The sequence below is a fragment of the Dyella sp. 01N448 genome, assembly GCF_056399225.1.
Genome location: NZ_JBFTQX010000011.1, coordinates 1 through 112,508 on the forward strand (window position 1 = coordinate 1; position 112,508 = coordinate 112,508).

The window sequence follows — 112,508 nt, forward strand, 5'->3', positions numbered from 1 at the left end:
AGCGTGGCTGTCGCGCACAGGGTGCGCTCCCACAGACAAGCGGGCGTTGGAGAGAAAATGAGCGATGCCCAAAGCCGATGCGAAGCGAGGCCCCGCTTTAAGTCCTCAGCGATTCGGGCGCGTTGCGCAGCGCATTGAGGTACCCGCTGTGTACCCTCGGAGGTTGTCCCACAACAGCGCGCCTCAAGCGTTCGGGCTTATCCAAGCACGATGCTGCGGGCGTTTTAGGCCATTCTCTTTGGGTTACTTTTCTCTTGGGCCAGCAAGAGAAAAGTGACTCGAGCGGCGGCAGCCGTTCGAAACGCCCGCCGCGTAGGCGGCACCCTTGCCTCGAGGCGACAACCGAAGACTGACGAATCTGGATGACCAGTTTCGCTGTTGAGAAGCGCCTCTGGCCTGCACCGGGATGACGCGCAAAGAGGCGGCCTCCGCCTTGATGACCAGCTAGAAGGCAGGCTGCATCCGGAAGCCAAACCAATGGCGCGCAACCAGCGGCACTCCTCCCGATAAATGCCTGCGCCACATTCGCAGGAACAACGAGCAACGATAAAGCTCACCACCATCTCAAAAGACGCAAACACCCCAACCCCAGCTAAAAACACTCCGCCAACCTCCGCACCCCCTCATCAATCTGCGCCAGATTCGCCCCGCCATACCCCAGCAACAGCCCGCCCCGAGATGGCGGCTCCAGATAGCACGGCGTCAGCGGCCGCACCGAGACGCCCTTGCTCGCTGCCTTGCGCGACACCGCCACGTCATCCACCCCATGCGGCAAGAGCCCCGCAAGCTGCATGCCCGCTTCCGTGCCGATCACTTCCAGTCGCTCGCCAAGATACTTGCCGATCGCGTCGTGCACGGCTTCGCGACGCTGCATGTAGAGCGTGCGCATGCTGCGGATATGCCGTGCGAAGTGGCCTTCGCGGATGAATTCGGTCATGGCGGACTGATAGAGCATGGAGGAGAAGGTATCGATCGCATCGCGCCCGGCATGGAAATCGGCGACGAGATCATCCGGCACCACGATGTAGCCCAGCCGCAATGCGGGAAACATCACCTTGCTGAAGGTGCCCAGATAAATCACCCGTGCATGCGTGTCAGCGCCCTGCAGCGAAGACAGCGGTCGGCTGCCGAAGCGGTATTCGCTGTCGTAATCGTCTTCGATGATCCAGGCGTCGTTGCTCGCCGCCCAATGCAACAGCTGCATGCGTCGCGATGCGCTCATCGCCATGCCCAGCGGGAACTGGTGCGACGGCGAGATGTAGATCGCGCGGGCGCCCGCACCGGCACGCGCGCCGTGCGCCACATCGATGCCCTCTGCATCCACCGGCACGGGCACCAGTTCCGCGCCAGCGGTGCGCAGCGCCTGGTGCGCACCGGGATAACCGGGATCCTCCATCCACACGCGCTCACCGGGGTCCAGCAGCACGTGGGCGCAGATCTGCAGCGCTTGCTGCGAGCCGGTGGTGATCAGGATCTGCGAGGCATCGCAGCGCACGGCGCGCGCCACGCCCAGATATTCGGCGATGGCCTCGCGCAATGGCAGATGGCCCATCGGGTCGCCGTAACCCATCGCCTCCGCCGACAGATGACGCGCGTGGCGGCTCACCAGCTTCGACCATAGCGCCGAAGGAAACGCATCCAGCGCCGGCAGGCCAACGCGGAATGCGCCCATATTGGCCAGCCAGGTGGCATCCGGCGTACGCATCTGGGCGGCGCGCAGAGAGGTGCGCCGCGAGCCTCCGCCCGTCGCCGCCGGCTCCGGGCGCGCCGCCTTCACCCGCTGCACCGTCAGGTCCGAAGGAATGGCGCGCGCCACGCAGGTACCGGCGCCGGTAAAGGTTTCGAGGAAGCCTTCCGCTTGCAGCTGTTCGTAGGCGCCCAGCACGGGAATGCGCGAAATGCCCAGTTCATTGGCGAGGCTGCGGGTCGATGGCACGCGCTGCCCCGGCCGCAACTGTCCACTGCTGATGGCCCGGCGGAACCAGTCCGACAACTGCTGGTACATGGGCGTATCGCTGCCGACGTCCATGGCAACGGGGGGCAAAAATCCGGCGGGGATGCGCTGCATGGGGCCGACTCCATAGTGGTCATGTCGATCCGGCACAAAGTGGCTATTTAAGCCAACCACTTGCGGGCATAGCTTGCACCCGTCCGCCCTGGCCATCAACCATGAAGAGCCCATTGCCCTCATCGCTGATCGACACACGCTTTTTGGTGTTGTGCCTGGCACTGCTGCTGTGCCTGCCGGGCACGTGCCAGCGTGCGTATGCGCAGGATGAGTCCTCGGCAACCGAAGTGCCGCAAACCCGCGAGAACGCCTGGTGGACCGGTCCGATGATGGCCAACTCGGCCGAGACCCTGCCGCCTGGGCACATGCTTCTGGAGCCCTACCTCTACGACGTCACCAGTCGTGGTGTGGACAGTTTTGGCTCACGCACGTACATCAACTATGGCGTGGCCAACAAATTCACCATGGGCATCATTCCGGTGTTCGGCTACAACCGCGTCAGCGGCGCGCCGAACAGCAGCGGCATCCAGGTGGGCGACATCACCTTGCAGGCGCAATATCGGTTGCGGCAGTTCCACGAAGGCAGTTGGCTGCCTACCGTGGCGATCCAGTTGCAGGAGACGTTTCCGTCCGGGAAATACGATCGTCTTGGCGATCGCCCCGCCGACGGCCTCGGCACCGGCGCGTACACCACGACCATCGGCCTGAATACGCAAACGTATTTATGGATGCCCAATGGCCGCATCCTGCGCGTGCGCTTCAACATCTCTTTCTCGTTTTCCTCCAGCGCGGATGTGGAAGGCGTAAGCGTCTACGGCACCGACGCAAGTTTTCGTGGCCATGCGCGCCCCGGCAACAATGCCTTCGCCAATGCCTCGTTCGAGTACAGCCTCACGCGACGCTGGGTGCTGGCGCTCGATGTGATCTACAACCACAACAGCAACACGCATGTAGGCGGTCAGGAGTTCGCCAGCAACGATCCCTTTCCACCCGACACGCCACTGGGTGCGCGTTCAAACCGTTACATCGGTTTCGCTCCGGCCGTCGAATACAATTGGTCGCCGAACATCGGCCTCTTGCTGGGCGTGCGCGTCATCCCTTCGGGCAACCGCACATCGTCGTCCGTCACGCCTGCGATCGCTCTCAACTACGTGCACTGAGGATTGACGACATGAAACGTGTTTGCCTGATCGTAGTGTCTGCGTTGCTCACTGTTTCTGCGGCCATGGCGGCTGCGCCTACGCATCCACTGCCCAGCTTCGTCGGGCTCGCCATCGCCGACAAGAACCGCCCTGAGCAAGACCGCGCGCTGGATGCACAGCGCAAGCCTGCCGTCGTACTTGGCTATACCGGCATCAAGCCCGGCGACATCGTCGTGGATCTGATGCCGGGCAAGGGCTATTACACGCGCCTGTTCAGTCGCATGGTCGGCAGCAAGGGCAAGGTCTACGCGCTGCAGCCCGCCGAGATGGACAAGATCGCGCCCAAGGGCCTGGAAAGCGTGCGCAGCTTTGCCGGCAAGGAGGGTTACGCCAACGTCACCGTGCTGGTGGAACCGGTCAATGAACTGAAGTTGCCCGAACCGGTGGATGTGATCTGGACCTCGCAGAACTACCACGACCTGCACGATCCCTTCATGGGTACGCCGGACATGGCCAAACTCGACAAGAGCCTGTTCGACGCCCTGAAACCCGGCGGCATCCTGATCGTGCTCGATCATGCGGCGGCCGACGGCACGGGCATCACCAAGACCAACGATCTGCACCGCATCGATCCCGCCGCGGTGAAGAGCGAACTGACGGCGGTGGGTTTCCAGTTCGATAGCGAAAGCGACGCGCTGCGCAATCCTGCCGACGATCACACCAAGGGCATCCGTGACCCGTCGGTCAAAGGCAACACGGATCGCTTCATCTACAAATTCCGCAAACCCTGATCACTTTGTCCGGCGCACTTCACCGTCCCCCTGCTGCGTGCCTTCGCCCTTGATGAAATCGACGAAGGCACGCAGTGGCGCCGGCATATGTGCACGGCTGGGGTAATACAGCAACGGCCCGGTGAAGGGCTGGCACCACTCTTCCAGCACGGGCAGCAAGGCGCCGTCGGCGAGCGCAGGCTGCAGGAACTCCTCGAAGGTGTGGATGATGCCGAGGCCTGCGACGGCAGCCTCCACTTCCATCTCGATGGTGGAGGCGAGCAGGCGGCCATCCGGTCGTATGCGCACGACCTTGCCGCGCCGCTCGAACTCCCAGGCCGCGATCACGCCGCTGGGAAAGCGATGGCGGATGCAGGCGTGATTCACCAGGTCCTGCGGCTTGGCGGGACGTCCATGCTCGGCGAGATAGGCCGGCGACGCTGCAGCGACGAAGCGCTGCGTGCGCGGACCGATGGGCATCGCGATCATGTCGCGCTCGACGCGCTCTTCGTAGCGGATGCCTGCGTCGCAACCCGCCGCCAGCATGTCGACGAAGGCATCGTCGGTGATCACATCGAGCGTGATGCCGGGCTGCGCCTTGAGGAACCGCGTCGCAATCGGCGGCAGCACATGGCGCGCCACGATGGACGGCACGTTGAGGCGCAACGTGCCGGCAGGGCTGTCGCGATAGGCATTGATGCTGTCGAGCGCGCCGCCAATCTCTCCCACCAGTGGCGCCAGGCGATCAAGCAGGCGCTGCCCGGCTTCTGTGGGCGTGACGCTGCGTGTGGTGCGGTTGAGCAGGCGCACGCCAAGACGTGCTTCCAACCGCCGCAAGGCCGCGCTCAACGCCGAGGCGGAAACATTGCCCTGCAGGGCCGCGCCGCGAAAACCACGGGCACGCGCCACCGCGATGAAGGCTTCGATATCGGCTAGGCCAAGCTCTTCCATTGTGCGGATTCCGGCACAGGTCGTACGGATAGGACCGGATTATCGTACACCGAGCGCGCCGCCATACTTCCCTCCGAGCCATCCTCACCGCCTACGCGGCCACCTTCAGGAGAACCCACGATGCAACATCGTCAACTTGGCGCCACCGGTCCCCGCGTTTCCGCCCTTGGCCTGGGCTGCATGGGCATGTCGGGCATGTACGGACCGTCCGACCGCGCCGAAAGCATCGCCACCATCCACGCGGCGCTGGACGCCGGCATCGACCTGCTCGACACCGGCGACTTCTACGGCATGGGCCACAACGAAATGCTGATCGGTGAGGCGCTGAAGAACGTGCCGCGAGAAAAAGCCCTGATCAGCGTGAAGTTCGGCGCGTTGCGCGATCCGGCCAATGGCTGGGGCGGCAATGACACGCGCCCCGCCGCAATGAAAAATTTCCTCGCCTACACCCTGCAGCGCCTGGGCGTGGATTACATCGACGTCTATCGCCCCGCGCGTCTGGACCCTAACGTACCGATCGAAGAGACCATTGGCGCCATCGCCGATATGGTCAAGGCAGGCTACGTGCGCCACATCGGCCTGTCCGAAGTGGGCCCGGAAACCATTCGTCGTGCAGCTGCCGTGCATCCGATCGCCGATCTGCAGATCGAGTACTCGCTGATCTCGCGCGGCATCGAGGACGGCATTCTGCAGACCTGTCGCGAGCTGGGTATCGGCATCACTGCGTACGGCGTGCTGTCGCGCGGCCTGATCAGCGGGCATTGGGATAAGAACAACGCCGGCAAGGGCGATTTTCGTGCGATCAGCCCGCGCTTCCAGGCGGGCAATGTCGACCACAATCTTGCGCTCGTGGACGCGCTACGCAGCATCGCAGAAGAGAAAAACATCTCCGTCGCCCAACTGGCCATTGCGTGGGTGGCAGCTCAAGGCAAGGACATCGTGCCGCTGGTCGGCGCGCGTCGCCGCGATCGACTGCAGGAGGCGCTGGGATCGCTGGAGGTTTCACTGAGCGCGCAGGATTTGGCCACCATTGAGGCTGCAGTGCCGAAGAATTCGGCGGCCGGAGAGCGTTACGCCGCGGCGCAGATGGCGCATTTGGATAGTGAGCGGGCGCATTGAGTTAGCTTCCTCTCCTTGTGGGTAGTGGAACTGCTTGTCTGTGGGAGCGCACCCTGTGCGCGACAGCCACGCTGGGTGTACCGCTCCGTAGGTTCGTCGCGCACAGGGTGCGCTCCCACAAATAGCCAGCCGCAGACTTGATCCGCCAACAAGGCCTCGGCTCCCTTGTAGGAGCGCACTTGTGCGCGACCACCTGACGGAGCGATACACCCACGCGCTGCGGTCGCGCACAAGTGCGCTCCTACAACAAACAAACAGCTTCCCGGCAACGCCTGGCATGGTCGGGCTCTTGACCCTCGGGCCCCCGGTATAACGCGGCGGGCGGATGCCCTGCATCACCGCCACGCCCCAGACCTATACTCGACCACACCGCTCCGCCGAGACCCCGCCCATGGGATTCCTGCAAGCCCCACCGCAGCTCGCTCACCCCTATCGCGCCGATCCCCTGCTGCACGCCACGCTGCGGCGCGCGCTGCCACCGGCACGACTCGCCGCCATCGAGCCCGACCTGCAGGCGCTGGGCGATTACGCCGTGATGGAATGGGAGCGCGCCTGCCGCAGCACGCGCCACAAGCCCGTGCTTACGCAATGGGACGCCTGGGGCAACCGCGTCGATCGCATCGAGCTCACCCAAGCCTGGCAAGAAGGCCCGCACATCACCACCAAATATGCGGTGCTCGCATCGGGCCATGAGGCGCATGAGCACGCACGGCTGGAAGAATTCGCGCGCGTCTACCTGTATCACGTGGCCAGCGAGTTCTATAGCTGCCCGTTGGCGATGACCGACGGCGCCGCCACCGCGCTCAAGGCCTCAGGCAATAAGGCGCTCATCGAACGCGCACTGCCGCGCTTGCTCAGTCGCGATCCGTCCACGTTCTGGTTGAGCGGACAGTGGATGACCGAGAACGCGGGCGGCTCGGACGTCGGCAATACGGAGACCATGGCCCGCCAGGACGCCTCTGGACAGTGGCGTCTCTACGGACGCAAGTGGTTCAGTTCAGCGGTGGTCGGCGAAATGGCGCTGGGACTCGCACGCCCCGAGGACGCAGGCAATGGCCCCGGCGCACTTGCCCTGTTCTACGTCGAAACGATGGATGGCGAGCGCCGCAAGCCGGAACTCATCATCGATCGCCTGAAAGACAAGCTCGGCACGCATGAGTTGCCGACGGCGGAGATCCATCTCGACGGTCTGCCGGCGTGGCCGCTGGGCGAGCTGGCGAACGGCGTGCGCCAGGTGGCGCCGATGCTTAACATCACGCGCACGTGGAATGCAGTGGGCGCCACCGCCAGCATGGCACGGGCGCTTTCGCTGGCTCGCGATTACGCCACGCGCCGCCAGGCGTTCGGCAAGCGACTGATCGATCAGCCGCTGCATGCGCAGACTCTCGCGGACATGCAGGCCGAATTCGAAGGCGCGTTTGCGCTCACCTTCGAAGTGGCGCATCTGCTCGGACGAGTGGAACACGGCGTGGCGCAGCCGCATGAAATCGCCCTGCTGCGACTGCTCACGCCCTTGGCCAAGCTGTGGACCGGCAAGCTGGCAGTGAAACTGTGCTCCGAAGCACTCGAGTGTTTCGGCGGCGCCGGCTATATCGAAGACACCGGCCTGCCCCAGCTGCTGCGCGATGCGCAGGTCTATGCGATCTGGGAAGGCACCACCAACGTATTGTCGCTGGACAGTCTGCGCGCGCTGGCTGGGGAGAATCTCGGCGCCTTGCGCACGGCGATCGAAGGCTGGCTGGCCGACAGCATCGATGCGCACGCGCGGCAGGAAATCCATCGGGCACTGGATGGTGCCGGTGCCTACCTGCACTCGCGGGCCGACGAGCGGGCGTCGCTGGAAGCCGGCGCCCGTGGACTGGCGATCTCCCTCGCCCGCTGCACCGCGGCGGCCCTGCTGGCGCGTCATGACACGTGGTCGGCCCCGCATGGGCATGCGCGTATGGGGGCTACGCTGCGGCGTTTCGTGGCGCATGGATTGGCACGTTTCTCCACCGCCGACGCTACCGATACCGCTTTGTTACTCGGCCCGCACTGAATCGCTGCCCTTGTGGGAGCGCACCCTGTGCGCGACTGGCCGTGCCTGGACTGAGGCGGGCCGTTCGCGCACAGGGTGCGCTCCCACAAGGGCGTGAGGGGCCTCAGGCTGAGCCTGGGCATGCGGAGATCGGTCGTTGGCCCTAAAATACCGGCCTCCCCCACCCTGGCGACTCCCGACCATGCAGCATCTGACCATCGTCACCACAGGCGGCACCATCGACAAGATCTATTTCGACGACAAGTCGGACTACAAGATCGGCTCGCCCCAGATCGGCGACATCCTCAGCCAGCTGGGCGTGGCGTTCCAGTTCGACGTGATCCCGATCCTGCGCAAGGACAGCCTGCACATGGGCGACGAGGATCGCGCCCTGGTGCGTTCCACCATCGAAGCGCAGCCGCATCGCCACGTGCTGGTCACGCACGGCACCGACACCATGGTCGAAACCGCACGCGAACTGGCCAGCATCAAGGGCAAGGTGATCGTGCTCACCGGTGCGCTCAATCCGGCGCGCTTCCAGGGTTCCGATGCGGTGTTCAATATCGGCTGCGCCGTGGCCGCCGTGCAGACCCTGCCCGATGGCGTGTACATCACCATGAACGGCCGCGTGTGGGACCCGTCCAAGGTGCGCAAGAACCGCGACGCCAATCGCTTTGAAGAGAACAACGGCTGATTGCCACGCTATCGCTGCAAAGAGAAAGGCCCGGCCATCACTGACCGGGCCTTTTGCTTTTACAACACCGTGATTACTGCACGTTGAGATTTACATCATCGAGGACGAACGAGGTCTGCTCGGACGAATCCTCCGTGCCGGTGAACTTGATCGTCACCGTCTGTCCGATGTACGCGCTGAGATCGAAAGTCGCGAGCGAGTAACCCGCCGCTGCGTTGAGATTCGAGTACGTGACCAGCGTCTTCAGCAAGGTGCCGCTGCTGTTGAGCACTTGCACGGTGAGTTTGTCGTACGCCGTGGTCCTGGTGGTCTCGGCGGTATCGATGTGCAGGTAGTAGGTCAACGTAGCCGAGCTCTTGCCGCTGGGAATGGTCACCTTCTGCGACGCCGTGTCGGTGTGCGCGCTGCCGTAACCGTCCAGCCACACGAACCAGGTGCCGGCATGCGCCGTCTCGCCGCTGCAGGTGCTGTTGCTGCAGAGCGCGCCGGAGCTGATCGTCCACGGGGTGGCCGCGCCGGTTTCAAAGCCCGGGTTCACGATCAGCTGCGACGGCGTACCGCCGCCCGTCACCGTCACCGACGAGGTCTTGCTCGAGGTCTTGGCGCTGACGCCATCGGTCACCGTCTCGGTGACGCTATACGTGCCGGCCGCGGCATAGGTGTGGCTCGGGCTCGCGGTTGTAGCGCTGCCGCCATCGCCGAAGGTCCACGAGTACGAGGAGATGCTGCCGCCCGTATCGGTCGAGCTGTCGGTGAAGTTGGCGGTGAGGCCATTGGTGACAAAGCTGAAGTTCGCCGTCGGCGTGCCGCCCGTGCCGCCGCCGCCACCGCCCCAGTACTGAGTGACGTAGCTGTTGAACTTGGCGATGTCGAGCGAGCCCCAGCCGGTGGCGTTGTCGTAGCCGGCCTTGGCCGTGTAGCCGTTGCCGCTGTAGCCATTGTTGCCCGAGGTGACGTCATGCAGCGGCGTGGCGTCGGTGGGGAAATGCGCGTACATGTTCTGGGTCGGCAAGCCCAGTGTGTTGTTGTTGGCCGAGAGAATGCGCGCCCAGATGCCGACGAAAATCGGCGAGGCAAGGCTGGTGCCGCCGATCTGGTAGGTCTGGCCCTGGATCACGATGTTGGCGCCAGTGGATTGCGCTGCATCGAACGCCACGTCGGGCACCTGACGCTTGGTCACTGACGAACCCAGCGCAGAGGTCTGCCAGCTGGGTGCGGCTTCGAACAGACTCACGCCGCCACCGGTGGCCCACAGGCGCTTGTTGTTGTCGCCATTGTTCGGATCGACGGCAGCCAGGCCTTCGTTCCACACCGTCTCGCCCGACCACGTGGTGCCCGTGGTGCTGAGCGTGGTGCCGCCGACCGCCACCACGTTCGGCGAACTGGCGGGCTCGCTCACGGAGTAATGGGTGAGCGAGATTTTCACCGTGCCCGCGGAGTTCGCGACGTAGCCCGGGGCACCTTCGGTCGGATCGCTGGACCACTGGTACACACCGGCATCGCCCGAAGCGATGGAGAAGGTCTGACCCTGCGCCACCGCCTGCGCGAAGATCGCATCGTCGGCCGACTGCGTGCCTGAGCTATTGGCCGCCGATTCGTCCTCGCCCAGCGACACGTTGATCACCTTCGCCGTGTTGTCGGTCACCGCGCGGTTGTACGCCGCGGTGATGGCCGCATCGGTGAGGCAGCTGTCGTTGGCGCAGTTGGGCGCGGAGTAGAAGATCAGCGTGTTCACGCCGCCAGAGGTACCGGTGATGGTCTGGCTATCCAGGTTCCATTCGCCGTCGCCATCGGGATCGTCCGCATAGGCCTGGCTGCCGGTCTTCACCACTTGCGTGTTCACCGTGCTCATGCCGGCGCCGGTAGTGAAAGTTTTCAGATCGGCAATGGTCTGGGTCATGTCACCCCAGGTGATGATGCCGACCTTGGTGGACGATGCCGTCGGCGTGCTGCCTGCGTCGTAGATCGCGGGGAAATCCTTGGGGCTGTGCGAGGTCTGCACCGCCGCGGCCTGGATGCCGACGTTGTTCGCGTTCGCATGCACCGGCCCCACGATGTGATGCATGGTGTGCGGCACGTTGAGGTTCTGCAGGCCGAGCACGGCGTTGACGATGCCACCGAGCGCAGCCGGCACCTGCACGGCCGAGTCGTTGGCGATGCGCTGCTTGCCGCCAAAGGCGAAGGTGCGCATGGTGGTGCGGAAGGCCGCGTTGACCGAGGTGGCGTTGCCATCGGCCTCGATCAACATGTTGTTGGGCGACACCTGCACATGGTTGAAGCCTGATTGGCGCAGATGCGCCAGCACTTGCGCCACCTGATCGTCGGTGGGCGCATAGCGTGCCTTGAACTGCGCAGGCGTGAGGAACTGATGGAACTGCGCGCTGGCGGGATCGTTCACTGCGTGCAGGAACCTCTCCAGTTCATCCACGTTGCGCAGGTTGAGGCTGAGCGCCACATGCACCGGCTTGCTCGCTTCCAGCGGCGACACCGTGGCCGCGTCGACGGTGGGCGAGCCGTGCATGCTCAGTGTCCAGGTGCTATTGCCTGCCGCCGCCGTGGTGGCTGCGGTGCTTAGCCCAGACGAGCGGCTGATGGCCGCCTGGGTGCGGACGCCTACCCAGGCATCGTTGGTCGCCGCATGCAGCGACCCTGCCATGGCCATCGACATCGCCATCGGCAGCAGTGCCTTGCGAATCGCCTTTCCCCGCAAATCGATACGAACAGTCATTCTTGTCTCCTTGACGTTTTTGAGGACGAACCGACCCGATGCGGTGCGATGCACCACATGCATGAAGGCGCCGCTGTGCGCGGCCTCGGGTCTCGTGACTGTGCTGCGATCCGATAGACGTCCGGGCCTGCTTTCCCCCTGCCATTCCATGGAACGGCACGCCCGAACGAAGACTCGCTAAACGACGCCCACCGCGCGAATGCCGGTGCCCTCGTCGCCAAAGGACCATCCGTCAACCCTCCCGCTGACGGATTAATTGACGCTAATCAAGAAAATTCGATGCGTCAATGACAGCAACGCATGCCTGAAAATCCGCGATAAACAGCAATTAGCTGCGATCGATTGCGTTGATTCGTTTTTTCATGCGTTTTCTTGCACCAAGCGGACAGCCACAGGAACGCAATTAATTTCCCGACTGATTAAACACTTATAAAAAGTGGTGATGCCGTTCTCAATATCAGGATGAACATCACATTGGCGCTCTGGCGCGAGTTATATCGATTCGAAAATTTTGGCCTTCAACCCGGCGTCTTTCAGCTCGAAAGCGAAGGCGCGAAAGTTATTGCGCAAGCGCCGCAGCAAGCTCTACACGCCATGCTGACGAAGCTAACTCCCGGCTAAATCCGGACCCTGCCGACGAGCTTGCCGAACACGACAAAACAGACTGCGGAGTGCAGCCTGTCGTCGCCGCGAGTGGGCGCAGCGATCTGTATCAAACGTATCGAACGCAAACGATCGGCGCACGGCGCGATGCCGTGCACATCATCGATTCAACAGGAAACACGCCGGCGTTGCGGCGTCAGAGCATGCCCGTTTCGAGCTTGGCCGCATCCGACATCATGGAATGATTCCACGGCGGATCGAACACCAGGTCCACGTCGGCTTCGGCGACGGTGGGGATGAGTTCGAGCTTGGTGCGCACGTCGTCGACAAGGATGTCGCCCATGCCGCAGCCCGGTGCGGTCAAGGTCATTTTCACGTAGACCTTGCGCTGGTCGGGAGCCGGATGCTCCACGCTCACGTCATAGACCAGGCCGAGCTCGACCACGTTGATCGGGATTTCCGGATCGAACACGGTGCGCAGCTGCTGCCACACGAGCGCTTCGACGTCCGAGTCGCTGGCATCGCTGGCCAGTTCGATCGGCGGCGGCGGTTCCTTGCCCAGCGCGTCGGCATCGTTGCCGGCGATGCGGAACAGGTTGCCTTCCACATAGACGGTGAAGCTGCCGCCCAGCGCCTGGGTGATGTAACCGATCTGGCCGGCCGGCAGGCTGACCGTTTCGCCCTGGGGCACCATGACTGCCTGGCAGTCGCGCTCCAGGGTGAAAGGTTCGCTGCTTAGACTGAAACCGCTCATGCCGATCCTGCCAACTCTCATCGTTGGGCGCGGCCTTCGCCACGCCAAGCTGTCTATTATGCCGGTTGACGACCGGTCATGCCGACGAAATCAGGTCGCGCCGCCTCAATCTCAAGGGGGACGCGGCGTCACGGGACTTCAGGCCGGGGACAGCGACGTGCCGCCGCGCGCTATCATGAGAGTTTTACGCCCGGGAAATACCGTGTCCGCCGTCCAGTTTGTCGCTTGCCGCTCATGAAGGTGCGGGCCACCTTTTCCCTGTTGTTCGCGCTGGTGAGCGCCCTGATGCTGGGGCTGGCTGCCGGGGCGGTCTGGATGGTTCCGACGCTCTACTCGCGCCACCCCCTGCCCTGGCTGGCGCTGCCGGCGGGCTGGCTGCTGGGCAAGGCCGTGCGCCATTGGGTTCGCCCGGCCGGCGGTCATGCCGCCCTTCTGGCCGCCACGGCGACCTTCGTCGCGGTGCTCTACGTCAACGTGCTGACGGCCGCGGCCCGCATTTCCGGACTCATGGGCCTGGGCCTGATCGATTCGATGCGCACGGCCGGTCTGGGCCTGCTGCTCCAGCTCGCCGAACTGGGTTGCACGCCCGTCGACGACGTCTGGTTCCTTGCCGGCATGGGCATCGCTGCCTTCGTCGCATTCCGCCACGACCAGCCCCCGAAGACCGGCGGCTGATCGGGCCTCAACTCTCCAGCGTCTTCAGCGCGGCGACCAGTTCACTGGCAGCCGCCTGGCCATCGCCGTAGAGCATGCGTGCGTTGTCCGCGTAGAACAGCGCATTCTCGATGCCGGCAAAGCCGGTGCCCTTGCCGCGCTTGACCACGATCACCTGCCTGGCGTCGGCCACATCGAGGATGGGCATGCCGTAGATCGGCGAGGACGGATCGGTCTTGGCCAGCGGATTGACCACGTCGTTGGCGCCGATCACCAGGGCCACGTCGGTCTGCGGGAATTCGGGATTGATGTCGTCCATGTCGGCGATCAGGTCATAGGGCACACCCGCTTCCGCCAGCAGCACATTCATGTGACCAGGCATGCGGCCGGCCACCGGATGGATGGCGAATTTCACCTTCACGCCGCGCTCGATCAGCAGCTTGGCGAATTCCCACACCTTGTGCTGCGCCTGGGCCACGGCCATGCCGTAACCGGGCACGATCACCACGCGCTCGGCGTAGGCCATCATCACCGCCGCATCGCTGGCCTCGATGGGTTTCTGGCTGCCGGCAATCTCCTGAGCCGCACCGCCGGCTGCGCCAAAGCTGCCGAACAGCACGTTGCCGATCGAGCGATTCATCGCCTTGGCCATCAGCTGGGTGAGCAAGGTACCGGCGGCGCCCACCACGGTGCCGGCGATGATCATCGCCTCGTTCTGCAGCACAAAACCCTCGAACGCCACGGCCAGGCCGGTAAAGGCGTTGTAGAGCGAAATCACCACCGGCATGTCCGCGCCGCCGATCGGCAGGGTCATCATCAGGCCGAACAGCAGGGCCAGCCCGAAGAAGGTGACGATCAGCGGCATGCTCAAGTGGCCGCTGGCGATCATCCCGCCCAACACCACGGCGGCACCCAGCACCAGCAGGTTCACCACCCGCTGTCCCGGGAAGACGAAGCGGCGGTCCAGCCAGCCCTGCAGCTTGGCAAACGCGATCAGGGAGCCGGAAAAGCTGACCGAACCGATCAGCGCACCGAGTACGGCCAGCACCAGTTGCGCCGTGCCGGGGGTATCGGCCCCGCTGGCCGTGAACTGCCCGCCATCCAGCAGGGTCACGGCGTTGCCGGCATAACTGAACAGCTCGGCGGCGCCGATCGCTGCCGCCGCGCCGCCGCCCATGCCGTTGTAGAGGGCGACCATCTGCGGCATGTCCGTCATGGCCACGCGCCGTCCCGACCACCAGGCCGCGGAGACGCCGATCAGCACGGCAGCCAGGATCAGCCCCCGGTTGTGCAGGTCCGGCAGGGCGAAGGTGGCCAGCACCGCCACCAGCATGCCCACCCCGGCCCACACGATGCCGCCCCGCGCCGAACGCGGGGAGCTCATGCGCTTGAGACCGAGGATGAACAGCAGGGCAGCGAGGAAGTAACAGGCCTTGATCAGAACCGGCAGCCAGGCCATTACTTCGCCTCCTTGCCGGCGCTGGGCTTGCTGGACTTGAACATCTCCAGCATGCGTTCGGTCACCACATAACCGCCGGCGGCATTGCCGGCACCCAGTAGTACCCCGATAAATCCGATCGTCATCTCGAACGGGGTCTGGGCGTGGCCTAGCGCTATCATGGCGCCCACCAGCACAATGCCGTGGATGAAGTTGGAGCCGGACATCAACGGCGTGTGCAGAATGACCGGTACCCGGGCGATGATCTCGTATCCCGTGAAAGCGGCCAGCATAAAGACATAAAGCGCCAGGAAACCGTCGAGCATGACCCCTCCCCGCCAGGACATCGGTGTAGCCGCACTATACGGTTGCGGGTCAACGCGTGCGAGCGTCGGACGTTGATAGCAGAGGACGTACCGATGGAGTCTCACGATGGCCGAGCCGACGAACCGGATGAGGACGGCATGAACAGCGCCGTCTCCACGCTCGATACCGAGTTGTTGGCGGAGGACGTTCGGGCGGCCCCCGCGTCGATGAACGCCTTCCTGGCCCAGGTGGAACGCCGCGCCTTTCGCATGGCCGAGCTGAACCTGGGGCACCGCGAAGATGCCATGGACGCCGTCCAGGACGCCATGTTGAGGCTGGTCAAGCATTACAGCGAAAAACCCGCGCAGGAATGGACCCCCCTGTTCTGGGGCATCCTGCGCCGGCGCATCGTGGATCTACAGCGTCGCCGCAAAGTGCGCTCGATCATGGTGGGCTGGCTGGGCGGGAAGGATGATGACGGCGAAGATCTGCCCGCCTGGGAACCGGCTGACACCGGCCCCGGCCCGCTGGAGCGCCTGAACGATGCACAGTCGTACGCGGATATGGCGGCAGCCGTGAAACTGCTGCCCCAGCGTCAACGCGAAGCTTTCATGCTGCGCGTGCTGGAAGGCCTGGATGTGGCGGAAACCGCCCAGGCCATGGGATGTTCGGAAGGGAGCGTTAAAACACACCTGTCGCGCGCGCTGCAACGTCTGCGCGACCAACTGGAGGCATGGCGATGAATGCGCCTGACAACCACTTCGAACGTCGCGCCCGTGAGCTGTATCGCGAGGCTTCGCGCCAGCTCGACCCGGCCGTGGCCGCCCGCCTGCGTGCAGCCCGACGCGACGCGCTAGCCAAAGCCGACAAGTCCTCGCTGGCGCACCGACTGCTGCAGCTGCTGCTGCCGGCAGGGGCGTTTGCCGCCATCGCGTTCGTCGCTTTGTTCATGTCTTCGCCGGTGCAGCGCCCCACCACCGTCAAGCCCGCCGGCGCCAGCCAGGTCGTGGATGTCGACGGCGAACTGCCGCCCGATGCCGCTGCTGCCGATCCGACGCTGTACCAGAACCTGGATTTCTACGGCTGGTTGGCCAAGAACAGCGATAGCGAGGCGAGCAGGTAACCATGCGTCGATGCCGTGTTTTCATGTCGCTGTTGTTAGTCCTTGGACTCAGCGGCATCGCCACTACCACGATGGCCCAGCAGAATCCGCCGCCGCCGGGCGCGCAGGATAGTTTTCCGCATGGGCCGCCAGGTGGCGGGGCTTTTCCGCCCGACTTGCCGCGGGGCGATATGCCTCCCGGCCCACCGCCTGGCACACCGCCGGGGCCGCCGCCGCAACCGCGCCCGTGGCAGAGCCTGTCGCCGGACGAGCGCACGATCCTGGCTCCGTTGGCTGACAAGTGGAATACGTTCCCGCCGGAGCGCCAGGCGCACATGCTGCAGCGTGCCCAGCAGTGGCGGTCGTTGCCGCCCGACCAGCGCGAGGCGATCCGCCAGCGCATCGACCAGTGGCAGAAGATGACGCCGGAGCAGCGCGAACAGGCCCGCGAGAACAGCAAGCGCTTCCAGCAATTGCCGCCGCAGGAGCGTGAGCAACTGCACGCCGCCTTCCAGCGCTTCCAGCAGCTGTCGCCCGATCAGCGCGAGCAATTGCTGCGCCAGTGGCATAGCGAAATGCGCGATCGCCCGATGGGTCCGCCGCCCAAGGGACCCCCTGGCGGCGGTCCCAGGCACTGAATCGAAAAGCCCCGCGATGCGGGGCTTTTTTACCTGCGTTGCGTCAACCCTGAAAGTGGGGCTCGCCGTTGCGCGTGACGCAACTCTTGGCGATCAGCTCATCGTTGAAGTCGGGCGTCAGCGCGCCGCCTTGCAACATCAGTTCGACGAAGTTGTACACGTTGCGCGCGATCATCTCCGAGGCATGCAGCGGTGCGCCGGCCGGCAGGTTGAGCGGGCCCAGGATCACCACGCCGTTGTGCTCCACCCGCTCGCCCGGCTGGGTCAGCTCGCAATTGCCGCCGCCCTCCGCCGCCAGATCCACGATCAACGCGCCGGGCTTCATGCCATCGACCATCGCACGGGTGACGATCTTGGGCGACGGACGACCGGGCACGGCCGCGGTCGTCACGATCACATCGACGCTCTTCAGATGTTCGGCCAGGGCTTGCTGCTGCGCCGCGCGTTCTTCGGCGGTGAGTTCGCGCGCATAGCCGCCGCTGCCGGCGGCGCTCACGCCCAGCTCGATGAATTTCGCGCCGAGCGATTCCACTTGCTCGCGCGTTTCGGGCCGCACGTCATAGCCTTCCGTCTGCGCGCCGAGCCGGCGTGCGGTGGCGATGGCTTGCAGGCCGGCCACGCCGGCGCCGATCACCAGCACGCGCGAGGGGCGGATGGTGCCGGCGGCAGTGGTGAGCATGGGAAAGAATTTGGGCGAGGCTTCCGCCGCGATCAGCATGGCGCGATAACCAGCCACCGCCGCCTGTGAGCTGAGCACGTCCATCGCTTGCGCACGCGTCGTGCGCGGCAGCAATTCCAGCGCGAAAGCCGTCAGGCGCTGCTTGCCCATGGCCACGATACGTGCCGCCGCGCCGTAGGGACGCAACTGGCCCACCACCACCGCGCCTTCGCGCAAACGCGCCCACACGCTGTCGTCGGGAGGGAGCACGCAGGTGAACACGTCGGCCTGCGCCAGCACGCTGTCGGCATCGGCGAATTCGACATCGGCATAGGTGCTGTCCGGGAAACCGGCGGCTGCGCCGGCACCGCGTTCCAGCAGCACGCGCACGTCCTTGCCACGCAGCTTCCTGGCCACTTCCGGTGTGATCGCGACGCGGCGTTCGCCAGCGGCGGTTTCGCGCAATGCAGCCACGGTGATCGGCATCGTGCATCCTCTGCGAGAGTGGTGAACCTGCAGGCATCCTATCTGAAGGCCCGTCAGACCGACCACCGCCCTCTTGCAGTCATTCGGCCAAGGGAGTTAACTGGCCCGCCACCGGTACGCAAACCGCGTAGGCAAGCAGTTCCGGTGGGGATCGTGCTATGGAGATCCCGATGACTGCTGTCGTTGTTCCCGATATCCTGCTGAACCTGGCGCGCCAGGCGCGTGAAAACGCATACGCGCCCTACTCCCGCTTCCTTGTTGGTGCTGCGCTGGTGACCCACGACGGCCGTTATTTCAGCGGCTGCAATGTGGAAAACGCCTCGTACGGCCTGTGCAATTGCGCCGAGCGCACGGCATTGTTCTCCGCCGTGGCCGCCGGCTGCCGACCGGGCGATTTCGCCGCCATGGCCGTGATTGGCGATACGCCGACGCCGATCAGCCCCTGCGGTGCCTGCCGCCAGGTGATGTCCGAGCTGTGCGACGAGGCCACGCCGGTGTGGCTGGGCAATCTGGCCGGCGCCGTGCAGGAAACCACGGTGCAGGCGCTGCTGCCGGGGTCGTTCCGATTGGCCAGCTGAGGCGTTGCAAAGGACGGTGAGCGAGACGTGAGCGGTCCACGCCGCTTCTCTCGCTCCCCTCGGGGCTTTAGCATCAGGGTTTGGCCTCCCCGGACCTCCCCATGTCCCACGATCTTTCCCTGCTGCAGCAGCGCCATTCGGTTCCGTCCCGTCAGCTGGGCGAACCGGGCCCCGATGCGGCCACGCTGCAGACGCTGCTCGAAGCGGCCATCCGCGTGCCCGACCATGGCAAGCTCGAGCCGTTTCGCATCATCCTGCTGCAAGGCGACGCCAAGCTCGCCTTCGGTGAGCGGATGGCCACGCTGTCGCTGCAGGTCAATCCCGACATGGCCGATTCCAAGCGCGAGAAAGACCGCACGCGCTACGACTTTGCGCCGCTGGTGGCGGTGGTGGTCGCGCGGCTGGATGCGCAGAGCAAGGTGCCGGTGATCGAGCAACAACTGTCCGCCGGCTGCGTGGCTTACAACCTGTTGTTGGCTGCACAAGCGCTGGGCTTTGGTGCGCAGTGGCTCACCGGCTGGGCCGCTTATCATCGCGATGCGGCGGCCGTGCTTGGCCTGAAGGACAACGAAAGCGTCATCGGCTTCGTGCATATCGGCACGCCGCAGATCGACGTGCCCGATCGCGAGCGGCCGGTACTCGCCGAGGTGGTCAGCACATGGACGCCATGAGCCGTCCAGCCGTCCATCTGGTGGATGGCAGTCTCTATGTGTTCCGCGCCTGGCATTCCATGCCGGATGAGTTCCACGACGCCGATGGACATCCGGTCAACGCGGTGCACGGCTTCACCCGCTTTCTTTGCGAACTGCTGGAAAAGGTCAAACCCGAGCACCTGGCGGTGGCTTTCGATGCCTCGCTGACCACCTCGTTTCGCAACGCGATTTATCCGGCCTACAAGGCCAATCGCGAGCTGCCGCCGCCGGATCTGGAGCGCCAGTTCGTGCTGTGCCGCGAAGTGACCCAGGCCTTGGGCATACCGGTGCTGATCGACCATACCTTCGAAGCGGACGATCTGATCGGCAGCGCCTTGTGGACGTTGCGGGCGCACGGCATGCGCAGCGTGATCGTGTCGGCCGACAAGGATTTCGGCCAGCTGCTGGGCGAGTTCGACGAGCAATGGGATTACGCGCGCAACCTGCGCTGGGGCCCTGCCGGCGTGCACGAGCGCATGGGCGTGCATCCGCACCAGGTGGCCGACTATCTGGCGCTGTGCGGCGATGCGGTCGACAACATCCCCGGCGTGCCCGGCGTGGGCGCCAAGACGGCGGCGGCCTTGCTCGCCCATTTCGGCAGTCTCGATGCGCTGCTCGATCGCGTGGACGAGGTGCAGTTTTTGCGCATACGTGGCGCCGCCAGTTGCGCGGCGAAGCTGCGTGAGCATGCGGAGGCGGCTCGGCTGTATCGGCGTCTCACGCGGATTGCGCTGGATGCGCCGGTGCCGACGGAAGCGGATGCCCTGCGGCGCTTGCGTGGGGAAATGGAGGCGATGGATGCGTTATGTGAGCGGCTGCGTTTTGGGCCGCTGACGCGGACGCGGTTGAGGGCGTTGTTGAGCTAGAGGCGGCCTGGCCTATCGCTGTAGGAGCGCACTTGTGCGCGACCGACCTGCGAAGGGCGGCCCTTCGGTCCGCGGTCGCGCACAAGTGCGCTCCTACAAGGGGATCGAATCGCAGTAGCATGAGGGCATGCAAGGCGTGCCTTCCACTTTTTCATCGCAGCGCGACGAAGCCGAGTTTCGGCTGGTGGCGCATCGACCGGGCGTGGAGCTTTATCGCGCGCACATCGTGCGTCACGCATTCGATCCGCATACCCACGATGGCTTCGGCCTGGGTGCGATCGAATCGGGGGTGGAACGGTTTCGCTATCGCGGCGCCGATCATCTCGCTCCCGCCGATTCGGTGGTGATGATGAACCCGGATGAGTTGCACACCGGCCGCGCGGAAACGCACGGCGGTTGGCATTACCGCATGGCGTATATCGAGCCATCCGTGGTGGCCGAGGTGATGGGAGAGTCCGCATGGTGGTTCAGCGATGTGGTGCGCGAGGATTTGCCGAGCGCACGACGTGTGACCGAGTTGCTTGATGCGTTGTGGCGGGCTCGTGAACCCTTGGCATTCGACAGTCTGTTGTACCAACTGCTGAGTCAGTTTCGCCGGCATGCGCGGGTGCCACTCAAGGCGACGGATGGACGTGCGGCGCGTTTTGCACCGGTGGTGGATTATCTGCATGAGCATCTTGCGCACCGGCTCACGCTTGATGAACTCGCTGGCGTGGCAGGCCTGAGTCCGTTCCATTTTTTGAGGCAATTCCAGGCTCAGCATCACGCCACGCCGCAGCAGATGCTGATGGCCTTTCGGCTTGCCGAAGCGAAGCGGTTGTTGTCGCGTGGTGAATCGCCTGCGCAGATAGCTGCGGCCGTCGGGTTGACCGACCAGGCGCATCTGACGCGGGCGTTTGCGCGTCGTTATGGGGTGACGCCGGCGCGGTACCAGCGGGCTGTGCGCGCGTAACCAGCAATCCGCCGCTTTTTTGTGGGAGCGCACTCTGTGCGCGACGAATCTCGCCACGAGTGTCGGCTTTCGCGAGGCCCAGTCGCGCACAGGGTGCGCTCCCACAGAAAAGCGGGAACGCTCGGCGGGCGCAATCTCGTACAAGACGGCGGCCGCTCTTAGTGCCACGCTGCCCGCATGTTGAAAGGCACTCTCTACGCGCTCGCCGCCGGCCTGATGTGGGGGCTGGTCTTCGTTAGCCCCCTGCTGCTGCCGGAGTATCCGGCGGCATTGCAATCGGTTGGCCGCTACCTCGCCTTCGGGCTGATCGCCTTGCCGCTGGGCTGGATGGATCGGCGCGCGCTGCGCGTGCTCAGCCGTGCCGACTGGATCGAAGCGCTCAAGCTCGCGGCCATCGGCAACCTGCTCTATTACCTGTGCCTGGCCAGCGCGATCCAGCTGGCCGGCGCGCCGCTGCCGAGCATGATCATTGGCTGCCTGCCGGTGGTCATCGCGATCACCGCCAATCTGCGCTATGGCCATCGCGATGGGCACCTGCCATGGCTTTCGCTGGCGCCATCGCTGGGGCTGATCGCCATCGGCATCGCCTGCGTGAACCGGGCGGAGATCGCCATGCTTGGCCAACCGTCCGGTGCGGACCTGTGGCGCTATGCGCGCGGCGGTTTGCTCGCGGTGGGCGCGGTGGTGTGCTGGACCTGGTATCCGCTGCGCAATGCCGCCTGGTTGCGCCGGCATCCGGATCGCAGCCCGCGCGCGTGGGCCACGGCGCTGGGCCTGGCTACCTTGCCGCTGGCGGTGTGCGGCTATGCCTTGCTGTGGGCTGGGATGAAGATCGCCGACCAACCCTTCGCCATGCCGTTCGGTCCGCATCCCTGGCGCTTCATCGGCCTGATGGTGGCGATAGGCTTGTTCGCCTCGTGGCTGGGCGCGCTGTGCTGGAACGCCGCGAGCCAACGTCTGCCCAGGGCGATCGCCGGGCAGTTGATCGTGTTCGAGACGCTCGCCGCGCTTGCCTACGCTTTCATCCTGCGTGGCCATCCGCCCGGCGCGCTCACTCTGGCAGGCGTGGCCCTTCTCATTGCCGGCGTGATGTGGGCCGTGCGCATCAAACCGTTGCCGGTCGAACTGGCGGTGGAGTGATCGCGTGGTTGTGGCCAACCGGAGCGCGCGGCAACATGCATGACTCCCCTCCTGCCACGCGGCCAAGCCGATGAATCAGCCAGACTCCCGCATTCCCGCCGATGCCGACGCACCGGTGGAAACCCTGTACGTCGGCAAGTGGCTCAGCCTGCGCAAGCGCGGGCGCTGGGAGTTTGCCGAGCGCAACAACCCCGGCGGCGCGGTGATCATTCTGGCGGTGACGCCGGAAGACAAGCTGCTGTTCGTGGAGCAGTACCGCGTGGCCATCCGCAAGCACACCATCGAGATGCCCGCCGGCCTGGTCGGCGACCTGCATGAGCATGGCGATGAAGATGTGCTGCTGGCGGCGGGCCGCGAACTGGAAGAAGAAACCGGCTATCGCTGCGCACGCCTGGAGTTCATCCACGAGGGGCCGTCGTCCTCGGGCATGAGCACCGAGATGATCGCCTTCGTGCGGGCCTGGGATCTTGAGAAGGTCGGCCACGGCGGCGGCGACGAGAGCGAGAACATCATCGTCCACGAGGTGCCGCGGGCGCAGGCCGGCCAGTGGCTGTTTGCGCGTGCCGCCGAGGGCTACTCGATCGACCCGAAGCTGTTCGCCGGCCTGTGGTTTATCGAGCACACCCAGCCGAGGGCGTGAAGCTGAACGCAAGCACCAGCGGGGGCTAAAGATTTCGGCGGGGACGCCGATGTGAGTCATGTCGACCCATCCCAACCTGACCACATCATGGATCCCCTTATGAAGAAGACCCTGATCGCCGCCGCTCTGTTCCTGGCCGCTCCGCTGGCCGCCCACGCCGCTTGCGCCCCGACCGATTTCGCCGTGCAGGACTTCAAGATGAAGCTCGTCGGCGCCGGCGCCGCCGCCCGCCTGAGCCTGAGCGGCTCGCTGGTGAACCACTGCGCCGAAGCTGCCGCCGCGCAGATCAGCATCGACGCCAAGGACACCTCGGGCAAGGTCATCCAGAGCAAGAAGGGCTGGCCGGCCGGCACCACCAACATCGGCCCGGGCCAGTCGGTGGAGTTCGATCTGGGCCGTCTGTTCCGCTTCGACCCCGAGATGCAGCAGTACACCGTCGGCGTGGCCGACGTGCGCACCTGGTAAACCTCGCGTTGGTGTAAGCCCCTACGCTTTATTTGCTTTTCTTCGAGGCTCCTCCCGGGGCCTCTTTTTTTGCGCCGGGCTTGAACAAGTGTGACGCAGTTCAAGTTTTCGAGCGTTTGTCCGATATGCTGGGAAGACCCAGACACCGCCTCATCGGAGGCCCAGGGCGCCCTCTCGGCCGGGAGGGACCTGGCACCAGGGAGAGCCATGCATCTCGACATCCCAACCCTGACTCTCGCCTGCCTGCTGATGGGTATCGGTGCGGCGGTTGGCTTTACGTCGTTGATGGCGGTCTTGAACACACAGAAGGTGCTGCGCATCTGGGTGGCCAGCATCTGGATCAATACCCTCGGCGTCACGCTGATCGGATTGCGCAACCACATCCCCGACGTCATTTCGATCGTCGTCGGCAACGGCCTGCTGGTCACCGGCAACATCCTCACGCTCAAGGGCATTGCCCAGCACCTGGGCTTGCCGATGCGCTGGCGCTGGCCGGGCAGTTTCGCCGTGGTCTATACCGGCGCCATCGCTTGGTTCGCCTTTGTCACGCCCAACCTGGGCGCACGTTTGCTGGCCGGCAGCCTGCAGGCGATGGCGTTCAATTTCGCCTATGCGTACCTGTTGCTCCGTTACAGCGAGCCGGACATCCGCAAGAGCTGCCGCATTGCCGGCGCCGTGCTGGTGACCAATGGCCTGTTCTACCTGGCCCGCGTATTCGCTCCGCTGGACCCTGGCGCCAGCCAGAACCTGATGACCGCCGGCATGCCCGTGGCAGCGACCTACGTGGTCGGCATCCTCACCACGCTGGCTTCGTACTTCGCCTTGCTGCAGCTCATCACCGAACGGCTGGTGGTGGACCTGCGCCGCGCGGCGCGCACCGACGGCCTCACCGGCCTGCTCAATCGCAGCGCCATCGTGGCGGAGGGCCGTGCGTCGCTCGAGCGCTGCCTGGAACGCGGGCAGCCGTTTGCACTGCTCATTTTCGATCTGGATCACTTCAAGCAGATCAACGACCGCTGGGGCCATGACGCCGGCGATGCGGTGCTGCGCCACGTGGCACAGATGCTGCGCAAGGCGGTGCAGCGGCCCGATTACCTGGCCAGTCGCTACGGCGGCGAGGAGTTCGTGGTGGCGCTGCCCGGGGCCACCCTGGTGCAGGGACTGGAGACGGCCGAGCGCCTGCGGCTCGCACTGACGCATTCGCATGCGCACATGGGCGAGCAGACCATCCCGGTCACCGCCAGCATCGGCGTCGCGGTGGCGCGGCAGGGCACGCGTTTCGAGCATCTGGTGCGCCAGGCCGACCAGGCGATGTATCGCACCAAGTTCGATGGCCGCAACGGCGTCAGTTTCGCGGGCGACCACGATGCGCGGCTGGCCGAAGCGGGCGATTCGCGCTGCTGACCGGCCGTCGCGCGATCGGTGAAAACGGATCGGCCGGCTTCCTGCTGCAAGCGAAGCCGACCGCCCTCACCGTATCGCCAGTCGAACTTACTTCGCGGTCTTGAGCTCGACCACCAAGGCCTTGGTCGGCGTAGTGCCGGTGTTCTGATTGCTGTGCGTGATCGGCTCGCTATAGATCGCCTCGCCGGCCTTGCGTTCCATCTCGGTCACCTTGCCGTCGGCGCTGGTGCTCTTCGCCTTGCCGCCCGTCTCGAAATAGACGACGTTGGCCGGGTGCGAATGCATCGGCAACGATTCCCCTGGTTTCAACCAGACTTCAATGACCCGTACCTGATCGTTGTCGATCAGCACTTTGGTGTTTTTGGGTGCCACCTTGACCATGTCCTGGGCGCATACCGATCCTGCAAAAACGCAGGCCAGCGCCAGCAACGCACACTTCATGCTGCACGAAACGGAAGTCTTCATCACACGTCCTCCAGCAGTTCGACGACGTCGGTAAGGCTTCCGCGAATGCGCGGAAACCTGCGTTTGGACGTCCTTTTCCGTGGTGGGCGGAACGCCCACCTCATGCCCCTGCATGGATCCGAATACTGGCAAGGCGACGCGCGCTGTCGCAACGCGTCACGATCGTGTGCATGCGCAAGTCGAGGGGGCGGAAGCGACGACGTGTGCCTTGAAAATGCCGGAAACGACAAGCTCGGGAAGGATGCTCCCGATGTCCGCAGAAACCTACGCCCCGTCCGTGGCAGCGTCAATTGAGCGGACGGCCGAGCGAGCAATGCGCCAACCAGCCTCCGCCCGGCACCGGACTGCCGCGTAGCCGACGTAAGGTTCAGGCAACCCTTACACGCATTCCTGGCATCGATGGGCAAGTTTCTCGGCTATGCTCCTCTCGCTTCCCGGGGGGGAGGCAAAGCAGGGGAATCCAAGCTATGCATGACGAGACCATGGCCTCGGGCGTGTACTTGCCCGAGATTGACGTCGCACCACCGGCCTTACCCGTAGGCAAGACCCGCCGCCTGGAGTTCCGCGGCAACGCCAGGGACTATTTCCGCATCTGGATCGTCAACGTGGCCCTGAGCCTGGTCACGTTAGGCATTTATTCGGCCTGGGCCACCGTGCGCACCCGCCGGTACATGTATGCCAACACCGTGCTTGCCGGCACGCCGTTCGAATACCTGGCGCGGCCCATCCCGATCCTCAAGGGACGCCTGCTCACCGCGTTGATCTTCGCGGCCTATGTGCTGGGCGGCCAGTTCTACAAACCCGCGCAGGTCGCCGCCGCGCTGGTCATCGCCGTCTTCATGCCGTGGATGATCGTCAAGAGCCTGATGTTCCGCGCGCGCTACTCCTCGTGGCGCGGCCTGCGTTTCTACTTCACCGACGATTACGGTGGCGCCTACAAGTGGTACCTGGGCGTGTACTTTCTGATGGGCATCCCGTTCCTGGGCTTTTTCCTCGCGTCGCTGGCCGGTCACTCCGGCTTTGGCATCGCGCTGGCGTTTGGCGGCGTGGCGGTGATCGCGCCCTGGATCAAGGGCCACCAGCAGGAATGGATGGTCGAGAACCATCACTTCGGCGGCAAGTCGTTCAAGTTCTCGGCCGAGGTCAGCGACTACTACCGCGTTTACGTCAAGACCGCCGGCGTGGCGCTCGCATGGCTGCTGCCCACGATGGCGCTGATGACGGGCATGTTCTTCGCCTTCAAGAGCCAGCTTGCGCTCCACCCCAAGGCACCGCCGCTGCTTGTTGGCGCCATGGTCTACGCCTGCATGGCGCCGTTCTATCTCGGTGCCTGGACCTTCATCCACACGCAGATGACCAATCTGCTCTACAACAACGCGCATCTGGGTTCGTACCGCTTCCGCTCAACGCTGGGCTACTGGGAGATGTTGGGTATCTACCTCACCAATGGCCTGGCCGTGCTTTGCACGATCGGCCTGGCGATGCCGTGGGCGCGCATACGCCTGGCGCGCTACCGTGCAGACCACCTGGACATCGTCGGCGCGGGCGAGCTCGATGATTTCGTGCGCGATGCGTTTGCCCACGGCGAGATCGGCGCTGCGGCGACCGAAATGGATAGCCTGCTGGGCATCGACATCGGCCTGTAAGCGCGATGATCCCGGCAGTCTATTTCGATGGACGATCCACACGCGCCATACCGGTGACGGTATGGCGCGAAGACTCGCTGTTGCATTGGCACACCCGGGGTCGCACGCAGAGCTGGCAGGCGTCGCTGGATGCCTTCGAACCCAGCGCACGGGTGATCGGCCTGCCCTACGCGTTGCGCCTGGCCGATGGTGCGTACTTGCAGGTCGATCACGACGTGCTGCCCGACGACTGGTTTCCCCGTCACCACCGGCTTGAGCGCGTGGTCGACTGGCTGGAGCGCAAGTGGCCCGCGGCGATGGCCGGTATCGTGATCATCGTGGCGGCTTTGGCCGGCTTGTTCGAGTTCGGCGTGCCGTGGGCGGCTGATCGCATTGCCTCACATCTCCCGGCCACGCTTGAACACAGCATGGGCAAGCAGTCGTTGGCCGCGCTGGAGGGCCGTCTGTTGATGCCCACCACGCTCAAGCCCGAGCAGCAAGCGCACTATCAGGCCGTGTTCCAGCACTTTGTGCAGGGTATTCACGGCCTGCCCGAGGTGCGCCTGCGTTTTTACACGGCGCCGGCCATCGGCGCGAACGCATTTGCCATGCCCGATGGCAGCGTGGTGTTCACCGATGCGCTGATCAAGGAGCTGCCGGATGATCAGGCCTTCACGGCCGTCCTTGCGCATGAGCTGGGCCATCAGGCGCACCACCACCTGTTGCGCGAGGTGTTGCGCAGCTCAGGCGTGTTCATCGTCGCCGGCATGCTGATGGGTGATGTCACCTCGCTCGGCGGCGTGACGGCGGGCGTGCCCATGTTCCTCATCAATGCGCACTATTCGCGCGGATTCGAGGCGGATGCCGATAGCTACGCCTTCGACGCACTCGCACAGCAGGACATCGATCCGGTCGCTTTCGTACACGCCATGCAAGCGCTGGAACGCGCGCATCCGGAGATCAAGGGCGAGGACAAGAGCATGCGCTATGCCGCCAGCCATCCGATGACGGCCGAACGCATCGCCCATGCCGATGCGGCGTCACGCGCGTTTCAGGCGCGTCGACCGGCATCGCAGGCGAAAGGCGTGCACTGAGCGAACGTCAGTGCAGTACGAACAGCTTGTCGAAGCCGGCGACGCGCAAGGTGCCGCGCAGGCCGGTATCCGCGTTGACGATGCGGATCTCCGCGCGATCGGCGCCGGCGTGCTCGCGCAGCAGGAGCAGCATGCCGAGCGCGGAGCTGTCCATGCTGGACACCTCGCCCAGGTCGATAACGTAGCTGCGGGCGGCGCGGCCGCCGAGGCAGGCGTCGTGGAAGGCGCGATGCACGGTGAAGTCGAAGCGCTCGCCCAGCTGCAGGGTCACGCAGTCCAGGTCGGGGTCGTGGTGAACGGTCAGGCTCATGGCTCAGGTCCTCAAAACAATTCGATCTCGCCGGCATCCATCGAGTTCTGCAGCGCCGGGCCGCGCGAACGCAGGCGTGCCTTCTCGCGCTGGATGGCCAGGCGGTTGCGCACGCGCTCGGCGCGCTGCGCCAGCGATTCGGCATCGATCGGGCTGCAGGCGAGCTCCTGGATATCGCGGGTGCATTCGGTGGTGATGTCCTGCAGCTCGACCAGGCGCTGGCGGGTCTGGTTGATCAGCTGGCTCAGGATGTCTTCGAACTGCAGCGAGCGCACCGTGGTGGCCACGTCGGTGCCCAGGCCGCGGTTGATCTCGACCACCTGGTCGGCGACCTTGCTGGTGCGCGCGTCGCTTTCGGTGACGTGCGCCATCATGGCGTCGATGCCGCCCTTGGCCGACAGCGCCACGTTCAGATCCTGCGAGGCCATGGTGCCGACCAGGCCGCGCAACTGCTCCATCGCGGTACGGGCGCGCTCCACGTGGCTGCCGATCTGCTCGTTGAACTGGTTGGAATGGCTGGCCAGGTTGCGGATCTCGCCGGCCACCACCGCGAAGCCGCGGCCGGACTCGCCGGCACGCGCCGCTTCAATGGCCGCGTTGAGCGCGAGCAGGTTGGTTTCTTCGGCGATGGTGTTGACGTTCTTCAGCAGGCCGAACACCGCGTCCATTTCCTTGGCCATGCCGTCGATGCGGTAGACGATGCGCAGACTTTCGCGCGACATCTGCACGATCATGTCGACGAAGTGCGCGAGCAGGTCGCTGGTGCGCGCGGCGAAATCCTGCACGGAGACGCCTTCGCTCTGGCCGTCGATGATCTGGCGCAGCAGCGACTGCTGCATGCCGGTCTTGCGCGACAGGCCGTCGAAGCCGCCACCCAGTTCCGACACCGCGTCGCGCAGCAGGTCCAGCGCCTGGTGCAGTTCGCGCGTGGCGTGGCCCAGTTCGTCGACCAGCGAGCTGCGCACTTCTTCCAGCGCTTCGCGCACGGGTTCGTGGTGGGCCAGCGAAACGTCGATGACGGGCTCCAGCGCCGGTGCGGCGCGACGCGTCTCGATGATCCAGGCGGCAGTCAGCAGCACGATCACCAACGGGCCCAGCCAGGCCGACGGCCACAGCATGGTCAGCGCCAGCGCGACCGCGCTTGCGGCGAGGCCGGCCACCGGGCGCTTGTGCACAAAGGAGTAGAAAGTATCCATAAGGTATCTGCCGATCAGGTGGCCGACACAGCGGCGCGGGAAACGGGTTGATGCGCCATCGCGAGCAAGCGCGCGGCAATGTGTTCGAGCGGAAGCTTTTCGCTGCTGGCGCCCAGCTTCCAGGCGGCGCCGGGCATGCCCCACACCACCGATGTTTCTTCGTCCTGCACCAGGGTGCGTGCACCGCCCTGTTGAAGTTCGAGCAGGCCGCGCGCGCCGTCGTCGCCCATACCGGTGAGCAGTGCGGCGATCGCCGACTGGCCCACGCTGGCGGCCATGGAGCGGAACAACACGTCCACGCTCGGCTTATGACGATTCACCGGCGGGCCGTTGTGCAGGCGGCACACATACTTGGCGCCATCCCACATCACCAGCAGATGCTGGCTGCCCGGTGCGATATACGCATGGCCGGCCTGGATCGGCTGGCCGTCGCGCGCTTCGCATACGCGCATCGCGGAACACGTGTCCATGCGTGCGGCAAACGGGCCACTGAAGGCGGCGGGAATGTGCTGCGTTATGACGATCGGCGGCGCATCCGGCGGCATTGCTTCAAGCACTACGCGAATCGCTTCGGTGCCGCCGGTGGAGGCACCGATGGCGATGATCGGCATGCCACCGCGCGTACCGGCGCTCTGGGCGCGCGGCAACACGGCATCGGCACTGAGGCGCGGCGGCACATCGAGTTTGCGCACGGCGGTGCGCTGACGCGGACGAGCCAGCGCGGCGAGTTTCACCTTGGCGCAGATTTCCTGTGCGCCTTCGGCAAACGTGCTGGCCAGGTCGTTGCCCGGCTTGGTGAAGAAGTCGACCGCGCCCAGCTCCAGCGCGCGCAGCGTCACTTCCGCGCCTTCCTGGGTGAGCGAAGACACCATCACCACCGGCATCGGACGCAGGCGCATCAGATTCTCGAGGAAGGTGATGCCGTCCATCCGCGGCATTTCCACATCCAGCGTGAGTACGTCGGGATTGAGCTGCTTGATCTTCTCGCGCGCAATCAACGGATCGGCGGCGGTACCCACCACCTCGATGCCCGGATCGCACGAAAGCATGGTCGACAGCAGCTTCCGCACGAGTGCGGAATCATCGACCACCAGGACACGTACTCTTTCCATCGCGTATTCGTCTCGCCTTCGTGGTGCGGCGCGGGTGCATCACCCGCGTCCGCCGGCCCGTGTCGGCGCCAGATGCTTGCAGAGGCCCACCGTGCTGACGCGCATGGCGTCAGAACAGTTCCACCTCTCCCTTTATCGGATCGTTTGCCAAACGCTTGAGATACTGGCGCTCGCCATCCACCAGCACGGCGTCGGTGCGGCCACGCAGCTGGCGCACGCGCGCCTTGCCGCTGGTCGGGAAAAACTGCACATGGCGCGGATGCACGTCGCCCAGGTCTTCCGCGGCCACTTCAAGCCGCTCCGCTTCGAGGTAGCGCCGCACGAAGGCGATGTTGCGCTGGCCGATGTCAGTCATGGTGGCCAGCACGCGGCCGCCACCGAACACCTTCACCACCAGGTTCGCGCGCTGACCGCCCGCCTTGAGGATGGCGTTGATCAGCTGTTCCATCGCGTCGTTGCCGTAGCGCGCCGCGCGGCCGATCGTGTCGGCCCAGCCGCCGCGCTCGCCGCCGATCGGCTCGGGCAACATGAAGTGATTCATGCCGCCCAGGCCGCGCACGCGGTCGTAAATGCAGGCGGACACGCAGGAACCGAGCACGGTGGAGATCATTTCCTGCTGGGCGCTCACATAGAACTCGCCCGGCAACACCTTGACCGTCATGCACGACTGCGTCGGGTCCCAGAAGCGGCGCAAGTGTTCAAAGCCCGGCAGCACGCGGGCCGGGTCATACCCTGTGCCCGCGGGGAGCTGGGCAGCTACGACATTCATGTACTGCGTTTCCGGTAGACCGTCCGTCCAATCAGGTCGAAGCTGTCATTGAGTCCGTACATGGACTCAGAGTGTCCGAGGAACAGGTAGCCGCCGTCCGGCAAGAGGCCGGCATAGCGCTGGAACAAACGCTGCTTGGTGGGCTTGTCGAAATAGATCACCACGTTGCGGCAGAAAATCGCGTCGAACGGCCCTTGCATCGGCCAGTCGTGCAGCAGGTTCAGCGGCAGGATGCTGACCAGTTCGCGCAGGCGCGGATTCACGCAGACGTAATCGGCGTACTCGCCTTCGCCGCGCAGGAACCAGCGGCGACGACGCTCCACGCTCACGCCTTCGAGGCGTTCAAGCGCATACACGCCCTTGCGCGCCGTTTCCAGCGCCTGCGGCGACAGATCGGTAGCGAGAATCTTCGCGTCCATCTGCTGCGCGCCGTGTTTCTCCAGCGCCTCGGCCAGCACCATGGCGAGCGTGTACGGCTCCTCGCCGGTGGCGCAGCCGGCCGACCAGATACGCAGGCGGCCACCGTTTTTCTTCTCGCTGATCCAGCGCGGCAGCAGTTCGTCGGTAAGCAGATCGAAGTGATGCGACTCGCGGAAGAACGCCGTCACATTGGTGCTGATCGCGCTCGCCAGCTCGCCGAGCTCCTGCTGCGGATCGCGCCGCAGCAGCTCGCAGTAGGCCTGGAAATCACGCAGCTTCAGGGCACGCAGGCGACGCAGCAAACGACCCTGCACCAGCTGGCGCTTGTGTTCACCCAGCGAGATGCCGCATTGCTCGTAGACGAACGTGCGCAGGAATTCGAACTCGGCATTGCCCAGCGACGGGCCGCCCACGGCCGCCACGCCGGCTTGATTGTCCATCGCGGCAGCCGTGTTCATGCTCAGAACTCCTTCCAGGAACCAGCGTCGGAAGCCTCAGCGCGGACGGCTGCGCGCGGCGCGGGGACGTTCGAGCTGCGCACCGCGGCGAACACGGCCTCGGCTTCGGCCATCACCGACTGCGAGCGCGCTTTCTCGGTCGCCACTTCGGTGCCGCCCTCGCCCAGCTGGAAGAAGCCGACCTGGCGAGCCAGCTCACCGGCCTGCTCCTGCATCGCACGAGCAGCGGCAGCGGCTTCTTCCACCAGCGCGGCGTTCTGCTGGGTCATCTCGTCCATCTGCAGCACGGCGTGGTTGACCTGGTCGATGCCGGCCGACTGTTCCTGCGATGCGGCGGCGATTTCGGCCACGATGTCGGTGACCTTTTTCACGCTGTCGACGATATCGGCCAGCGCCTTGCCGGACTGGTCCACCAGCGACGAACCCACGCGCACCTTCTCCGCGCTGTCGTTGATGAGACCCTTGATTTCCTTTGCCGCACCCGCGCTGCGCTGCGCCAGGTTGCGCACTTCAGTGGCCACCACGGCGAAGCCGCGGCCCTGTTCGCCGGCACGTGCGGCTTCCACCGCGGCGTTGAGTGCGAGCAGGTTGGTCTGGAAGGCGATTTCGTCGATCAGGCTGACGATGTCGGAGATCTTGCGGCTGGAATCGTTGATCTCGCGCATCGCGGAGCTGGCCTGCGCCGCCACTTCACCGCCGTGCTCGGCCTGACGGCGCGTGGCGCTGGCAAGCTGGTTGGCGTGGCTGGCGTTCTCGGCGTTCTGCTTCACGGTGGAGGTCATTTCCTCCATCGACGAGGCGGTTTCCTCGAGGCTGGAAGCCTGTTCCTGCGTGCGCTGGCTGAGGTCGTCGTTGCCGCGGGCGATCTGCTGCGCGGCCGAGCTCACCGAGCCTGCGCCGTGACGCACTTCGCCGACGATGGTGGAGAGGCGCTCGTCCATCGTGCGCAGGGCGTCGAGCAGTTCGCCCAGTTCGTCCTTGCGGGTGACGGCGATCTTGTGACCGAGCTTGCCGCCGGCGATGGCATGGGCGACCTTCACGGCCTGACCCAGGGTGTTGAGGATGGAGCGCATCAGCAGCACGGCCATCAGACCGGCCACCAGCAAGCCGACGATCAGGGCGACGATGCTGACCGTGCGCACGAGGTGGTAACGGGTCACCTGCGCGTCGTAGATCTGCTTGGCATCGGCGCGTTGTGCGTCGACCAGCTTGGTCAAGGCATCCTGGCGCTGCATCATCAGCGGGCGCACCTGCATTTCCAGCAGTTCGGACGCGCCGGTGTCACCCTGCTTGAGGGCATCGACCAGCGAATCCTTGGCGTCCTTGTAGTCGGCGTCGGTGGAGCGCCAGTCGTTGAACTGCTTCTTCACCGCGTCGCTCATGGGGATCGCGTCGAACTGCTTCTTCAGCGCCTCCATTTCCGCCTGCATCTTCTCGTACTCGGCGAGCTTGGCCTTGACCTGCTCGGGCTTGCTGACCAGCGAGCTTGCTTCGCCCATCAGAATGAACGACATCAGCGAGCGGGTGGAGATCTGCGAGATCAACTGGGCAGGCACGATCTCTTCTTCATAGATCTTGCCCATGCCGTCGTTCTGCTGCTGCATCGAACCGATGCCGATCACGGCGCCGGCGATCAGCATCAGGCCAAGCAGGCCAAGCACCGCGCGCATGCGGTTCCTGACGTTGAGTTCCGGGGCTTTCAGTGCGAACTTCTTCATGTTGGTTCCAATCCTGCGTAAGTCGGTCAGGCCACGGCTTTGACATCGGAGACAGCTGGCAGCGCCGCCTCAAGCATCTGTGCGTCCTGGGGCTGCAACAGCTTGTCCACATCCAGCAGCAGCACCATGCGCTCGCCGGCGGCGGTCAACCCCTTGAGGTATTGCGTATCCACCGTGGTGCCCATGTCGGGCACCGGGCGGATGGCGTCCGGCGTGACATCCAGCACGTCGGACACGGCGTCGACCACCACGCCGAAATTGCGGCCGGCCACGGTGATGATCACGGTGACGGTGGTGGTCCCATAAGCTTCGCGTTCGAGTCCAAAACGCAGGCGCATGTCGATCACCGGCACGATCGCGCCGCGCAGGTTGAGCACGCCCAGCACGTAGTGCGGCGCCTGCGGAATGCGCGTGACCGGCGTCCAGCCGCGGATTTCCCGCACGGCCAGGATGTCGATGCCGTATTCCTCGTGGGCGAGGTTGACGGTGAGGTACTGTGACTGGAGCGCCTCGCTCCGGGTGTTGTCGGACATGTTCGCCTCGTGGTCGGGGCCGCGTGCGAGGCCCCCTATCGGGTTCTGGATCGGCGGTGATGGGGGAAACTTGAGCGGGAAGCGGGTTTTGGGGCCGGGCTGGCCGTGTCCTGTGGGAGCGCACCCTGTGCGCGACGGCATCCGTTTGCCGCGAGGCATAGCCAGGACGTCGCGCACAGGGTGCGCTCCCACAGGGTTCCTACAGGTCAGGTCGCGACGGCCACCGGTCGGCACATGGCAGGCCGCGCGTCACGCATCGGCACCGACGCCTCCGACTGCAACCGGAAGTACCGCACCCGCACCTCCAGCTCATCGGCCTGCTCCTGCATCGCGCGCGCCGCGGCGGCGGCCTCCTCGACCAGGGCCGCGTTCTGCTGGGTGACTTCGTCCATCTGCATCACGGCGCGGTTCACCTGGTCGATGCCCGAGGATTGCTCCTGCGCGGCAGCGGCGATCTCGGCCACGAGGTCGGTCACCTGCTTCACGCTGTCCACGATGCCGGCGAGCACCTCGCCCGATTCGCTGACCAGGGCCGAACCGGCCTGCACCTTCTCGACCGTGCCGCCAATCAGCGCCTTGATCTCGCGGGCGGCCAAGGCGCTGCGTTGGGCGAGGTTGCGCACCTCGCCCGCGACGACGGCGAAGCCACGGCCCTGTTCGCCCGCACGCGCCGCTTCCACGGCGGCATTGAGCGCAAGCAGGTTGGTCTGGAAGGCGATCTCGTCGATCAACTGCACGATGTCGGTGATCTGGCGGCTGGCGCCTTCGATCTCGCCCATGGCGTGACGGGTGCGCGTGGCGACCTGGCCGCCGCGTTCGGCCTGGGCGCGTGCGCTGCGGGCAAGCTGATCGGCATGGCCGGCGTTGTCGGCGCTCTGGCGCACAATGGAAGTCATTTCTTCCATCGATGCGGCGGTTTCCTCAAGGCTCGAGGCCTGTTCCTGCGTGCGATGCGACAAGTCATCGTTGCCGCGCGAGATCTGCTGCGCCGCGGTCGACACCACCTGCGAGCCCTGCTGCACGTCGCGCACGATCTCCACCAGCTTGCAGCGCATGCGCTGCAAGGCAGCGAGCAGGCTGCCCGGGGGAAATGCCTGGGCGCCGTCGCCTGCGGCCAGGTCGCCGTCGGCGATGCGTGCCGCCATGGCCAGCGCAAAGGCCGGTTCGCCGCCGATGCTCTGGCGGATGCTGCGCATCGACTGCCAGACCACGCCGATGACCAGCAGGCCGACCAGACCCGCTTCGAGCAGACTCACCAGCAGCGCATGGCGGAACTGCTCGTTGATGTCGACGAAGTAAGCGCCCGTACCAAAATGCATGTCCCACGGCTGGAACCACGCGCTATAGGTGATCTTGGGCTCGACCTTCTTGTCCGGCGGCATGGGCCACGTATATTCCGTGATGCCCGAGCCCTGAGCGCGATCCACGGCCGCGATCATCTGCCACAACGGCTTGCCATCCGGGTCCTTGTCCTCGCGCACATTCTTGCCCTCCTTCTCCGGGAAGATGGGATGCAGGTGCATGACAAAGTTGGAATCGAACGCGAAGACGTAGCCGGAGCCCTGGCCCCAGCGCATCGTGCGGATGACCTCGAACGCCCGGCGCTGAGCCTCTTCCTCGCTGAACTGGCCCGCCTTGGCGCGATCGTGGAAGCTCTGCGCGACAGCGGTGGCGCTGGCGACGTGGTCCTTCAACGCATGCACGCGCGCCGCCATCTGCAGGCGGCGGCTGTCGATGGCGGATACCACGGTGAGCGTCATCAGGCCGGCCACCACAAAGGCGATGACCAACCACACCTTGGCCGCCAGGCTCAGGCGATCGATGAACTTCAAAGGAGACTTCATGACTTCAAAAACCTTCAGAATGAAAAGGACGGTTCTGCGATTGCCTAGATTCATTCCCTGCACTGCTCTTACGCAGGCCAGCGGCCCGCGCGCCGCGGCTTCCTGTCGCAGCTGTCTTTGATGTTGCGAACGGCGCCCCTGGATTCCCTCGCCGCAAGAACTCCGTGCCGGCGACGGACTTCATCGCCGGGTATGTATGGTTTCGTCAGAACTCGGTCCAGCCCGCGCTGGCCGCCGCAAGCTGCGGCTTGGGCATGGCCGGTGCAGCCTGTCGCGCAGGTACTGCGGGGCGCGTCACGACACGTGTTTCGCCCTGCAGACGGAAGTAGCGAATCTGGCGCTCCAGCTCATCGGCCTGCTCTTGCATGGCGCGCGCGGCGGCCGCTGCTTCTTCCACCAAGGCCGCGTTTTGCTGGGTGACTTCGTCCATCTGCATCACGGCCCGGTTTACCTGATCGATGCCCGAGGACTGCTCCTGCGATGCGGCGGCGATCTCGGCCACGATGTCGGTGACGCGCTTGACGCTGTCCACGATGCCCGAGAGCACCTGGCCGGATTCGGCCACCAGGCTGGAGCCGGCCTGCACCTTCTCCACCGTGTCGCCGATCAACAGCTTGATCTGCTTAGCTGCCGACGCACTGCGCTGTGCGAGGTTGCGTACCTCGCCGGCCACGACCGCGAAACCACGGCCTTGCTCGCCCGCACGCGCGGCTTCAACGGCAGCATTGAGTGCAAGCAGATTGGTCTGGAAGGCGATCTCGTCGATCAACTGCACGATGTCGGTGATCTGGCGGCTGGCACCTTCGATTTCGCGCATGGCATGGCTGGTGCGCGTCGCCACTTCGCCACCACGCTCTGCCTGCATGCGGGCGCTGCGCGCCAGCTGGTCGGCATGGCCGGCGTTGTCCGCGCTCTGGCGCACGATGGAGGTCATCTCCTCCATCGAGGCGGCGGTTTCTTCCAGGCTCGACGCCTGTTCCTGCGTGCGATGCGACAGGTCGTCGTTGCCACGCGAGATCTGCTGCGCAGCGGTCGACACGACCTGCGAGCCTTGCTGCACCTCGCGCACGATGCCCACCAGCTTGGTACGCATGCGCTCCAGTGCTTCGAGCATGCTATCGGGGGAGAAGCGAAGTTCACCGTGACCGGCCAGATCGCCGTCGGCGATGCGCGCCGCCATGGCCAGCGCAAACGCGGGCTCGCCGCCGATGCTCCGGCGGATGCTGCGCATCGACTGCCAGACCACGCCGATCACCAGCAGGCCGACCAGAGCGGCTTCCAGCAGGCTCACCATCAAGGCGTGGCGGAACTGTTCGTTGATATCCACGAAATAGGCACCCGACGCCACGTGCAGGTCCCACGGCTTGTACCAGCTGGTGTAGGTGATCTTGTGTTCGTCCTGCTTGCCGCCGGGCATCGGCCACATGTATTCGGTGGCGCCGAAACCATCGCGCTGATCGGATTCCATCATGTGGCGATACATGAAGGTGCCCTGGCTGTCCGCTTCGTCCTTGATGCTCATGCCCACGCGCTTGGGCATGATCGGATGCATCCGCATCACGAAGTGGGAGTCGAACGCGAACACATAACCCGCGCCCTTGTTCCAGCGCAGCGCGGACACCGCGGCGAGCGCCTGTTTCTTCGCCTCTTCGTCGCTGAGCTGGCCGGCCACCGCACGCGCGTGATAGCTGTCGATCAGCGAGATGGCGGTATTGACTTCATCGCCGAGCGCACTCACGCGCGAGGCCATCTGCAGGCGGCGACTGTCCAGCGCGGACACCAGGGTCAAGGTGGCCAGACCCGCCACCACGAAGGCGATCACCAGCCACACCTTGGCGGCCAGGCTCAGTCGATCGATAGCTTTCAGTGGTGACTTCATGGAGGCGACCTTCAGAACGGATGGGCCGATGGCGATGGCCCGAAGTGATGCCCTGCATTGCTCTGACGCGGGCCGCAGGCCAGCGCGCCGCGGCTTCCTGTCGCGGCTTGAATGAGGTTGGGTGTTGCCGCCGTCGTTCTTGCGAAGGACGGCGTGATCAGCGCTGAACGCTGCGCTATGTGGTCAGGCCGCTTTCCGGCGACCCTGCATGCGAACCAGTCCGGCGATGTCGACAATCAGCGCCACCGAGCCGTCGGCCAGAATGGTCGCGCCGGATACGCCCTGGACACGCCGATAGTTGGCTTCCAGCGACTTCACCACCGCCTGTTGCTGGCCGATCAGGCCGTCGACGAACAAGCCCACGCGCGAGCCATCGCCTTCCACCACCACCATCAGGCCGTCGTCGATGGTGTGAATCGCGCCCTCGCAAGCGAAGGCGTCGTGCAGGCGGATCACCGGCAGGTATTCGCCGCGGAAGCGGAACAATTCGCCGCCGCCCACCACGCTGCGCACCGCTTCGGCCTTCAGCTGCACCGACTCCACGATGGAGACCAGCGGCACGATGTAGCGCTCCTCGCCCACCGCGGCGGTGAGGCCGTCGATGATCGCCAGGGTCAGCGGCAAGGTGATGGTGAACACGCTGCCGTTGCCCGGCGTGCTGCGGATGGCCACGGTGCCGCCAAGGTCGGACACGTTGCGGCGGACCACGTCCATGCCCACGCCACGTCCGGAAAGATCGGTGGTGACGGCGGCGGTGGAGAAACCCGGCTGGAAGATCAGCTCGGCCACGGCGTCGTCGCTCATGCCCTCGCTGCTGCTGATGATGCCGCGCTGGATCGCCTTGGCCACGATGGCGTCGCGATTGAGGCCGGCGCCGTCGTCGGACACTTCCACCACGATATTGCCGCCGCGATGCGAGGCTTTCAGCGTGAGCGTGCCGGTGTCGCCCTTGCCTGCCGCGCGACGCTTGTCCGGCGTTTCCAGGCCGTGGTCGATGGCGTTGCGCACCAGGTGCACCATCGGGTCGCCGATCTTCTCCAGCACCGTCTTGTCCAGCTCGGTCTGTTCGCCGATCAGCTCCAGCTTCACCTGTTTGCCAAGCTTCTGGCTGATGTCGCGCACCATGCGCGGGAAGCGGTTGAACACGGAGGCGATGGGCAGCATGCGGATGCCCATCACGCTTTCCTGCAGCTCGCGCGTGTGGCGCGCCAGCTGGGCCAGGCCTTGTTCGAGCACGGCCAGTCGCGCGGCGTCGATGTCGCCTTCGCGGAAGGTGTCGAGCATGGACTGGGTAATCACCAGCTCGCCCACCAGGTTGATCAGTCCATCGATCTTGTCGATCGAGACGCGCACCGAGCTGGATTCGGCGCTGGTTTCACGTTGCGCACGCGCGGCCCCGGCATCGGCCACCGGTGCCGCCGGTGCAGCAGCGGGCGCCGACGGTGCGGCGACGACCTCGGCCACTACGTGTTTGGCCTCGATGGCGAGGTCGCATTCGTCCTCGACCCAATCGAACACGCCGGTGATATCGGCGCGCTTCACCGGGCCGGTGAGCTCGATGGTCCAGCCGATATGACACTCGGTCGGTTCCAGTGCAGCGAATGCCGGCAACTTGTCGAACTCGGGCGTGACCTGCAGCTTGCCGAGTCCGGCCAGTTCGCGGATCAGGCGCAGCGGCTCGTTGCCGCTGGCGAGCATGCCGGCGTGCGGGCGGAAGCGGATGGTCCAGGCATCGGCCTGGTCCACATCACGCCGCGCCTGCAGCGCAGCAGCCGGCACGCCGCGCCCCATCGCAGCGGCCAATTCATTGCGCAGCCCTTCGGCCACCGCGTCATTGAGCGGCTCGCCGGCCTGGGCGCGGGCAAACATGCCGCGCAGGCAATCCACCGTGCGCAACAGCAGTTCGATGATGGAACCGTCGATGGCGCGCTTGCCGCTGCGCACTTCGTCCAGCAACGACTCGGCCTCGTGGGTGAACGAGGACATCTCCGGAAAACCGAAGGTGGCCGCGCCGCCCTTGATCGAATGTGCGGCGCGGAAGATGGTGTGCACCAGCTCGCCGTCACCGCCCTCGTCCAGCGCAAGCAGCGACGACTCCATCGTGTCGAGTCCTTCCAGACTCTCTTCGATGAACACCTGTTGGAACTGCGCCAGACCGGCCTTGCTCATGGGGACACTTCTCTAAGGGATTGCGGACGCACGTTCACTGCCGTCATGCCGGCGTTCGCCGGCACAACGCAGCTGTTTTCAACCAAGCACGCGCTTGACGGTGGCCAGCAGCTGCTCGGGATCGAACGGCTTGACCAGCCAACCGGTCGCGCCGGCGGCCTTGCCTTCCATCTTCTTGTCCGTGTGCGACTCGGTGGTCAGCATCAGGATCGGCACGCCCTTGTAGGCCGGCATCGTGCGCAGCTCGCGCACCATGCTCAGGCCATCCATCACCGGCATGTTCACGTCCGCCAGCACCAGGTCGAAGCTGCTGCCCTTGGCCGCATCGAGCGCGAGCTGGCCGTTTTCCGCCTCGCTCACATCATGGCCGGCATTGCGCAGGGTGAAGGCCACCATGCCGCGCATCGAAGCCGAATCGTCAACCGCAAGAATCTTCGCCATCTTCCACCTCAGTTTCAGGCCGGCATCGGTGCCGGCAGTTCCAAAGCCTGTGCGAGGCCGAGCACGCCGGCCGCGTCACGCATCACTTCGCTCACACCCAGCCACGTGGGCGACTGGCCCCGCGCCGTCGCCTCGCGGCGAAACGCCACCAGCAGCTGCAGCGCCGCGGTATCCACGCGCTCCACGCCCGCGCCGTCCAGCTGCGCGGCGGCATCGAACGCTTCGATCAGTTCGGCCTTTACCTGCGCCACGCTGCCGAGGCGGAAATCGGCGGGCAGCGCGATCACGCGCGCCTTCGCCTTTGCCTCACCCGTCGTCTTGCCCATGGTGTGATCCTGTGCCTGCCCTGTTGGGCGTCTACGGGTGGTTTATCGGCCATGCCGTTGTTCGCTTTAGCGATCTTTGTCCCGGTCGGGCACCGCCGATGCGCTCAAAATGGGCCCTCAAGTTTTCTCGAAGGCCGCCGATGCCTAGGGCACGGACGGGCGCGCATGCCGCTTCGTTCGCAAGGAGCTACGCTTGATCATCCAACCCACCAGTCTCGCAGCCCTCGCCTGGGCCGGCGCTGCCTCCGGCAGTGCCGCCGAGAGCTGGCGCATCGGCACGGTGCTGTCCGCGCGTCCGCTGGGGATCAATCCGGACGGCATGATGGTGCTGCAGATCGGCGCCGTGGCCGTGGAAACCGAAGCGCCAAGCGGCCAACAGCTGCCGGCCCAGTTCCAGGTCCGCGTGCTCACCCTGGGCGCGCAGCCGCAGCTTGAGCTGATGCTGCCGCAGAGCGCTCCACCGGCAGCGCAGCTGGCGATGCGCGAACGCCTGCCCCAGCAGAATGGCTACGCGCCTTTGCTCGCCACGCTCGACGCGCTGGCCCAGCGCCCGGCGCTGCGCCAGCTGCCCGCCTACCTGCGGCCGGCACTCGCGGCGCTGGAACACGTGGTGCGCACGCCCACCGAAATCACCCGCGGCGAAGGGCTGGAAGAAGCGATCAAGCGTAGCGGCCTGTTCCTGGAATCGCAGCTGGCCGAGCCCAACCTGGATATGGCCGGGCTTAGCCAGGAAGACTGGAAGGGTGCGCTGCTGCGCCTGGCCAGCCTGCTCGACGACTACCTGCCGGCACGACGCGCGAGCAGCACGTCCAGCGAAACTCCACCTCCGCTGCAACAGCGCGGCCTGCAGGCGCAACCGCGCGCGATGCTGCCGTTGTCGCTGCTGGACGACGATGTCGACGCCTTGCTCAGCCGCCTGCATGGCGAAGTGCACGCGGCGCTGGCGCGCGTGGAAGTGGCCCAGCTCGAAGCCACCACCGCCTCCGCGTGGATGATTGAAATCCCGCTGCAGGGCGAAGACGGTCGCGACATCCTGCAGGTTCAATTGCAGCAGAACGCCGAGGGCGGCACGGGTTCGTCGTGGACGTTCGGTTTCGCCATCGATCTGCCCGGGCTGGGTCCGCTGCAGGGCGAACTGCAATTGCGCGACGTGCGCCTATCGGTGCGCCTGTGGGCTGAGCGCGCGGACGCGGTGCATCGACTCGAGCAACAGTTCGGCCCGTTGCGCCAGGCCTTGTCGGCGACCGGCCTGATCCTCGACCAGCTCTCCTGCCAGCAGGGGCTGCCGCAATCCACGCATCAACACAGTGCGATTCTGCTGAGGACGATGGCATGAGCAACGCACTGCCGCCCGCACGTCGCCGCGTCACCCTGCGTCTTTCCGGCGGTCCCAACGACGCGCATGCCAGCCCGGTGAGCCTTCCGCCGGAATCGCTGGAGACCTTGCTGGCGCGTGCGCGCGCACTGGGCATTCCGCTGCATCAGGATCCGCAGATGGCGGCGCTGCTCGCCTCGCTGCGCTTGCGCAAGGAAGTGCCTGCCACGCTGTATGCCGCAGCGGCAGCGGTGTTGTCGTGCATCTACGACGCGGCCGACGCGCCGCACTGAACGCACGTTTTTGCGAACGATGCGCGACGCGTAAAAACACGACACGTCCTTCATGTTTGGTCCGCAACAGTGATTCTGTACTCACAGGATCGCCCATGTCCCGTACCCGCAACTCCAACGTGCCGCCGGCGCAGCGCCAGGACGCACTGACCAAACGACGCAACACCAAGATGGCCCGCTCGGCGCATGCCTATGTGCGCGGCAACACGGCACAGTTCTACGCATGGCTGGACTCGCGCGCGGCACCGCGCCTGCCGGTGGGGCCGGCGATCTGGATCTGTGGCGATTGCCATATCGGCAACATCGGCCCGGTGGCGGACGACCAGGGCAAACTGCACATCCAGATACGCGATTTCGACCAGAGCGTGATCGGCAATCCCGCGCATGACCTAGTGCGGCTCGCGCTCTCGCTCGCCATGGCGGCACGAGGCTCGGACCTGCCCGGCATCACCACCGCCAACATGATGGAGGCGATGCTCGACGGCTACGAAGCGGCGTTTCCGGAAACCGACGATTCCGAACCGGGCATGCCCGGCACCATCAAGCTGGTGATGAAGCAAGCGGCAAAGCGCAGCTGGAAGTCGCTCGCCAACGAACGCACCAACGGGGCCGGACTTGAGTTGCCGCTTGGCAGCGAGTTCTGGCCGATCGTCGCCAAAGAGCGCAAAGCCATCCAGGCCATCTTCCAGCAGCCTGAGCTGGATGCGCTCGCCAAGCAGTGGCGGCAGCGCGATCCCACTGGCGAGGTGAACGTGCTCGATGCCGCGTACTGGCGCAAGGGCTGCAGCTCACTGGGCAAGTTGCGCTATGCCGCCTTGCTCGATGTGGATGGCAATGCCGTGGAGGGCGATGATCTGTGCCTGATCGACATCAAGGAAGCGGCCGCATCCATCGCGCCGCGCGCCAAACACGTGCGCATGCCGCGCGATCACGCCGAGCGCGTCGTGCTCGCCGCACAACATCTGTCGCCGGCGCTGGGCAATCGCATGCGTCCCGCGCATCTGCTGGACAAGCCGGTGTTTGTGCGCGAACTGCTGCCGCAGGATCTGAAGATCGACATCGCCCGCCTGCATCGCAAACAGGCGCGCCGCGTGGCGGCGTTTCTGGCCCACGTGGTGGGACATGCCCATTCGCGCCAGATGGATGCGGCGACGCGCAAGTCGTGGTGCCAGGAACTGCAACGCAATCATTCGCGCACCCTCGATGCACCGTCGTGGCTATGGCAGGCCGTGACCGGCCTGCTGTCGATGCATGAGCGCGATTATCTGGACCACTGCCGCCGTTACGTGGGCGGCCAGGCCTGAATCGTTCGCACAGAACAGTCAGAGCGTGACCGTGGCCGACAACATCGCCGGGTTGCCCTGCAGTCGATTGGTGACATCGAATTCGTGCAGCCAGCGCAGCGAGAATTCGACCTGGCCGCCCTGCCACTTCTTGAGGTAGTTGACCATCGGACCGACCGCCAGTGCGTGTCCCTTGAAGCCGCCAAGGAGATCGGCCGTCGGTCCCGTGTCGTTTTCCAGCTGATAAATCCAGCCGCCGACGGCGCCGATGCCCCAACCCGTCGGAAAGCGCTTTACCAGCAGCGTATCGAGGCGATACACCGACCCGTTCTGGTAATTGGTCGCCTTGTCCTTGGTGTAGAAATCCACCGCCGTGGTGGCGCTCCATTCCAGCGAGCCCTGGTCGAACAACCCGGTATAGCCAATGGTGGGCGAGAAAGTCCAGGTGTTGAGGCTGGCATTGGCCAGGCGGCCATCCTTGTAGTCGCCGGTGGGCGCATAGAAGTACAGCGAGAACGACATGTGCTGCGTCTGGCTGAAATGATGGCTGGCGATGACCGGCGCGAAGAACAAGTCGTACGGCCCCAGCACGTGGGACGACTTGCTCGCGCTGAAGCCGCCGAGCCGTGCGTTGACGTTGGCGTCGACGTAGGCAAACGGCATGGTCATCATCGAGGCGAAATTCCACGACGAAGGCGCCGTCTTCCAGATGTACAGGCCGGTGATCGTGGCCAGCTGGAATTCCGCCTTGAGGCCAAGCGCTGAGCCGCCGCCGGCGATAGGCACCTGCTTGGATGCGCTGATCGATCCGTCGTAATACGCGTAGCCGTATTGCCAGGTCAGCCCGGGGGCCGGGGGAATCAGGCCCGAATACGACGTTGCCTGCATACCCGTGATGGAGCGCCCGACGCCGGTTTCCGTGGCATGCAGTGGCAGGGCCAATAGCGCAGCCAACAGGGCGCAATACAGCGCGATTCGTTTCATGACAGCTCCGGGCGTGGCGCGACGGCATGCGCGTTTCGTGCGGCAGCAGCACTGCCCGCACGGCCTCAGCCTCTACGGATCAAAGGAGCCGGACAAGCGAAAATCCACCTACTGGATCTACGTAGAAATACGCAGAACGGCACCCGGGCCGCGTGTCAAAAAAGCTGCGTCGCGGCGGGTCCATTGTGCGGCGTCAGCGCCGTTTCAGATCGCAGCACTGCGCTGCTCGCGCTCCACGCCACCTTCCGGAAAGCGCGCAATCGCCTGCTGCGCCGCCTGTTCCAGCGACGTGACGACTTCGTTGAGCTCGGCATTGACCGGCGGCTCCACTTCCGTCGCCGCCAGGGGCTCGGGAAAGAACACACCGACCAGGCAGGCATCCGGAATCCCGCGGTGAGTCAACGCAACCGCCTCATCGAAGCTCTCGCGCTCCTTGGTCGGGTGGGTGCTGACGATGTAGACCATCGACACGGCATTGGGGGTGGCTTCCGGATGCGGCTCGGCGTCGAAGGCCGCGAAATCCTCGACGGAAAGATGGCGCGCATCGATATTCAGGTCGCGCAGGATGCGGGTGAGCAGTTCAGTGGCAAAGTCGCTGGCCACCGAACCCAGGCCCAGGCAAAGCACCACCGAGCGCGGCGCTACGGCGAGCGGCCCCTGCCAGCGGCCGAACGCATCTTCGCGATGCTGGCGCAGGCTGCGGCCGATGCTCACGCTCTCGAGCACCGAGCTGCGGCGGCGCCAGCGCGCCCATTTGCTTTCATGGCTGTCGAGCGTCTCCACCACGGTCACGATGGCGCGCTTGACCGCGGTCTGCTGTTCGGTGCTGATCGCGCCAGCCGCAAGGTCGATGCGCGCCAGCTGCAACGCGGGCAGCAGCACCGCGTCGCAATATGCGGCGAAGCTTTTGCGTTTCAGGAATTCGCGCGCCTCGCTCAAGATCTCGCTCGCATCGCCCGACAAGGCGCGCTGATACACGCGTTGCGGCATGGTCAGCGCCGGCGTGTCCCCGAGCAGGATATTGAGCAGGTTCAACGCCTGCACGTGACGGCCCGCCACCACCAGGCAAAGCGTCAGCGGCGTGGACATCAGCAGGCCCACCGGACCCCACAACCAGCTCCAGAAAATCGCGGCCACTACGACGGCGAGTGGCGACAGGCCCGTGGTGTGCCCGTACAGAAACGGCTCGATCAGCTGCGACACGATGATCTCGACCACCAGGTACAACATCACTGTCATCAGCAGCAGCGACCAGCCCGGCGCCACGGCGGCCGCGAACAAGCTCACCACGGCAGCCACCAGCCACACACCGATGTAAGGCACGAAGCGCATCACCGCCGTGAGCAGGCCCCACAGCAGGGCGCTGGGCACGCCGATGACGGCCAGGCCCAGCCAGATCGCCACGCCTACGCCAAAGTTGACCGAGAAAGTGGAGATGAAAAAGCGCGAGAGCCGCTCGCCTGCATCGTTGATCGCGGCCGTGGTGGCGCGCAGGTCCGCACCGCCGGCGAGACGGATGAAGCGGTCGCGCAGGGCTTCGTGTTCCAGCAGCACAAAAATCAGGACCACCAGCACGATGCCCGCCGTTTCCACCGGGACCCACGCGGTGGACAGCACCCGGGTGATCACCGACACCGGCGCACTAGGCAGCTTGGTCGCGGTTGATGCCGGCTTGGGCACGGCAGGCGCGTTGGTCAGATAAGGGGGCGCGGCCGCACCCGTGACAGGTGCCGACCCTTGGCCGGATTCGTCGATCACCTTGCCCAGTTCGCCACTGAGGAGATCCAGGCGTCCCACCGTTTGTTCGCGCAGCGACTGCACCTTGGTGTGAATGGTCGCCTCGTATTGCGGCAGGCTGCGCGCCACATGCACCACCTGCGTGCCCATCATCGCCGTCGTGCCGGTGACGATGACCACCAGCGCCAGCACCGCAATCATCACCGACATGCCGTGGCCCAGGCCGATGCGGCGATACAAGCGCACCCATGGCGCCATCAGCAGGCTGAGAAAGAGCGCCAGGATGATCGGCACCAGCACCTCACGCCCGAAGTACAGCAACGCCAGCACCGATGCCGCGGCGATGATGACCACGGCGCGCTGGCTCGCCGTCACGGCGGGCAAAGTGGGGTCTTGCGACGACATGGGCATCTCCTCTACACCGCGGCGTGTCCGGGACGACGACGTCGTCCCGGATAGCGCAAGGATAGCCTTGCCCGATGTCGGTTGGGTCAGGCCGCTTCTTGTTCCAGCGGCAAGCGGCACAGGCGGCGCACATCCAGCAAGGCTACGAAGCCGCCCTGTGATGGCAATACGCCGTGCACGGGATCGTCTTCACGCGCCATGGCGCCCGGCAGCGGCGGTGCGATATCGGCGGCTGCGGCGTCCAGCAGGTCGCCAACCGCGTCCACGCGAATGCCGACCAGATGCGGACCGTGCGAGAGCATCACCTGACGCACCTGGAATGGGTCGACACGCATTTCGTCGGGCAGCCCCAGGCGCCGGCGTCCATCGAGCACGGGCACAATGCGGCCGCGCAGGTGACGGATGCCCAGCACGTCGTGCGCCGAACCCGGCACCGGGGTCAGCTCGCCATCGCGCAACACTTCGCTCACCTGCGTCAGCGGCGCGGCATACAACTGCCCGCCGATGCGGAAGGACAGCCAGTGCTGGGCGTTCTGTACATGTTTCATGGCGATGGCTCCCCGACGGTGGAATGGGTGTTGGGTACTACCGGCTTGCAAATCACGGGCCATGCTCCGGCGCGGCCACGTGGGCCGATCCCACGGTGATCGCGCCCGCCGCGACGTTGGGCAGACTGGCGCGTGGCGTCACTTCCGGACCGGAGTCGACGTCCTCCGGCACGCTGCGCTGGGGCTTGGCGAGGATTACCTGGTTCACCGGAACTTCGTCGATCAACCGTGGCGCCACCACTTCCACCGTGGGCACGGCTGTGGCGGGCTTGGTGTTGGCGACCACGGCGGCGCTGGCCGGGGACGCGACAGAGGCTGCGGGAGCCGGGGCGCCCTGCCTGTCGGCGGTGAGCTGGCCTGCGCCTGGTGCATTGTTTTCCAATCGCTTGGGCTCGCCTTCTTCGCTGAGCACCACGATCAGCACGCGGCGATTGCGATTGCGACCGTCTTCCGTCGCGTTGTCGGCATTGGGGTGGTATTCGCCCCAGCCCATGATGCCCAGGCGGGTCGGATCCACGCCCTGCTCCGTGAACAGGCGCGCCACGCTCGCCGCGCGGGCGGCGGACAGCTCCCAGTTGGACGGATACATCGCGGTGTTGATCGGCCTGTCGTCGGTATAGCCCTCGATGCGCACCGTATTGGGGAATGGCTTGAGGATCGAGGCCATGCTGTTGAGCACTTCGTTGGCTTCCGGCGACAGTTTCGCCACGCCGCTGGGGAACAGGATGTCGGTACGCAGCTCCACTTCCAGCCACGAGGTGGTCTTGCGCACGATCACCATCTGCTTGTCGATCAAGGGCTGCAGCGCGCGCACCACCTGGTCGCGGATCACTTCGAGATTGCGCTTCTCCTCCACCGGCGAGGCGGCACGGGTATCCACGGCGCGCACCATCTGCGGACGTCCCGGAATGGGCACGCTTACCGGGATGGTCGCCGCGCCCGGCTGGCTCCCCGGCGAGGCAATCGCCGGATCGACATTGTGCGGCTGCGCACGCGTCTGCGGCATCGGCGCGATCACGTGGCTGGAGCCATTGAACGCCTCGATGATGGAGTTGGACATCACGCGGTACTTGCCTTCGTTCACCACCGAGACCGCGTACATCACCACGAAGAAGGCGAGCAGCAGCGTCATCAGGTCGGCGTAGGGAATGGCCCAGGCCTCGTGATTGACGTGGTCTTCGTGGTGTTTCTTCTTCCTGGCCACAACGCTGCGCCTCCGTTACGCCAGGTAACCCTGGAGCTTCGCTTCGATCTGGCGAGGGTTGGCGCCCTCGGCGATGGAGACGAGGCCTTCGATGAGGATTTCGCGCATCTGCGTCTGCTTGTGGATCAGCGCCTTCAGGCGCGCCGACATCGGCAGCATCCACAAGTTGGCCAGCGCCACGCCGTAGATCGTCGCCACGAACGCGGCGGCAATGCCGTGGCCCAGCTTGCTCGGATCGGCCAGATTCTGCATCACCGCCATCAGGCCCATCACCGCGCCGATGATGCCCATGGTCGGCGAGAAGATGCCTGCCTGCTCGAACACTTTCGCGCCGGCCAGATCATGGTGTTCGCGCGCGCCCACTTCGACTTCGAGCACGCCGCGGATGGCCTCGGGCTCGCTGCCGTCGACCAGCAGCTGCAGGCCTTTGCGCACGAAGGTGTCGTTTTCCGCGTCGATCTGCGGCTCCAGGCCCAGCAGGCCCTGGCGACGCGAAATTTCGCTCCAGCCCACGATGCGGCTGATCAGATCCGATGGCTGGTGCTGCGGCGGCTTGTACACCAGCGGGAACATCGACATCGCGTGCTTGAGCACCTTGCCGGAGTTCTGCACGAGCAGTGCCGCGATGGTGCCCATGAACACGATCACGAACGCCGCCGGATTCCACAGCGCTTCCACGCTGGAACCCTTGAGGATGGTGCCGACGATCACGACCACGAAGGCCAGGATCGTCCCGATGAGACTTACCAGATCCATGTCAGGTATTCACTCGGAGGGATGGGAGGAGTTGACCGTCGCTGCCGGACAAGCCGGCAAGATCCATCACCAGCGCAAGACGGCCGTCGCCGGTAACGGTGGCGCCCGCCACGGCGGGCACGCCTTCGAACAGGGGGCCGAGCGGTTTCACCATCACGTCTTCGCGGCCAAGCACTTCATGCACCAGGCAGCCCAGGCGCATATGGCCGATGTGCAGCACCACTACGTGGCGACCCGGCGCAGCGTCCACACCGATCCAGCCGCCAAGGTTGGCCAGCGCGAGCGCGCGGCCGCGATGCGAAGCCACCGCACGCCCGTCCAGTTGCTGTTGCTGCCCCGAGGCCAGTTCGAACACTTCATCGACATTGCTCAGCGGCAGCGCAAGCAGACGCGAGCCCACGCGCACCATCAGTACGCGCTGGATCGCCAGCGTCAGCGGCACGGCCAGCTCCAGCGTGCTGCCTTTGCCCAGCTGCGAGCGCACCGACAAGGTGCCGCCCAGCTCCACCACGCGCGTCTTCACCACGTCCATGCCCACGCCGCGACCGGAGATGTCGGAGACGGTGGCGGCCGTGCTGAAGCCAGGGCGGAAAATAATTTCGTAGCATTCGTTCTCGGTGAGGCGCGAAGCCTGCGCCTCATCCATCACCCCCTTCTCCACCGCCTTGCGGCGCAGGATCTCGGGATTCATGCCGCGCCCGTCGTCGGACACGGTGATCACGATGCGCTCACCGCGCTGGCTCGCGCCCAGCGTGACCTTGCCCTTGCGCGGCTTGCCGGCGCGTTCGCGTTCGTCCGGCATTTCCACGCCGTGATCGAGCGCGTTGCGGATCAGGTGCACCATCGGATCGGCGAGCGCTTCGACCAGGCTGCGATCGAGATCGGTGCCCTCGCCTTCCTGGATCAGTTCCACTTCCTTGCCGAGCTGGCGCGAAAGATCGCGCACGATGCGCGGAAAGCGCTGGAACAAGCGGCCCACCGGCTGCATGCGCATGCCGAGCACGGCGTTCTGCAAGGCATCGGCCACGCGATCGAGTTCGGTGGCGGCCAGCTCGAGCGTTTCATCGCCGGTCTTGGCCGCCAGGCTCAGCAGTCGGTTGCGCACCAGCACCAGCTCACCGGCGCGGTGCACCAGGGCGTCGAGGCGGGCGGTGTCCACGCGCACGGTGTTTTCGGGCGCCGGCGCCGCCTGCTTAGCCGGTGCGGCGGCGGGAGCAGGTGCGGGGGCAGGAGCGGATGCCGGCGCGCTCGCGCCCGGTAGTCCGCCCTTGCCGTGAAGATTGTCGAGCAGCGATTCGAACTCGTCGTCCGAGATCGTGCCTGCGGTTGACGATGCGACGGCCGCGTTCGTCGTCGCGCCAGGCTGGCCGCCCTTGCCATGCAGGTTGTCCAGCAAGGCTTCGAATTCGTCGTCGGAAATGCTGCCCGATTCGGCCACCGCCGCGGGCGCACCCGGTGCGCCGCTGTTCCCGTAGAGGCTGTCGAGCAGGGCCTCGAATTCGGAATCGTCGATCGTGCCGTCGCTCGGCGGCGGCGCTACCGGCGCGGCCACCGGCTTGGGCGCCGGTGCAGCGGCCTTGCCCGGCGTCAGGCGTTGCAGCAGGCCAGCGGGCGGCATCGCCATCGCCGTGCCGCCGGCCAGCGCCGCCATCATGTCGTTGAGCAGATCCAACGCTTCCAGCAGCGCATCCATGCGGCTGGCATCGAGCAGCAACTGCCCGTTGCGCGCCACGTTGAGCAGATCCTCGGCGTGATGGCACAGCTGCACCATCGGCTCGATCGCAAGAAAGCCCGCGCCGCCCTTCACCGTGTGGAACGCGCGGAACACCGCGTTCAACAGTTCGGCGTCGCGCGGCGAGGCCTCCAGCCCGATCAGCTGATCGCCCAGGCGCTGCACCAGTTCCCCGGCTTCCACCAGGAAATCGTCGCGCAACTCGTTGTCGAACGAGGGATCCATCGATCAGAAACCGAATTCGCTCAACAGACGATCCGCCTCATCCTGGCTGGTGACTTTGACCGGGCCGGCGGCGGCTTCGCCCGACGCCAGCGCGCCGGTGAGGCTCACCAGTTCCAGCAGCGAGTTCTCCACGCTGCCGATGAAATTCACCACCTTCTTGATGCGCTGACCCGAAAGGTCCTGCCACGACTGCGCGACCACGAAATCGGCGAGGCCATCGCGGCAAGCATGGGCGAACGCCTGCGACTGCGTCGCCAGCACATGCGCAACTTCGCCTTCAGTGGTGCCATCGATCACGGCACCGGCGTTCTCGGCCAGCGCGTCGGCCTGCGGACGCATGCGCTCGACGAAATCGAGCGAGCGATGCGCGGCCTGCGAGCTCATTTCCAGCACGTCTTCCAGGTGCTTGCGTGCATCGGCGACGCTGCCCGGCACGCCTTCCTGGGCGAGGTCGCCGCCGAGGCGGCGCACCGCATCGTGCAGATCGCGCGCAAGCAGGCCGAGTGCGCGGAACACGCGCTGTTCGCGCTCGCGCACCAGCGCGTCGAGGGCCTTTTCAAAGGCAGCACCATCAGCGCTGTTGAGCAGGTCATGCAGTTCAGGCGGCATCGCTTCGCCGGCCATCAGGGAAACTTGTGCGTTCATGCGGTGGCTCCGCTGGCGGCCAGACGTTCGAAGATCTTGCTCAGCTTTTCCTGCAGGGTCGCGGCGGTGAACGGCTTGACGATGTAGCCGTTCACGCCGGCCTGGGCGGCGGCAATGATCTGGTCGCGGTTGTTCTCGGCGGTCACCATGAGTACCGGCATGCCCTTCAGCGAGGGCTCGGCGCGGATCGCGCGCAACAGGTCGATGCCCGTCATGTTGGGCATGTTCCAGTCGGTCACGACCATGTCGAAGGCGTTGTTGCGCAACATGGTCAGGGCGTTCTCGCCATCGTCGGCCTCCTGGATCAGGCCGTTGCTGAAACCCAGCTCGACCAGCAGGTTGCGAACGATGCGCCGCATGGTGGAGAAGTCGTCCACCACGAGGATCTTCATATTCTTGTCCAAACGCTTTCTCCGCTGCGCGTAGATATGACTTGTGTTGAACAGGGACGAGGGACGAATTGCGCGGACGCAACGACCGAACGTCGGTTCGACCCTGATCGGCGCAGCGACCGTCCGGGCTCGCGCCCTTGTTACTCGCCCCTCGCCCCTTTACGTTTTCCAGCCTTCCTCTCCTGCCCCTCATGCCAACCGCTCATCCGCGCTCGCAAGCGCACGATGGCCTGGCCGTGGATCTGGCACACGCGCGATTCAGTCACGCCGAGCACCGCACCAATCTCCTTGAGGTTCAGTTCTTCCTCGTAGTACAGGGACATCACCAGCTGCTCGCGTTCGGGCAGGCCGCCGATGGCTTCCACCAGGGCCTCGCGCATGCCTTCGTGCTCGACACTGTCCGCCGGGCTCAGGCTGTCGCCGTCGGCCACGTCGAACGCTGCGCCACCATCCGCATCGTCCGGTGCGGAAAGGCTGAGCAGGCGTGCACTCGCCGCGTCGGCCAGCACCTGGTGATATTCCTCGGCGCCCATGCCCAGTCGCCGCATCACTTCGGCGTCATCGGCATCAGAACCGGTTTCGATTTCAATCTGACGAACAACCTCCGCCATTTCGCGCACTTTTCGATGCACCGACCGTGGGGTCCAGTCGGTGCGCCGCAATTCGTCGAGCATCGCGCCACGGATGCGGATACCCGCAAACGTCTCGAAGCTCGCATTCTTGCCGGTGGTGAAATTGCGCGCGGCCTCCAGCAAACCGATCATGCCGGCCTGAATCAGGTCGCTCACGTCCACGCTGGGCGGCAATCGACCCATCAGGTGATAGGCGATCCTTCGCACCAAGGGAGCGTGCTGGCGAACCAGTTCGTCGGCACTCTGCCGCGTCAGCTGCAGATATTCGGAAGCCACACTCATGTCACCACCCCGTTGCTACTGCGGCCTGCCTGCTGAAAAAGGCGATGCGATCCAGGCCCAGTCGCTCGGGTTCACCCCATGTATCGACCGCACCCGCCAATTGCTTGAATGCCAATCCCGACCGGCTCGACGGCCACAGGTCCACCACCGCGCTCTGGCGACGGATGGCCTGCTTGAGTCGTTCGTCATGCGGGACATGGCCCATGAATTCCAGCGCCACATCGAGGAAGCGATCGCAAACTCGTGCGAGTTTCTGATGCAGCTGCCTGGCTTCGCCCAGGTTGCGCACCATGTTCGCCACCATGCGGAAGCGGCGCACGCCAAAATCGCGGCTGAGTACCTTGAGCAAGGCATACGCATCGGTGAGCGAAGCTGGTTCGTCGCACACCACCACCACCACGTCATCGGCAGCGGCGGCGAACATCGCCACGTTGTCGGAAAGTCCTGCGGCGGTATCCACCACCAGGTAGTCCGGCGGTGTCACCAGATCGTCAAACGCGCGGATCACCGCCGCGTGCTCGCCCGCCCCCAGCTGCGCCAGTCGACGCGTGCCCGAACCGGCCGGTACCACCTTGAGGCCGTGCGGCGCGGTCATCAGCAGATCCTCGATCGAGCAGACGCCGTCGAGCAGGTGGCCGATATGACGCGTGGGCGTGAGGCCGAGCAGCACGTCGATATTGGCCAGGCTCATGTCCGCATCGAGCAGGATCACCTGGTGACCCTGCACGGCGAGCGCCATGCCCAGGTTCACCGATACCGTGGTCTTGCCCACGCCGCCCTTGCCGCCGGCCACCGCGATGGCGCGGCAACGCTTGCGCGGCGCAGAGCCGCTCAATCCATACGCCTGGTCCTGGACCGGCGCCTGTCGGCTATGTCGTTCGGTCAGCGCACGCAGCATGCTTTCCAACCCCATCGCCTGGTTCATTGCAAAGACACCGCTCATGCACTTGCCACCGCTAGTCCGAAGCGATCCGCCATCACCACGTCATCGGCCGGCGCCGTGCCCTTGAGCACTTGCGCGGCACGGCACACCAGCACCCGCGCATCGGCTGTGGCGATGTCTTCGGGCACGCGCTGTCCATCGGTGACGTAGTCGAGCGCGAGTCGGTGACGGATCAGCACCGACAGCGCGCCGCCGAGGCTGGGAGCCTCGTCGAGTTTGGTGAGAATGCAGGCGTGCGGCTTGACCGGCAGGTAGGCGCGCACCGCTTCGTCCAGCGACGAGGCATGTGCATTCGCCGCCATCACCAGGCAGGCGCGCAGATCGCCGCCGTTGCCCAGCACTTCCAGCTGTTCGGCCAGGCGCGGATCGCCGCCGGCCAGGCCGGCGGTATCCACCAGCACGGTGTGGTGGCCGCGCAGCAATTCCAGTACATGGCGCAGGCTGTCGGCGTCGTAGGCGGGATACACGCGCACGCCGAGCAGGCGGCCGTAATGTTCCAGCTGCGCCGCGGCGCCAATGCGGTAGTGATCGGTGCTGACCAGCGCGACCTGCGATGCGCCGTTGCGCATCACCGCACGCGCGGCGAGTTTCGCGATGGTGGTGGTCTTGCCCACGCCGGTGGGACCGACCAGCGCAGTCACGCCACGACGCTCCGAATGGTCGCGCGGGCTGATCGACAGGCTGCGGCTGAGCACGCCCAGCGGCAGATAGCGCGCCTGCTCGGCGTTGATCTCGACCGGCAACTCGCCGACCAGCTGACGGGCCACATCCGGTTCGATGCCGAGCCGCGTCATTTCGCGCAGCACGCGGGCGCGCATCGGCTGACGGCGTTCCAGGTCGTTCCAGATCAGGCTGGACAGCTGCGTTTCCAGCAGGTCGCGCAGGCTGCCCAGTTCGGCGCGTACGCGTGCGGTGTCCTGCATGGCGCGTTCGAGCAAGGGGTGAATCGAGGCGGTGACCTCGCCAGCCACATTGGCCTGCGCAGATTCCACCGATGCGGATTTTTCTTCCAGCGCCTTGGCCTGCGATGCGGCCGGCTTGCGGGCCCCCAGCGTTTCGATCGTCGGCTCCATGCGCGGCGCGGCGGTGGCGCGACGCGAGAGCGACACGGTCACGCCATCGTCCTCGTGACGGTTCGCCGTCGGCAGCGGCGGCGGCATGACGTCGGCACGGCGTGCAACGGAGGCTTCCACATCGCGGTGCGACGCGGCGGCAGCCGGTGCGCGGTTTTCCACTTCCAGCGGCGCACCGTGGCGCGCGGCTTCGCGCACCAGGGCTTCGTCGAAATCCACGGCAGCGATGATCTCGATGCCGTCGTCCATCCGGCGCGTGGACAGGATCACCGCATCCGGTCCCTGGTCTTCGCGCACTTCACGCATGGCCTGGCGCATATCCGGGGCCACGAAACGCTTGATCTTCATGCCTTGCTGCTCCGCGAAACAGGGACGAGGGACGAGCGGCGAACCTGCGCGGCCGTGCCTCGTGGCACGTACTGCCCATTCGCCAACGACTCGATGTTTGCGCCCTCGCTACTCATCCCTATTCCCTCTCTCGTCTGCTTGATTCAGCGACCCAATGCCTGCACCAAACGCACTCGGCGGTTGTCCGGCACCTCGTTGTAAGCCAGTACGTGCAGGTTCTGTGCCACATGGCGAGTGAAGCGTGCGAGCCACGGACGCAGCTGCGGCGCGACCAGCAAAACGGCCGGTTCGCCGCTCATTTCCTGCTTGCGCGCAGCGTCGGCAACGCCTTGTTGCAGGCGGTCGGCGAGGCCTGGCTCCACCGCGGCGCCCGCTACGCCGCCATTTGCGAGCGATCCCAGCAGGATCTGCTCCAGCTCCGGCGCCAGCGTGATGACCGGGATCTCGGTACCGAGCCCGGAGATCTCCTGGACGATCTGGCGACCGAGCGCCACGCGTACGGCAGCGCTGAGGGCGCCGGGATCCTGACTCTGGTTGGCGTGCTCCGCCAAGGATTCGACGATGGAACGCATATTGCGGATCGGCACCCGCTCGGCCAGCAGGTTTTGCATGACCTTGACCACCACGCCCAGCGACAGGCGCTTGGGCACCAGGTCTTCCACCAGCTTGGGCGTGGTCTGCGCGAGGCGATCGAGCAGCTGCTGCACGTCCTGATGGCCGAGCAGTTCGTGCGCGTGGCTCTGCAGGATGTGCGACAGATGCGTGGCGACCACGGTGGCCGGATCGACCACGGTGTAGCCCAGACTCTGCGCCGTTTCGCGCTGGCCCGGTTCGATCCACAGCGCTTCCAGGCCAAACGCCGGATCGCGCGTGGCGATGCCTTGCAGCCCCTCCTGCACGCGACCGGGGTTGATCGCGAGCAGCCGATCGTTGTGCACCTCGGACTCGCCCATGGGCACGCCCATCAGGCTGATGCGATAGGTGTTGGGACCAAGATCGAGGTTGTCGCGGATATGCACCGGCGGCACCAGGAAGCCCAGCTCCTGCGAGAGCTTGCGGCGCACCGACTTGATGCGGCCCATCAGCTCGCCGCCCTGGTGCGTGTCCACCAGCGGAATCAGCCGATAACCTACTTCCAGGCCCAGCGGATCGACGCTGGCGACATCTTCCCAACCCAGTTCGAGACGTTCCGTCGGCGCGGCCGGCGGCGGCACCTCGGCGGCAGCTTTCGCCACGCGCTCAACCGCTTCGCGATCGCGCTTGATCATCAGCCACGCCGCACCGCCACACGTGCCGCCCAGCAGCAGGAAGGCGATATTGGGCATGCCCGGGATCAGTCCCATCACGCCCAGCACCACGCCCGCCACGGCGAGCGCACGCGGCTGGCCGAACAGTTGGCCGACGAGCTGCTTGCCCATGTCGGTGGACTTGGACACGCGCGTCACGATCACCGCGGTGGCGATGGACAGCATCAGCGACGGTACCTGCGCCACCAGGCCGTCGCCGATGGTGAGCAGCGTATAAGTCTTGGCGGCTTCACCGGCGGAAAGCCCGTGCTGGAAGATGCCGACGAAGAAGCCGCCGACGATGTTGATGATCAGAATCAAAATGCCGGCGGTGGCGTCGCCGCGCACGAACTTGGAGGCGCCGTCCATCGAGCCGTAGAAGTCCGCTTCCTCGCGCACTTCCTGGCGACGGTCGCGCGCCTGTTCCTGGTTGAGCAGGCCGGCATTGAGATCGGCGTCGATCGCCATCTGCTTGCCGGGCATCGCATCGAGGGTGAAGCGCGCGGTCACTTCGGACACGCGGGTGGCACCCTTGGTCACCACCACGAAGTTGATGATGGTGAGGATGGCGAACACCACCAGGCCCACCGCGAAATTGCCGCCGATGACGAACTCGCCGAAAGCTTCGATCACCTTGCCCGCGGCGCCAGGGCCGTCGTGGCCATTGAGCAGCACCACGCGCGTGGAGGCGATGTTGAGCGCGAGGCGCAGCAAGGTCGCCATCAGCACCACGGTGGGAAACGCGGCGAATTCCAGCGGGCGCATCACGTAGATCACCGCCAGCAGGATCACCAGCGACAACGCGATGTTGAAGCTGAAGAGCATGTCCAGCAGGAACGGCGGCAGCGGCAGCATCAGCATCGCCAGCGCGGCGAGCATGATCACCGGCGCACCGAGGCCGCGGCGTCCGAGCATCTTGAGATTGCCTAGGGCAGTCGTGTTTGCCATCACTGTTCCGTCAGAACTTGTAGGGACCCATCAGGTCCGGATCAACATCGGGTTGCGGCGCCGACGGCGGCGCATCACCGCGCGACACCGCCTGCTTGAGCTGGAAGACATAGGCGAGCACCTGCGCCACGGCGACGTACAGCGCCGAGGGAATCTCGCGATCGATCTGGGTCGTGGCATACAGCGCGCGGGCCAGCGGCGGCGCTTCCACGGTGGGGATGCGATGGCTGGAAGCGACCAGGCGGATCTGCAGCGCCAGTTCGTCCATGCCCTTGGCGATCACGCGTGGCGCGCCCATGCGGCCTTCGTCGTAGCGCAGGGCCACGGCAAAGTGCGAAGGGTTGGTGACCAGCACGTCTGCCTTGGGCAGCTCCTGCATCATGCGCTTGCGCGCCATCTGGAACTGCAGTTGGCGGATGCGGCCCTTGAGCTCGGGGTTGCCGTCGCTTTCCTTCGATTCGTCCTTCAGTTCCTGGCGCGTCATGCGCAGGCGCTTGTTGTGGTCGAACTTCTGGTACAGCGCGTCCGCGCCACCAATCAATGCGAGGATGGAGCCGAACAACAGCGCGCCATGCCCCAGCAGACTCATGGCCTTGAAGGTGCCGGCGCGCACTTCACCGACGCCGGTCGCCATCAGGTCGTCCTGCCAGTTTTTCAGCACCATCACCAGGATGCCGCCGATCAGCAGCAGCTTGAGCAGCGACTTGGCCAGCTCCACCAGGCCGCGCATGGCGAAGATGCGGCCGAGACCCTTGATCGGATCAAGCCGCTCGAACTTGGGCTCAAGCGCTTCGGCACTGAAATTGAGTCCGCCCAGCAACAGCGGCGCCGCGAGCGCGGCCAGCATGGTGGCCAGCGCCACCGGGGCAAACAGCGACATCGCCTCGTGCATCGCCATCGAGAGCGCGCGTCCGGGCAGTTGCTCGGAAAACAGCGCAGCGCGATCGTAGGTCAGCCCCAGTCCATAGATGCGCCTGACGTGTTCCATGGCCGCTGCGCCGCCATTCATCAGCGCGGACACGCCGGCAAGCACCACCACGGCACCTGACAAATCGCGCGATCGGGGGACATCGCCCTTTTCGCGCGATTCGCGCAGGCGCTTTTCGGATGGTTGTTCAGTGCGTTCCTGATCGTCGTTCTCTGCCATGGCGTATCCCTCAACCGCCCGCCAGCTCGTGCATCAACGTCCATGCGGTGTTCTGCAGGGACTGGAAGGCACCCGGCAAGGTGTGCAGCGACAGCCATAGCGCGACGAAACCCAGGGTCACCGTGATCGGGAAACCTACCGCGAACAGATTCATGGACGGCGCCGCGCGACTGATCGCGGCAAAACCGATATTGACCATCAACAACGAAGTCATCGCCGGCAGCGCCACGCGCACGGCGCCACCAAACAAATGGGTGGCGAATGCGACCACGGCATACAAGCCCTTGGGATCGATCACTGCCTGCCCCGGCGGCAAACTGTGAAAACTGTCGGCCAGCAGCGAAATCAAACGCAGATGCCCGTTCATGGCGAGGAACAGCAGCATCACCATCAACAGATAAAACTGGCTGAGCACCGGCGAACTGCCACCGCCACGCGGGTCCACGGTTTCGGCAAAGCCCAGGCTCATGCTCTGTCCGACCAACTGGCCGCCGAGCGACACCGCTTCGAAAGCCAGTTTCAACACGAAGCCGATCGATGCGCCCATCAACAACTGCGCCACCATGGTGGTGATGCCGTCGGCCGTCATCGGATCGATCGTGGTCGGCGCGAGCGGCGCCAGCACCACGGTCAGCATCAACATGATGGCAAGGCGAAAGCGCTGCGGCAGCACCGAGTCGCCGAACACCGGCGCGACCAGGCACAGCCCACCCACGCGCGCCATCGCCCACAACAGCGAGCCAATCAGCCCCTGCAACTGGGCGAGCTGCACCGTGGTCACTTCACTGCCCCGGGCAGACTCTCGATCAACTGGCGCGTGAACTGCACCAGCGTGCGCAGCATCCAGGGGCCGGCGATCAGCGCGACCGCGGCCATGGCGACGACCTTGGGGATGAAGCTCAAGGTCATTTCGTTGATCTGCGTGGCGGCTTGCACCACACCGATGATCAGGCCTACCAGCAGTGCGGTGAGCAGCAGGGGTGCGGCCACCATCATGGCGACGTAGAGCGCGTGCTGGCCGAATTCGATGACTGACTCAGGCGTCATGAGTAAAAACTTCCCGCCAGCGTACCCAGCAGCAAGGTCCACCCATCCACCAGCACAAACAGCATGATCTTGAACGGCAGCGAGATGATGGTGGGCGACACCATCATCATGCCCATCGACATCAGCACGCTGGCCACCACCAGGTCGATGATCAGGAACGGAATGAACAGCAGGAAGCCCATCTGGAACGAGGTCTTCAGCTCACTGGTGACAAAGGCCGGCATGGCGACGCGAAACGGCACGTCTTCCTTGCTGGCGTACGGCTGCTCATTGGCCAGGTGCGTAAACAACTGCAGATCCGCATCGCGTGTCTGGTCGAGCATGAAATGCTTGAACGGTGCGGCGGCGGCAGGCACCGCCTGCTCGGCCGTCATCTGGCCGTCCATATACGGCTTCACGCCATCGGCATAGGCGCGATTGAGTACCGGCGACATCACGAACAGCGTGAGGAACAGCGACAGGCCCAGCAGGATCTGGTTGGACGGCGTGGAACTCGTGCCAAGCGCCTGACGCAGGAAACTCAACACGATCATGATGCGCGTGAATGACGTCATCATCAGCAGCACGGCCGGCAGCAACGTCAGCACCGTCATCAGCGCCAGCAGCTGCAACGAGAGCGTCCAGTTCTGGGCGCCGCCCGGCGCGTTCTGCACGGTCAGCACCGGAATACCGGCCGGCGACGACGGCATCTGCAGCATGGAAGGCATCGCGGGCATGGCCGGCGCCGCCCACAGCAGCATCGGACACAGCATCAGCAAGACCAGGAGAATCCAACGAGCGTGCTTCATCACTTGCGCTTCCAGCGGGCCAGCACGTCGCCGAACGGCGCGATCGGCGGTTGCGGACTGGCTTCCGGCGCGGGCGCCACGCCTTCATAAACGTGCAGCGTGCGCATGCCGCCCTGCCCCATGCCGATCAGCAGACGCTTGCCGTCTGCCTCCACCAGCATCAGGCGATCGCGCGCACCCACCGCCATGGTTTCCACGCAGCGCATGCGGCGCCCGCCCGGCGTCGTGCGTGCCTGCAGCCGACGGCTGAACCAGCCGGCCACGAAGATCAGCGCAATGATCGCCGCGAGACTCAACACCACGCGCACCAGCTCGCCACCGACATTGATCTCGGGCGCAGCGGCAACGGGAAGGACCAGGGCCATCATCGTGCTCACCGCAACTTGCGCACGCGCTCGGCCGGACTGATCACGTCGGTGAGACGGATACCGAAGCGGTCGTTGATCACCACCACTTCACCGTGCGCCACCAGCGTGCCGTTGACGAACACGTCCAGCGGTTCGCCGGCGGAGCGATCCAGTTCCACCACAGAGCCCTGGTTGAGCTGCAACAGGTTGCGGATGCTGATGCGGGTGCGGCCCACTTCCATGGCGAGCGTGACCGGTACATCGAGAATCATGTCGAGGTTGACTTCGGAGCCTTCGCCCAGCGGGGCGCTCAGCTGATCGAATTCGACGCGCTGGGTAGCGCTGGCGGCGTCATTGGGGGTCATGCGAGGTCAATCTCCAGGGTGGTTTCGGTCGACAGGCGCACTTCGCGGCGCCCCGTCTGGGCATGGAAGCGGACGGCAGTACGGCCGTTGTGCTGGCCGTAGCGGCCACGGAACACGGGCACGTCTTCGGCGAATACCGTGCTGAATTCCGGCAGCTGGATCGGCAGCACGTCGCCCGGACGGAGGCGCAGGAATTCGCCGATGCTCAGGCGCGTTTCGAGCAGCAGCGAGCTGAGCTCCACTTCCGCATCCAGCACTTCGTCCTGCAGCGTTTCGGCCCAGCGGTGATCGCGATCGACGCGGTCGCTCTGCACGCCGGCGTCGAGCAAGGTGCGGATCGGCTCGACCATGGCGTACGGCAGGGTCAGATGCACTTCGCCGCCACCGCCGTCGAGTTCGATATGGAATTTGGACACCACCACCGTTTCGGTGGGGCTGACGATATTGGCGAACTGCGGGTTGATTTCGGAATTGAGGTATTCGAAGTTGAGCGGCAGCACCGGCGCCCACGCTTCCACCATCGAGGCAAACAGCTCGGTCAGCATGATCTGGATGACGCGGTTTTCGGTTGGCGTGAAATCGCGGCCCTCGATGCGCGCATGGAAACGGCCGTCGCCACCGAAGAAGTTGTCGATCACGGTGAACACCAGGCGCGGCTCCATCACCACCAGCGCGGTCCCGCGCAGTGGCTTGATGCGCACCAGGTTGAGGTTGCTGGGCACGGCCAGCGCATGCACGTACTCGGCGAACTTCATCATCTTCACGCCGAGCACCGACACTTCGCAGGTCTTGCGCAGCACGCCGAACACGGCCGTGCGGAAGAAGCGCGCAAAGCGATCGTTGACCATTTCCAGCGTGGGCAGGCGACCGCGCACGATGCGGTCCTGCTGGGTGAAGTCGTACGAGATCACCGCATCGGGCGGCAAGGGCTCGTCATTGCCCGTTTCGACGGCGCCACCTTCCACGCCGTCGAGCAGGGCATCGATTTCTTCCTGTGAAAGCAGGTCGCTCATCGCCGCTGTCCCGTCACTGCATCACGAAGCTGGTGAAGTACAGCGCTTCCACGCCCGGACGCCCCAGGCGCTTCTCGATGATCTTGCGCACCGCGTCCAGCGCCTGCGCCTGCAGTTTCTGCTTGCCCGCGGCGTCGCTGAGAATCGAGTAGTCCTGGCTGCTGAACAGCATCACCAGCGCATTGCGGATCACCGGATCGGCATCCTTGGCCGCCGCCAGCGCCGCCGCATCATGCGACATCAGGCTCACACCCACCTGCAGGAAGCGCATGGACTGGTCGTCCTTGAAATTGACGACAAACGGCGGATCCAGCATGAGGTACTGCTCCTGCTTGGACAGCGCTACCTTCGGCTCATCGCCCTCCGCACCATGCGCACTGCTGCGAGAGTTCATCACCAGGTAACCAGTCACACCGGCCATGGCGAGCAACGCCACGCCCATCATCAGCACGAGCTTGTTCGATCCCTTCTTGGGCGCTGCGGCCGCCGCTTCTGCTTGCTCGTTCTGAGCCATGCGAAATCAATCCCTATCAAAGTTCAGTCATCGGCCACCCGCCACGGGCGGCACATGTCCGTTATCTGCAAACGGCATGCCATCGGCGGGAGACGTTGCTGCGACTGGGTTTGCGAGGGATCGCGACGGAATCGCGGCGCTTTCTTGACGCGTGTCGGGGATTGGGCGTGACGGGGTGGTGGCGGTGGTCGGAAGCTTGTCGCGTGGGCGACCCGTCTGCGTTTGACCGTGCCCGCTCACCTGTGGGAGCGCACCCTGTGCGCGACAGCCACGTTGGGGTGTACCGCTCCGTAGGTTTGTCGCGCACAGGGTGCGCTCCCACAAAGGGCGACCCGCAACCTTTAATCCAAGATCCACGGCAAGCGCACCCTTGTAGGAGCGCACTTGTGCGCGACCGCGGCGCTGGGTGCTCCGCTCCGTAGGCTGGTCGCGCACAAGTGCGCTCCTACAAAAAAGCTGCCGGCCCGCGACGCCAGGGCGTTGTTCGGCTCTTGATGTGGCTCTTGCCCTAGGGGTCTCCGTATGACGCGGCGGGCGGGTGGAGGAAAGCCCGAAGGGTGGCCGCATGGATGCGGCCAGTTTTTCGACAGGACAGGGATGTTCTGTCGAAAAACCCCGTAACCCGACCGCGCACCTGGAGGGCGCAGCCCGGAAGGCGCGTCATCCGGGGGGCCCTTTCTTTTGGTTACTTTTCTTTGGGCAAGCAAAGAAAAGTAACTCGGCTGCCGGCAGGCAGACGAAACGCCCGCCGCGTAGGCGGCACGCTGGCGGTAAGGCGACAACCGGAGACCGACGAAACTGGATGACCAGCCATTCGGCAGCCGACGAGCCCCTCCCGCCTCCGCCGGGATGACGATCAAAAGAGGACTGCGGCACTTCCAAACTACGAGGCTAGGTTGGCCCCTCACCCCAACCCTCTCCCCAAAAGGGAGAGGGAGAAAAAAGCGACTACGCAAACATATCCACCAACCCCACCACCTTCATCACCGGCGCCGCCATCCAAGCCAACTCACCCACACCCTCAGCCACCCCACTCTCAGACCCGGAAGAGGAACCACCCGACGTCCCGGCCTGAGAAGAGCCCTGCCCTGTATTGCCCTGCCCCACCTGCGCCTGCCCCAAGGTCAAACCATGGTGCGCCAGCATCGAATCAAGCTGGCTCAGCGTCTGCTGCACGGCGTGCACGGCCTGCGGGTGTTGCGCGATGAAGGCCACGTCCACATGGTCCTGCTTCACGCTCACCTTCACATCAAGCTCGCCAAGGTCCTCAGGATGCAGGCGGATGCGTGCCTCCTTGACGTCCTGGCCGCCCAGCCAGGTCACTTGCTGGCTCAGTTCCTGCCCGAACGAAGGCGACCCCACGCTCGATTGCATCGTGAGCGCATGCGGAGCGGGCGCGGTCGCCACGTTCGACGAAGTCTGCGGTTGCTGCGACATCGCCTGGGCAGTGAGATTCTTCAGTGCATCGACCGAGTCATCGCTGTGATTGCCTTGGCTCGAAGACGCCGTCAATGCCTGCAAGGCCGTGCTGAATGCGTCGCCCTGCGTGGTCGGCGTGGTATCGGTCGCCGGCGCGGCCACGGCGTCATTGCCGTCGCCCACGTCCTGCGTCGCCATGGAAAGGCTTTTGTCCTCAATCCCACCCAAGCCCTTGTCCAGGTCAGCCGCGCCGCCTGCCTTTGCCTGCCCCGCTGCTTGCGCAGCACCGAGCAGTGCGACGGTGGCCGGCGTCACAACGGATGCAGCCGCGGCAGTGAGAGCGTCCGTCGCATCTTCACCGTCAGCCGCCGCCGGGACCGCACTGGCAGCCGCCGAAGCCGGCACGCTCTGGCCCAGCAAGGCGAGCATCGCGGCGGCAGCGGCGGGCGCGTCAGAGGCCGACTTGTCGTCGTCCTTGTCGTCCTGCTTGCTCTTGGCGGGTGACTGCGATGGAGTCGAGGAGCTGGCCTTTGCCGATGCGTGCCGGCCGTGCACGGGCCGTGACGGGTCGCTCTGCTGCGCCAACTGCTGACGGGCATGCTGCAAGGGCTTGCTGAAATCCTTGTTCGGATCGCTGGACGATGCGCTCGTCGTATCGCTGACAGGCGCGTTCGTCGGCGGCAGATTCACCACCGCGGCAATGGACGAGGTCATACGATGATCTCCTGGAATGCGTTGATGGCGGTGCTCACGAGAGCCCCCTCGCCGGCCGGCGGTACTGATTGCGTTCGTCGACCTCGGCCTGTTCGCGGCGGTCCTCGCTCTTGCGTTCCTGTTCGCGGTAGCGATCGATCACACTGCCCAGCGCCTGCTCGCGGGCGTGGGCTTCGCGCCACTGGTTGCGCGCGCCATCAAGGACGCGGCGTTGGCGCGCCACTTCGTTGATCTGTTGCGCGATGACCTGGTCGATGCGCTCCACGAACTGACGCCGGTTGAGCAAGGCGCTCACGCTCACCCCGCCCTGCGCCTCGGCGTACTCGGCGCGGTATTTCTGCAGCTCTTCCAGCTGCTGCTCGGCCTTGGCGAGCTTTTGCTGCTGCTCGGCCAGGCGCTGCATGGCCGTTTCCTGACGGTCGTGCGCGAGGTCGGCGGCAGGTTGCAGGCGGTTTGCGCGGGATGTCACGGCGTGCCTCCGGCGGTCAGCATTTCAAGTGCGCCAATGGCGTCGTTGAGCGTGGTCGGCGCGTCCACCTCTTGCTGCAGGAAGTCGCGCAAGCGCGGCCACATGGCGATGGCGTGATCCACCTGCGGGTCGGACCCTTTCTGGTAAGCACCCACCGTGATCAGATCGCGCTGCTGGCGATACGCCGAATAGACCTGGCGAAAACGCTGGGCGGAACGCAGGTGTTCGCGCTTCACGACCGCCGGCATCACGCGGCTGATCGATGCTTCGATATCGATGGCGGGATAGTGGCCGGCTTCGGCCAGGTCGCGCGACAGCACGATATGACCGTCGAGAATCGCGCGCGAGGCATCCGCAATCGGATCGTGGCGATAGTCGTCGCCTTCGGTGAGCACGGTGTAGAACGCGGTGATGGAACCACGCCCTTCGGCATCGTTGCCTGCACGCTCGACCAAGGCCGGCAGCATCGCAAACACCGACGGCGGATAACCCTTGGTGGCCGGCGGCTCGCCGATCGCCAGCGCGATCTCGCGCTGCGCCTGCGCATAGCGCGTGATCGAATCCATCAGCAGCAGCACGCGCTGGCCGCGATCGCGGAACCACTCGGCGATCGCGGTGGCGTACTGCGCCCCGCGCAGTCGCTTGAGCGGCGGCGCATCCGCCGGCGCGGCGACGATCACGGCACGCGCGCGCCCTTCGGCGCCCAGCGTGTGTTCGACGAATTCCTTCACTTCGCGGCCGCGCTCGCCGATCAGGCCCACCACCACCACGTCGGCGTCGGTGTAGCGCGTCATCATGCCAAGCAGGGTCGACTTGCCGACGCCCGAACCGGCGAACAGGCCAAGGCGCTGGCCGCGGCCAACCGTGAGCAGCGAGTTGATCGCGCGCACGCCAGTATCGAGCGGCGTATCGATGGGCTTGCGCGCCATCGGGTTGATCGGTTCGTTCTTGAGCAGGGCGTGCTCGTCCACATCGAGCGGGCCAAGGCCATCGAGCGGCACGCCGTCGGCACCCACCACCCGGCCCAGCAAAGCCATGCCCACCGGCAGGCCGCTGGTATGCGCGCATGGACGCACGCGGGCGTTGGGCAGCACGCCATGCATTTCGGTGACAGGCATCAGCAAGAGGCGTTCATCGGCGAAGCCGACCACTTCGGTTTCCAGTTCGCTGCCATCAGCCGTGGTGACCAGGCAGCGCGCACCCAGGGGCGCCTCGCAGCCTTCCGCTTCCAGCGTAAGGCCGACGACGCGGCGCAGACGCCCTTCCACGGTCAGCGTGCGCGCGCCGATGGCGCGTTGCCGACGACGGGCCAGTCGCTCCTGCCACAAGGCGGCACGCGACGGGCTGGGCGCGTTCATCCACGCACCTCGTCGGCATCTTCGTCGATGCCTTCGGCTTCGGCGCCGAGCACGGCATCCACGACCGCGGCGAGCCGTGTTTCAACGCGGGCGTCGAGACGCGAGCGCTCGCTTTCCAACAGGCAATCGCCGCGCTGCAGGCTGTTGTCGGGCAGCAGTTGCCAGTGCGACTCCACCATCTCGAGCGAACGCAGCAAGGCCAGATCATCCGGATGCAGGCGCACGCGCAGGTTGCCGCTGGCCGAAGGCAGCGCCAGCGCCGCCTGGCGCACGGCTTCCACCACCAGGTCGGGGGTGGTGCGCAACTCGTGCGCCAACACCTGGCGCGCCACCGTCATGGCCAGGCGGGTCAGTTCCAGTTCCACCAGTTCGTCCATGCTGCGCAGGGGACGGGCGGCCGATTCCAGCAAGGCGTCCAGTCGCTGCATGCGTTCGTGCAAGACCTGCTGCGCCTCGGCCATGCCCTGGGCGAGGCCCGCGGCATAGCCCTCTTCGCGCGCTTGCTGCTCGATCGATTCCAGCTCGCGCACGGTTGGCTGCTGCACCGGCTCTGGCGTCGGCTCGACTGCCACCGGCTCGCCCACTTCGGGCGGGAGCCAGCGTTCAAAGGGCAGCAACTTGTCGCGGTTCATCACGGCATTCATGCGACCAGCTCGTCACCGGTGCCGGAGAGATTGATGGCACCCGAATCGGCCAGCTTGCGCGCGATGGCGAGCACTTCCTTCTGCGCCGAATCCACTTCGCTGAGGCGAACCGGACCGGATACTTCCAGGTCGTCGCGCAGCATGTCGGCCGCGCGCTTGGACATATTGGCGAAGATCTTTTCGCGCACGCCGGGCTCGGCGCCCTTGAGCGCAGTGACCAGGCGGGCGGTCGGCACTTCACGCAACAGGGTCTGCATGCTGCGGTCGTCGAGGTCACCGAGGTCTTCGAACACGAACATCAATTCTTCGATGCGGCCGCTCAGGCCCGAGTCGTGGGTACGGATGGCCGCCATCAACTCGTTTTCGCGGCTGGTTTCCATCGCGTTGAGAATATTGGCCGCAGCCTTGAGGCCACCGACGCTCGCGGATTTGAGCTTCTTGGTGTTGCCGCCGGCGAACTGGCGCTCCATGATTTCGTCCAGCTCGTTCAACGCATGCGGCTGCACGCCGTCGAGCGTGGCGATACGCATCACTGCATCGCTGCGCACGCGCGGCGCCAGGTAACCGATCACTTCGGCCGCCTGATCCGGTTCCAGATGAGCCAGCACCAGCGCGATGATCTGCGGATGTTCCTGGCCGATCATCTCGGCGATGGCGCGGCTCTCCATCCACTTGAGCGACTCCAGGCCCTTGCTGGAGCGACCAAGCAGGATGCGATCGATCAGGCCGCCCGCCTTGTTCTCGCCCAGTGCATTGACCAGGATCTTGCGGATGTATTCCTCAGTGCCGACGCCCAGCGAGGTGTGCCGCCCCATGTCTTCATTGAGGCGTGCGAGCACCATTTCCACCTGCTCACGGGTGACATTGGTGAGGCTGGCCATGGCCGAACCCACCGCCTGCACGTCGCGTGCGCTCAGATGCCTGAGCACCTCGGCCGCGTCCTGTTCGCCCAGGGTGAGCAGCAGGATGGCGGCACGCTGCGCGCCGCCGATTGGCGTTTCTGCTTTCATGATGCGTTCTGCCCGCTGACTTGTTTCACCGTCGCCTGCCGCTGAGGAGCCAGCGACGACATGCGATGTCGACGCTGGCCATGCGGACGTCGTGCGAATTCGCGCTTAGCCGCCATCTTCGCCCACCCAGCTCTTGACCACCTGCGCCACCTGCTTGGGATTTTCGCCGACCATGCGGCGGGCCAGGCCAATGCGTTGCTCGTACGCCAGTTGCGGCGGCACGCCGAGCTTGAGCACGTCGTCGCCCTCGTCCTTGTCGTCCACGCGCACCGAAATGGTCGGCGTGTCCATGGGCATGGCACCGGCCAGGGCAAGCTCGCGACTGGTGGACGGCGCGCGCGACAAGCCGCGCAGCAACGGCCGCAGCAGGCCGAACGCCACCAGCAGTGCCACCAGGATGCCGGCCGCCTGCTTGATCAGGTCGAGCATGCCCGGACGTTCCCAGAACGGCTGTGCCGGCGTGGCCACATCGTTGCTCGGGTCCTGGTGGAAGGCCTGATTGATCACGCTGACGCTGTCGCCGCGCGCCTCGTTGTAACCCACGGCGTTGCGCGCAAGCGTGGTGAGGTGTTCCAGTTCCTGCGGGGTGAACGGCACGCTCTTGTTGCCGCCCTTGTCGCCGGGCACCAGTTTGTTGTCGACCACCACGGCCACGGTGAGACGCGCGAGGCGACCCGCCGGATCGCTGACGTGGCTGATGGTGCGATCCAGTTCGTAATTGCGCGTGGCGCTGCTGGAGTTTTGACTGGGGCCGTTGCTCTGCGCGGTCGCGGCTGTCTTGCCTGCCCCATTCTTGCCCGCGGCAGGCTTTGCTGCGGTCGGCTGCGCCACGGTATTTGGCGGCTGGTTGCTCAACGCGCCAGGAATCGAAGCGTCGTTCGCTTCGCCGGTGTGCTGTTCGCTATTGGTCTGCTCGCTGCGCAGCGCGGGATGTTCGTGGTCGAACGTCTCCGTCGCCTTCTCGGTCTCGCTGAAATCCAGATCCGCATAGACTTGCGCGCGCACTTTGCCCGGGCCCACCAGCGGCGTCAGCAGTTCTTCGATGCGCTGCGCATAGGTGTTCTCGATGCGCGTGGCCAGACGCAGACGCGTATCGCCGATGGCGCTGGCGCTGCCCGCATCGGTGGTGGTGAGCAGCTGGCCCGCCTGATCGACCACCGACACCTGCTTGGGATCGAGATTGGGGACACTCGACGCCACCAGGTGGACGATCGCCGCCACCTGGCTCGCATCGAGCTGGCGACCGGCATACAGCGTCACCAGCACCGAGGCGCTCGCTTCCTTGTTGTCGCGGATGAAGGCCGACGGCTTGGGCAGCGCCAGATGCACGCGCGCTGCGCGCACCGATTGCAGACCCGCGATGGTGCTGCCCAGATCGGTTTCCAGCATTTGCTGGTAACGCGTGCGCTCGGCCAGATCGCTCATGCCAAACGGCGAATCGGCACCGGGTGCGGCAGCAGTGGCGGAGCTGCCCTGCGGCAGGCCCTGCGCGGCGAGCTTGAGGCGAATGGCCGCCAGATCGGAAGCGGGCACCATGATGGAGTTGCCATCAGCGCCCAAGGTGTACGGCGTATTGGAGGCCTGCAGCGCCTGCGTGACGGCGGCGGCATCCTTTTGTTCCAGACCGGCGTATAGCAGGCCGTAGTTGGGGCCGCGCGACCACAGCACCACGGCAACGCCAAGGGCAACGGCGCCGGCCACACCCACCAGCAGCAACAACTGTCGTGTTGCCGGGGTGCGCGCAAGCTGCTTGAGGTCCAGGCGAGAACCGGGGCTTTCGTCGGTGGTCGCGAGGGCGTTATCGGCCATGAAGACTGCTCTTGCTTGGGGGACGCAGAAACGTCGTCAATGGACCGGTCAGACCGGCATGTTCATGATGTTGTTGTAAGCGTCGACCAGCTTGTTTCTCACCTGGGTCAACGTGTTCAACGACAGATCGGCCTTGTTGATGGCGACCATGGTGCGACCGAGGTCGGCGCCGTCATCGCCGCGTTCGAAACTCGCTGCCTGCATGCCGGCGTCGGTCTGCGCATCGGCCACCGACGAAATCGATTTCTTGAGCAGGCTGGCAAAATCGGTCTGCCCTGGCGCTGCCGCGGTAAAGGACTGCTCCGCCGGCTTGGTCTGCAAGGAGAGCTGGCGCATCTGCGACAGCAGGTTGTTGACGTCGATCTGACTCATGACGGAATTCCAACGCGTAAAGAGTTATCGAGGGTGTTACTGCACGACGTGTGCCACGAAGCCGGAAGTGAGTGGCGCGTGGTGAGCAGTGAGAGAAAGCGTGACGCAGTTCCGCTTTCCGGAAGTGAGTGAAGCGGAGTGCGTGGCGTGAGCAGGGCAAAGCCTGCCCTCTTCCGCCTCTCACTCCTCCCGACTCACTCCCGCACTTAGGCCTGCAAACTCGGCTGCAGACCGTACTTGCGCAGCTTTTCCACCAGGGTCGTGCGCTGCATGCGCAGCAGTTTTGCCGCGTGGGCCACCACGCCGCCGGTAACGTCAAGCGCTTGACGGATCAGACCCACCTCGATGTCGGCAAGGTGATCCTTAAGATCCAGGCCCCCCTCGGGCAGCATCACCAGCGAATCGCTGGCCACCACGGCCATCGGCTCGGGCAGCACGGTGGAGTGACCGGTCATCAGCGACAGCAACGCCGCGCCTCGCACTTCCTCCACGATCTGCTGGCCGCGATATTTTTCCGGCAGGTCGCTGACGCGCACTTCGCTGTGCGGATAAAGAATGGAAAGACGCTCGACCAGGTTGTAAAGCTCGCGCACGTTGCCCGGCCACGCATAGTTATGCAGCGCATGCATGGCGCCGGCGCTGAAGCGCACGCTGCCCAGGCCACGACGCGACAGGCGCTGGTTGAATTCGCCCACCAGCTCCGAGAGGTCGTCCAGGTGCTCGCGCAGCGCGGGCATTTCCAGCGGGAACACGCTCAGGCGGTAGTAAAGGTCTTCGCGGAACTGGCCATCGGCGATGGCGGCTTCCAGGTTGCGATGCGTCGCGGCGATGATGCGCACGTCGCAACGCTGGGTGCGATTGCTGCCCACGCGCTCGAACACACGCTCCTGCAGCACGCGCAGAAGTTTCACCTGCATCGGCAAGCTCATGTCGCCGATTTCATCCAGGAACAGCGTGCCGCCCTCGGCCAGCTCGAAGCGACCCTTGCGGGTACTGATGGCGCCGGTGAATGCGCCCTTCTCGTGACCGAACAGTTCGCTTTCCAGCAATTCGGCGGGAATGGCGCCGCAGTTGATCGCCACGAACGGCTTGTCGCGACGCGAGGAACACTCGTGGATGCTGCGCGCGACCATTTCCTTGCCGGTACCCGATTCGCCCAGCACCAGGACGCTGGAATCGAACGGAGCTACCTGGCGAACCAATGCGTTGACACGGGCCATCGGACCGGAGCTGCCCACCAGCTTCAACTCCGGACGACGCGGCGTCTGCGCCTGCGGGCCACGAAGCGTCTGCGAGAGTTGGTCGTAGCGCAGCGGGAATTCGATGATGCCGACACGGCTGTTGTCGGCGGCGGCGTCATTGCCCAGGCGCGGCAGCCATTCGGAATCGGCGGCCATCAACACCATTGCCTGATTGGACGCAGTGCCCAGCCGCGCGAACTGACGTTCGGCTTCGGCTTCATCCCATACATTGCCCACATACACGGCGCGCCATGCGTGCGTCGCTTCGTCCACCATCTCGCACTCTTCGCCGCGCTGCGGGCGATAGCCGAGAAATTCCAGCGCCGAAACGACCGACTCCGCCCTGCGGTGATCGGACTCGATCACCAGTACGTCGAACTTGCCCATGTGATGTTCTCGTGCGTGCTGCTTCATTGGTGTCCCCCTGGATTGCACCTGCTCGCTGACGACAATCCGTCGCCGTCCGCGAGTAGGAATGAGCAAGAAGAAGGCCAGCCAATCACGTTTTTTCGACGCGGCGTGGGACTTCACGCCTGCCGGTGAGCGTCACCTGATGTAAACGTTGCCAGGAAACTACGCAGCGGTACGCCACAGACCACTGAAATCGCTAAAAAAAAATCCCGAGGCGCAATGCTCGGGATGGTGACCCTGTGCGACACCCTTTCGAGATGTGCGTCAAAGAACGTTCGTGTCGGGTTTCCGTAGCGTGATAGCGATCACATTACGATTGTGAACCGGGTTCGCAGTCTACGTCGCGGTCGCTCGGCGCTCTGCCACTTTACGTCGGTGATGGCGGAACACGAGTCGCTCAATCGCGTCACATGTCGCCTCATCCATCGATTCGAAGGCAACAAAAATGTGATATGCATCACGCTCTTGCACGACTTGCGCGGCAAGTTCCAGCGGCAAGGCCAGGCATCCGTCGAAGTGCAGACGCACCAAAGCATGCTCTTGCGCAGCCGGCCACAAGGACTTGGGCAATAACGCGCCAATCGCGTTGAAGCTGACACGCACACGGGGCGGCAGCTGCGCGTCGCGCTGAAGCAACTGGTCCAGCATGGCCATCAGCACGTTGAGCTTGCTGTCCAGGCGCTGCATGTCCTGGCCAAGCTGGCTCTCTTCGTCCAGTGCCTCGCTGCGGCGCTCGTTGAACACGGCCAAGGTGCCAAGCACGCTGAGATTGCGATCGCGCATGGCCATGCGCTGCAGCTCGCCCAGTGGCTCGGTCAAGGCCGCACAGCTCACGTGCAGGCCGTCGTCATAGGCCACCCGCTCGGAAAACTGCTGCCAGGATGCGTCTTGCATGATTCCCTCGTTGCGCTGGGCCGGTGAACGTCGCGGCCGTGCCCGATTATGCGCGCTTGCTGCCGGGTGGCGCCGGGCTTATTCGACGCCGGCGCGCAGATAGGCGCTGAGCGCGCGATGGCGATGCTGATGCTGGCCCAGATCCTCGCCCAGGCGATCGCGCTGCTGTCGAGCCAATTCGCGCACTTCTTCGGTATGCGCCAGCAAGGTCTTGAGCACGGGCAGCGACTGGGCTTCGGTCATGGGCAAGCGGGCGATCTGCTCGCTGCGCTCGGTCTCCAGCGTCGCCACGGCGTTCCAGTCGCCTTCACGGGCGGCTGCCAGCATGCGTTCGCTGAGCTCAAGCGCCACCGCGCGCGTCGCGTCGTCCATGTTCATGCCGCCGCGCTGGGCTGGCTGCCCTGTTTTGCCAGGAAATCATGGCGGATCTGGCGCCAGGCATCGCGCACCGGGGTGAGCAGATCCACTACTTCGTCGATCGCACGCTCGTCGTTATTGAGCTGCGCGTGCAGCAGGCGACGACTCACGTAGTCGTAAAGCGCATCGAGCCGGCCCGCCAGCGCCCCGCCCTGCGCATGATCGAGGCTGCCGCGCAGTTCGGTGACGATCGCGTGTGCGCGGCTGAAGTGCATGCCCTTGGCCGGCACATCGCCGCGACGGATCGCGCCACGCGCCTGGTTGATACGGTCGATCACGCCATCGAACAGCATATTGGTCAGCTGGTGACGGTCGGCACCTTCCACGCTGCCGCGCGCGCTGGTTTCCTGATAGAGCGCACTGGCGTTGCGCATGTAGCCGTAGGTCATGGTCGATCCCCGGAGGTCAGTTCTTGGAGCTGGAGTTGGTCAGCTGCGCAAGCGCCGTGGTGAGATACGTGCTGGTGTTGTTGAGCGAGGACATCAGCGTATCGAGCGCGGTGTACTGCTGCTGCAACTGCGTCTGGTACGTGGCCATGCGGTTGTCCAGCGAGGTCTGCTGCTGGCCCAGCTGCGTCAACGTATTGTTGAGGCTGTCCATCCGCGTGCCGATGATGCCGCCACTCTGCGTGTACGAATTGATCGCCGTGTTGAGCGTGGTGCCATAGCCGTTGGGACCGGTGAACAAGTCCTTCACTGCCGAGGGATTGCTCTGGAAGGCCGCGGCAAGCTTGTCTTTATCCAGGCTCATGGTGCCGTCGGCATTGCGCGTGATGCCGACATTGGCCAGCGTGCCGATGCCGTTGCCCTTGACCGAATTGCTCAACACGGAGGCGATCTGGCGCTGCACCGAGGTGAGCGTGTTGTCGCCCAGCAGCACGCCGGGAGGATTGGCGCCGGTGGTGTCGAAGCTCGACAGCGACGTTACGGTGGACGCATAGCTGTTGTACGCGTCCACCAAGCCCTGGATCGCGTTGGTGGCGGCGGTATTGTCCTGCGCCACGGTCAGCGTGTTGGTGCCGGTGCCGGTGAGGTTGAGCGTCACACCGTCCATCATGCCGCTGACGGAATTGGTGGGACTGGTGACGGCGATGCCGTCCAGCGTGAGCTTGGCGTCCTGCGCCTCGTTACCGCCCGGTGTGTTGAGCGTATTGGCGAGACTGGTGAGGCCGCTGCTGCTGGTGGCGTTGGCGCTGACGGTGAAGCCGTTGGCCACGCCCGTCTTGGTCGAGCTCAGCATCAGCTGCTGGCCATTCGTGCCGTTGACGATGGTGGCCGTCACACCCGGATTGGACGAGGAATTATTGATCGCCGTGGCGATGCTCGACAGCGAATCGGTGGCCGACACGGCCAGGTTCATGGTGGTCGAACCGACCGTGATGTTCAACGTGCCTGCGCCGACTGCCGTACCCGAAGTCACCGGGCTGCTGGCACGCTTCTGCGCCGTGGCCAGCTGGCTTACGGCGATGGTGTAGGTGCCCGGATGCGCGCTCGACATCGTCGTCGCGGTGCCGATGCTGCTACTGCTGCCCTGCGCGGTCAGCGTCGCGTTGTAGCTGCTGAACGTGCTGGCGGCGCTGAGCGTCGCCAGCGCGGTCTGGATGCCGCCCAGCGCCGAATTCAACGACGACAGGCCGCCCAGCAGGCTGTTCGTCTGGTTGGTGCGCGTGGTGATCTGCTGTTGCGATGCGGCCTTGCGTGCATTCACCAGCGCCGTGACGATCGAATCGACGTTCAGGCCCGAGCCGATGCCTGCGGCGCTGAGCGTGCCGCTGCCGGCGGACGATGAACCGCTCGACGAGGATGAACTGCCGGAGCCGCTGGTGGCCGACGTGAGCGAATTGAGCAACGCGCTGAGGCTGCTACCGCTGGTGCTGCTAGTCGTGGTCATCGCACTACCTTGTCCGTTTCCCGAAGTGATTCCGCCGTGGCGGAAGTTTTCGAGCCCCCGGCAAAATCTTCACGCATGAAGACTTTGCCGGAAGCTCCCGAAACACCGGGCGGGCTGCGAGGGGCAACCCGCCTGGTGGTAGATCCGGCCGCGGTGGATGCGACTCGGGAGGAGTCGCATCCGGGCCTGCGTCCGTTACTGCAACAGCTTGAGAACCTGCTGCGGGTTGGAGTTGGCCTGGGCCAGCACCGAGATACCCGCCTGCTGAAGCACCTGCGCCTTGCTGAGGTTGGCCGTCTCGGCCGCGAAATCCGCGTCCTGGATGGTCGACTGCGAAGCCTGCAGGTTGGTGGTCTGAGCGGCCACCGTGGAGATGGTCGACTGGAAGCGGTTCTGCACCGCACCCAGCTGGGCAGCGAAATCGCTGACCGTCTTCAGGGCGACGTCGACGCGGGAGATCAGGTCGTTGGCCGAATCCACCGTGCCCACGCTACCCGTGGCGAGCGAGCCACCGGTCGCGGCCGAGGTGCCCTGGGTGTAGGTCGCACCGGCGTTCACGTCCGTAGCGGACGCGCCGACGATCTGACCCTTGGTGTCGCCAACCGTCAGCGCACCGGCGGAGTAGAAGTTGATGCCGTTGCCGGCACCATTCACTGCCGCGCTGACGCCCGTGATACCGGCCGCGTTGATGGCGTCGGACACGTCCTGCAGGCTCTTGGCGCTGCTCAGGTCGATGGCCGTGCCATTGATGGTCAGGCCTTCCTTCGACAGATCGCCCGTGGCGGCCACGACGCCCGTGGAGGCACCGGTGCCGGCAGCGGCGGTCGAGGCCGGCAGGCCGAGCGTGGTGGCAGCTGCGCCGGTGAAGGTCAGGGCAGCGGCGCCGCCGTTGTTGATCTTCAGTTCGCCCGTCGTGCTGTCAACCGACGCCACCGAGCTGCCCGCAGCCGTGTTGATGGCGGCAGCCAGGTCACCGGCGCTGTGGTAGGTGCCAGCAGCAACGGCAACGTTGGTGGTGCCGCCGTCGACGGACACGTTCAGCGCGCCAGCGGCGAGCGTATAGCCCTTGAACGCATTGCTGATGTCGCCCGAGGCCACTTCGGCAACCTGGCCCATGGCGCTCGACTTCACGCTGGTGCCCAGGCTCACCGAGATGGTCTGGCCGACGTCGGCGCCGATCTGGAAGCTCTTCGTCTTCATCGAGCCGTCCAGCACGTTCGAACCGTTGAACGTGGTCTGGTTGGCGATACGGGTGATTTCAGCCAGGCGCTGCTGCACTTCCTGGTCGATCGAGGCGCGGTCCGAATCGGTGTAGGTACCGTTGGCCGACTGCACCGCGAGGTCGCGGATCGCCTGCAGGTTGGCGGTGACCTGGTCCAGAGCCGAACCTGCGGTCTGCGCCAGGTTGATGGCGTCCGACGCGTTGGCGCTGGCCTGGCCGAGGCCGCCGATCTGCGTGGTGTAGCGCTGCGAGATGGCGAAGCCGGCGGCGTTGTCGGCGGCGCTGTTGATCTTCAGACCCGAGGACAGACGCTGCGTGGCGGTGGACAGCGCGCTCTGCGACTTGGTCAGGTTGTTCTGCGCGTTCAGCGACGAGATATTGGTATTGATAACGAGAGACATGGATTTCTCCTACGTAACCGGTGACCGGTTGAATTGGCTGTATGCGTGCCGGCGATCAGGTTCCGCGTGGGATGCCATCCGCCTCAGTGAACTTTTCGGCCCGTCCTGCGATTACTTGAGCCGTGTTCGATGCCAATTCGTGATGGAGCGCACTGGATCGGGCCTTGCCCGCCTTTCTGCCGTCCCATCAACCATTCAACGTTGCGTAGCCCTCCTCTCGTTCTTGCGATGTTTGCCTTGCGCGCAGCTTGCTGCGATTACTTCAGATAGTTGAACAGGCTCATCGACTTCACCTGCGCAAACATCTGCTGCGATGCCTGCAACGCCGTCTGCTGCAGCGACAGATTGCTGATGGCGGTATACGCATCGGCGCCCTGCACATCCGACAGTGCGCTCTTGTAGGTGACGCTGAGATCCTGATAGGCGCCCTGCTGCTGTTGCAGCGTGTCCAGGCGTCCACCGATGGAGACCTGCACCGAGCTGATCGCCGACTGCGTCTGGTCGATCGACTCGATCTGGCGACTCATCACATTGGTGAGCTGCGTATCGGTGGCGCTGCCGCTCTGCAGCGCATTGATCATGTTGGTGAGCGTGCTGAAGATGTCCTGCTGGCCACCGGATGTAACCGACACTGTGTCGCCGGCGGCAGGCGTGCCGCTCATCGCCATGGTCATGCCGTTGAAGCTGATCGAGCCGCCATCGGTATACGTGCCAGTGACCGGGTTGCCGCTGCTGTCGAGCACGGCGTTGCCGTTGGCATCGGTCGCCGACCACGTGCCGCCGGTGCCGAAGGTGATGGTGTAGCCGCCGCCGCTGCTGGACGCGGCGCTATTCCACGCATTGAGATCAGTAACGCTGTTGCTGCCCACCACCAGGGTGCCGGTGTTGGCGCTGCCTGCACTGGCTTCGAACGTGCCATTGCCCATGGGAATAGTCATGAACAGGCCCGAGCCCGGATCGCTGCTGGCGACCTGCAGGCCTGCGCCCACTGCCGAGCGTTGCTGTGCATCGTTGCCGCCGTAAGTCACCACGCCATTGGCGTCCGACTGGAACGGCGTCTTGGTCGTGCTGGTGCCGGCAAACAGTGCGTTGCCGTTGCTGTCGGTGGTGTTGGCCAGTTGAAGGAGCTGGTCGCGCATCTGGCTGAGCTGGCTGGCGATGCTGTTGCGGTCGCTCGCCGACAAGGTGCCGTTGACCGCCTGCAAGGCCAGCGTGCGTGCATTGTCGAGCACGCTGTTGACTGAGCTGAGCGTGCTCGCCTCGGTGTTCAGTCGGGTGTTCGCCGTATCGATGGAGTTCGAATACTGCTCGTTCGCCGCGATCACATGATTGAGGCTCACCACCTGACCGGCACCGGCCGGATCGTCGGAGGCCAGGTTGATGCGATTGCCGGTGCTGACTTCGTTCTGCGTCGCGGCCAGCGCGCTCTGCTGGCTGAGCATGGTGCTGAGCGACTGCTGATACATCCAGCTCGTTGAAAGGCGCATGGACGGTTATCCCTGGATCGCGGTGAGCAAGCTGCTGAAGATGGTTTGCGCGGTGGAGATCACCTGCGCGGAGGCCTGGTAGGCCTGCTGGTACTTGACCATGTTGGACGCCTCTTCATCGAGGTTCACGCCCGAAACGCTTTGCTGCGCGGACATGGCCTGGTTGAACAGGCTGGTCTGCGTGGTGAGGTTGCTTCCTGCCTGGCTGCCCACCGTGCCGATGTTGGTGGTCAGCGTGCCGTACGCATCGATCACCGACTGCGTGCCGCCGGCCAGCACACCCTTGTCCGCCAGGCCGGCCAGCGCAAGCGCATTGCTGGTGTCGTTGAGGCCGTTGGTGTTGGCGCCGATGCTGAAGCTGTCGCTTGCTGCCGGTGTGCCCGACGGTGTCACGCTCCAGCCATTGGCGCTGATGGTCTGCCCCGGCGCATAGCTGCCGCTGGCAAGCACGTTGCCCGAGCCGTCGGTCACCTGATAGCTGCCGGACGTCGGAAAACTGACAGTGGCGCCGCTGAGCAGGGCAGCATTGGTGGGATCGGTCACCGTCACCGAGCCGATCGCGCCGTTGCCGGTATTGGCCTTGGCCGCCGTCGCATTCAACGCGGCTGCGGCAGCAATGCCGTTGGGATCAGTCATGGTGAGCGCGAGGCCGGTGGATGCCTGGCGCGTCGGCTGCAGCTGGAACGTGTCGCCCGCCTGCGCCGTGCCGGACAGCGTCAGCGTCATGCCGTCGGCGGAATACGTGCCATCCGGGTTGGCCGTCATTGGCACGCTCTGGCCGGCGGTAGTCGCCATGCTCCAGTTGCTGCCGTCGTAGCTCAGCACATAGTCCGAGCCGGTGAGCTGCGACACGTCGCTGATGCTCGCCGACACGCTGGCGGTGCCCTTGTTGAGATTGCTGGGCAGCACGGCCGGCGACGGTACGCTGAACATCGGCCCGCCCCGCTTGCCGTATTGATCCAGACCCTTGGACTGCTGCGTGTTGACGCTGGTGGACAGCGCCACGGCCGCCTGGCCGAGCTGGTTCTGCACGCTGTCGAGCACGTTGCCGCGGTAATCGAGCAACGCACCCAGCGAGCCGCCGCTCAATTTGCTGCTGACCACGGTGCCGGTGTTGTCGAGCACTTCGGTGCGCGAGGCGTCGTACTGATTGTTGCCGGTCTTGAGCGCAAACGATTTGTCGCCGGTGACCAGTGCCGCGCCGCTCGAGGTATACACGCTGACGGTGCCGTCACTCTGCGTATAGGCAGACACGCCCAGGTAACCCGACAGCGTCTGCACCAGGTTGTCGCGCTGGTCGAGCAGGTCGTTGGGAACATTGTTGCCCGCCGCATGGATCTGCGCGTTCACGCTGGCGATATTGGCCGAGACGTTGTTGATGCTGTCGACCGTGGTCGAAATCTGCGCATTCACCTGGCTCTGCTGCGCCGCGAGCTGCTGGCCCAGCGTATTGAACACCGTGACGGCCTGGCCGGCGCTGCCCAGCAGCGACTGACGGCTCGAGGCAACGCCCGGCGTATTGGCGACCGTGCTGAACGCGCCATAGAAGTTATCCAGCGCAGTCTGCAGGTTGCCGCTGGCCGAGAGCGAACTGTTGAGCGTGGTGGCCAGGCTGTTGTACGTGGTGGCGCGCTGCAGGCTGGAATTGGACGTCCACAACGCGGTGGTGAGGAAGTCGCTGTAGGCGCGCTGCACCGCCTGCACATTGACGCCGCTGCCGATGGTGTAGTTGCCGCCGGCCTGCGAGATGGCCTCGGTCTGCAGCACCGTCTGACGGCTATAGCCCGCCGTGTTGACGTTGCTGATGTTGTTGCCCACGGTGGTCAACGCCACCTGTGCGGCGTTCAGCCCTGAGGTACCAATGCTGAGAAGGTTAGACATATGTCATTCCGGGGCAATCACTGGGAGGGGTTCGGCGCGACGCCGACTTTCTTGAGGGCGGCTTGCCCGATGGCGTCGAGTGCGTCACGCATCTGGGGACTATTGGCGATGGCCACGATTTTTTGCGCATAGGACGGATCGGTCGCATAACCACCGCTGGCCAGTCCGCGGGCGAAGCCCACCACGTCTTCGCCATGGTTGAGCGCCTTGGCATAACGCGGGTTGTCGGCAATCAGTTGGGCGTAGTCGTCGAACGACTGGCCCGGGTTGTCGTAGGAGCGGAACTGCGCGCGGCGATGCACCGCTACGCCGTCTTCGAATTCCAGCGTGGGCACGCTGACCTTTTCGCCGCCCCAGCTCTGCCCGGCCTTCATGCCGAACAGGTTGTTGCTGGTATTGCCGTTGGAATGCGCCGGCATGTGCTGGCCCCACTGCGTTTCCAGCGCGGCCTGCGCCAACACCGCGCGTACCGATACACCGAGTTTCTCCGCAGCTTTTTGCGCATAAGGTGCCAGTTGGCGCACGAAATCTTCCGCATCGGCCGGCATCAGCTTGAGCACCTTCTCGCCGACCTGCCGCGCCGAACCTGCGATGTCGCTGAGGCGCTTCTGCCAGCTGTCGTCCAGGCCTGCCGCACCGGCTGTCTTGCTGCCACTGGCGTCGCCGGTCGTGCCATCCGACTTGCCGCCGAGTGCGCCGCCCAACTGGCGCACCAGCATCTGCGCGATGCCGATGCCATTGCCGCCCTGCGACAGCTGCACCGACAACTGCTGGTCGAACATGTCGCGCCACTGGTTGCCGGCATCGCTGTCGAACAAGCCGTCGCCGCTGCTCGCGTCGCGCATCGACTTGAGCATCATCTGGGTGAAGATCGACTCGAACTGCTTGGCTACCGCCGGCAGTGCCGCCTTGGCGTCGCTCTGCGCGCTCTGGCGCAGCGCGGCGAACCCGGACAGATCGGTCCAGGTATTGAGACTGCTGGCAGCGTCGCCGGAGATCGCCATCAGATCATCTCCATCAGATCACCACCAGCTCCGCATGCAGCGCACCCGCCTGCTTGAGCGCCTGCAGGATGGAGATCAGATCGCTGGGCGAGGCGCCCACCTGATTTACCGCACGCACGATGGTGTCGAGATTCGTACCTGGGCCGAACTTGAACATGTGGCCGCCGTCCTCGCTGACCTGCACGTCGCTTTGCGGCACCACCACCGTCTGCCCACCCTTGCTGAAGGGCGCCGGCTGCGATACCTGCGGATTCTCGGAAATCGTCACCTGGATCGAGCCGTGCGCCACGGCGGCAGGCGTCACGCGCACTTCCTGTCCGATCACCACGGTGCCGGTGCGAGAGTTGACTACCACGCGCGCGGGCGCATCGCCCGGCGTCACTTCGATGCCCTGGATCGCGCCCAGCCATGCCACGCGCTGGGCCGGGTCGAGCGGACCACGCACGCTCACCGAGCCACCATCGAGCGCACTCGCGGTGCCGGCGCCGTAGGTCCGATTGACCGCTTCTGCCACGCGCGTCGCCGTGGTGAAGTCGGCCGTGTTGAGATTGAGCACGAGGTCGCCGCCGTTGGAAAACGCGGAAGCCACAGCACGCTCGACCGTCGCGCCATTAGGCACGCGACCGCTGGCGGAAATATTCACCTGCACACTGGAACCACTCTTGCCCTGCGCGCTGATGCCACCCACCACCACACTGCCCTGCGCCATCGCATAGACATTGCCGTCGGCACCGCGCAGCGGCGTCATCAACAATTCGCCGCCGCGAATGCTCTTGGCATTGCCGATCGACGCCACCGTGACATCGATCGCCTGCCCCGGCTTGGCGAACGGCGGCAGCTGTGCGGTGACCGTGACGGCTGCTGCGTTCTTCAACTGCGGACGCACATTGGCCGGCACCGTGATGCCGAACTGCACCAGCATGTTTTCCAGACTCTGCGTGGTGAACGGCGCCTGCGTGGTCTGGTCGCCACTGCCATCCAGGCCTACCACCAGGCCATAACCGATCAACTGATTGCTGCGCACGCCGGCGACCTGGGTGAGGTCGCGGATCTTGTCCGCATGTAGCGGTTGGTTCACCGAGAGGCAGGCGCACAGCACGATGGCCGTGCTGCTTAGCGCCGATGCGACACGTTCGCGGATACGAACGAGCGAGACGCGCGGGAGCAGGCGACGGATGTTCATCAGTACGGCATCCACTTGGAGCTGAAGAAGCGCGACAACCAGCCCTGCGTATTCGCATCGGCCAGCGAACCCTTGCCGGTATAGGCGATCTGTGCGGCTGCCACGCGCGTGGACGGCACGCTGTTGTCCTGCAGGATGTCCTGCGGGCGCACGATGCCGGAGATGCGGATCAGCTCCTGGCCCTGGTTGATGGTGAGCATCTTCTCGCCACGCACCAGCAGGTTGCCGTTGGATAGGCGCTGCGCGACGGTCACCGTGATCGAGCCGGTCAGCTGGTTGCTCTGGCTGCTGTCGCCGCTGCCGTCGAAGCTGCGGTCGCCATTGGTGGTGGTATTGGCCACCTTGCCGCCGATGCTCAGGCCCTGACCGAGAATGGTCGGCGCATCGATGCTGGCGGTGTCTTTCTTGCTGGTGCTGGTGCTGGCCTTCTTCGACGCCTGCGTGCTCTCCACCAGCGAGATGGTAAGGATGTCGCCCACGCGATGCGCGCGCGCATCGTTGAACAACTCCATGCCTTGCTCGGCGTGGTAGATCGAGCCATCGGTCGGCGGCGCCACGGGTTGTTCCGCCGGCATGGTTGCCGCCCACTGGTTGGCGTCGCGCGGCTGCGGCATGACGCAGCCGGCGAGCACGGCGACGGCCACCACGACACTGAGTCGGTTGAGGAAGCGGAAGGACAGCATGGGAGTTCTCACATCTTGTCGGTCAGGTCTTGCAGCATCTGGTCGGTGCTGCTGATCGCCTTGGAATTCATTTCGTAGGTGCGCTGGGTTTCAATCATGTTGACCATCTCGGCCACCACGTTGACGTTGGACGACTCCAGCGAACCCTGCAGCAGCGAGCCCATGCCGTTGAGGGCAGGCTGGCCGGTCTGCGGCGCGCCGCTCGAGGCGGTTTCCACATAAAGGTTCTGGCCCAGCGGCTGCAGGCCGGCGGGGTTGATGAAGTCGGCCAGTTGCAGCGTGCCCAGCGTCTGCGGCGTCGCGGACGAGGTGGTGGTTGCCGAGACCGTGCCGTCCGTGCCGATGGTGATGTTCTGCACGCCCGGCGGCATGGTGATGGCCGGCTCCAGCGGATAGCCGTCCGCCGTCACCAGCTGGCCATTGGGATCGGTATGCAGCGCACCGTCGCGCGTATACGCCACGCTGCCATCGGGCATGCTCACCTGCAGGAAGCCGCGCCCCTGGATGGCCACATCCATCGAGCCGCCGGTCTGGGTCAGGTTGCCTTCGGTGAACAGCTTTTCGTTGCCCACCACTTTCACGCCGGTGCCCAGCATCAGGCCCGACGGGTTGAGCGTCTGCTCGGTGGTCTGCGATCCGGGTTGGCCCTTGTTCTGGTACATCAGGTCCTGGAACGCCGCACGCGAACTCTTGAACGCGGTGGTGTTGGCGTTGGCCAGGTTGTTGGAGATCACGTCCATGCGCGTCTGCTGCGCGTCCAGGCCGGTCTTGGCAATCCACAGGGAAGAAAACATCGGTTACTCCGTGTAAGTCAGGCTTAGTTGGACTGCAGCAGCTTGAGGCTGGAATCGGCGTTGTCCTCGGAGGTCTTGATGGACTTCACCTGCATGTCGTACTGGCGCGAAAGCGCGATCATCTTCACCAGCTCCGCCGATGCATTGACGTTGCTGCCTTCCAGCTCGCCCGAGGCGATGGTGATGTTCTCGTCGGCGGCGGCCGTGCTGCCGTCGCTCATATGCATCAGGCCGTCGCCGGCCTGCGTCATCTGCGCAACGTCCGGGTTGACCAGCTTGATGCGATCGATCTGCGATACAGAATTCGGGCCCTGCCCTTGCGGCACGGTAGAGATGGTGCCGTCCGAGCCCACGCTGATATCCGTGGAAGGCGGAATGGTGATGGGCCCGGAACTGCCCATCACCGGATTGCCGCGCGAATCGGTCAACCCGCCGTCCGCGGTGAGCTGAAGATCGCCCGCACGCGTATAGCCTTCCGAACCGTCTGGCGCCTGCACCGCGATGAAACCCGGACCGCGCACCGAAATATCCAGCGAACGCCCGGTGTTGACCGGCGAACCCTGCGCGCTGCTCTGCCCAATGCCATGCGTTACCGCGTTGATGCGCGCCGGCGTGCCATCGCCAAGTACCGGCACGCTCTGGAACGCGGACATCTGGCTCTTGAAGCCGACCGTGGACGCGTTGGCCAGGTTGTGGCTCACCGCGTCCTGGGCGCGCATGATCTGCGTCGCCCCGGTCATCGCTACGTAGACGGAACGGTCCATGGCTTATCAGCGCGAGACGGCGTTGAACAAGGACGACGCCAGCGTGTTGTCGGTCGACAACACCTGCGCATTGGCCTGGTAGTTGCGCTGGGCCTGGATCATGTCGACCAGCTGCGCGGTGGTGTCAGCCGTATTGGAGCTTTCCAGCTCGCCGGACTCGATGGTGCCGAACTCACCCGAGTTCGCCGTACCCATCGTGGCCGGGCCCGAATCGGTGCTCGCCACCCAGGTGGTATTGCCCAGCTGGCGCAGGCCCTGCACGTTGGCGAAGTTGGCGATGGCCACCTGGCCGATCTGCGTGCTCTGGTTGTTCGAATAGGTCGCCGTGACCACACCCTTTTCGTCGATGTCCAGACCCGACAAGGTGCCTGCTTCGAAGCCGTTCTGGATGATCGGGGCGGCCGAGTAGTCTGTACCGAACTGGGTGATATTGGTCACGTTGAGCGACAGCGTCAGCGGCGAGGAACCGTTGCCCAGATTGACCGGGTTGAAGGCCAGCGTGCCGGTGGTCGGCGTGGTGAGCTTGCCGGTGCTGTCGAACGTCATCGGCTGCGTGCCGGCGCTCTGGCCGTCCACATAGAGATTGGCGTTCCAGGTGTTGGTGCCGGTCTTCACGTAGTAGATCGTGGCCTGATGCGAACCGCCCTGCGAGTCGTACACGGTGACCGGCGCCGCGTTGTTGTAGCTGGTCGAATCGGTGGTGCTGAACGGATTCGTCGGCACGGTGGCGCTGGCCGGCAGGTTCGACGACAAGGTGATCGACGAGGTCGCCGTGGCGCTGCTCTGCGCGGTCTGCCAGCTGAAGTCGGACAGCGTGCTCATGTCGAAGCCGCCATTGCCGTTGGGCGGGTAGATCTGCAGGCGCGAACCATCCGGCGAAGTGATGAAGCCGTTGGAGTTCTTGATGAAATCGCCGGCGCGCGTGTACTGCACGCCGCTGCCGTTGTTCACCGCGAAAAAGCCATTGCCATTGATGGCCAGGTCCAGGCTGTTGCCGGTGGTCTGCAGGTCGCCCTGATTGAACTGCTGCGCCACGTCCTGCAGCGTGACGCCGCTGCCCACCGCAGTGGAATTGAGATTGAGGCCGGTCACCGCGAAGATGTCCGCGAACTCCGCACGCGAACCTTTGAAGCCGGTGGTGTTCGCATTGGCGATGTTGTTGGCGATGACGTTGAGATCGGACTGGGCAGCGTTGATGCCGCTGAGCGCCGTGTTGAGTGCCATGTTCTATTCCTCGTGTGAGTGGACGCGTGTAGCGTCAGAGAATCTGTGCCACCTGACTGAGCGGCACGCCGCCCACGCCCGATACCTGCAAGTACGTGCCCAGCGTGCTGCCGCCATAACCCACGCCCGTCACCGTGCCGGAGACATAGGTGTCCAACGAGGTGCTGGCGCTGCCCGAGCCACTGCTCGCCTGCAGCGTATAAGTGCCCTTGGCCACCGTATTGCCGCTGTCGTCCTTGCCGTCCCAGCTGAACTGCGCCAGGCCCGCGCTTTGTGCACCCAGGGCAATCGTGCGTATCACGTTGCCGCTGCCATCGAGCACCTGCACCGTCGGGCTGCTCGCGGCGGTCACATTGATGGCGCCCTTTATCGCGTCGGTGCCGTCAAAGGCGGCCGAGCCGGCCGGTACCAGCACATCACGGTTCACCAGGTTCGCCGAGCTGAGCACCTGCGAGGTCTGCATGTTCGACGTGACATTGCTGCTCATCGTCTGCAGGTCGGTATCGAGCTGCTGCGTGGCCGACAACTGGCTGAACTGCGCCATCTGCGAAACGAACTGCGAGTTGTCGACCGGGTTGGTCGGGTCCTGCGCCTGCAGCTGGGCCGTCATCAACTTGAGGAAATCAGCCTGCGTCATCGTGCTCGACAGCGCCGAGTTCACGTTCGACGAGCTGCTCGAACTGGAACTGCTCGAGTTGTTCGTATTGGTATTGCTGGTGCTGCTTGGAATCGTGGACATGGGGTTTCCTGCCGGCTTACTTGCCGAGGTCGAGTGTCTTGAGCATCAGCTGCTTGGTGGTATTCATCGCCTCGACGTTGTTCTGGTACGAGCGCGACGCCGTGATCATGTTCACCAGCTCATCGATGGGATTGACGTTGCTGCCATAGACGTAACCCGTGTCGTCCGCCATCGGGTTGCCCGGCTCGTAACGAGCCTGCACATCGGCCTGGCTCTCGGTCACGCCCTTCACCTGCACGCCCACGGAACTGTCCGCATCGGCGTTCTTGGCGCCGCCCATCGCGCGCTGCACCGCCGAGAACAACGGCTCCTTCGCGCGATACGCGCCCTCGGGCGTGCTCGACACGCTGTCGGCATTGGCAAGGTTGGACGCCACCGTGTTGAGCCGCAGCGACTGCGCCGCCATGCCCGAACCGGAGACATCAAAGATCTTGAACAAGGACATCAGCTCTGGCCTCCGGTGATGGCCGTGCGCAGCATGTGGATCTGCGCCGTGATAAAGGACAGGCTTGCCTGGTAATGCACGCCGTTAGCGGCGAAGTTCGCCTGCTCCACCTGCGTGTCCACCGTATTGCCGTCCATCGAGGGCTGCGTGGGCGTGCGATACGCAAGTTGTTGCGCCGACTGCGCCTGCGGATTGATCTGCCCCGGCTGCGTAATCGTCATGGCCAGCGTGTTGCTGTTGCCGCTCGCATTGGCCATGGCCTTCTTGAAGTCGACATCGCGCGCGAGGTATCCCGGCGTGTCCGCATTGGCCAGATTGCTCGCCAACACTTCACTGCGCCGCTGCCACGTATCAAGCGCCTGCGTGTGCAATCCGAACAGGTTGTCGTTGATCGAACTCATCACTCACTCCTGCGGCGGAGGCCGCGGGACGGTTTGAGCAATTTGCGTGCCACGGTTCAGGAGACGGCTGGGAGGCCGCACCGTTGCTGGGTTTACGCGGATTTTGCGCAAGGCCTTGGAGTGGGTTTTCGGGTGGGAGTCGGAATTTCGACGCGGGCGGTAGCGGCTTCCTGACGCGGGGGCTCGGGAGGGTCTCAGCGGAGCACTTTCGAGCGACCCAGCCCTCCAGCCATCGCCGCACCCTGCCTGTCTGTGGGAGCGCACCCTGTGCGCGACAGCCACGCTGCAGTGCACCGCTCCGTAGGTTTGTCGCGCACAGGGTGCGCTCCTACAAAGAGCGGATCGTGGCATCTAACACGCGGCCTACAACGTACGAACCCCTCTGTAGGAGCGCACTTGTGCGCGACCGCGGCGCCGCGGTGCATCGCTCCGGTTGGTCGCGCACAAGTGCGCTCCTACAAAAGACCTGCTCGGCCCCGCAACGCCGGGTATTGGGCTCTTGATCTGGCTCTGCCACCGGGGTCCCCGTATGACGCGGCGGGCGGGTGGAGGAACAGCCCGAAGGGTGGCCGCATGGATGCGGCCAGTTTTTCGACAGGACAGGGATGTCCTGTCGAAAAACCCCGTAACCCGCACGCGCACCTGGAGGGCCAAAGGCCCGGAAGGCGCGTCGTCCGGGGGGGCCCTTCTCTTTGGTTACTTTCTCTTGGGCAAGCAAGAGAAAGTAACTCGGCTGCCGGCAGGCAGACGAAACGCCCGCCGCGTAGGCGGCACGCTGGCGATAGGGCAACAACCGGGGACTTTCGCTAGTGAATCCCAGCCTACGCCGGGATGACGAGCAAGAGAGGACCGGGGTAGCTGCGGAGGGTGAGGCTAGATTGGCCCCTCACCCCAACCCTCTCCCCAGAGGGGAGAGGGAGCAAGACGCGCAGATCGGAGCGTTGGCGACACCCCAACAAACCCTCAAAACCCCTCAAACCTCTCCGGCATCAACTCCAACACCGTCTGCGCCAACAAATCCGGCTGAAACTTCGCCACAAAGCGATCCGCATTCACCTCGCGCACCATCGCCTCATTGAAGATCCCGCTGATCGAACTGTGCAACACCACCTTCAGCGACCGCAGCGACGCCGTTTCGCGAATCGCCCGCGTCAACGCGTAACCATCCATCCGCGGCATCTCGATATCCGACACCACCAGGGTCACGCTTTCCTCGCCAGGCGTTTCCGCCAGCGCCTCCAGCCGCTCCAGCGCCTCACGTCCGTCCTGGGCGACCACGCATTCCACATCCATCTGGCGGAACAGATTCACCAGCTGGTTGCGCGCCACCAGCGAATCGTCCACCACCATCACCCGCCGCGGCTGCAGATCATGTACGCGCGCGATGCGCTGCATCGGCGCGGACAATTCGGTGGTGTTGGCATTGAGCGTGGCCAGCACATGCTCCACGTCGACCACGGCGACCAAGGAGCCGTCCACGCGAGTCACGGCATTGACGCGACTGCCAAAGCCCAGCGCTGCCGACGGCGCAGCCAGTGATTCGCCATCGCAGTGAACCAGCCGCTGCGGCTCGGCCACCAGAAAGCCCTGCACGCTGCGACTGAACTCCGTAACCATAAGGTGTGCCGAGCTCACATCACGCAAAGACGGGTAACCCAGCGCCACCGCCAGGTCGATGACGGGAATGGTGGTGCCACGGTAATCGCAACTGCCGGCAATCAGCGGATGCGCATCAGGCATGCGTTCCATCGGCGGACGGCGCATGACCTCCCTCACCTTGAACACATTGATGCCGAACAGCTGCTCATCGCCCATCCGGAACAACAGCATGGCCACGCGGTTGTGACCCGCCAGCCGGGTCTGCTGCTCCACCTTGTCCATCCACGCGCTCATGCGGATTCCTCGCCGCGGCCCAGCCGCTTTATCTCCCGCGTATCGGCCGCCGGCGCATCGGCTTGAGCAGCAACATCGCCATGGCACGTCGCTTGCTTCTCAAGTTCCGACGTTCGCCGCCGATGCCGGAGGCGACCCTAAAGTAAGGAAAGATCCACCCATGAGTCTGATCTGGAGCCAGCACCTCGCCGAACTTGCCCGCGCTGCCGCGGCGGGTGATCGCGCCCAGGTCGCACAGCTGACGGCCCGCCATCCGCGCGCAGCGCAGGCATTGGCGCCGCTGCTGGCGGCCGTTCTCACTGCCAGGCCGCCCGTGGCCGTGGCCATGCAGACGATGGAGCAGCTGGGCCTGGTGCTGGGTGCATCGCAGCAGCTGGCGCGCGAGCAGGCGTCCATGCACCAGTCGGCGCAGGAGAGCCGCGACGACGTCGGCCGTTTGACGGACGGCAGTGCCGGAATCTCGACATCCCTCCAACAGATTGGCACCGGCCTGGACTATGCACGCCAGACCGGCGAGACCAGCGAGCGCAGCGTGAGCGAGCTCGACGGCCAGCTGCGCCTGCTGCGCACGGCGCTGTCGGCCATGAACCGCAACCAGAGCAAGCTCGCCGAACAAGTGGCGCAGATCCGCAAGCTCACCAGCGTGGTGCAGGAAATCGCCCACCAGACCAACCTGGTGGCATTGAATGCCGCCATCGAAGCCGCCCGCGCTGGCGAAGCTGGTCGCGGCTTTGCCGTCGTGGCCGACGAAGTGAAACAGCTGGCCGAGAAAACCAGCCTGGCCACCAACGAGATCGAAACGGTCACCGGCTCCATCGGTGATTTCTCGCTGCAGCTGGATGGCGATGTGCAGCAAGGCCTGCAGCGCCTCGACCGCGCGCAGGGCGGCCTCAGCCAGACCGAAACCTCGCTGCGCGACAGCGGCGAGGCGCTGCGCCAGATCGGCGAGCGCATCGGCAACATGCAGAAGAATCAGGACGTCCACCACGCCCGCGCCGTCGCGGCGCAAGCCGCGCTGGGCGCGTGGCATCGTCGTTCGGCGGAAGCCACCCGCCAGTCCGAAGCATTGAGCCGCGGCGCCCTGCTCGGCCATCGCCTCGCGCTGGACTGGCTGGAGAGCGAAAGTGGCGAAGATCCGGCCAGCCTCAGCCTCACCGTGCGCGAAGCCGCCCAAGGCCTGCGCCAGGCGATGGAGCTGGCGCTGCAGGAGCCGGCCGCGCTCGATCGCCGCTGGTTCGACACCCAGGCCCTCAGCCGCACGCTCGACCGCCTCACTGCAGGCCGCTCCAGCAACGCCGCCGCCGGCGCACTCTCGGCCGCTGGCGCGCGCATGCGCGAGCAAGGCAGCACGTTTGCCACCCTGCTATGCGATGGCCAGCTCGATCAGGCGGGCCAGCTGATGCGACAGCTCGAAGGCGAGCGCGAAACGCTGCTGACCCAACTGAACGCACTGCTCGCCGATTTATGAAGCATCCTCTGGCCGCCCTGCTGCTCGGCGCCCTCGTGCTGCCCGTCCATGCGACGGAGCCGGCACAGGCGGCGCGTACGGCGGCCGAGCAATGGCTGCGTGGCCAGTACGAGACGCCCGGCAGCCGCGTCGTGGCGCAAGCCGCTGAACTTGATACGCACGCGCTGCAGCTCGCGCCCTGCCCGGCCTCGCTGACGGCGGGCCTGCAGGCAGGCGCTCGTCTGATGCCACGCATGAACGTGCTGGTAAGGTGCCCGGGCCCGGATGGCTGGACTCTGCACGTGCCCGTGCAATTGCAGGTGTTTCGCCAGGTGCTGGTGCTGACTCATCCACTGCAGCGCGGTGACGGCGTTCGCGCCGACGACGTGCGCAGCGAGGAGCGCGACATCACCCGCCTGGGCTATGGCTATGTCAACGACATGGCAGAGCTGCAGGGGCGTACGCTCTCGCGCGCCCTGGGCGCCGGCTCGGTGGTCACGCCGGCGGCACTGGGCGGGCGCAGCGCGGTGAAGGCGGGCGACCAGGTGCAACTGGTGTCCCGGCTGGATGGGATCGAAGTCCGCGCCAGCGGCGTCGCGCTGGGTGGCGGGGACAGCGGTTCGCGCCTGAAGGTGCGCAACGGCAGTTCCGGCAAGGTGATCGACGCCATGGTGACGGCCCCGGGGGAAGTCCTGGCGCTACCCTGACTGCAGTGCACGAGCGATTAAAGTTTGCGGCCCCCTGGCCGATCCTGTAAGCAACAGGGCCAGATATCCAAGAGAACGGACCCATGAATACCACGATCTCCAACAACGGCTTGCCCAAGCTTCCCCAGCCCGCCACGGGCCAGGCCAGCGGCTCCACGCAGGGCGCGACCAGCACCACGGCCAGCGAGGCCACCGGCAGCAGCACGGGCGCAAACGACCGCGTCCAGCTGACCGACTCCGCGCGTGCCTTGCAGGAAGCATCCCGCACGAACAGCGGTGCCACCATGGACACGAAGAAAGTCGAGCACATCCGCCAGCAGCTGGCCAGCGGCACCTACAAGGTCGATGCGGGCAAGATTGCCGATCGCATGATGTCCCTCGAAAACCAGCTCAACGGCAAGTCATGAGCCCGTCACTGCAAGCCGAACTGGACCATGCGCTGACCGCCGCGGTGGACGAGATGCGGCTGGCAGTGGGCCAATTGATGGATGCGCTCACCACCGAGCGCACCGCCCTGGAAACAGCCGACGTCGATACGCTCAATCAGGCCGGCGCCAGCAAGCACGAATTGATGGTGCGACTGGAGCAGCTCGACAGCGAACGCGTGCAGCTCAGCCAGGGCGCGCCGGAAGCCAGCCGCACACTGGCTCCCCGCTGGCAAGAGATTCTGCAGTCGCTGCGTGCCTGCCAGCAGCTCAACCAGCGCAACGGTTATCTCGTCGGCCTGCGCCTGCAGCAAGTGCGCAAGGCGTTGGCCGTACTGACCGGTAACGAAGCCGAAGCGAGCGTGTACGGCCGCACCGGTGATCTGCGCACGAGCCTGCGCTCACAGTCTTTGGCCGAGGCTTAAGACGTTATGACGCGCGTCCAGCCTTCCAGCACGCGCGGTTGTTTGCAGGCGGCAGTTGCCGCTCCTCTCCACCATCGTCACCACATCGACTGATCATGAGCGAAGCTGCGGCCATCCCCTCCGCCTCGGACGCCTCCACCGCCAGCGAACAAGCGCTGCCGGTGATCCGTCTGCCCATGCTGGACAGCAAGCGCGAACTGTTCGCCTACGAGATCGTCTTCCAGGACGATGCGGAGGACGAAGCCACGCTGATGCGTCGCGCGCTCGCCACCATCACCGATGGCGCGCTCGCGCGCCTGGTGCGCGGCAACCGCACGTTCCTCAGGCTCACGCACGAATTGCTGATGGAAGAAACCGACGTGCTGCAGCACCAGCCACGCTTCGGCGTGCTGCTGCAGCCCGAGGCCGCCGCCGATGCCGCCCTGGTCGAACGCCTGGCACGCATGGCGCAGCGCGGTTGCCCGCTGATGCTCGATGCCGGCGACACCACGCTGGAATTCAATCCCGCCGTGGAACCCCTGCTCAAGATCGTGCAGTTCGTGCGCCTGGACGCCAGCAAGCTCGACCCGGCCACGCTGCGCTCGCGCAGCGAATACCTGCACGCGCGCGGCACCCATGTGGTCGCCGGCCACGTCGACGATCACGACACCTATCACCGCTGCGAATCGCTGCCGTTGCAGGCGATCCAGGGCCAGTTCCTGCTCAAGCCCGAACCCGTCGCCGTGCCGGTGCTCTCCGCCAGCCGCCTGAGTCTGCTGCGCCTGATGAAGGCCTTGCAGGAAGGCAATCCGGGCCCGGTCGAACTAGGCCAGATCGTGCGCGACGACGCCATCCTCAGCTACAAGCTGCTGGGCTGCGTGAACTCCGCGTACTTCGCATTGCCGCGCCAGCTCAAATCCGTGCAGCAGGCGGCCATCTTCTTCGGCGCCGCGCGCTTGCGTAACTGGATCTACACGATGGCGCTGAGCGGCACCGGCGACCGTCCGCCGGAACTGCTGCGCGCCGCGCTCATCCGCGCCCACATGTGCGAAAAGCTCGCCCAGCACATGCCCGCCGAACAACGCGAAATGGCCTTCACCGCCGGCCTCTTCTCGCTGCTCGACGCGATGATGGAAGCCCCGATGGATTTCGTCCTGTGGCACCTGCCGCTCGCCCGCGAAATCAGCAGCGCACTGCTGGAGAACAAGGGACCGTTCGCGACGCTGCTCGATCAGATCCGCGCGTGGGAAGCAGGCAACCTTCGCGGTGGCGAAGTGCAGCCACAAGTCATTCGCCGCATGGCAGCGATCTATCTCGAAGCCACACAGTGGGCCGATCACGTTTACGCGTTCGCGGACCAGCGACCCAATTGAGCTTGCTAATCCTGGTTTTCTCGCTGCGCCAAGGTTGACGCCCGCTCGTCTGTGGGAGCGCACCCTGTGCGCGACTGCCACGCATGGGTATACCGCTCCGTAGGCTTGTCGCGCACAGGGTGCGCTCCCACAAATAGCCCAGCAGCAACCTTCAATTCGCGCCCCACGGCGTAAGCGCCCTCTTGTAGGAGCGCACTTGTGCGCGACCGCAGCGCCGGGATGTACCGCTCCGTCGGCTGGTCGCGCACAAGTGCGCTCCTACAGAAAGATACCCGGCAAGACCGGGCGTTGTCTGGCTCTTAATCTGGCTCTTGGCTCTTGGCTCTTGGCTCCCGGGGTCCCCGTATGACGCGGCGGGCGGGTGGAGGAAAGCCCGCAGGGTGGCCGCATGGATGCGGCCAGTTTTTCGACAGGACAGGGATGTCCTGTCGAAAAACCCCGTAACCCGACCGCGCACCTGGAGGGCGTAGCCCGGAAGGCGCGTCATCCGGGGGGCCCTTTCTTTTGGTTACTTTTCTTTGGGCAAGCAAAGAAAAGTGACCCGGCCTCCGGCAGGAGGACGGAAGCCCGCGGCAGGCGAGCCAGATGGCGAGGTCGTGACGACCCAGCGCGTAGTCAGTGAGTGACCAGCCGTTCGGTTATCGAGAAGCGCCTCGCGCCATCGCAGTAATGGCGAGCAAAAAGAAGACAGGGGCGATTCCGCACCGCGAGGCAAGGTTGGCCCCTCACCCCAACCCTCTCCCCGCGGGGGAGAGGGAGCAACGCTCAGGCAGCCGTCACCCGCAACCTCCAAACCGCCACCCCCATCCCCACCAACGCCACCCCAAACCACATCGCCCCCACCGCCATATCCGTCCCCAGCCACATCACACAAGCCACCGCGGAAATCAGCAGCGCACCGCTGCCGACCGCGAGCAAGGCATCGTGATGCGTGCGGGGACGCTCGGGGAGCAACAGCAGCGCGCCCAGCATCGCCAGCAGCAATCCGCCGATCCGGCGTGCCCATACGAACGACGGTGGCGCAGGAACATCGGGAACCACGTCGACCAGCGATCGCTCGCCGATCTGCACGTCGAAACCCTTGCCGTCAGTGGCGCTGGCCGAGGGAACCAGCTGATCGCCATCGATCTGGGCGAACACCGTGACCACCTGCGCCGGCACCGCCTCCCAGCTGACGCGCAAATCGCCCAGCTGCGGATGATCGGGATGCTCGCTGGTGGTGAAGTAGTTGCCGTTAGGCGCAAAGCTCGCCGCCAGATTCGTCGGCAACGTCTTGATGTTCGGCTCGATCAGCTCGCCGCCAAGCAGCGCATGCAGCAGCGGTGCGGACAGCACATAGTTGCCCACGCGGGCCTGGCCGGCATCGAACTGCCTGCCTTCGATCGGAAAGCGTTCGGGATTCACATGGCCCGAGGTCTGCGCAAAACGCCGCGAATCGACCGGACGATCGACCCAGTCCTGTTCGTAGTGCACGTCGCCGCCCATGCGCAGCTCGCGCCACTGGAACATCTCGACGTGCCGAATCAGCACCGGCGCATGCGCGCGTTGTCCGAACTCGGGATCAGAGGGCTCCTCGATCACGCGCACGGCGCCGCTGACGCGCACCAGGTTGCCGTGATGACCTGCGGTCGACGAATCGCCGCCGCCAAGGTCGAAAATCTGTCCGCCGTGGCGATCGGAGGCATGGCGATTGTCGAGCAGCCCCTGCTCGGTCATCGCGACCAGACCCGCACCCGCCAACAAAAGCAGCACACCCAAAACGCGTCGCAACCAAGGCTGCATGGTGATCCCCTCCCCCTGTGGACGACTGGTCAGGCCGCCTGTCCCCGCATCGCTACTTGTTCGTCAGCCGTACCGTAACGGCCCCGCTCGTCCCGCACCACACGCGCCACGGCACAGTCGTGGTCGTGGGTGAAAAACAGGCGCACGTCGCGGGCCAACTTGTCGTCCAGAAACGCGCGCTTCTCCTCGATCAATTTTTCCGGATAGCGGTCGTAGCCCATCGTAATAGGCAGGTGCACCCAAAAGCGCCCCGGGATGAGATCGGCGCAGAACACCACGCCGGCCACTTCCGCCAACATCAGTCCGGGCGTGTGGCCGTCCGAATAGCTGAAGCGAACGGCCTCACCCAGTGCCTTGGAATGCTCGCCTTCGACCAGCTCCAGACGACCGCTTGCCTCTAGCAGCGGCTGCAACTCCGGCACGAACGAGGCACGATCGCGCGCATGCGGTTGCAGCGCGCGACGCCAATGTTCGGCGCCGACGATATAGGCAGCCTTCGGAAACAGCAGGCGCGGCGACTGCCCCTCTTCCCACGCAGCAAGCAAGCCGCCAGCGTGGTCGAAGTGCAGATGCGACAACACCACGGCGTCGATGTCTTCGTGCGTGAGCCCGGCTTCCGCCAATGAATCGAGCAGCACATGACGCTCTTCCACCACACCGTAGCGCTCGCGCAACGCAGGCTCGAAGAACGCACCGATGCCGGTTTCGAACAGCACGTTCTTGCCGTCGAGGTCTTTCACCAGCAGGCAGCGGCATGCAAGCGGAATGCGGTTTTCCGCATCGGGCTTGATCCAGCGTGACCACAGCGCCCGCGGAGCGTTGCCAAACATGGCGCCACCATCAAGCTGCTGGGAGTTGCCAGTAAGCGACCAGAGTTCCATATCAAATACCTCGCGTTGCCACGGATTCGCCGGGAGCGAATCCGGACGCCGCAGGCGGCCCCGCGCAAAGCGCGGGGTGAGGCCCATGGATGGGCCGAACAAACATGGCGCCGCCATCAAGCTGCTGCGAATTGCCGGTGAGAGACCACAGTTCCATCGTTACTGCACCTTGCCCAGACCCGACTCGCGGCGCGGATCGCTGGCCGCATCGAGCTTGTTGGTCTTCAGATCCCACGTGACCACGTTCATGTAGCCCCAGGGGCTGCGTTCCTTCAGCTCGTGGCCCATCTGCCTGAGCGCGTCGGCGGTGGCCGGATCGAAGGTGCCCGGCTCCACATCCACGCGATCAGGCATGTACTGGTGGTGGTAGCGCTTCTGCGCGGCAATGCCCTCGGCATTCTTGCCATCCATGAAGGCCAGGATGCCTTCCAGCACCTGGGTGATGATGGTCGAACCGCCCGGCGAACCGATCACGCCGACGCGATCGGCGCCGAACACGATGCTCGGCGTCATCGACGACAGCATGCGCTTGCCCGGAGCCGGCGCATTCGCCTCGCTGCCCAGCAGGCCGTAGACGTTGGGCTTGTTGGGCACCAGCGCGAAGTCGTCCATCTCGTCGTTGAGCAGCACGCCGGTGCCAGCGGCAACGAAGGTGGAGCCCATGGTGTAGTTCACCGTCGAGGTGATCGAGGCGATATTGCCGTCCTTGTCGATCACCGAGAAATGCGTGGTGTGCATGCCCGGATCCACACCGGTGCTGCCCGGCAGCATCGACGAGGGCGTGGCCTTGTCGGGCAGGATGGTCATGCGCAGACCGGCCGCGTAATAAGGCGACAACAGCATGTCCAGCGGCATCTTCACGAAGTCCGGGTCGCCCAGATAGTCGTTATGGTCCCGGAACGCGCGACGCATGGCTTCGATCACCAGATGCGTGCGATGGGCCTCATCGAGCTTGCTCAGGTCGTAGCCAGAGAGGATGTTGAGGATCTCCGCCACCGCCACGCCACCCGACGAGGACGGCGGCGCGGTGACCACGCGATAGCCGCGATAGTCCACCGTGATCGGCGTGCGTTCCTTCACCTGGTAGCTCTCCAGGTCTTTAGCCGTCCAGTTGCCACCGGCCGCGCGCACGGCGTCGACCATCTTCTTGCCGATCTCGCCGCGATAGAAACCATCGGCACCCTGCTCGCCCAGCACTTCCAGCGTGCGGGCCTGGTCCGGATCGCGCCATGCCTGACCGGCGACGGGCGGCTTGCCGTTCGGCAGGTACTTGGCCACTGACGCAGGCCAGCGCTGGATGTCCTGCTGGCGTTCGCTGATCGCGTTGATCAGGCGGGCATCGGGCTGGAAGCCGTCGCGCGCCAGGCGGATGGCCGGCGTCAGCGAATCCTTCAGCGGCAGCTTGCCGTAGTGCTTGGCCAGCCACGCGAGGCCGGCGGGCTCGCCGGGAATGCCGGCGGAAAGCGGCCCGTTCAAGGCGGTGTCGCGATTGGGCGAGCCGTCCTTGTTGAGGTAGTCCTTGGTGTTCACCGCTGCCGGCGCGGTTTCGCGCGCATCGATGAAGATGTCCTTGCCGTCGGAGGCGCGATGCAGCACCGCCATGAATCCGCCGCCGATGCCTGAGCTTTCCGGCTCCACGATGGACAGCGTGGAAGCCACCGCGATGGCCGCGTCGAACGCATTGCCCCCCTTGGCCAGCACTTCGAGGCCGGCGTCAGTGGCGTGGAAATTCGCGCTGGCGATGCCGGCGTGGCCGGGACGCTGCGTGATGACGTGCGCGGGAGCGGTGGTGGCGGGAGCAACGGCGGGGCGGCTGTCGGCGTATGCAACGCTGGAGGAAACAAGCAGGGCCAGCAGCGTCACGCGCCAGTTCAACGGGTGCTTCATGCGTCGTCCTTTGGGGATACATGGCCCGATGGTGCCGCGCTATCGCCTTGCGCCATCAGGAAACGGTACTTGAGGTCGAGCTGATCGTGGGTTTCGGTGTGCTCGGGGTCGACGATGATGCACTCGACCGGGCACACATCCACGCATTGCGGTTCGTCGTAGTGACCGATGCACTCCGTGCACAGCGACGGATCGATCACGTAGTACTCCTCGCCCAGCGAGATCGCCTTGTTCGGACAAACCGGTTCGCAGACGTCGCAATTGACGCAGGTATCGAGGATTTTCAGGGACATTCGCTGAGTTTACATGGTGGGCGCGGATGGTGCGCCGCAAGATCCGGCGGTTGGAACCATCAAGATGGATGCGCACTGGAAAAACAAAAGCCCGCGGCACTTTCGCACCGCGGGCTTCGAAACCGCTCCGGAATCCGGAACTTACATGTTCACGTAACGGATGGTGGCGCCGGTCGGCTGCAGCGCCGAGGTCACCTTGTCCTTGTCACCGGCGTCGCCGATCACCAGCACGATCACGTCCTTGAAGGAGCCGGCCTTGGCGTCCTTGAAGGCATCGGTCACGAACTGCGAGGTCTTGGACGAATCGGGACCGGCGAACACCAGCATATTGCCCGGCAGCACGCCGCGGGCCACGGTGTCCTGCACCTGCTCGAGCTGGCGCTGGCGCAGCGCGTTGGCGTCTTCGGTATCGCCGCCCGGCACCAGGTACGGGAACGGACGGTCGGCCGTCATGCCCTGCATGTTCTTCTGGACGATCTGGCCGAGGTAGGCGTTCCACGCCTTGGAATCGTTCGGATCGGTCGGCTTGGTTACGGCGGCGACCTGCTCGGTCGGCTGCTGGGCGGACTCGTCCTGCTGGCTGCAGGCGGTGATGCCGGTGATCGCGATGGCGGCGAGAAGAGCGTACTTGTACATGGTGGTCACCCTGGAATGATGAAATCTGGTCATGGGATCCGTTGGATAACCGACCTTTCGGCCGTCATGCGACAGAGCCTTGTTGGACCGGGGGAATCAACCGGTTTCTTGGCAGCCGTGCCACCAGCAAAACCTTGCCTACCCCTGATCCGCGGCGAGCGACTGTCCTGTCCGCAGGATGCGGGCGAGGATACACGACGATGCCCGCTCCGGACACCGTCAGACGTGTTGCACTGCGGGTTTACGGGGTGCTCAGTCGTCCGAGGCCGCACGGTCGCGGTGCCAGCGCTGGCGCATCGCCTGCTGCACGGCGGGGTGCACGAAACCGGAAATATCGCCGCCCAGACGGCCGATCTCGCGCACCAGGGTCGAGGAGATGAAGCTGTACTGCTCGGCCGGCGTAAGAAACAGCGTCTCGGCCTGGGGAATGAGGTGGCGGTTCATGCTGGCGAGCTGGAATTCGTATTCGAAATCCGAGACGGCGCGCAGGCCGCGGATGATCACGCCGGCGCCCACTTCCTCGACGAAATGCGCCAGCAAGCCATCGAAGCCCCGCACTTCCACATTCCTCAGGTCGGCCAGCGCCAGTCGCGCCAGGGCGATGCGCTCGTTGAGGCTGAAGCCCGGCCCCCGGCCCTTGTTGGGGCTGTCGGCCACCGCCACGATGATGCGCTCGAACAGCGGCGCAGCACGCGCCACCAGATCGGCATGGCCGTTGGTGATGGGATCGAAGGTACCCGGGTAAACGGCGAGGCGCTGGTTGACCGGCAGCTTGTTCACGTGACGAGTCACCGTCAGCAGAGGGGCGGCTAGCTTAGGCCCGTTCGAGGCATCCGCCTAGCCTGTTTCCTAAACCCGGAAATCCATGGGCCCAAGGCACCACAGGCCCGCCTCACCCTTGTGGGAGCGCACCTTGTGCGCGACCGCCACGCCGCGGTGTACCGTTTCCGCCGGATGGTCGCGCAGAGCATGCATCAAGCCCCGCGTCGATAAAGCGTGTAGAGCACGTCGCCCGCCGTCCCCTGCCGATGCACGGTCCAGTTGGCGGGAACCACCGGCGCCGCCTGCCGAGGCGACTCCACATAGACCCACGCCGACGCCGTCAGCCACCCACCCTGCTCCAACTGCCGGGTCAGGGGAGCCCACAAATCGAGCGCAAACGGCGGGTCAAGAAACACCACCCCAAACGGCTGCGCAGCGCCCTGGAGATAGACCTGCGCGTCGATCGCGGCGACCTGCCCACCGCTGGCCTTCAGGCGCGCCAGATTGTCCCGCAACGCCTGGGCGGCCCGTGCATCACGCTCGACAAACTGCACGCCAGCCGCGCCACGCGACAGCGCCTCCACGCCCAGCGCCCCGGTCCCAGCACACAAATCCAGGCAGCGTGCCCCATCGATCACCGGCGCCAGCCAGTTGAACAGGGTCTCGCGCACGCGCTCCGGCGTGGGGCGCAGGCCGGGCAGATCGGGCACATCGAGGCGAGAATTGCGCAACTGTCCGCCAATGATGCGGATGCGCCCGCTCGCGCCCTTCATGGGCGCCATGGCTCAGCGGTGAGTTTGGAAGGGGGTGGTAGCATGCGGGCCATTGTCTTTGAATCCCTGCCGCAATGCTCAAGTTCTGGAAGAAGAAACCCGCTGACGCCGCACCGGGCCAGTCGACCGCGCCTGCGGACGAGATCGCTCCGGCAGCCGGCTTTGCGCACGACACGGATGCCGTCTCGCTCGACCACGCCAGTCCCACCCTGGACGAAGCGCTGGCCGAAACGCCGCCCGCACCCGATGCGCCCGCCGAAGACGTCGCCAGCGAACTTGCCGCCGTCGTCGAAGCCGCTGCCGCTCCGGCCAAGCGCAGCTGGCGCGAACGCCTTTCCGGCAGCGGGTTCGCACGCAGCCTCACTTCCCTCTTCATCCGTCATCCCAAGCTGGACGACGACCTGCTGGACGAGCTGGAAACCACGCTTATCACCGCCGACGTCGGCGTCGAAGCGAGCACGACCCTGGTGGAGGATCTGCGCAAGCGCATGCATAAGCGCGAGTTCGCCGATGCCAGTGCGCTGCTTGCCGCGCTGCGCCAGTCGCTGATTGCGATGCTGCGTCCGGTCGAAACGCCGCTGGAAGTCGGCGGCCTCAAGCCGTACGTGATCCTCACCGTAGGCATCAACGGCGTCGGCAAGACCACCACCATCGGCAAGCTCGCGCGTCGTTATCGCGATGAGGGTCGCCAGGTGATGCTCGCCGCCGGCGACACCTTCCGCGCTGCTGCCGTGGAACAGCTCAAGACCTGGGGCGAGCGCAACAAGGTGCCGGTGATTTCGCAGGGCCAGGACGCCGACGCCGCCAGTGTGATCTTCGATGCACTGCAGGCCGCGCGTTCGCGCAACGCCGATGTGCTGATCGCCGACACCGCCGGCCGCCTGCACACGCAGGGCGGCCTGATGGACGAACTGGGCAAGATTGCCCGCGTGCTCAAGAAAATCGACACCGCTGCGCCGCACGAGGTGCTGATGGTGATCGACGGCACCACCGGCCAGAACGCCGTGAGCCAGGTGCGCCAGTTCCGCCAGATCGTCGGCGTCAGCGGCTTGGTGGTGACCAAGCTCGACGGCACCGCCAAGGGCGGCGTGGTGTTTGCACTGGCGCGTGAATTCGGCCTGCCCATCCGCTACGTGGGCCTGGGCGAAACCGCCACCGATCTGCGCGTGTTCGATGCCGAGGCTTATGTCGACGGCCTGCTTCCCGCCAGCCTGGGTCAAGGCTGAGGAGCGCTGACGGGTGCCGCGCTGGCTCCGCCTCGCCCTTATCGTGCTCAGCAGCGCCACGCTGCTGCTCGTGGCTGTCGCGCTAATCGCGGTACACGTGCTGCTGCAACCCGAACGCATCACCGCGATGCTGCAGCAACAGGCGCAGGACGCCGGCCTTGAGCTGAGTCTCGCCAGCCCCGCCACGCCAGCGCTGTTCCCACGTCCCGCGCTCGAGCTCGAAGGCATCACGCTCACCGCGCGCAACGCCAACATGCCCATCCTGCTGGCGGCGCGCGGCACGCTCGCGCTGCCGTGGCGCACGCTGCTGCACGGCGAAACCGTGATTTCGCAGATGCAGATCGACTCACCGCGCGTCGACCTCGATGCCTTGCAATCATGGCTGGACGACCTGCCCTCCGGACCGTCCGCGGTGCCTGCGGCGATACCGAGCATCGATGCCGGCGTGCATATCACGCGCGGCAGCCTGGTGCGCGGCAACCAGCTGTTGCTCGGCGATGTGGAGCTCGATGCGGGCCGCCTCGCCGCCAATCATGCGTTTCCGCTCACCATCACGGCGAAGGATGCGCAGGGCATTCCCACCCAGTTGCGGCTATCGGTGACGCCCAGCATCAAGAATGGTTCGCTGCTGCTGCAGAACATCGCGCTGTACGTAGCGCACAGCACCACGCTCACCCTGCACCTCACGGGTGACGCACGTTGGCGCGGTGCCGCCGATGCATCCGCGCAACTGACCGGCAAGCTAGACCACGCCAATGCGGGTGAATACGACGCAGTGATCCAACTGACGCCCGCCGACCAGAGCGATCCACTGATGCTAGCGCTGAAGCTGGATGGTCCAGACAATCACGCCGACCTGCATATCCCGCCTTTGGCTCTGGCCAGCTGGTGGTCGCAGCTCGATCACGACGACGGTCCGCGACTCACCGTTCCGCCCGGCAACGGACATGCGGAAGTGGCCAGCATCGAGGCCGGCGACATCAGCGTGGAAGGCCTCACCATCCAGGCAGGCACCGATGTGCCTGCTCCTGCGGCAAGCACAGCGACACCGCCCAAACCGGCAGCAGCGAAACCCGCGCCGCCCAAGCCCACGCGCAAGTCGCCATGAATCCATTTGCTGCTGCATTGCTGGCCTGGTTCGACGAACACGGCCGCAAGGATCTGCCCTGGCAGCACCCACGCGACGCTTATCGCGTGTGGTTGTCGGAGGTGATGTTGCAGCAGACACAGGTGGTCACGGTCATTCCGTACTTCCAGCGTTTTGTTGCCGCGCTGCCGACGCTGCGCGATCTTGCCTCCGCCGAAGAAGATACCGTGCTCGCGCTATGGTCCGGCCTTGGCTACTACCGTCGAGCACGCTTCCTGCAACGCGCCGCGCAGATCTGCGTGGAGAAGCACCAGGGCGAATTGCCGCGCGATTTCGATGCACTGGCTGATCTACCGGGCATCGGCCGCTCCACCGCGGGCGCGATCCTCGCGCAGGCTCATGGACTGCGTTTTGCCATCCTCGATGGCAACGTCAAACGCGTGCTCACGCGGTATCTGGGCATCCACGGGCATCCAGGCCAAAGCGCCATCGAAAAGACGCTCTGGCAACACGCCGATGCATTGACCCCAGCCCTGCGCACCGCCGACTACACACAAGCGATCATGGATCTTGGAGCCACCGTGTGCGTGCGCTCCAAGGCGCTGTGCGATCAGTGCCCGCTTGCAGCGGACTGCGTCGCCAAGCGTGACCATCTCACCGCGCAACTGCCCAGCGCCAAACCCACCAAAGCGATACCCACGCGCGACACGGTCATGCTGATCCTGCGCGACGCCGCTGGACGCGTATTGCTCGAACGCCGCGGCGCGCAAGGTGTGTGGTCCGGCTTGTGGAGTCTTCCCGAAGCAAGCGATCACGATCACGCGTGGCGCACCGCCGAGTCCCTGGCGCGGATCGATGATGCGCATGCGCTGCCACCATTCGTGCACGTTTTCAGCCACTATCGGCTCAAGGTCGAGCCGTTATTGTTCGACGAGGCGACGGCGCTTCAGCGCATCGCCGATAATGCCAGCCTGCGCTGGTGCGATCCCGGCGAGCGAGCGGCCCTAGGCCTGCCCGCCCCGGTGCGCACCCTGCTGCAGAACCTCTGAATCACTACCGATGAGTCACAACGCATGAGTCGTATCGTTCACTGCGCCAAGCTGGGCCACGAGGCCGAAGGCCTGGATTTCGCACCCTGGCCCGGCCCGCTGGGCCAGCGCATTTATGCGGAGATTTCCAAAGAGGCCTGGCAACAATGGCTGGCCCACCAGACCATGCTGCTCAACGAATACCGCCTCAATCCGCTCGATCCCAAGTCACGCCAGTTCCTGAGCGCCGAAATGGAAAAATTCCTGTTCGGCGGCGACGTGAAGCAGCCTGAAGGCTACGTCGCCCCGCCCACAGAGTCTTGACGAGCCGCCCTGCTTCGGATTTAATGCACGGCTCCACGCGGCGTCTTCGACGCACGCTGGCATGGCCGGGTAGCTCAGTTGGTAGAGCAGGGGATTGAAAATCCCCGTGTCGGCGGTTCGATTCCGTCCCCGGCCACCATTGAATTTCAAGGGCTTGCAGCGATGCAGGCCCTTTTTCTTTTGCGCGAGCGTGCGCTTATAGCCGCTCGGTTGCCGTTTGTAGGCAGTTGCCGAGCGTTGCCGCCGAGGTTGCTACTACTTGGGGCGACGGATCAGGGTAATGATTACTACCAGATCGTACGCAAGCGGCCTGCCTGTCGAGCAGCATCGATGCCTGCGGCATTCGCAGTGAACACGCAGAGGTCGGGTACGGACAAATAGTCAAAGTCATGCGTCAGGACAGCCAGGGTGCCGGTGGCCCGCGCTTCCTGCAAAAGAAAAAGGTCATAGCCATCAAGCTTGTACTGACCAATATCCCGCAACATGACAGTCGGCGTTCCCGCAGTAATGTTTAGTCCGGGCGACGCCTGACTGGCGGACTCAACACCTCGCCAAGTCGTCACTATCTCGACGAGCACTTTGCGCCGTAGCCTGATGTCGTACCGCGAGTCCTTCACCGAGATCCTTCGTCCAGAGTTGGCGTTTGAAAAGCCAACCTCCTCCTTCTCTATGATGTGGCTCATCTCGGGCAGCGTAAAAGAGCTACGCCGCAAGACACAGTTTTCGTTTAGGCAGCGCGCTATGAAGTCTGAATAGTCAGGCGTTTCTGGTCGAACGCTAGGCAGCGAGAACCGGCTGTACTGGGTGCAAAGCCATGCGTTGGTGTCGACCAGGACTTCCGGCGGGAGCGTGATATTCGCGTCCCTGATGTCGTACACCCTAGCTCTAACCGGGCGGTTCGCGATCCGTGCATTCACCGAAGATGATTCCGTTAATTAGGTGCAGGCGCTGCGTAGTGCTTTTTGGCGTTATCGATGACGCGACGAAGGGTCTGAAAGCCGAGCGGCGAAAGGTGCTGAAACTCTAATTTCTTGTTGAGCTCATCGGTCGATAGACGAGCGAGCAAACGGCCAATCCCAAGATTGAAAAACGGCGTGGAAAACACTTCGACACCGGAAAAATCCAGTTCGATGTGACCGTCGGCAATGTTGTGCATGATCAGGTTGTATAGCGCCTCACCATCTTTCGATGACACCGCGTTTCGGCCCGCAATGTTGATCACTGAAATCTTCATAAGCCACCTCTCAAAATATCGGAGCTCCGCTAACCGGCAGTTCTTGCGAAAGCTCTTCCACGAACATGTAGTGCATGTTGTCGCAGCGAATCTTCAAGTGGACAATCGTCGCGGAAATGGAAAACATCAGGTGCCGAAACTCTTCCATAGAACGGGTGACACTTCCGTGACCATGATGGCTATAAACCTCGACGGCCCCGTCGTTGATTTTGACAAAATCTTTTATCAGATCAAGGCCAAGGCCCCGAGCGTACCGTTCATGAACTGCCGTCGTGGTTCCTCGCGTAAAGGCCCAGGCCATTGCGTCGCTGCCATTGACCCATTGGCGGGCGAGCTTCGACGCGGCGTTCGCCGGAATGCCTCTCCCGAAGTCTGCCACGGTTAGCAAAAGCGTTTTATCGGACGCAAGCTCGCCGCAGGTGTACACGCCGTACTGGGAGTCGCCATGCTCGAAAGCATTGGCATAGATTTCCCATAGACGGCTGATGAACGCATTCCGCAGCGCTGGGCTCATGGTCAGACTAGCAGGTGCCAGCCATTCATCTTTCAAAAACTCAATGATCGAATCATGGTTATCAACTAGGTCATGCCGAAACAGTGCACCTGACGGGGCGGGCATGCCGGAGAGCATGTGCTGAGCGCAGCCACTTGCCACAAACCGCAGGTAGATTGAGTCATCCATTGTGGAGATGTCGACCCATACCGGTACGCCTCTACCCCGCAGGATTCGATAGAGCCCGGCAAGAAGGACCATTCCGATGGGACCCAGCTTCAAACACCTGGAGAAGTCGAAGATGATCTGCTCACCGTAGGGGGCTCGCATCGCCCTCGCCCACACATGAGCGAGCTGATCGTACGAGACATAAGTGCCGTTGCAGGTGGGGAAATCAAGTCGCACGCTTAGTCAGGGTCCTTTGCATCCCTCGCAACGCCATCGCGTAGCGATGGGAAGCGTACAGGGCTACTGACTCGCTGCCCATCATCCGCGTGCCTTGGCGCCCTATTACCAAAGGTAGATGGTCAGGCAAAGTCATCGAACTCATTGGGCTCCGGCGCCCTCTGAGCTTGGACCCGAGGCGCGTCGGAAGGGGAAAGGCCCAACCGCGCCAAGCCCATCTCCAACCTAGTTAATTGACCGCCCTTCATGTGCGCGATCCCCTGGTCCCGTTTTAGCGCCCGACAAACGGGAGGAGATAAAAGTCCCGCCGCCCTTGTTCGAAGCTACTGCATCCGTCGCGTTTGCTCTGAAGGTTGCATTCCCTCTTCTGCTTTCAACGGAAGGGCGCTGACATTTTGTCAGACTCAAGCCCTCACGCTCGCCTGCGGCCACGCGGACATCATCGCGCCCAACCCTGACAGACGATGCCAGCCTTGCTTGTTAGGGTCAGTCATTCGCGCTGCCGTGTTGCACGGCCTCGCGAATGACCATGACTACCAAGTCATGAAGCGCGGGCCGCGAGTGCTATCAACACCCACGACCCGCTAACCATCAACAACTTATCGGAGTTGATCATGGCTACCCGCGATCATACGGTACGCATTCGCTCGTCCGTTCCCCCTGACGACACCCTCACTCCTCCGCCTCACGTCCCGTCATCCACGGCGGTGGCATGGCCCGACACCCGCATCGCGGCACTTGGGGCGATGTCGCTCTGGCGGTGCTTGCCCTCACGCGCCTGCGTGTCGACAGCGAGCAGTGCCGCCAAGCACAGGCGCGGGAATTCCCCGGAAGACCACTGCAGTGGCCGCTTCCCGCGGCCGTCGCCGCCAGCCTGGGCACAGCCGTCTACTGCCTGCAGCAATACGCCCGCCTGCTCGGTGACGAGCCTCGAGTGAACACCACACGCCTCCGATGATCGCCGTTAGGGCGCATCGGCCGGCATGGCGATGCGCCGCATTCGGACGATCACCGACGAAGCTGCCAAGCATTCACTGACACGGAGCGCTGTAAGCGCCTATCCGCTGCGCGGCCGTGTCCGACAGGGAGGAACCACCATGGAACTGATCCAGCTCACCCCGCACTCGGAAGTCGACCCCTCGCAACCGCTGCGAGCCCCCGGCGACATCCTGCTGCACGCCTACCTGATCCCCAACGCACTCAACCCCGCCCAACTCGCGCGTCGCGCCGGCATACCTGCCCACCACATCAAAGCCTTCATCGCCGACACTCACCCGATCACTCCAAAGATCGCCATCCGCCTTTCCCTCGCTTTCGACACCACTGCCTTCTACTGGCTGGCACTTCAGGCGCGGTACGATTTGGAAAGGGCGAAGCCTGTCGTGCGCGCTTATCGTCCTCTTGTTGATTAACGACAGACGCACGACAAATGGAGCGGAGGTGGTTAAGTCCCGCCGCCATTGTTCGAATTAACTACCTCCGCCACGTTTGCTCTCATTTGCTCTCGAATTCTGATGTGCCTCAGTGAAAGCACGGCCAACGCGTCGGCACCATCGGTGAGAGTTTCCGGTCTCAAGTTGTGAGAAGGACGCGGAATACGTTTCGCCCATGGACACTCGCGCCCAGCTCCAGAAAGCTCTGAACCGCATTGAGGCCTATCTTCCTGGGCTTCTCGATACCCATCCCGATCCTGCGGACTTCTGGCCTGCCTTTGCCGGCGAGGCGGACACCATTCTCGATGGCGCGCCTGCTCACGAGCAGGAGTGGGTCGCGGATAGGCTCGAGAGCATGCTGAACTTCCACGGAGCGCCCGCCCCTTAGGGGAGTACGCCCGGAATGTGGCTCAGCCCAGATCGAAACCAGTCACGACAAGTTCGTCCGTGAGTTTGGCGCGGTCATCAGTTGGGAGCGCTTTGTCGAACTGTTCTGACGGAAGCATCCATTAGGGATTGCATCGGCGCTTCAGTCGTCCGGTTAAAAGATGTCTTCGCAGTCATTTGCCCAGCGTGCCCGTCGGGCGACAAAATGTGACTAAGTTCACATTTTAACCGCGATCTTTTATGCCATCAGCCTCGACAGAACGAAGAAGCGTGCCGACCGCATCTGCGGTCGTCCACTCAAGCGCATGCCTGGCATTGTTCCGTTTTCGCGCTACCGGCAAGTGTTGTGCCGAATCGGCCACTAGTCACGGGGGATGCGACAAACTTGGTGCTACATTCGCCACCGTTGCTCAATGTCTGAGCACATCACCAACAAAGGGGTCCGTTATGTTGAAAGCCCTCTCGCGTCGCGCATGCCTCTTTGGCGTGCTCGCTCTGGCTACGTCTGGAGCTGCCTTCGCCGACCAGCCGCCCGCCACCGGCCTCGGCCAGTCGTGGCCCAATGCGTCCGACGTCAGCAGCAATCCGAACTTCCACGCCTATGTATTCACCATTGGCGGCATCCAGTTCGTGCAGATCAATGATGCGAACGGCAACGTGCTCGGCGCCGTCGGCTCGGCGGGCGGCCAGTTCATCACGCTGCCGATGGGTCGCTTCTCGCAGTTGGTCACCACACCGCAGCAGGGCCCGGCTGTAGCCACCACGGCCACCCCGACCACGGCTCCGGCCACGGTCTACCAGGACACCGCCACGACGGTGACTGCCACGCCGCTGAGCGACGGCACCCTGCAGCTGAAGGCCGCAGCCAGCACCTGCAACCCGGAAGTCTGCAGCACGCACATTCAGTAAAGTGCGGGAAAACCCAGCGATCAGCGGCGTGTCAAATGCCGCTGATCGTGATCGGGTCGAGCATCAGCAGGCTGACCCGGCGGCCATTGGCGATCTGATGTTCGCGGGCATCACCTTCAAAGGTCATGGCGCGATCACGAATTCCCGCCCAGCCCATGCCGCTGGTCGAACGCATCACGCGGGGCAGCAGTTCGTCCCAACGCACCTGCGAAGACGTTTCGGCGGTATCGCGAAAAATGATGCTGATCAGCACCCAGCGACGCCCCAGCTTTTCACCGCAGCGCACGCGAACGACCACTTCGCTGAGGTTGCGCTTGGCGCAGGCATCGGCCACGACCTCGACCACGAGGCGATAGATGGCCAAATGCAGGGTCTGCGATAGCCGACTCAGCGGGCCACGCAGGTCACACCAGTAACCCACGCCCGTTTCATCCAGCGCACGCGGTATGGCGCCTTCGCGCAGGGCGGCCGGCAAGCCACGCTCGCGCCACGACACCGGATAAAGGCTGTCGGCGAGGCGGAACAACTGATCCTGTGCCACCAGCGCCTGGCGGTGATAGCTGCGGTCTTCGATGGTCGGCTGCAGGTGGCGCAGGCGCCCCATCATCATCGAGAAGCTGGCCTGCACCGTCTCGCGAATCTGCTCCAGCGCGAGTGACGTCGTGCGTAGCTGCATCTCGCCGATATGCACGTTGCGCTGGGCCAGCGCCAAGGCCATGCGCACATCCATGCGCTCTTGCTCAGCGTGCTGGTGCAATGCGCCGATGCGCGCGCCCAGCAGCAGCATCGAGGAGATCGCCAAGGCAACGATCGCCTCTGCCTGCATGGTCTGCTGATCGTCGGCGGCTGGCATCAAGGCCATCACGGCCAGGCTCGATGCCGTGCCGCCGATGGCCGCACCCTGCCAGCCATGGCGCATGGCCAGCCACACGATGGGCAGGAACATGGCGACCTGGGCAATCTGTCGGACGCGCGGTGCCTCAAGGCCTATCCACACCAGCAACAACAGCGCGGGCACTACCAGGAAAATGCTGTCGAGCACCGCGCGACTGTCGAGCAGTCGGGTGCCCAGCTGGCGCCAGCCAGCACCACTCAACAGCTGGTATGCGAGCAACACGGTCGGGGTAACCGCCAGGATGCCGAGGTAGTTGCCCAGCACCCACTTGGTCGCCAGCTTATCCACCTGCAGGTGATAGTCCGGCGGCAGCGTGATCGAGTAAATGGTCGCCAGGTTGCATGCGGTCATCACGAAGGACAACACCAGCGCAGCCCCGAGCAGTGACCCCATGTTGAGCGAGCCCCTGGCGGCCAGGACGGGCCAGCGTTCGCGCAGGACGTAGACGAACGGCGCCATGAAAACCAGGCCGGGAATGGTAAACAGCACGGCCCACAGCACACCGTAGTCGCCCACGCACGCAATGCTCGTGGGCAGCAAGGCCAGGGTTTCACCGACGATCAGGGCCGGCCAGTCGCGATAGCGCACCAGCAGAAGCACGGCCAGATGGATGCCGGCACCCAGCACGAAGTGAGTGATGGTGACCTGGCGAGTAAGGGCGATCAACAGCCCATAGGACGCAGCGATGCCAATGCGGCGGAACCACGGATTGGCCCACGGAGCGTCCAGCATTGCATCCCCCTGTCAGTCTTTCCCTCGCCTGCGCCGGGCTTCTGCGCAAGCGGCCGATCACATCGGTTGAGGCGTGAAAGCGCTGTGAAACGCCCCGGCGTTCTAGCCCCGTTATCGTAGCGCAGCCAGTTGTTGCAAATGTGCACCACGTCAAACATTTCAGCATCGAGTCGTGAAAGTCGCGACAGGTCTTCGACGTGAAATATTGCGCTGCTACCGCAAGGTCCGGCGGGAGATCAACCGCCGACAGCCGAATAGAGGCGGTCCGGCAGATAGCTGCGCACCGAAGCCGCATCCAGGTGGACCAGGTTCTTGGCCACTTCGAGCATGACCCGCCCCTTGGTGGGGCCATCCAGGCGATCCCGCAGCGAGCCCAGGAAGGCCGGCGCGGCGATCAGCATCAAGCCGTCGAAGCGCCCATCGGTGCGGCCTTTGAGCAGGAAGCGGGAGAGTTCCAGGGCAAAATTGCTGGTTTCCTGCTCCACCATGGTGGTGTCGGGCTCTTCTGCGTGACTGCCGGGACCGGACCGGTCAAAGCCCCGACCAGGCCGATCCGATACAAGATCTTGCTCGTGCAGGCGGGCTTCCGGATGGATGAAGGCATCCAGCTCCTCCAGTGGACCGGTCGGCTGCCTGGCCTGAAACAGCCGGGCAACGCCTCGATTGGCAACCACGATCCAAACCGTCTTGTTCATTACGCGCTCCCAGGGAGTTTCACCAGGAATGCCGGGCGACTGACATCCGCGCACCAGGCGATGGCACCGGGCGCTGTCGACACCGTCGGGGAAGTTTGAGAATCC

112 protein-coding genes and 1 tRNA gene are annotated in these 112,508 nt (G+C 64.8%); 36 read left to right on the top strand and 77 right to left on the bottom strand.

The window, feature by feature from the left end:
* Positions 1 to 592: 592 nt before the first annotated feature.
* Positions 593 to 2,068, bottom strand: a complete 1,476-nt coding sequence (gene pdxR, locus AC1DKY_RS16620; RefSeq protein ID WP_441602921.1) for a MocR-like pyridoxine biosynthesis transcription factor PdxR — start codon at positions 2,066 to 2,068, stop codon at positions 593 to 595.
* Positions 2,069 to 2,169: 101 nt separating this feature from the next.
* Here pdxR and AC1DKY_RS16625 point away from each other — a divergent pair, with 101 nt between their 5' ends.
* Both AC1DKY_RS16625 and AC1DKY_RS16630 read left to right on the top strand, forming a co-directional pair.
* Entirely contained in the window at positions 2,170 to 3,168 is a 999-nt protein-coding gene (locus tag AC1DKY_RS16625; protein ID WP_441602922.1) for a transporter, read from the top strand.
* A gap of 11 nt (positions 3,169 to 3,179) precedes the next feature.
* Complete coding sequence (locus tag AC1DKY_RS16630) at positions 3,180 to 3,941, top strand: class I SAM-dependent methyltransferase (RefSeq protein ID WP_441602923.1); 762 nt, start codon at positions 3,180 to 3,182, stop codon at positions 3,939 to 3,941.
* Here the strand turns inward: AC1DKY_RS16630 and AC1DKY_RS16635 are convergent, their stop codons facing one another.
* Complete coding sequence (locus AC1DKY_RS16635; protein ID WP_441603152.1) at positions 3,942 to 4,847, bottom strand: LysR family transcriptional regulator; 906 nt, start codon at positions 4,845 to 4,847, stop codon at positions 3,942 to 3,944.
* A 144-nt stretch (positions 4,848 to 4,991) separates the two neighbouring features.
* On the opposite strand from AC1DKY_RS16635, the gene AC1DKY_RS16640 reads away from it, so the two are divergent.
* The 3 genes from AC1DKY_RS16640 to AC1DKY_RS16650 all read left to right on the top strand — a co-directional run bounded on the left by AC1DKY_RS16640 (position 4,992) and on the right by AC1DKY_RS16650 (position 8,701).
* Complete coding sequence (locus AC1DKY_RS16640) at positions 4,992 to 5,990, top strand: aldo/keto reductase (RefSeq protein ID WP_441602924.1); 999 nt, start codon at positions 4,992 to 4,994, stop codon at positions 5,988 to 5,990.
* Positions 5,991 to 6,381: 391 nt separating this feature from the next.
* Positions 6,382 to 8,028 (top strand): acyl-CoA dehydrogenase family protein, encoded by a 1,647-nt coding sequence (locus AC1DKY_RS16645; protein WP_441602925.1) that lies wholly within the window; start codon positions 6,382 to 6,384, stop codon positions 8,026 to 8,028.
* A gap of 181 nt (positions 8,029 to 8,209) precedes the next feature.
* Positions 8,210 to 8,701: an asparaginase domain-containing protein gene (locus AC1DKY_RS16650; RefSeq protein ID WP_441602926.1), complete on the top strand. Its 492-nt coding sequence runs from the start codon at positions 8,210 to 8,212 to the stop codon at positions 8,699 to 8,701.
* 73 nt (positions 8,702 to 8,774) lie between these two features.
* Here the strand turns inward: AC1DKY_RS16650 and AC1DKY_RS16655 are convergent, their stop codons facing one another.
* Complete coding sequence (locus AC1DKY_RS16655) at positions 8,775 to 11,429, bottom strand: protease pro-enzyme activation domain-containing protein (protein WP_441602928.1); 2,655 nt, start codon at positions 11,427 to 11,429, stop codon at positions 8,775 to 8,777.
* Positions 11,430 to 11,891: 462 nt separating this feature from the next.
* Between AC1DKY_RS16655 and AC1DKY_RS16660 the strand changes: the two genes are divergently transcribed.
* A complete protein-coding gene (locus tag AC1DKY_RS16660; protein ID WP_441602929.1) occupies positions 11,892 to 12,050 on the top strand; it encodes a hypothetical protein in 159 nt (52 codons plus the stop codon).
* Positions 12,051 to 12,228: 178 nt separating this feature from the next.
* On the opposite strand, the gene sufT is transcribed toward AC1DKY_RS16660, so the two are convergent.
* Positions 12,229 to 12,786 carry a putative Fe-S cluster assembly protein SufT gene (sufT, locus tag AC1DKY_RS16665; RefSeq protein ID WP_046973058.1) on the bottom strand — a complete coding sequence of 186 codons (558 nt, stop codon included), beginning with the start codon at positions 12,784 to 12,786 and terminating at the stop codon, positions 12,229 to 12,231.
* Between the two features lie 234 nt (positions 12,787 to 13,020).
* Here sufT and AC1DKY_RS16670 point away from each other — a divergent pair, with 234 nt between their 5' ends.
* A complete protein-coding gene (locus AC1DKY_RS16670) occupies positions 13,021 to 13,461 on the top strand; it encodes a hypothetical protein (protein ID WP_441602930.1) in 441 nt (146 codons plus the stop codon).
* A gap of 7 nt (positions 13,462 to 13,468) precedes the next feature.
* On the opposite strand, the gene AC1DKY_RS16675 is transcribed toward AC1DKY_RS16670, so the two are convergent.
* Positions 13,469 to 14,899, bottom strand: a complete 1,431-nt coding sequence (locus tag AC1DKY_RS16675; RefSeq protein ID WP_441602931.1) for an NAD(P)(+) transhydrogenase (Re/Si-specific) subunit beta — start codon at positions 14,897 to 14,899, stop codon at positions 13,469 to 13,471.
* On the bottom strand, positions 14,899 to 15,204 hold the full coding sequence (locus AC1DKY_RS16680; RefSeq protein ID WP_441602932.1) for an NAD(P) transhydrogenase subunit alpha part 2: 306 nt from the start codon (positions 15,202 to 15,204) through the stop codon (positions 14,899 to 14,901). Before AC1DKY_RS16680 ends, AC1DKY_RS16675 begins: the two co-directional genes overlap by 1 nt.
* Positions 15,205 to 15,342: 138 nt before the next feature.
* On the opposite strand from AC1DKY_RS16680, the gene AC1DKY_RS16685 reads away from it, so the two are divergent.
* From AC1DKY_RS16685 to AC1DKY_RS16695, 3 genes are read left to right on the top strand one after another with little or no spacing between them, the layout of a single operon-like run.
* Positions 15,343 to 15,927: an RNA polymerase sigma factor gene (locus AC1DKY_RS16685; RefSeq protein ID WP_441603153.1), complete on the top strand. Its 585-nt coding sequence runs from the start codon at positions 15,343 to 15,345 to the stop codon at positions 15,925 to 15,927.
* The gene (locus AC1DKY_RS16690) at positions 15,924 to 16,307 is read left to right on the top strand and encodes a hypothetical protein (protein ID WP_441602933.1); all 384 of its coding nucleotides are present in this window, start codon (positions 15,924 to 15,926) and stop codon (positions 16,305 to 16,307) included. Before AC1DKY_RS16685 ends, AC1DKY_RS16690 begins: the two co-directional genes overlap by 4 nt.
* A gap of 2 nt (positions 16,308 to 16,309) precedes the next feature.
* A complete protein-coding gene (locus tag AC1DKY_RS16695) occupies positions 16,310 to 16,924 on the top strand; it encodes a DUF3106 domain-containing protein (protein WP_441602934.1) in 615 nt (204 codons plus the stop codon).
* Positions 16,925 to 16,967: 43 nt separating this feature from the next.
* On the opposite strand, the gene AC1DKY_RS16700 is transcribed toward AC1DKY_RS16695, so the two are convergent.
* Positions 16,968 to 18,068 carry an NAD(P) transhydrogenase subunit alpha gene (locus AC1DKY_RS16700; protein ID WP_441602935.1) on the bottom strand — a complete coding sequence of 367 codons (1,101 nt, stop codon included), beginning with the start codon at positions 18,066 to 18,068 and terminating at the stop codon, positions 16,968 to 16,970.
* Between the two features lie 170 nt (positions 18,069 to 18,238).
* Here AC1DKY_RS16700 and cdd point away from each other — a divergent pair, with 170 nt between their 5' ends.
* From cdd to AC1DKY_RS16740, 8 genes are all read left to right on the top strand, one after another.
* Positions 18,239 to 18,646: a cytidine deaminase gene (cdd, locus tag AC1DKY_RS16705; protein WP_441602936.1), complete on the top strand. Its 408-nt coding sequence runs from the start codon at positions 18,239 to 18,241 to the stop codon at positions 18,644 to 18,646.
* Positions 18,647 to 18,747: 101 nt separating this feature from the next.
* On the top strand, positions 18,748 to 19,317 hold the full coding sequence (locus AC1DKY_RS16710) for a nitroreductase family protein (protein ID WP_441602937.1): 570 nt from the start codon (positions 18,748 to 18,750) through the stop codon (positions 19,315 to 19,317).
* Positions 19,305 to 20,204 carry a 5'-3' exonuclease gene (locus tag AC1DKY_RS16715; RefSeq protein ID WP_441602938.1) on the top strand — a complete coding sequence of 300 codons (900 nt, stop codon included), beginning with the start codon at positions 19,305 to 19,307 and terminating at the stop codon, positions 20,202 to 20,204. Before AC1DKY_RS16710 ends, AC1DKY_RS16715 begins: the two co-directional genes overlap by 13 nt.
* 127 nt (positions 20,205 to 20,331) lie before the next feature.
* A complete protein-coding gene (locus tag AC1DKY_RS16720; protein WP_441602939.1) occupies positions 20,332 to 21,156 on the top strand; it encodes an AraC family ligand binding domain-containing protein in 825 nt (274 codons plus the stop codon).
* A gap of 177 nt (positions 21,157 to 21,333) precedes the next feature.
* Complete coding sequence (locus AC1DKY_RS16725; RefSeq protein ID WP_441602940.1) at positions 21,334 to 22,296, top strand: DMT family transporter; 963 nt, start codon at positions 21,334 to 21,336, stop codon at positions 22,294 to 22,296.
* Positions 22,297 to 22,366: 70 nt separating this feature from the next.
* A complete protein-coding gene (locus AC1DKY_RS16730; RefSeq protein WP_441602941.1) occupies positions 22,367 to 22,936 on the top strand; it encodes an NUDIX hydrolase in 570 nt (189 codons plus the stop codon).
* Positions 22,937 to 23,035: 99 nt separating this feature from the next.
* Positions 23,036 to 23,401 (top strand): hypothetical protein, encoded by a 366-nt coding sequence (locus tag AC1DKY_RS16735; protein ID WP_121882187.1) that lies wholly within the window; start codon positions 23,036 to 23,038, stop codon positions 23,399 to 23,401.
* 207 nt (positions 23,402 to 23,608) lie between these two features.
* Positions 23,609 to 24,805 carry a GGDEF domain-containing protein gene (locus AC1DKY_RS16740; protein ID WP_441602942.1) on the top strand — a complete coding sequence of 399 codons (1,197 nt, stop codon included), beginning with the start codon at positions 23,609 to 23,611 and terminating at the stop codon, positions 24,803 to 24,805.
* A gap of 87 nt (positions 24,806 to 24,892) precedes the next feature.
* Here the strand turns inward: AC1DKY_RS16740 and AC1DKY_RS16745 are convergent, their stop codons facing one another.
* Positions 24,893 to 25,270, bottom strand: a complete 378-nt coding sequence (locus AC1DKY_RS16745; protein ID WP_441602943.1) for a cupin domain-containing protein — start codon at positions 25,268 to 25,270, stop codon at positions 24,893 to 24,895.
* A 467-nt stretch (positions 25,271 to 25,737) separates the two neighbouring features.
* Here AC1DKY_RS16745 and AC1DKY_RS16750 point away from each other — a divergent pair, with 467 nt between their 5' ends.
* Both AC1DKY_RS16750 and AC1DKY_RS16755 read left to right on the top strand, forming a co-directional pair.
* Positions 25,738 to 26,916 carry a YjgN family protein gene (locus tag AC1DKY_RS16750; protein ID WP_441602944.1) on the top strand — a complete coding sequence of 393 codons (1,179 nt, stop codon included), beginning with the start codon at positions 25,738 to 25,740 and terminating at the stop codon, positions 26,914 to 26,916.
* A gap of 5 nt (positions 26,917 to 26,921) precedes the next feature.
* Positions 26,922 to 27,989, top strand: a complete 1,068-nt coding sequence (locus AC1DKY_RS16755) for a M48 family metallopeptidase (protein WP_441602945.1) — start codon at positions 26,922 to 26,924, stop codon at positions 27,987 to 27,989.
* Between the two features lie 7 nt (positions 27,990 to 27,996).
* Here AC1DKY_RS16755 and AC1DKY_RS16760 read toward each other — a convergent pair whose 3' ends face one another.
* The 12 genes from AC1DKY_RS16760 to AC1DKY_RS16815 all read right to left on the bottom strand — a co-directional run bounded on the left by AC1DKY_RS16760 (position 27,997) and on the right by AC1DKY_RS16815 (position 41,164).
* Positions 27,997 to 28,299 (bottom strand): STAS domain-containing protein, encoded by a 303-nt coding sequence (locus AC1DKY_RS16760; RefSeq protein ID WP_199728084.1) that lies wholly within the window; start codon positions 28,297 to 28,299, stop codon positions 27,997 to 27,999.
* A gap of 11 nt (positions 28,300 to 28,310) precedes the next feature.
* Positions 28,311 to 29,495, bottom strand: a complete 1,185-nt coding sequence (locus AC1DKY_RS16765) for a methyl-accepting chemotaxis protein (protein WP_441602946.1) — start codon at positions 29,493 to 29,495, stop codon at positions 28,311 to 28,313.
* Between the two features lie 14 nt (positions 29,496 to 29,509).
* On the bottom strand, positions 29,510 to 30,607 hold the full coding sequence (locus AC1DKY_RS16770; RefSeq protein WP_441602947.1) for a protein-glutamate methylesterase/protein-glutamine glutaminase: 1,098 nt from the start codon (positions 30,605 to 30,607) through the stop codon (positions 29,510 to 29,512).
* Between the two features lie 109 nt (positions 30,608 to 30,716).
* Positions 30,717 to 31,376, bottom strand: a complete 660-nt coding sequence (cheD, locus tag AC1DKY_RS16775; protein WP_441602948.1) for a chemoreceptor glutamine deamidase CheD — start codon at positions 31,374 to 31,376, stop codon at positions 30,717 to 30,719.
* Positions 31,373 to 32,254 carry a CheR family methyltransferase gene (locus AC1DKY_RS16780; protein WP_441602949.1) on the bottom strand — a complete coding sequence of 294 codons (882 nt, stop codon included), beginning with the start codon at positions 32,252 to 32,254 and terminating at the stop codon, positions 31,373 to 31,375. Before AC1DKY_RS16780 ends, cheD begins: the two co-directional genes overlap by 4 nt.
* A gap of 2 nt (positions 32,255 to 32,256) precedes the next feature.
* Positions 32,257 to 33,972, bottom strand: a complete 1,716-nt coding sequence (locus tag AC1DKY_RS16785; protein WP_441602950.1) for a methyl-accepting chemotaxis protein — start codon at positions 33,970 to 33,972, stop codon at positions 32,257 to 32,259.
* A gap of 26 nt (positions 33,973 to 33,998) precedes the next feature.
* The gene (locus AC1DKY_RS16790; protein ID WP_441602951.1) at positions 33,999 to 34,505 is read right to left on the bottom strand and encodes a chemotaxis protein CheW; all 507 of its coding nucleotides are present in this window, start codon (positions 34,503 to 34,505) and stop codon (positions 33,999 to 34,001) included.
* A gap of 206 nt (positions 34,506 to 34,711) precedes the next feature.
* Positions 34,712 to 36,349 (bottom strand): methyl-accepting chemotaxis protein, encoded by a 1,638-nt coding sequence (locus AC1DKY_RS16795; RefSeq protein ID WP_441602952.1) that lies wholly within the window; start codon positions 36,347 to 36,349, stop codon positions 34,712 to 34,714.
* A gap of 205 nt (positions 36,350 to 36,554) precedes the next feature.
* A complete protein-coding gene (locus AC1DKY_RS16800; protein WP_441602953.1) occupies positions 36,555 to 38,228 on the bottom strand; it encodes a methyl-accepting chemotaxis protein in 1,674 nt (557 codons plus the stop codon).
* A gap of 183 nt (positions 38,229 to 38,411) precedes the next feature.
* Positions 38,412 to 40,397: a chemotaxis protein CheA gene (locus AC1DKY_RS16805; protein ID WP_441611259.1), complete on the bottom strand. Its 1,986-nt coding sequence runs from the start codon at positions 40,395 to 40,397 to the stop codon at positions 38,412 to 38,414.
* Positions 40,398 to 40,475: 78 nt separating this feature from the next.
* Entirely contained in the window at positions 40,476 to 40,838 is a 363-nt protein-coding gene (locus tag AC1DKY_RS16810) for a response regulator (protein ID WP_046973083.1), read from the bottom strand.
* A gap of 14 nt (positions 40,839 to 40,852) precedes the next feature.
* Positions 40,853 to 41,164, bottom strand: a complete 312-nt coding sequence (locus tag AC1DKY_RS16815) for an STAS domain-containing protein (RefSeq protein ID WP_441602955.1) — start codon at positions 41,162 to 41,164, stop codon at positions 40,853 to 40,855.
* A gap of 193 nt (positions 41,165 to 41,357) precedes the next feature.
* Between AC1DKY_RS16815 and fliK the strand changes: the two genes are divergently transcribed.
* The 3 genes from fliK (at position 41,358) to AC1DKY_RS16830 (ending at position 44,076) form a co-directional block, all read left to right on the top strand.
* Positions 41,358 to 42,500, top strand: a complete 1,143-nt coding sequence (gene fliK, locus AC1DKY_RS16820) for a flagellar hook-length control protein FliK (RefSeq protein WP_441602956.1) — start codon at positions 41,358 to 41,360, stop codon at positions 42,498 to 42,500.
* Positions 42,497 to 42,772, top strand: coding sequence for an EscU/YscU/HrcU family type III secretion system export apparatus switch protein (locus AC1DKY_RS16825; protein ID WP_441602957.1), 276 nt, complete (start codon positions 42,497 to 42,499; stop codon positions 42,770 to 42,772). The genes fliK and AC1DKY_RS16825 overlap by 4 nt, the downstream gene beginning before the upstream one ends.
* 95 nt (positions 42,773 to 42,867) lie before the next feature.
* A complete protein-coding gene (locus tag AC1DKY_RS16830) occupies positions 42,868 to 44,076 on the top strand; it encodes a DUF2252 family protein (RefSeq protein ID WP_441602958.1) in 1,209 nt (402 codons plus the stop codon).
* Between the two features lie 18 nt (positions 44,077 to 44,094).
* Here the strand turns inward: AC1DKY_RS16830 and AC1DKY_RS16835 are convergent, their stop codons facing one another.
* From AC1DKY_RS16835 to AC1DKY_RS17055, 45 genes are all read right to left on the bottom strand, one after another.
* Positions 44,095 to 45,039: a SphA family protein gene (locus AC1DKY_RS16835; protein ID WP_441602959.1), complete on the bottom strand. Its 945-nt coding sequence runs from the start codon at positions 45,037 to 45,039 to the stop codon at positions 44,095 to 44,097.
* Between the two features lie 204 nt (positions 45,040 to 45,243).
* Positions 45,244 to 47,181, bottom strand: a complete 1,938-nt coding sequence (locus AC1DKY_RS16840; protein ID WP_441602960.1) for an AI-2E family transporter — start codon at positions 47,179 to 47,181, stop codon at positions 45,244 to 45,246.
* An 86-nt stretch (positions 47,182 to 47,267) separates the two neighbouring features.
* Positions 47,268 to 47,729, bottom strand: coding sequence for a chemotaxis protein CheW (locus AC1DKY_RS16845; protein WP_441602961.1), 462 nt, complete (start codon positions 47,727 to 47,729; stop codon positions 47,268 to 47,270).
* A 52-nt stretch (positions 47,730 to 47,781) separates the two neighbouring features.
* Positions 47,782 to 48,933, bottom strand: coding sequence for a flagellar motor protein MotD (gene motD, locus AC1DKY_RS16850; protein WP_441602962.1), 1,152 nt, complete (start codon positions 48,931 to 48,933; stop codon positions 47,782 to 47,784).
* A gap of 15 nt (positions 48,934 to 48,948) precedes the next feature.
* Complete coding sequence (locus AC1DKY_RS16855; RefSeq protein ID WP_441602963.1) at positions 48,949 to 49,689, bottom strand: flagellar motor protein; 741 nt, start codon at positions 49,687 to 49,689, stop codon at positions 48,949 to 48,951.
* A gap of 1 nt (position 49,690) precedes the next feature.
* A complete protein-coding gene (locus AC1DKY_RS16860) occupies positions 49,691 to 51,646 on the bottom strand; it encodes a chemotaxis protein CheA (protein ID WP_441602964.1) in 1,956 nt (651 codons plus the stop codon).
* 3 nt (positions 51,647 to 51,649) lie between these two features.
* Positions 51,650 to 52,291: a protein phosphatase CheZ gene (locus AC1DKY_RS16865; RefSeq protein ID WP_441602965.1), complete on the bottom strand. Its 642-nt coding sequence runs from the start codon at positions 52,289 to 52,291 to the stop codon at positions 51,650 to 51,652.
* Positions 52,288 to 52,695: a chemotaxis response regulator CheY gene (gene cheY, locus AC1DKY_RS16870; protein ID WP_121882234.1), complete on the bottom strand. Its 408-nt coding sequence runs from the start codon at positions 52,693 to 52,695 to the stop codon at positions 52,288 to 52,290. The genes AC1DKY_RS16865 and cheY overlap by 4 nt, the downstream gene beginning before the upstream one ends.
* 128 nt (positions 52,696 to 52,823) lie before the next feature.
* Entirely contained in the window at positions 52,824 to 53,597 is a 774-nt protein-coding gene (locus AC1DKY_RS16875) for an RNA polymerase sigma factor FliA (RefSeq protein ID WP_441602966.1), read from the bottom strand.
* Position 53,598: 1 nt separating this feature from the next.
* Entirely contained in the window at positions 53,599 to 54,540 is a 942-nt protein-coding gene (locus AC1DKY_RS16880; RefSeq protein ID WP_441602967.1) for a nucleotide-binding protein, read from the bottom strand.
* Positions 54,537 to 55,961, bottom strand: coding sequence for a flagellar biosynthesis GTPase FlhF (flhF, locus tag AC1DKY_RS16885; protein ID WP_441602968.1), 1,425 nt, complete (start codon positions 55,959 to 55,961; stop codon positions 54,537 to 54,539). Before flhF ends, AC1DKY_RS16880 begins: the two co-directional genes overlap by 4 nt.
* Before the next feature lie 143 nt (positions 55,962 to 56,104).
* Entirely contained in the window at positions 56,105 to 58,195 is a 2,091-nt protein-coding gene (gene flhA / locus AC1DKY_RS16890; RefSeq protein WP_441602969.1) for a flagellar biosynthesis protein FlhA, read from the bottom strand.
* 10 nt (positions 58,196 to 58,205) lie between these two features.
* Positions 58,206 to 59,342, bottom strand: a complete 1,137-nt coding sequence (gene flhB / locus AC1DKY_RS16895) for a flagellar biosynthesis protein FlhB (protein WP_441602970.1) — start codon at positions 59,340 to 59,342, stop codon at positions 58,206 to 58,208.
* A 10-nt stretch (positions 59,343 to 59,352) separates the two neighbouring features.
* Positions 59,353 to 60,123, bottom strand: a complete 771-nt coding sequence (fliR, locus tag AC1DKY_RS16900) for a flagellar biosynthetic protein FliR (protein WP_441602971.1) — start codon at positions 60,121 to 60,123, stop codon at positions 59,353 to 59,355.
* Complete coding sequence (gene fliQ, locus AC1DKY_RS16905; protein ID WP_046973101.1) at positions 60,120 to 60,389, bottom strand: flagellar biosynthesis protein FliQ; 270 nt, start codon at positions 60,387 to 60,389, stop codon at positions 60,120 to 60,122. The genes fliR and fliQ overlap by 4 nt, the downstream gene beginning before the upstream one ends.
* The gene (gene fliP, locus AC1DKY_RS16910) at positions 60,386 to 61,177 is read right to left on the bottom strand and encodes a flagellar type III secretion system pore protein FliP (RefSeq protein WP_441602972.1); all 792 of its coding nucleotides are present in this window, start codon (positions 61,175 to 61,177) and stop codon (positions 60,386 to 60,388) included. The genes fliQ and fliP overlap by 4 nt, the downstream gene beginning before the upstream one ends.
* Positions 61,177 to 61,545: a flagellar biosynthetic protein FliO gene (gene fliO / locus AC1DKY_RS16915; RefSeq protein WP_441602973.1), complete on the bottom strand. Its 369-nt coding sequence runs from the start codon at positions 61,543 to 61,545 to the stop codon at positions 61,177 to 61,179. The genes fliP and fliO overlap by 1 nt, the downstream gene beginning before the upstream one ends.
* Positions 61,546 to 61,550: 5 nt before the next feature.
* Positions 61,551 to 61,889 (bottom strand): flagellar motor switch protein FliN, encoded by a 339-nt coding sequence (fliN, locus tag AC1DKY_RS16920; RefSeq protein WP_441602974.1) that lies wholly within the window; start codon positions 61,887 to 61,889, stop codon positions 61,551 to 61,553.
* On the bottom strand, positions 61,886 to 62,902 hold the full coding sequence (gene fliM, locus AC1DKY_RS16925) for a flagellar motor switch protein FliM (RefSeq protein WP_441602975.1): 1,017 nt from the start codon (positions 62,900 to 62,902) through the stop codon (positions 61,886 to 61,888). The genes fliN and fliM overlap by 4 nt, the downstream gene beginning before the upstream one ends.
* 13 nt (positions 62,903 to 62,915) lie before the next feature.
* Positions 62,916 to 63,416 carry a flagellar basal body-associated FliL family protein gene (locus AC1DKY_RS16930; protein WP_441602976.1) on the bottom strand — a complete coding sequence of 167 codons (501 nt, stop codon included), beginning with the start codon at positions 63,414 to 63,416 and terminating at the stop codon, positions 62,916 to 62,918.
* A gap of 948 nt (positions 63,417 to 64,364) precedes the next feature.
* Positions 64,365 to 65,549: a flagellar hook-length control protein FliK gene (locus AC1DKY_RS16935; protein ID WP_441602977.1), complete on the bottom strand. Its 1,185-nt coding sequence runs from the start codon at positions 65,547 to 65,549 to the stop codon at positions 64,365 to 64,367.
* Positions 65,550 to 65,583: 34 nt separating this feature from the next.
* On the bottom strand, positions 65,584 to 66,018 hold the full coding sequence (gene fliJ, locus AC1DKY_RS16940) for a flagellar export protein FliJ (RefSeq protein WP_441602978.1): 435 nt from the start codon (positions 66,016 to 66,018) through the stop codon (positions 65,584 to 65,586).
* Complete coding sequence (gene fliI, locus AC1DKY_RS16945) at positions 66,015 to 67,376, bottom strand: flagellar protein export ATPase FliI (protein WP_441602979.1); 1,362 nt, start codon at positions 67,374 to 67,376, stop codon at positions 66,015 to 66,017. Before fliI ends, fliJ begins: the two co-directional genes overlap by 4 nt.
* A complete protein-coding gene (locus AC1DKY_RS16950; protein WP_441602980.1) occupies positions 67,373 to 68,020 on the bottom strand; it encodes a flagellar assembly protein FliH in 648 nt (215 codons plus the stop codon). Before AC1DKY_RS16950 ends, fliI begins: the two co-directional genes overlap by 4 nt.
* Positions 68,017 to 69,012, bottom strand: coding sequence for a flagellar motor switch protein FliG (gene fliG, locus AC1DKY_RS16955; protein ID WP_441603154.1), 996 nt, complete (start codon positions 69,010 to 69,012; stop codon positions 68,017 to 68,019). The genes AC1DKY_RS16950 and fliG overlap by 4 nt, the downstream gene beginning before the upstream one ends.
* Positions 69,013 to 69,135: 123 nt before the next feature.
* Positions 69,136 to 70,839, bottom strand: coding sequence for a flagellar basal-body MS-ring/collar protein FliF (fliF, locus tag AC1DKY_RS16960; protein ID WP_441602981.1), 1,704 nt, complete (start codon positions 70,837 to 70,839; stop codon positions 69,136 to 69,138).
* 48 nt (positions 70,840 to 70,887) lie between these two features.
* Positions 70,888 to 71,211: a flagellar hook-basal body complex protein FliE gene (gene fliE, locus AC1DKY_RS16965; protein ID WP_441602982.1), complete on the bottom strand. Its 324-nt coding sequence runs from the start codon at positions 71,209 to 71,211 to the stop codon at positions 70,888 to 70,890.
* A 206-nt stretch (positions 71,212 to 71,417) separates the two neighbouring features.
* Entirely contained in the window at positions 71,418 to 72,839 is a 1,422-nt protein-coding gene (locus tag AC1DKY_RS16970; protein WP_441603155.1) for a sigma-54 dependent transcriptional regulator, read from the bottom strand.
* A gap of 360 nt (positions 72,840 to 73,199) precedes the next feature.
* On the bottom strand, positions 73,200 to 73,757 hold the full coding sequence (locus AC1DKY_RS16975; RefSeq protein ID WP_441602983.1) for a PilZ domain-containing protein: 558 nt from the start codon (positions 73,755 to 73,757) through the stop codon (positions 73,200 to 73,202).
* A gap of 78 nt (positions 73,758 to 73,835) precedes the next feature.
* Positions 73,836 to 74,135: a flagellar protein FliT gene (locus AC1DKY_RS16980; RefSeq protein WP_441602984.1), complete on the bottom strand. Its 300-nt coding sequence runs from the start codon at positions 74,133 to 74,135 to the stop codon at positions 73,836 to 73,838.
* Complete coding sequence (fliS, locus tag AC1DKY_RS16985; RefSeq protein WP_441602985.1) at positions 74,132 to 74,563, bottom strand: flagellar export chaperone FliS; 432 nt, start codon at positions 74,561 to 74,563, stop codon at positions 74,132 to 74,134. The genes AC1DKY_RS16980 and fliS overlap by 4 nt, the downstream gene beginning before the upstream one ends.
* Before the next feature lie 16 nt (positions 74,564 to 74,579).
* Positions 74,580 to 76,064, bottom strand: coding sequence for a flagellar filament capping protein FliD (gene fliD / locus AC1DKY_RS16990; protein WP_441602986.1), 1,485 nt, complete (start codon positions 76,062 to 76,064; stop codon positions 74,580 to 74,582).
* A 195-nt stretch (positions 76,065 to 76,259) separates the two neighbouring features.
* Positions 76,260 to 77,687: a flagellin N-terminal helical domain-containing protein gene (locus AC1DKY_RS16995; protein WP_441602987.1), complete on the bottom strand. Its 1,428-nt coding sequence runs from the start codon at positions 77,685 to 77,687 to the stop codon at positions 76,260 to 76,262.
* A 257-nt stretch (positions 77,688 to 77,944) separates the two neighbouring features.
* Positions 77,945 to 79,174, bottom strand: a complete 1,230-nt coding sequence (gene flgL / locus AC1DKY_RS17000) for a flagellar hook-associated protein FlgL (RefSeq protein ID WP_441602988.1) — start codon at positions 79,172 to 79,174, stop codon at positions 77,945 to 77,947.
* 6 nt (positions 79,175 to 79,180) lie between these two features.
* Entirely contained in the window at positions 79,181 to 81,055 is a 1,875-nt protein-coding gene (flgK, locus tag AC1DKY_RS17005) for a flagellar hook-associated protein FlgK (protein WP_441602989.1), read from the bottom strand.
* A 17-nt stretch (positions 81,056 to 81,072) separates the two neighbouring features.
* Positions 81,073 to 82,059 carry a flagellar assembly peptidoglycan hydrolase FlgJ gene (gene flgJ / locus AC1DKY_RS17010; protein ID WP_441602990.1) on the bottom strand — a complete coding sequence of 329 codons (987 nt, stop codon included), beginning with the start codon at positions 82,057 to 82,059 and terminating at the stop codon, positions 81,073 to 81,075.
* Between the two features lie 13 nt (positions 82,060 to 82,072).
* A complete protein-coding gene (locus tag AC1DKY_RS17015; RefSeq protein WP_441602991.1) occupies positions 82,073 to 83,242 on the bottom strand; it encodes a flagellar basal body P-ring protein FlgI in 1,170 nt (389 codons plus the stop codon).
* On the bottom strand, positions 83,242 to 83,925 hold the full coding sequence (gene flgH / locus AC1DKY_RS17020) for a flagellar basal body L-ring protein FlgH (protein ID WP_441602992.1): 684 nt from the start codon (positions 83,923 to 83,925) through the stop codon (positions 83,242 to 83,244). Before flgH ends, AC1DKY_RS17015 begins: the two co-directional genes overlap by 1 nt.
* 8 nt (positions 83,926 to 83,933) lie before the next feature.
* Positions 83,934 to 84,719 carry a flagellar basal-body rod protein FlgG gene (gene flgG / locus AC1DKY_RS17025; RefSeq protein ID WP_046973171.1) on the bottom strand — a complete coding sequence of 262 codons (786 nt, stop codon included), beginning with the start codon at positions 84,717 to 84,719 and terminating at the stop codon, positions 83,934 to 83,936.
* A 23-nt stretch (positions 84,720 to 84,742) separates the two neighbouring features.
* Positions 84,743 to 85,483, bottom strand: coding sequence for a flagellar basal-body rod protein FlgF (gene flgF, locus AC1DKY_RS17030; protein ID WP_441602993.1), 741 nt, complete (start codon positions 85,481 to 85,483; stop codon positions 84,743 to 84,745).
* Positions 85,484 to 85,489: 6 nt separating this feature from the next.
* A complete protein-coding gene (gene flgE / locus AC1DKY_RS17035) occupies positions 85,490 to 86,707 on the bottom strand; it encodes a flagellar hook protein FlgE (protein ID WP_441602994.1) in 1,218 nt (405 codons plus the stop codon).
* A 34-nt stretch (positions 86,708 to 86,741) separates the two neighbouring features.
* Positions 86,742 to 87,446, bottom strand: a complete 705-nt coding sequence (locus tag AC1DKY_RS17040; protein ID WP_441602995.1) for a flagellar hook assembly protein FlgD — start codon at positions 87,444 to 87,446, stop codon at positions 86,742 to 86,744.
* A 16-nt stretch (positions 87,447 to 87,462) separates the two neighbouring features.
* Positions 87,463 to 87,891, bottom strand: a complete 429-nt coding sequence (gene flgC / locus AC1DKY_RS17045) for a flagellar basal body rod protein FlgC (RefSeq protein ID WP_441602996.1) — start codon at positions 87,889 to 87,891, stop codon at positions 87,463 to 87,465.
* The gene (flgB, locus tag AC1DKY_RS17050) at positions 87,891 to 88,292 is read right to left on the bottom strand and encodes a flagellar basal body rod protein FlgB (protein ID WP_441602997.1); all 402 of its coding nucleotides are present in this window, start codon (positions 88,290 to 88,292) and stop codon (positions 87,891 to 87,893) included. The genes flgC and flgB overlap by 1 nt, the downstream gene beginning before the upstream one ends.
* A gap of 963 nt (positions 88,293 to 89,255) precedes the next feature.
* Entirely contained in the window at positions 89,256 to 90,185 is a 930-nt protein-coding gene (locus tag AC1DKY_RS17055; protein WP_441602998.1) for a chemotaxis protein, read from the bottom strand.
* Between the two features lie 160 nt (positions 90,186 to 90,345).
* On the opposite strand from AC1DKY_RS17055, the gene AC1DKY_RS17060 reads away from it, so the two are divergent.
* The 5 genes from AC1DKY_RS17060 (at position 90,346) to AC1DKY_RS17080 (ending at position 94,541) form a co-directional block, all read left to right on the top strand.
* A complete protein-coding gene (locus AC1DKY_RS17060) occupies positions 90,346 to 91,653 on the top strand; it encodes a methyl-accepting chemotaxis protein (RefSeq protein WP_441602999.1) in 1,308 nt (435 codons plus the stop codon).
* The gene (flgA, locus tag AC1DKY_RS17065) at positions 91,650 to 92,339 is read left to right on the top strand and encodes a flagellar basal body P-ring formation chaperone FlgA (RefSeq protein ID WP_441603000.1); all 690 of its coding nucleotides are present in this window, start codon (positions 91,650 to 91,652) and stop codon (positions 92,337 to 92,339) included. Before AC1DKY_RS17060 ends, flgA begins: the two co-directional genes overlap by 4 nt.
* A gap of 83 nt (positions 92,340 to 92,422) precedes the next feature.
* Complete coding sequence (flgM, locus tag AC1DKY_RS17070; RefSeq protein WP_441603001.1) at positions 92,423 to 92,746, top strand: flagellar biosynthesis anti-sigma factor FlgM; 324 nt, start codon at positions 92,423 to 92,425, stop codon at positions 92,744 to 92,746.
* Complete coding sequence (locus AC1DKY_RS17075; RefSeq protein WP_441603002.1) at positions 92,743 to 93,189, top strand: flagella synthesis protein FlgN; 447 nt, start codon at positions 92,743 to 92,745, stop codon at positions 93,187 to 93,189. The genes flgM and AC1DKY_RS17075 overlap by 4 nt, the downstream gene beginning before the upstream one ends.
* 95 nt (positions 93,190 to 93,284) lie before the next feature.
* Positions 93,285 to 94,541 (top strand): EAL and HDOD domain-containing protein, encoded by a 1,257-nt coding sequence (locus AC1DKY_RS17080; protein ID WP_441603003.1) that lies wholly within the window; start codon positions 93,285 to 93,287, stop codon positions 94,539 to 94,541.
* Positions 94,542 to 95,306: 765 nt separating this feature from the next.
* Here AC1DKY_RS17080 and AC1DKY_RS17085 read toward each other — a convergent pair.
* The 7 genes from AC1DKY_RS17085 to rsmD form a co-directional block, all read right to left on the bottom strand.
* Entirely contained in the window at positions 95,307 to 96,323 is a 1,017-nt protein-coding gene (locus tag AC1DKY_RS17085) for a TMEM43 family protein (RefSeq protein ID WP_441603004.1), read from the bottom strand.
* 29 nt (positions 96,324 to 96,352) lie between these two features.
* The gene (locus tag AC1DKY_RS17090) at positions 96,353 to 97,204 is read right to left on the bottom strand and encodes an MBL fold metallo-hydrolase (RefSeq protein WP_441603005.1); all 852 of its coding nucleotides are present in this window, start codon (positions 97,202 to 97,204) and stop codon (positions 96,353 to 96,355) included.
* Positions 97,205 to 97,363: 159 nt separating this feature from the next.
* Positions 97,364 to 99,091, bottom strand: a complete 1,728-nt coding sequence (gene ggt / locus AC1DKY_RS17095; protein ID WP_441603006.1) for a gamma-glutamyltransferase — start codon at positions 99,089 to 99,091, stop codon at positions 97,364 to 97,366.
* On the bottom strand, positions 99,088 to 99,384 hold the full coding sequence (locus tag AC1DKY_RS17100; protein ID WP_441603007.1) for a YfhL family 4Fe-4S dicluster ferredoxin: 297 nt from the start codon (positions 99,382 to 99,384) through the stop codon (positions 99,088 to 99,090). Before AC1DKY_RS17100 ends, ggt begins: the two co-directional genes overlap by 4 nt.
* 141 nt (positions 99,385 to 99,525) lie before the next feature.
* A complete protein-coding gene (locus AC1DKY_RS17105; protein ID WP_441603008.1) occupies positions 99,526 to 100,020 on the bottom strand; it encodes a hypothetical protein in 495 nt (164 codons plus the stop codon).
* Between the two features lie 252 nt (positions 100,021 to 100,272).
* Positions 100,273 to 100,791 carry a pantetheine-phosphate adenylyltransferase gene (gene coaD / locus AC1DKY_RS17110; protein ID WP_121883249.1) on the bottom strand — a complete coding sequence of 173 codons (519 nt, stop codon included), beginning with the start codon at positions 100,789 to 100,791 and terminating at the stop codon, positions 100,273 to 100,275.
* A 203-nt stretch (positions 100,792 to 100,994) separates the two neighbouring features.
* Entirely contained in the window at positions 100,995 to 101,555 is a 561-nt protein-coding gene (rsmD, locus tag AC1DKY_RS17115; RefSeq protein ID WP_441603156.1) for a 16S rRNA (guanine(966)-N(2))-methyltransferase RsmD, read from the bottom strand.
* 74 nt (positions 101,556 to 101,629) lie between these two features.
* Here rsmD and ftsY point away from each other — a divergent pair, with 74 nt between their 5' ends.
* The 5 genes from ftsY to AC1DKY_RS17140 all read left to right on the top strand — a co-directional run bounded on the left by ftsY (position 101,630) and on the right by AC1DKY_RS17140 (position 105,359).
* Positions 101,630 to 102,781, top strand: coding sequence for a signal recognition particle-docking protein FtsY (ftsY, locus tag AC1DKY_RS17120; protein ID WP_441603009.1), 1,152 nt, complete (start codon positions 101,630 to 101,632; stop codon positions 102,779 to 102,781).
* A gap of 13 nt (positions 102,782 to 102,794) precedes the next feature.
* A complete protein-coding gene (locus tag AC1DKY_RS17125; protein WP_441603010.1) occupies positions 102,795 to 103,889 on the top strand; it encodes an AsmA family protein in 1,095 nt (364 codons plus the stop codon).
* Positions 103,886 to 104,917, top strand: a complete 1,032-nt coding sequence (gene mutY / locus AC1DKY_RS17130) for an A/G-specific adenine glycosylase (protein WP_441603011.1) — start codon at positions 103,886 to 103,888, stop codon at positions 104,915 to 104,917. The genes AC1DKY_RS17125 and mutY overlap by 4 nt, the downstream gene beginning before the upstream one ends.
* Before the next feature lie 24 nt (positions 104,918 to 104,941).
* On the top strand, positions 104,942 to 105,220 hold the full coding sequence (locus tag AC1DKY_RS17135; protein ID WP_441603012.1) for an oxidative damage protection protein: 279 nt from the start codon (positions 104,942 to 104,944) through the stop codon (positions 105,218 to 105,220).
* A gap of 63 nt (positions 105,221 to 105,283) precedes the next feature.
* Positions 105,284 to 105,359: transfer RNA gene (locus AC1DKY_RS17140), tRNA-Phe, on the top strand.
* A 148-nt stretch (positions 105,360 to 105,507) separates the two neighbouring features.
* Here AC1DKY_RS17140 and AC1DKY_RS17145 read toward each other — a convergent pair.
* From AC1DKY_RS17145 to AC1DKY_RS17155, 3 genes are all read right to left on the bottom strand, one after another.
* Entirely contained in the window at positions 105,508 to 105,903 is a 396-nt protein-coding gene (locus AC1DKY_RS17145) for a hypothetical protein (RefSeq protein ID WP_441603013.1), read from the bottom strand.
* A 248-nt stretch (positions 105,904 to 106,151) separates the two neighbouring features.
* On the bottom strand, positions 106,152 to 106,454 hold the full coding sequence (locus AC1DKY_RS17150) for an STAS-like domain-containing protein (protein ID WP_441603014.1): 303 nt from the start codon (positions 106,452 to 106,454) through the stop codon (positions 106,152 to 106,154).
* A 10-nt stretch (positions 106,455 to 106,464) separates the two neighbouring features.
* Positions 106,465 to 107,352, bottom strand: coding sequence for an ATP-binding protein (locus tag AC1DKY_RS17155; protein WP_441603015.1), 888 nt, complete (start codon positions 107,350 to 107,352; stop codon positions 106,465 to 106,467).
* 1,097 nt (positions 107,353 to 108,449) lie between these two features.
* Between AC1DKY_RS17155 and AC1DKY_RS17160 the strand changes: the two genes are divergently transcribed.
* The 3 genes from AC1DKY_RS17160 to AC1DKY_RS17170 all read left to right on the top strand — a co-directional run bounded on the left by AC1DKY_RS17160 (position 108,450) and on the right by AC1DKY_RS17170 (position 110,081).
* The gene (locus AC1DKY_RS17160; RefSeq protein ID WP_441603016.1) at positions 108,450 to 108,764 is read left to right on the top strand and encodes a HigA family addiction module antitoxin; all 315 of its coding nucleotides are present in this window, start codon (positions 108,450 to 108,452) and stop codon (positions 108,762 to 108,764) included.
* A gap of 196 nt (positions 108,765 to 108,960) precedes the next feature.
* On the top strand, positions 108,961 to 109,173 hold the full coding sequence (locus AC1DKY_RS17165; RefSeq protein ID WP_441603017.1) for a hypothetical protein: 213 nt from the start codon (positions 108,961 to 108,963) through the stop codon (positions 109,171 to 109,173).
* 446 nt (positions 109,174 to 109,619) lie between these two features.
* A complete protein-coding gene (locus AC1DKY_RS17170) occupies positions 109,620 to 110,081 on the top strand; it encodes a hypothetical protein (protein WP_441603018.1) in 462 nt (153 codons plus the stop codon).
* Between the two features lie 31 nt (positions 110,082 to 110,112).
* On the opposite strand, the gene AC1DKY_RS17175 is transcribed toward AC1DKY_RS17170, so the two are convergent.
* Together AC1DKY_RS17175 and AC1DKY_RS17180 are read right to left on the bottom strand one after the other, a co-directional pair.
* The gene (locus tag AC1DKY_RS17175) at positions 110,113 to 111,708 is read right to left on the bottom strand and encodes an MASE1 domain-containing protein (protein WP_441603019.1); all 1,596 of its coding nucleotides are present in this window, start codon (positions 111,706 to 111,708) and stop codon (positions 110,113 to 110,115) included.
* A gap of 236 nt (positions 111,709 to 111,944) precedes the next feature.
* The gene (locus AC1DKY_RS17180) at positions 111,945 to 112,403 is read right to left on the bottom strand and encodes a host attachment protein (protein WP_441603020.1); all 459 of its coding nucleotides are present in this window, start codon (positions 112,401 to 112,403) and stop codon (positions 111,945 to 111,947) included.
* Positions 112,404 to 112,508: the final 105 nt, after the last annotated feature.

Coding starts and splice junctions, on each gene's coding strand:
- pdxR (WP_441602921.1), bottom strand. CDS start 2,068: ATGCAGCGCATCCCCGCCGGATTTTTGCCCCCCGTTGCCATGGACGTC.
- AC1DKY_RS16625 (WP_441602922.1), top strand. CDS start 2,170: ATGAAGAGCCCATTGCCCTCATCGCTGATCGACACACGCTTTTTGGTG.
- AC1DKY_RS16630 (WP_441602923.1), top strand. CDS start 3,180: ATGAAACGTGTTTGCCTGATCGTAGTGTCTGCGTTGCTCACTGTTTCT.
- AC1DKY_RS16640 (WP_441602924.1), top strand. CDS start 4,992: ATGCAACATCGTCAACTTGGCGCCACCGGTCCCCGCGTTTCCGCCCTT.
- AC1DKY_RS16645 (WP_441602925.1), top strand. CDS start 6,382: ATGGGATTCCTGCAAGCCCCACCGCAGCTCGCTCACCCCTATCGCGCC.
- AC1DKY_RS16650 (WP_441602926.1), top strand. CDS start 8,210: ATGCAGCATCTGACCATCGTCACCACAGGCGGCACCATCGACAAGATC.
- AC1DKY_RS16655 (WP_441602928.1), bottom strand. CDS start 11,429: ATGACTGTTCGTATCGATTTGCGGGGAAAGGCGATTCGCAAGGCACTG.
- AC1DKY_RS16660 (WP_441602929.1), top strand. CDS start 11,892: ATGAACATCACATTGGCGCTCTGGCGCGAGTTATATCGATTCGAAAAT.
- sufT (WP_046973058.1), bottom strand. CDS start 12,786: ATGAGCGGTTTCAGTCTAAGCAGCGAACCTTTCACCCTGGAGCGCGAC.
- AC1DKY_RS16670 (WP_441602930.1), top strand. CDS start 13,021: ATGAAGGTGCGGGCCACCTTTTCCCTGTTGTTCGCGCTGGTGAGCGCC.
- AC1DKY_RS16675 (WP_441602931.1), bottom strand. CDS start 14,899: ATGGCCTGGCTGCCGGTTCTGATCAAGGCCTGTTACTTCCTCGCTGCC.
- AC1DKY_RS16680 (WP_441602932.1), bottom strand. CDS start 15,204: ATGCTCGACGGTTTCCTGGCGCTTTATGTCTTTATGCTGGCCGCTTTC.
- AC1DKY_RS16685 (WP_441603153.1), top strand. CDS start 15,343: ATGAACAGCGCCGTCTCCACGCTCGATACCGAGTTGTTGGCGGAGGAC.
- AC1DKY_RS16690 (WP_441602933.1), top strand. CDS start 15,924: ATGAATGCGCCTGACAACCACTTCGAACGTCGCGCCCGTGAGCTGTAT.
- AC1DKY_RS16695 (WP_441602934.1), top strand. CDS start 16,310: ATGCGTCGATGCCGTGTTTTCATGTCGCTGTTGTTAGTCCTTGGACTC.
- AC1DKY_RS16700 (WP_441602935.1), bottom strand. CDS start 18,068: ATGCCGATCACCGTGGCTGCATTGCGCGAAACCGCCGCTGGCGAACGC.
- cdd (WP_441602936.1), top strand. CDS start 18,239: ATGACTGCTGTCGTTGTTCCCGATATCCTGCTGAACCTGGCGCGCCAG.
- AC1DKY_RS16710 (WP_441602937.1), top strand. CDS start 18,748: ATGTCCCACGATCTTTCCCTGCTGCAGCAGCGCCATTCGGTTCCGTCC.
- AC1DKY_RS16715 (WP_441602938.1), top strand. CDS start 19,305: ATGGACGCCATGAGCCGTCCAGCCGTCCATCTGGTGGATGGCAGTCTC.
- AC1DKY_RS16720 (WP_441602939.1), top strand. CDS start 20,332: ATGCAAGGCGTGCCTTCCACTTTTTCATCGCAGCGCGACGAAGCCGAG.
- AC1DKY_RS16725 (WP_441602940.1), top strand. CDS start 21,334: ATGTTGAAAGGCACTCTCTACGCGCTCGCCGCCGGCCTGATGTGGGGG.
- AC1DKY_RS16730 (WP_441602941.1), top strand. CDS start 22,367: ATGAATCAGCCAGACTCCCGCATTCCCGCCGATGCCGACGCACCGGTG.
- AC1DKY_RS16735 (WP_121882187.1), top strand. CDS start 23,036: ATGAAGAAGACCCTGATCGCCGCCGCTCTGTTCCTGGCCGCTCCGCTG.
- AC1DKY_RS16740 (WP_441602942.1), top strand. CDS start 23,609: ATGCATCTCGACATCCCAACCCTGACTCTCGCCTGCCTGCTGATGGGT.
- AC1DKY_RS16745 (WP_441602943.1), bottom strand. CDS start 25,270: ATGAAGACTTCCGTTTCGTGCAGCATGAAGTGTGCGTTGCTGGCGCTG.
- AC1DKY_RS16750 (WP_441602944.1), top strand. CDS start 25,738: ATGCATGACGAGACCATGGCCTCGGGCGTGTACTTGCCCGAGATTGAC.
- AC1DKY_RS16755 (WP_441602945.1), top strand. CDS start 26,922: ATGATCCCGGCAGTCTATTTCGATGGACGATCCACACGCGCCATACCG.
- AC1DKY_RS16760 (WP_199728084.1), bottom strand. CDS start 28,299: ATGAGCCTGACCGTTCACCACGACCCCGACCTGGACTGCGTGACCCTG.
- AC1DKY_RS16765 (WP_441602946.1), bottom strand. CDS start 29,495: ATGGATACTTTCTACTCCTTTGTGCACAAGCGCCCGGTGGCCGGCCTC.
- AC1DKY_RS16770 (WP_441602947.1), bottom strand. CDS start 30,607: ATGGAAAGAGTACGTGTCCTGGTGGTCGATGATTCCGCACTCGTGCGG.
- cheD (WP_441602948.1), bottom strand. CDS start 31,376: ATGAATGTCGTAGCTGCCCAGCTCCCCGCGGGCACAGGGTATGACCCG.
- AC1DKY_RS16780 (WP_441602949.1), bottom strand. CDS start 32,254: ATGAACACGGCTGCCGCGATGGACAATCAAGCCGGCGTGGCGGCCGTG.
- AC1DKY_RS16785 (WP_441602950.1), bottom strand. CDS start 33,972: ATGAAGAAGTTCGCACTGAAAGCCCCGGAACTCAACGTCAGGAACCGC.
- AC1DKY_RS16790 (WP_441602951.1), bottom strand. CDS start 34,505: ATGTCCGACAACACCCGGAGCGAGGCGCTCCAGTCACAGTACCTCACC.
- AC1DKY_RS16795 (WP_441602952.1), bottom strand. CDS start 36,349: ATGAAGTCTCCTTTGAAGTTCATCGATCGCCTGAGCCTGGCGGCCAAG.
- AC1DKY_RS16800 (WP_441602953.1), bottom strand. CDS start 38,228: ATGAAGTCACCACTGAAAGCTATCGATCGACTGAGCCTGGCCGCCAAG.
- AC1DKY_RS16805 (WP_441611259.1), bottom strand. CDS start 40,397: ATGAGCAAGGCCGGTCTGGCGCAGTTCCAACAGGTGTTCATCGAAGAG.
- AC1DKY_RS16810 (WP_046973083.1), bottom strand. CDS start 40,838: ATGGCGAAGATTCTTGCGGTTGACGATTCGGCTTCGATGCGCGGCATG.
- AC1DKY_RS16815 (WP_441602955.1), bottom strand. CDS start 41,164: ATGGGCAAGACGACGGGTGAGGCAAAGGCGAAGGCGCGCGTGATCGCG.
- AC1DKY_RS16825 (WP_441602957.1), top strand. CDS start 42,497: ATGAGCAACGCACTGCCGCCCGCACGTCGCCGCGTCACCCTGCGTCTT.
- AC1DKY_RS16830 (WP_441602958.1), top strand. CDS start 42,868: ATGTCCCGTACCCGCAACTCCAACGTGCCGCCGGCGCAGCGCCAGGAC.
- AC1DKY_RS16835 (WP_441602959.1), bottom strand. CDS start 45,039: ATGAAACGAATCGCGCTGTATTGCGCCCTGTTGGCTGCGCTATTGGCC.
- AC1DKY_RS16840 (WP_441602960.1), bottom strand. CDS start 47,181: ATGTCGTCGCAAGACCCCACTTTGCCCGCCGTGACGGCGAGCCAGCGC.
- AC1DKY_RS16845 (WP_441602961.1), bottom strand. CDS start 47,729: ATGAAACATGTACAGAACGCCCAGCACTGGCTGTCCTTCCGCATCGGC.
- AC1DKY_RS16855 (WP_441602963.1), bottom strand. CDS start 49,689: ATGGATCTGGTAAGTCTCATCGGGACGATCCTGGCCTTCGTGGTCGTG.
- AC1DKY_RS16860 (WP_441602964.1), bottom strand. CDS start 51,646: ATGGATCCCTCGTTCGACAACGAGTTGCGCGACGATTTCCTGGTGGAA.
- AC1DKY_RS16865 (WP_441602965.1), bottom strand. CDS start 52,291: ATGAACGCACAAGTTTCCCTGATGGCCGGCGAAGCGATGCCGCCTGAA.
- AC1DKY_RS16875 (WP_441602966.1), bottom strand. CDS start 53,597: ATGAGTGTGGCTTCCGAATATCTGCAGCTGACGCGGCAGAGTGCCGAC.
- AC1DKY_RS16880 (WP_441602967.1), bottom strand. CDS start 54,540: ATGAGCGGTGTCTTTGCAATGAACCAGGCGATGGGGTTGGAAAGCATG.
- flhF (WP_441602968.1), bottom strand. CDS start 55,961: ATGAAGATCAAGCGTTTCGTGGCCCCGGATATGCGCCAGGCCATGCGT.
- flhA (WP_441602969.1), bottom strand. CDS start 58,195: ATGGCAAACACGACTGCCCTAGGCAATCTCAAGATGCTCGGACGCCGC.
- flhB (WP_441602970.1), bottom strand. CDS start 59,342: ATGGCAGAGAACGACGATCAGGAACGCACTGAACAACCATCCGAAAAG.
- fliQ (WP_046973101.1), bottom strand. CDS start 60,389: ATGACGCCTGAGTCAGTCATCGAATTCGGCCAGCACGCGCTCTACGTC.
- fliP (WP_441602972.1), bottom strand. CDS start 61,177: ATGAAGCACGCTCGTTGGATTCTCCTGGTCTTGCTGATGCTGTGTCCG.
- fliO (WP_441602973.1), bottom strand. CDS start 61,545: ATGATGGCCCTGGTCCTTCCCGTTGCCGCTGCGCCCGAGATCAATGTC.
- fliN (WP_441602974.1), bottom strand. CDS start 61,889: ATGACCCCCAATGACGCCGCCAGCGCTACCCAGCGCGTCGAATTCGAT.
- fliM (WP_441602975.1), bottom strand. CDS start 62,902: ATGAGCGACCTGCTTTCACAGGAAGAAATCGATGCCCTGCTCGACGGC.
- AC1DKY_RS16930 (WP_441602976.1), bottom strand. CDS start 63,416: ATGGCTCAGAACGAGCAAGCAGAAGCGGCGGCCGCAGCGCCCAAGAAG.
- AC1DKY_RS16935 (WP_441602977.1), bottom strand. CDS start 65,549: ATGACCTCGTCCATTGCCGCGGTGGTGAATCTGCCGCCGACGAACGCG.
- fliI (WP_441602979.1), bottom strand. CDS start 67,376: ATGAACGCGCCCAGCCCGTCGCGTGCCGCCTTGTGGCAGGAGCGACTG.
- AC1DKY_RS16950 (WP_441602980.1), bottom strand. CDS start 68,020: ATGAATGCCGTGATGAACCGCGACAAGTTGCTGCCCTTTGAACGCTGG.
- fliF (WP_441602981.1), bottom strand. CDS start 70,839: ATGGCCGATAACGCCCTCGCGACCACCGACGAAAGCCCCGGTTCTCGC.
- fliE (WP_441602982.1), bottom strand. CDS start 71,211: ATGAGTCAGATCGACGTCAACAACCTGCTGTCGCAGATGCGCCAGCTC.
- AC1DKY_RS16970 (WP_441603155.1), bottom strand. CDS start 72,839: ATGGGCAAGTTCGACGTACTGGTGATCGAGTCCGATCACCGCAGGGCG.
- AC1DKY_RS16975 (WP_441602983.1), bottom strand. CDS start 73,757: ATGCAAGACGCATCCTGGCAGCAGTTTTCCGAGCGGGTGGCCTATGAC.
- AC1DKY_RS16980 (WP_441602984.1), bottom strand. CDS start 74,135: ATGAACATGGACGACGCGACGCGCGCGGTGGCGCTTGAGCTCAGCGAA.
- fliS (WP_441602985.1), bottom strand. CDS start 74,563: ATGACCTACGGCTACATGCGCAACGCCAGTGCGCTCTATCAGGAAACC.
- fliD (WP_441602986.1), bottom strand. CDS start 76,064: ATGACCACGACTAGCAGCACCAGCGGTAGCAGCCTCAGCGCGTTGCTC.
- AC1DKY_RS16995 (WP_441602987.1), bottom strand. CDS start 77,687: ATGTCTCTCGTTATCAATACCAATATCTCGTCGCTGAACGCGCAGAAC.
- flgL (WP_441602988.1), bottom strand. CDS start 79,174: ATGCGCCTTTCAACGAGCTGGATGTATCAGCAGTCGCTCAGCACCATG.
- flgK (WP_441602989.1), bottom strand. CDS start 81,055: ATGTCTAACCTTCTCAGCATTGGTACCTCAGGGCTGAACGCCGCACAG.
- flgJ (WP_441602990.1), bottom strand. CDS start 82,059: ATGGCGATCTCCGGCGACGCTGCCAGCAGTCTCAATACCTGGACCGAT.
- AC1DKY_RS17015 (WP_441602991.1), bottom strand. CDS start 83,242: ATGAACATCCGTCGCCTGCTCCCGCGCGTCTCGCTCGTTCGTATCCGC.
- flgH (WP_441602992.1), bottom strand. CDS start 83,925: ATGCTGTCCTTCCGCTTCCTCAACCGACTCAGTGTCGTGGTGGCCGTC.
- flgG (WP_046973171.1), bottom strand. CDS start 84,719: ATGTTTTCTTCCCTGTGGATTGCCAAGACCGGCCTGGACGCGCAGCAG.
- flgF (WP_441602993.1), bottom strand. CDS start 85,483: ATGGACCGTTCCGTCTACGTAGCGATGACCGGGGCGACGCAGATCATG.
- flgE (WP_441602994.1), bottom strand. CDS start 86,707: ATGGCACTCAACACGGCGCTCAGCGGCATCAACGCTGCCCAGTCCGAT.
- AC1DKY_RS17040 (WP_441602995.1), bottom strand. CDS start 87,446: ATGTCCACGATTCCAAGCAGCACCAGCAATACCAATACGAACAACTCG.
- flgC (WP_441602996.1), bottom strand. CDS start 87,891: ATGTCCTTGTTCAAGATCTTTGATGTCTCCGGTTCGGGCATGGCGGCG.
- flgB (WP_441602997.1), bottom strand. CDS start 88,292: ATGAGTTCGATCAACGACAACCTGTTCGGATTGCACACGCAGGCGCTT.
- AC1DKY_RS17055 (WP_441602998.1), bottom strand. CDS start 90,185: ATGAGCGCGTGGATGGACAAGGTGGAGCAGCAGACCCGGCTGGCGGGT.
- AC1DKY_RS17060 (WP_441602999.1), top strand. CDS start 90,346: ATGAGTCTGATCTGGAGCCAGCACCTCGCCGAACTTGCCCGCGCTGCC.
- flgA (WP_441603000.1), top strand. CDS start 91,650: ATGAAGCATCCTCTGGCCGCCCTGCTGCTCGGCGCCCTCGTGCTGCCC.
- flgM (WP_441603001.1), top strand. CDS start 92,423: ATGAATACCACGATCTCCAACAACGGCTTGCCCAAGCTTCCCCAGCCC.
- AC1DKY_RS17075 (WP_441603002.1), top strand. CDS start 92,743: ATGAGCCCGTCACTGCAAGCCGAACTGGACCATGCGCTGACCGCCGCG.
- AC1DKY_RS17080 (WP_441603003.1), top strand. CDS start 93,285: ATGAGCGAAGCTGCGGCCATCCCCTCCGCCTCGGACGCCTCCACCGCC.
- AC1DKY_RS17085 (WP_441603004.1), bottom strand. CDS start 96,323: ATGCAGCCTTGGTTGCGACGCGTTTTGGGTGTGCTGCTTTTGTTGGCG.
- AC1DKY_RS17090 (WP_441603005.1), bottom strand. CDS start 97,204: ATGGAACTCTGGTCGCTTACTGGCAACTCCCAGCAGCTTGATGGTGGC.
- ggt (WP_441603006.1), bottom strand. CDS start 99,091: ATGAAGCACCCGTTGAACTGGCGCGTGACGCTGCTGGCCCTGCTTGTT.
- AC1DKY_RS17100 (WP_441603007.1), bottom strand. CDS start 99,384: ATGTCCCTGAAAATCCTCGATACCTGCGTCAATTGCGACGTCTGCGAA.
- AC1DKY_RS17105 (WP_441603008.1), bottom strand. CDS start 100,020: ATGTACAAGTACGCTCTTCTCGCCGCCATCGCGATCACCGGCATCACC.
- rsmD (WP_441603156.1), bottom strand. CDS start 101,555: ATGAAGGGCGCGAGCGGGCGCATCCGCATCATTGGCGGACAGTTGCGC.
- ftsY (WP_441603009.1), top strand. CDS start 101,630: ATGCTCAAGTTCTGGAAGAAGAAACCCGCTGACGCCGCACCGGGCCAG.
- mutY (WP_441603011.1), top strand. CDS start 103,886: ATGAATCCATTTGCTGCTGCATTGCTGGCCTGGTTCGACGAACACGGC.
- AC1DKY_RS17135 (WP_441603012.1), top strand. CDS start 104,942: ATGAGTCGTATCGTTCACTGCGCCAAGCTGGGCCACGAGGCCGAAGGC.
- AC1DKY_RS17145 (WP_441603013.1), bottom strand. CDS start 105,903: ATGAGCCACATCATAGAGAAGGAGGAGGTTGGCTTTTCAAACGCCAAC.
- AC1DKY_RS17150 (WP_441603014.1), bottom strand. CDS start 106,454: ATGAAGATTTCAGTGATCAACATTGCGGGCCGAAACGCGGTGTCATCG.
- AC1DKY_RS17160 (WP_441603016.1), top strand. CDS start 108,450: ATGGAACTGATCCAGCTCACCCCGCACTCGGAAGTCGACCCCTCGCAA.
- AC1DKY_RS17165 (WP_441603017.1), top strand. CDS start 108,961: ATGGACACTCGCGCCCAGCTCCAGAAAGCTCTGAACCGCATTGAGGCC.
- AC1DKY_RS17170 (WP_441603018.1), top strand. CDS start 109,620: ATGTTGAAAGCCCTCTCGCGTCGCGCATGCCTCTTTGGCGTGCTCGCT.
- AC1DKY_RS17175 (WP_441603019.1), bottom strand. CDS start 111,708: ATGCTGGACGCTCCGTGGGCCAATCCGTGGTTCCGCCGCATTGGCATC.
- AC1DKY_RS17180 (WP_441603020.1), bottom strand. CDS start 112,403: ATGAACAAGACGGTTTGGATCGTGGTTGCCAATCGAGGCGTTGCCCGG.